99 protein-coding genes (1 of these 99 only partly in view) are annotated in these 115,343 nt (G+C 44.3%); 45 read left to right on the top strand and 54 right to left on the bottom strand.

The features are described 5' to 3' along the window. From hfq to AC0L6N_RS18250, 6 genes are all read right to left on the bottom strand, one after another. On the bottom strand, window positions 1-207 hold the 5' portion of the coding sequence (gene hfq / locus AC0L6N_RS18275; protein ID WP_006994043.1) for an RNA chaperone Hfq. 45 nt of this gene lie to the left of the window's left edge; 207 of the gene's 252 nt are visible here — the first part of the coding sequence; it begins with the start codon at window positions 205-207; its stop codon lies off the left edge, out of view. A gap of 79 nt (window positions 208-286) precedes the next feature. Further along, window positions 287-1,234, bottom strand: a complete 948-nt coding sequence (miaA, locus tag AC0L6N_RS18270) for a tRNA (adenosine(37)-N6)-dimethylallyltransferase MiaA (protein WP_473476624.1) — start codon at window positions 1,232-1,234, stop codon at window positions 287-289. Beyond that, window positions 1,218-3,113 carry a DNA mismatch repair endonuclease MutL gene (gene mutL / locus AC0L6N_RS18265; RefSeq protein WP_473476621.1) on the bottom strand — a complete coding sequence of 632 codons (1,896 nt, stop codon included), beginning with the start codon at window positions 3,111-3,113 and terminating at the stop codon, window positions 1,218-1,220. The genes miaA and mutL overlap by 17 nt, the downstream gene beginning before the upstream one ends. Before the next feature lie 49 nt (window positions 3,114-3,162). Next, window positions 3,163-4,500: an N-acetylmuramoyl-L-alanine amidase gene (locus tag AC0L6N_RS18260; RefSeq protein WP_473476618.1), complete on the bottom strand. Its 1,338-nt coding sequence runs from the start codon at window positions 4,498-4,500 to the stop codon at window positions 3,163-3,165. Further along, entirely contained in the window at window positions 4,497-4,958 is a 462-nt protein-coding gene (tsaE, locus tag AC0L6N_RS18255; protein ID WP_006994039.1) for a tRNA (adenosine(37)-N6)-threonylcarbamoyltransferase complex ATPase subunit type 1 TsaE, read from the bottom strand. Before tsaE ends, AC0L6N_RS18260 begins: the two co-directional genes overlap by 4 nt. Next, entirely contained in the window at window positions 4,955-6,490 is a 1,536-nt protein-coding gene (locus AC0L6N_RS18250; protein ID WP_473476617.1) for an NAD(P)H-hydrate dehydratase, read from the bottom strand. The genes tsaE and AC0L6N_RS18250 overlap by 4 nt, the downstream gene beginning before the upstream one ends. Here AC0L6N_RS18250 and queG point away from each other — a divergent pair. Then, window positions 6,478-7,671, top strand: a complete 1,194-nt coding sequence (gene queG / locus AC0L6N_RS18245) for a tRNA epoxyqueuosine(34) reductase QueG (protein ID WP_473476615.1) — start codon at window positions 6,478-6,480, stop codon at window positions 7,669-7,671. The two genes, AC0L6N_RS18250 and queG, sit on opposite strands and share 13 nt — an antisense overlap. 76 nt (window positions 7,672-7,747) lie before the next feature. Here queG and AC0L6N_RS18240 read toward each other — a convergent pair whose 3' ends face one another. The 3 genes from AC0L6N_RS18240 to AC0L6N_RS18230 all read right to left on the bottom strand — a co-directional run bounded on the left by AC0L6N_RS18240 (window position 7,748) and on the right by AC0L6N_RS18230 (window position 9,724). Beyond that, the gene (locus tag AC0L6N_RS18240; RefSeq protein WP_011576674.1) at window positions 7,748-8,125 is read right to left on the bottom strand and encodes a hypothetical protein; all 378 of its coding nucleotides are present in this window, start codon (window positions 8,123-8,125) and stop codon (window positions 7,748-7,750) included. A gap of 113 nt (window positions 8,126-8,238) precedes the next feature. Then, window positions 8,239-9,030 (bottom strand): tRNA1(Val) (adenine(37)-N6)-methyltransferase, encoded by a 792-nt coding sequence (locus AC0L6N_RS18235; protein WP_473476613.1) that lies wholly within the window; start codon window positions 9,028-9,030, stop codon window positions 8,239-8,241. Between the two features lie 46 nt (window positions 9,031-9,076). Further along, window positions 9,077-9,724, bottom strand: coding sequence for an NAD(P)H-binding protein (locus AC0L6N_RS18230; RefSeq protein ID WP_473476610.1), 648 nt, complete (start codon window positions 9,722-9,724; stop codon window positions 9,077-9,079). A 63-nt stretch (window positions 9,725-9,787) separates the two neighbouring features. Between AC0L6N_RS18230 and AC0L6N_RS18225 the strand changes: the two genes are divergently transcribed. Continuing rightward, window positions 9,788-11,995, top strand: coding sequence for a S9 family peptidase (locus AC0L6N_RS18225; RefSeq protein ID WP_473476607.1), 2,208 nt, complete (start codon window positions 9,788-9,790; stop codon window positions 11,993-11,995). A 90-nt stretch (window positions 11,996-12,085) separates the two neighbouring features. Here the strand turns inward: AC0L6N_RS18225 and AC0L6N_RS18220 are convergent, their stop codons facing one another. Continuing rightward, window positions 12,086-12,460, bottom strand: a complete 375-nt coding sequence (locus AC0L6N_RS18220; RefSeq protein ID WP_473476605.1) for a PH domain-containing protein — start codon at window positions 12,458-12,460, stop codon at window positions 12,086-12,088. Between the two features lie 121 nt (window positions 12,461-12,581). Here AC0L6N_RS18220 and AC0L6N_RS18215 point away from each other — a divergent pair, with 121 nt between their 5' ends. Beyond that, window positions 12,582-13,598: a serine/threonine dehydratase gene (locus AC0L6N_RS18215; protein ID WP_473476602.1), complete on the top strand. Its 1,017-nt coding sequence runs from the start codon at window positions 12,582-12,584 to the stop codon at window positions 13,596-13,598. Window positions 13,599-13,723: 125 nt separating this feature from the next. Here the strand turns inward: AC0L6N_RS18215 and AC0L6N_RS18210 are convergent, their stop codons facing one another. Together AC0L6N_RS18210 and AC0L6N_RS18205 are read right to left on the bottom strand one after the other, a co-directional pair. Beyond that, a complete protein-coding gene (locus tag AC0L6N_RS18210; protein ID WP_473476600.1) occupies window positions 13,724-14,632 on the bottom strand; it encodes a carbon-nitrogen hydrolase in 909 nt (302 codons plus the stop codon). Continuing rightward, a complete protein-coding gene (locus AC0L6N_RS18205) occupies window positions 14,629-15,681 on the bottom strand; it encodes an agmatine deiminase family protein (RefSeq protein ID WP_473476598.1) in 1,053 nt (350 codons plus the stop codon). Before AC0L6N_RS18205 ends, AC0L6N_RS18210 begins: the two co-directional genes overlap by 4 nt. Before the next feature lie 517 nt (window positions 15,682-16,198). Here AC0L6N_RS18205 and AC0L6N_RS18200 point away from each other — a divergent pair. Next, entirely contained in the window at window positions 16,199-16,519 is a 321-nt protein-coding gene (locus AC0L6N_RS18200) for a DUF3718 domain-containing protein (protein ID WP_006992928.1), read from the top strand. Window positions 16,520-16,621: 102 nt separating this feature from the next. Here AC0L6N_RS18200 and AC0L6N_RS18195 read toward each other — a convergent pair whose 3' ends face one another. From AC0L6N_RS18195 to AC0L6N_RS18180, 4 genes are all read right to left on the bottom strand, one after another. After that, entirely contained in the window at window positions 16,622-17,950 is a 1,329-nt protein-coding gene (locus AC0L6N_RS18195; RefSeq protein WP_473476596.1) for a DUF3300 domain-containing protein, read from the bottom strand. Between the two features lie 172 nt (window positions 17,951-18,122). Continuing rightward, entirely contained in the window at window positions 18,123-18,737 is a 615-nt protein-coding gene (gene ribA, locus AC0L6N_RS18190) for a GTP cyclohydrolase II (RefSeq protein ID WP_011576664.1), read from the bottom strand. Window positions 18,738-18,825: 88 nt separating this feature from the next. Then, complete coding sequence (locus tag AC0L6N_RS18185; protein ID WP_473476594.1) at window positions 18,826-21,693, bottom strand: EAL domain-containing protein; 2,868 nt, start codon at window positions 21,691-21,693, stop codon at window positions 18,826-18,828. Window positions 21,694-21,860: 167 nt separating this feature from the next. Next, window positions 21,861-23,303 (bottom strand): protein adenylyltransferase SelO, encoded by a 1,443-nt coding sequence (locus AC0L6N_RS18180; RefSeq protein WP_473476592.1) that lies wholly within the window; start codon window positions 23,301-23,303, stop codon window positions 21,861-21,863. A 66-nt stretch (window positions 23,304-23,369) separates the two neighbouring features. On the opposite strand from AC0L6N_RS18180, the gene AC0L6N_RS18175 reads away from it, so the two are divergent. Beyond that, on the top strand, window positions 23,370-23,696 hold the full coding sequence (locus AC0L6N_RS18175) for a c-type cytochrome (RefSeq protein WP_011576661.1): 327 nt from the start codon (window positions 23,370-23,372) through the stop codon (window positions 23,694-23,696). Window positions 23,697-23,851: 155 nt separating this feature from the next. Next, window positions 23,852-24,517: a glutathione S-transferase family protein gene (locus AC0L6N_RS18170; protein WP_473476589.1), complete on the top strand. Its 666-nt coding sequence runs from the start codon at window positions 23,852-23,854 to the stop codon at window positions 24,515-24,517. 104 nt (window positions 24,518-24,621) lie between these two features. Here AC0L6N_RS18170 and metJ read toward each other — a convergent pair whose 3' ends face one another. Further along, the gene (metJ, locus tag AC0L6N_RS18165; protein WP_006992936.1) at window positions 24,622-24,945 is read right to left on the bottom strand and encodes a met regulon transcriptional regulator MetJ; all 324 of its coding nucleotides are present in this window, start codon (window positions 24,943-24,945) and stop codon (window positions 24,622-24,624) included. 146 nt (window positions 24,946-25,091) lie between these two features. On the opposite strand from metJ, the gene metF reads away from it, so the two are divergent. Together metF and AC0L6N_RS18155 are read left to right on the top strand one after the other, a co-directional pair. Beyond that, window positions 25,092-25,976 (top strand): methylenetetrahydrofolate reductase, encoded by an 885-nt coding sequence (gene metF / locus AC0L6N_RS18160; RefSeq protein WP_011576659.1) that lies wholly within the window; start codon window positions 25,092-25,094, stop codon window positions 25,974-25,976. A gap of 36 nt (window positions 25,977-26,012) precedes the next feature. After that, window positions 26,013-26,915 carry a virulence factor BrkB family protein gene (locus tag AC0L6N_RS18155; protein WP_011576658.1) on the top strand — a complete coding sequence of 301 codons (903 nt, stop codon included), beginning with the start codon at window positions 26,013-26,015 and terminating at the stop codon, window positions 26,913-26,915. Between the two features lie 13 nt (window positions 26,916-26,928). Here the strand turns inward: AC0L6N_RS18155 and AC0L6N_RS18150 are convergent, their stop codons facing one another. Together AC0L6N_RS18150 and AC0L6N_RS18145 are read right to left on the bottom strand one after the other, a co-directional pair. Further along, entirely contained in the window at window positions 26,929-27,567 is a 639-nt protein-coding gene (locus AC0L6N_RS18150; RefSeq protein ID WP_033185494.1) for a DUF2959 family protein, read from the bottom strand. A gap of 20 nt (window positions 27,568-27,587) precedes the next feature. After that, a complete protein-coding gene (locus AC0L6N_RS18145) occupies window positions 27,588-27,815 on the bottom strand; it encodes a hypothetical protein (RefSeq protein ID WP_006992940.1) in 228 nt (75 codons plus the stop codon). Window positions 27,816-27,909: 94 nt separating this feature from the next. Between AC0L6N_RS18145 and pip the strand changes: the two genes are divergently transcribed. From pip to AC0L6N_RS18130, 3 genes are all read left to right on the top strand, one after another. Further along, a complete protein-coding gene (pip, locus tag AC0L6N_RS18140; protein ID WP_473476585.1) occupies window positions 27,910-28,878 on the top strand; it encodes a prolyl aminopeptidase in 969 nt (322 codons plus the stop codon). Then, complete coding sequence (dtd, locus tag AC0L6N_RS18135) at window positions 28,875-29,312, top strand: D-aminoacyl-tRNA deacylase (RefSeq protein WP_473476583.1); 438 nt, start codon at window positions 28,875-28,877, stop codon at window positions 29,310-29,312. The genes pip and dtd overlap by 4 nt, the downstream gene beginning before the upstream one ends. 95 nt (window positions 29,313-29,407) lie before the next feature. Next, complete coding sequence (locus AC0L6N_RS18130; protein ID WP_473476581.1) at window positions 29,408-30,334, top strand: bifunctional GNAT family N-acetyltransferase/hotdog fold thioesterase; 927 nt, start codon at window positions 29,408-29,410, stop codon at window positions 30,332-30,334. 83 nt (window positions 30,335-30,417) lie between these two features. On the opposite strand, the gene rpoH is transcribed toward AC0L6N_RS18130, so the two are convergent. Beyond that, window positions 30,418-31,269, bottom strand: coding sequence for an RNA polymerase sigma factor RpoH (gene rpoH / locus AC0L6N_RS18125; protein WP_041714636.1), 852 nt, complete (start codon window positions 31,267-31,269; stop codon window positions 30,418-30,420). A gap of 531 nt (window positions 31,270-31,800) precedes the next feature. Here rpoH and AC0L6N_RS18120 point away from each other — a divergent pair. Next, the gene (locus tag AC0L6N_RS18120; protein ID WP_473476578.1) at window positions 31,801-33,042 is read left to right on the top strand and encodes an EAL and HDOD domain-containing protein; all 1,242 of its coding nucleotides are present in this window, start codon (window positions 31,801-31,803) and stop codon (window positions 33,040-33,042) included. 70 nt (window positions 33,043-33,112) lie between these two features. Here AC0L6N_RS18120 and ftsX read toward each other — a convergent pair whose 3' ends face one another. From ftsX to ftsY, 3 genes are all read right to left on the bottom strand, one after another. Continuing rightward, window positions 33,113-34,093 (bottom strand): permease-like cell division protein FtsX, encoded by a 981-nt coding sequence (ftsX, locus tag AC0L6N_RS18115; RefSeq protein ID WP_011576651.1) that lies wholly within the window; start codon window positions 34,091-34,093, stop codon window positions 33,113-33,115. Between the two features lie 67 nt (window positions 34,094-34,160). Then, window positions 34,161-34,835: a cell division ATP-binding protein FtsE gene (gene ftsE, locus AC0L6N_RS18110; protein ID WP_473476576.1), complete on the bottom strand. Its 675-nt coding sequence runs from the start codon at window positions 34,833-34,835 to the stop codon at window positions 34,161-34,163. Window positions 34,836-34,906: 71 nt separating this feature from the next. Continuing rightward, window positions 34,907-36,364 carry a signal recognition particle-docking protein FtsY gene (gene ftsY / locus AC0L6N_RS18105; protein WP_473476574.1) on the bottom strand — a complete coding sequence of 486 codons (1,458 nt, stop codon included), beginning with the start codon at window positions 36,362-36,364 and terminating at the stop codon, window positions 34,907-34,909. 84 nt (window positions 36,365-36,448) lie between these two features. Here ftsY and rsmD point away from each other — a divergent pair, with 84 nt between their 5' ends. Then, window positions 36,449-37,033: a 16S rRNA (guanine(966)-N(2))-methyltransferase RsmD gene (gene rsmD, locus AC0L6N_RS18100; protein WP_473476571.1), complete on the top strand. Its 585-nt coding sequence runs from the start codon at window positions 36,449-36,451 to the stop codon at window positions 37,031-37,033. A gap of 46 nt (window positions 37,034-37,079) precedes the next feature. Here the strand turns inward: rsmD and AC0L6N_RS18095 are convergent, their stop codons facing one another. Further along, window positions 37,080-37,670, bottom strand: a complete 591-nt coding sequence (locus AC0L6N_RS18095; protein ID WP_473476569.1) for a YjaG family protein — start codon at window positions 37,668-37,670, stop codon at window positions 37,080-37,082. Between the two features lie 22 nt (window positions 37,671-37,692). Then, window positions 37,693-38,283: a YhgN family NAAT transporter gene (locus AC0L6N_RS18090; protein ID WP_006992952.1), complete on the bottom strand. Its 591-nt coding sequence runs from the start codon at window positions 38,281-38,283 to the stop codon at window positions 37,693-37,695. A gap of 229 nt (window positions 38,284-38,512) precedes the next feature. Between AC0L6N_RS18090 and AC0L6N_RS18085 the strand changes: the two genes are divergently transcribed. Continuing rightward, entirely contained in the window at window positions 38,513-38,695 is a 183-nt protein-coding gene (locus tag AC0L6N_RS18085; protein ID WP_011576646.1) for a hypothetical protein, read from the top strand. 99 nt (window positions 38,696-38,794) lie between these two features. On the opposite strand, the gene pepB is transcribed toward AC0L6N_RS18085, so the two are convergent. Continuing rightward, window positions 38,795-40,078 carry an aminopeptidase PepB gene (gene pepB, locus AC0L6N_RS18080; protein ID WP_473476566.1) on the bottom strand — a complete coding sequence of 428 codons (1,284 nt, stop codon included), beginning with the start codon at window positions 40,076-40,078 and terminating at the stop codon, window positions 38,795-38,797. Window positions 40,079-40,145: 67 nt separating this feature from the next. Here pepB and sfsA point away from each other — a divergent pair, with 67 nt between their 5' ends. The 7 genes from sfsA to panC all read left to right on the top strand — a co-directional run bounded on the left by sfsA (window position 40,146) and on the right by panC (window position 46,131). Next, complete coding sequence (gene sfsA, locus AC0L6N_RS18075; protein WP_473476564.1) at window positions 40,146-40,850, top strand: DNA/RNA nuclease SfsA; 705 nt, start codon at window positions 40,146-40,148, stop codon at window positions 40,848-40,850. A 166-nt stretch (window positions 40,851-41,016) separates the two neighbouring features. Further along, window positions 41,017-41,466: an RNA polymerase-binding protein DksA gene (dksA, locus tag AC0L6N_RS18070; protein WP_011576643.1), complete on the top strand. Its 450-nt coding sequence runs from the start codon at window positions 41,017-41,019 to the stop codon at window positions 41,464-41,466. A 64-nt stretch (window positions 41,467-41,530) separates the two neighbouring features. Then, entirely contained in the window at window positions 41,531-42,448 is a 918-nt protein-coding gene (gluQRS, locus tag AC0L6N_RS18065) for a tRNA glutamyl-Q(34) synthetase GluQRS (RefSeq protein WP_473476562.1), read from the top strand. A gap of 150 nt (window positions 42,449-42,598) precedes the next feature. Next, window positions 42,599-43,903 (top strand): polynucleotide adenylyltransferase PcnB, encoded by a 1,305-nt coding sequence (pcnB, locus tag AC0L6N_RS18060; protein ID WP_041714120.1) that lies wholly within the window; start codon window positions 42,599-42,601, stop codon window positions 43,901-43,903. Then, on the top strand, window positions 43,900-44,388 hold the full coding sequence (gene folK / locus AC0L6N_RS18055; protein ID WP_473476560.1) for a 2-amino-4-hydroxy-6-hydroxymethyldihydropteridine diphosphokinase: 489 nt from the start codon (window positions 43,900-43,902) through the stop codon (window positions 44,386-44,388). The genes pcnB and folK overlap by 4 nt, the downstream gene beginning before the upstream one ends. Window positions 44,389-44,474: 86 nt before the next feature. Further along, complete coding sequence (panB, locus tag AC0L6N_RS18050) at window positions 44,475-45,272, top strand: 3-methyl-2-oxobutanoate hydroxymethyltransferase (RefSeq protein ID WP_011576639.1); 798 nt, start codon at window positions 44,475-44,477, stop codon at window positions 45,270-45,272. 7 nt (window positions 45,273-45,279) lie between these two features. Then, window positions 45,280-46,131 carry a pantoate--beta-alanine ligase gene (panC, locus tag AC0L6N_RS18045; protein WP_473476557.1) on the top strand — a complete coding sequence of 284 codons (852 nt, stop codon included), beginning with the start codon at window positions 45,280-45,282 and terminating at the stop codon, window positions 46,129-46,131. An 81-nt stretch (window positions 46,132-46,212) separates the two neighbouring features. Here the strand turns inward: panC and panP are convergent, their stop codons facing one another. Beyond that, a complete protein-coding gene (gene panP / locus AC0L6N_RS18040) occupies window positions 46,213-47,823 on the bottom strand; it encodes a pyridoxal-dependent aspartate 1-decarboxylase PanP (RefSeq protein ID WP_473476556.1) in 1,611 nt (536 codons plus the stop codon). A gap of 232 nt (window positions 47,824-48,055) precedes the next feature. Here panP and AC0L6N_RS18035 point away from each other — a divergent pair, with 232 nt between their 5' ends. Beyond that, complete coding sequence (locus AC0L6N_RS18035) at window positions 48,056-48,769, top strand: EAL domain-containing protein (protein WP_473476555.1); 714 nt, start codon at window positions 48,056-48,058, stop codon at window positions 48,767-48,769. Between the two features lie 45 nt (window positions 48,770-48,814). Here the strand turns inward: AC0L6N_RS18035 and trmB are convergent, their stop codons facing one another. The 3 genes from trmB to AC0L6N_RS18020 are packed head-to-tail and all read right to left on the bottom strand — an operon-like array spanning window position 48,815 to window position 51,229. Further along, the gene (trmB, locus tag AC0L6N_RS18030) at window positions 48,815-49,492 is read right to left on the bottom strand and encodes a tRNA (guanine(46)-N(7))-methyltransferase TrmB (protein ID WP_473476553.1); all 678 of its coding nucleotides are present in this window, start codon (window positions 49,490-49,492) and stop codon (window positions 48,815-48,817) included. Between the two features lie 14 nt (window positions 49,493-49,506). Further along, window positions 49,507-50,277 (bottom strand): ABC transporter permease, encoded by a 771-nt coding sequence (locus AC0L6N_RS18025; RefSeq protein ID WP_006992965.1) that lies wholly within the window; start codon window positions 50,275-50,277, stop codon window positions 49,507-49,509. Then, window positions 50,270-51,229, bottom strand: a complete 960-nt coding sequence (locus AC0L6N_RS18020) for an ABC transporter ATP-binding protein (RefSeq protein WP_473476552.1) — start codon at window positions 51,227-51,229, stop codon at window positions 50,270-50,272. Before AC0L6N_RS18020 ends, AC0L6N_RS18025 begins: the two co-directional genes overlap by 8 nt. 275 nt (window positions 51,230-51,504) lie before the next feature. On the opposite strand from AC0L6N_RS18020, the gene AC0L6N_RS18015 reads away from it, so the two are divergent. Further along, window positions 51,505-52,095, top strand: coding sequence for a carboxymuconolactone decarboxylase family protein (locus tag AC0L6N_RS18015; RefSeq protein WP_011576633.1), 591 nt, complete (start codon window positions 51,505-51,507; stop codon window positions 52,093-52,095). A gap of 30 nt (window positions 52,096-52,125) precedes the next feature. On the opposite strand, the gene AC0L6N_RS18010 is transcribed toward AC0L6N_RS18015, so the two are convergent. The 5 genes from AC0L6N_RS18010 to pdsO all read right to left on the bottom strand — a co-directional run bounded on the left by AC0L6N_RS18010 (window position 52,126) and on the right by pdsO (window position 58,315). Then, the gene (locus AC0L6N_RS18010; RefSeq protein ID WP_473476549.1) at window positions 52,126-53,559 is read right to left on the bottom strand and encodes an alpha/beta hydrolase; all 1,434 of its coding nucleotides are present in this window, start codon (window positions 53,557-53,559) and stop codon (window positions 52,126-52,128) included. Between the two features lie 131 nt (window positions 53,560-53,690). Further along, a complete protein-coding gene (locus AC0L6N_RS18005; protein WP_473476547.1) occupies window positions 53,691-54,152 on the bottom strand; it encodes a hypothetical protein in 462 nt (153 codons plus the stop codon). A 211-nt stretch (window positions 54,153-54,363) separates the two neighbouring features. Further along, window positions 54,364-55,080 (bottom strand): class GN sortase, encoded by a 717-nt coding sequence (locus tag AC0L6N_RS18000; RefSeq protein ID WP_473481374.1) that lies wholly within the window; start codon window positions 55,078-55,080, stop codon window positions 54,364-54,366. After that, window positions 55,077-57,470, bottom strand: a complete 2,394-nt coding sequence (locus AC0L6N_RS17995) for a marine proteobacterial sortase target protein (protein ID WP_473476544.1) — start codon at window positions 57,468-57,470, stop codon at window positions 55,077-55,079. The genes AC0L6N_RS18000 and AC0L6N_RS17995 overlap by 4 nt, the downstream gene beginning before the upstream one ends. Window positions 57,471-57,490: 20 nt before the next feature. Continuing rightward, window positions 57,491-58,315 carry a sortase-associated OmpA-like protein PdsO gene (gene pdsO / locus AC0L6N_RS17990; RefSeq protein WP_473476542.1) on the bottom strand — a complete coding sequence of 275 codons (825 nt, stop codon included), beginning with the start codon at window positions 58,313-58,315 and terminating at the stop codon, window positions 57,491-57,493. A 243-nt stretch (window positions 58,316-58,558) separates the two neighbouring features. Here pdsO and pdsR point away from each other — a divergent pair, with 243 nt between their 5' ends. Both pdsR and pdsS read left to right on the top strand, forming a co-directional pair. Then, the gene (gene pdsR / locus AC0L6N_RS17985; protein WP_473476539.1) at window positions 58,559-59,260 is read left to right on the top strand and encodes a proteobacterial dedicated sortase system response regulator; all 702 of its coding nucleotides are present in this window, start codon (window positions 58,559-58,561) and stop codon (window positions 59,258-59,260) included. 5 nt (window positions 59,261-59,265) lie between these two features. Continuing rightward, complete coding sequence (gene pdsS, locus AC0L6N_RS17980; RefSeq protein WP_473476537.1) at window positions 59,266-61,503, top strand: proteobacterial dedicated sortase system histidine kinase; 2,238 nt, start codon at window positions 59,266-59,268, stop codon at window positions 61,501-61,503. 52 nt (window positions 61,504-61,555) lie between these two features. Here pdsS and yjjX read toward each other — a convergent pair whose 3' ends face one another. After that, the gene (yjjX, locus tag AC0L6N_RS17975; protein WP_473476534.1) at window positions 61,556-62,152 is read right to left on the bottom strand and encodes an inosine/xanthosine triphosphatase; all 597 of its coding nucleotides are present in this window, start codon (window positions 62,150-62,152) and stop codon (window positions 61,556-61,558) included. Between the two features lie 249 nt (window positions 62,153-62,401). Here yjjX and AC0L6N_RS17970 point away from each other — a divergent pair, with 249 nt between their 5' ends. Both AC0L6N_RS17970 and AC0L6N_RS17965 read left to right on the top strand, forming a co-directional pair. Continuing rightward, window positions 62,402-63,166 (top strand): MBL fold metallo-hydrolase, encoded by a 765-nt coding sequence (locus tag AC0L6N_RS17970; protein ID WP_473476532.1) that lies wholly within the window; start codon window positions 62,402-62,404, stop codon window positions 63,164-63,166. Between the two features lie 127 nt (window positions 63,167-63,293). Next, window positions 63,294-64,187: a LysR family transcriptional regulator gene (locus AC0L6N_RS17965; protein ID WP_473476529.1), complete on the top strand. Its 894-nt coding sequence runs from the start codon at window positions 63,294-63,296 to the stop codon at window positions 64,185-64,187. Between the two features lie 69 nt (window positions 64,188-64,256). Here AC0L6N_RS17965 and AC0L6N_RS17960 read toward each other — a convergent pair whose 3' ends face one another. Beyond that, a complete protein-coding gene (locus AC0L6N_RS17960) occupies window positions 64,257-66,776 on the bottom strand; it encodes a response regulator (protein WP_473476526.1) in 2,520 nt (839 codons plus the stop codon). A gap of 516 nt (window positions 66,777-67,292) precedes the next feature. Between AC0L6N_RS17960 and AC0L6N_RS17955 the strand changes: the two genes are divergently transcribed. Next, entirely contained in the window at window positions 67,293-70,049 is a 2,757-nt protein-coding gene (locus AC0L6N_RS17955; protein ID WP_473476523.1) for an EAL domain-containing protein, read from the top strand. Window positions 70,050-70,086: 37 nt separating this feature from the next. Here the strand turns inward: AC0L6N_RS17955 and AC0L6N_RS17950 are convergent, their stop codons facing one another. Together AC0L6N_RS17950 and AC0L6N_RS17945 are read right to left on the bottom strand one after the other, a co-directional pair. After that, on the bottom strand, window positions 70,087-70,791 hold the full coding sequence (locus tag AC0L6N_RS17950; protein WP_473476521.1) for a DUF445 domain-containing protein: 705 nt from the start codon (window positions 70,789-70,791) through the stop codon (window positions 70,087-70,089). A gap of 269 nt (window positions 70,792-71,060) precedes the next feature. Beyond that, a complete protein-coding gene (locus AC0L6N_RS17945; protein WP_473476518.1) occupies window positions 71,061-72,707 on the bottom strand; it encodes an isovaleryl-CoA dehydrogenase in 1,647 nt (548 codons plus the stop codon). A 425-nt stretch (window positions 72,708-73,132) separates the two neighbouring features. Between AC0L6N_RS17945 and AC0L6N_RS17940 the strand changes: the two genes are divergently transcribed. Next, complete coding sequence (locus AC0L6N_RS17940) at window positions 73,133-73,852, top strand: PaaX family transcriptional regulator C-terminal domain-containing protein (protein ID WP_473476516.1); 720 nt, start codon at window positions 73,133-73,135, stop codon at window positions 73,850-73,852. Between the two features lie 249 nt (window positions 73,853-74,101). Next, window positions 74,102-74,704, top strand: a complete 603-nt coding sequence (locus AC0L6N_RS17935; RefSeq protein ID WP_473476513.1) for a Tll0287-like domain-containing protein — start codon at window positions 74,102-74,104, stop codon at window positions 74,702-74,704. Window positions 74,705-75,223: 519 nt separating this feature from the next. Here AC0L6N_RS17935 and AC0L6N_RS17930 read toward each other — a convergent pair. The 5 genes from AC0L6N_RS17930 to AC0L6N_RS17910 form a co-directional block, all read right to left on the bottom strand. Then, on the bottom strand, window positions 75,224-75,676 hold the full coding sequence (locus AC0L6N_RS17930; RefSeq protein WP_011576616.1) for a cupin domain-containing protein: 453 nt from the start codon (window positions 75,674-75,676) through the stop codon (window positions 75,224-75,226). A 61-nt stretch (window positions 75,677-75,737) separates the two neighbouring features. After that, the gene (locus AC0L6N_RS17925) at window positions 75,738-76,061 is read right to left on the bottom strand and encodes a c-type cytochrome (protein ID WP_473476511.1); all 324 of its coding nucleotides are present in this window, start codon (window positions 76,059-76,061) and stop codon (window positions 75,738-75,740) included. 38 nt (window positions 76,062-76,099) lie between these two features. Beyond that, window positions 76,100-77,560: an FAD-binding oxidoreductase gene (locus AC0L6N_RS17920; protein ID WP_473476508.1), complete on the bottom strand. Its 1,461-nt coding sequence runs from the start codon at window positions 77,558-77,560 to the stop codon at window positions 76,100-76,102. Between the two features lie 844 nt (window positions 77,561-78,404). After that, window positions 78,405-79,334 (bottom strand): MBL fold metallo-hydrolase, encoded by a 930-nt coding sequence (locus AC0L6N_RS17915; RefSeq protein ID WP_011576613.1) that lies wholly within the window; start codon window positions 79,332-79,334, stop codon window positions 78,405-78,407. A 449-nt stretch (window positions 79,335-79,783) separates the two neighbouring features. Next, window positions 79,784-80,419, bottom strand: a complete 636-nt coding sequence (locus AC0L6N_RS17910) for a TetR/AcrR family transcriptional regulator (RefSeq protein ID WP_473476506.1) — start codon at window positions 80,417-80,419, stop codon at window positions 79,784-79,786. Window positions 80,420-81,227: 808 nt separating this feature from the next. On the opposite strand from AC0L6N_RS17910, the gene AC0L6N_RS17905 reads away from it, so the two are divergent. Further along, window positions 81,228-83,516, top strand: a complete 2,289-nt coding sequence (locus tag AC0L6N_RS17905) for a TonB-dependent receptor (RefSeq protein ID WP_011576611.1) — start codon at window positions 81,228-81,230, stop codon at window positions 83,514-83,516. 85 nt (window positions 83,517-83,601) lie between these two features. Further along, a complete protein-coding gene (locus AC0L6N_RS17900) occupies window positions 83,602-85,074 on the top strand; it encodes a sulfatase family protein (protein WP_473476504.1) in 1,473 nt (490 codons plus the stop codon). Between the two features lie 917 nt (window positions 85,075-85,991). Here AC0L6N_RS17900 and AC0L6N_RS17895 read toward each other — a convergent pair. From AC0L6N_RS17895 to AC0L6N_RS17880, 4 genes are all read right to left on the bottom strand, one after another. Next, window positions 85,992-86,909 carry an MBL fold metallo-hydrolase gene (locus tag AC0L6N_RS17895; RefSeq protein WP_232283263.1) on the bottom strand — a complete coding sequence of 306 codons (918 nt, stop codon included), beginning with the start codon at window positions 86,907-86,909 and terminating at the stop codon, window positions 85,992-85,994. A 36-nt stretch (window positions 86,910-86,945) separates the two neighbouring features. Next, window positions 86,946-89,339 carry a TonB-dependent receptor gene (locus AC0L6N_RS17890; protein WP_473476502.1) on the bottom strand — a complete coding sequence of 798 codons (2,394 nt, stop codon included), beginning with the start codon at window positions 89,337-89,339 and terminating at the stop codon, window positions 86,946-86,948. Window positions 89,340-89,942: 603 nt separating this feature from the next. After that, window positions 89,943-90,419, bottom strand: a complete 477-nt coding sequence (locus AC0L6N_RS17885; protein WP_011576607.1) for a YybH family protein — start codon at window positions 90,417-90,419, stop codon at window positions 89,943-89,945. Window positions 90,420-90,525: 106 nt separating this feature from the next. Then, window positions 90,526-91,644 carry an NAD(P)-dependent alcohol dehydrogenase gene (locus tag AC0L6N_RS17880; protein ID WP_473476499.1) on the bottom strand — a complete coding sequence of 373 codons (1,119 nt, stop codon included), beginning with the start codon at window positions 91,642-91,644 and terminating at the stop codon, window positions 90,526-90,528. A gap of 508 nt (window positions 91,645-92,152) precedes the next feature. On the opposite strand from AC0L6N_RS17880, the gene AC0L6N_RS17875 reads away from it, so the two are divergent. Then, entirely contained in the window at window positions 92,153-93,925 is a 1,773-nt protein-coding gene (locus tag AC0L6N_RS17875) for a sigma 54-interacting transcriptional regulator (RefSeq protein WP_473476497.1), read from the top strand. A gap of 211 nt (window positions 93,926-94,136) precedes the next feature. On the opposite strand, the gene AC0L6N_RS17870 is transcribed toward AC0L6N_RS17875, so the two are convergent. Further along, window positions 94,137-95,381 (bottom strand): LysR family transcriptional regulator, encoded by a 1,245-nt coding sequence (locus tag AC0L6N_RS17870; RefSeq protein ID WP_011576604.1) that lies wholly within the window; start codon window positions 95,379-95,381, stop codon window positions 94,137-94,139. Between the two features lie 439 nt (window positions 95,382-95,820). On the opposite strand from AC0L6N_RS17870, the gene AC0L6N_RS17865 reads away from it, so the two are divergent. Both AC0L6N_RS17865 and AC0L6N_RS17860 read left to right on the top strand, forming a co-directional pair. After that, window positions 95,821-97,263 carry an aldehyde dehydrogenase family protein gene (locus AC0L6N_RS17865; RefSeq protein ID WP_011576602.1) on the top strand — a complete coding sequence of 481 codons (1,443 nt, stop codon included), beginning with the start codon at window positions 95,821-95,823 and terminating at the stop codon, window positions 97,261-97,263. Between the two features lie 36 nt (window positions 97,264-97,299). Next, entirely contained in the window at window positions 97,300-98,388 is a 1,089-nt protein-coding gene (locus AC0L6N_RS17860) for a hypothetical protein (RefSeq protein ID WP_473476494.1), read from the top strand. 778 nt (window positions 98,389-99,166) lie between these two features. Here AC0L6N_RS17860 and pobA read toward each other — a convergent pair. Beyond that, complete coding sequence (pobA, locus tag AC0L6N_RS17855; protein ID WP_473476492.1) at window positions 99,167-100,381, bottom strand: 4-hydroxybenzoate 3-monooxygenase; 1,215 nt, start codon at window positions 100,379-100,381, stop codon at window positions 99,167-99,169. A gap of 140 nt (window positions 100,382-100,521) precedes the next feature. Between pobA and AC0L6N_RS17850 the strand changes: the two genes are divergently transcribed. Then, entirely contained in the window at window positions 100,522-101,403 is an 882-nt protein-coding gene (locus AC0L6N_RS17850; protein ID WP_011576599.1) for a helix-turn-helix domain-containing protein, read from the top strand. Between the two features lie 13 nt (window positions 101,404-101,416). Here the strand turns inward: AC0L6N_RS17850 and AC0L6N_RS17845 are convergent, their stop codons facing one another. Beyond that, complete coding sequence (locus tag AC0L6N_RS17845) at window positions 101,417-102,619, bottom strand: LysR family transcriptional regulator (protein WP_473476489.1); 1,203 nt, start codon at window positions 102,617-102,619, stop codon at window positions 101,417-101,419. A 128-nt stretch (window positions 102,620-102,747) separates the two neighbouring features. Here AC0L6N_RS17845 and AC0L6N_RS17840 point away from each other — a divergent pair, with 128 nt between their 5' ends. From AC0L6N_RS17840 to AC0L6N_RS17800, 9 genes are all read left to right on the top strand, one after another. Next, window positions 102,748-103,434 (top strand): 4-carboxy-4-hydroxy-2-oxoadipate aldolase/oxaloacetate decarboxylase, encoded by a 687-nt coding sequence (locus AC0L6N_RS17840; RefSeq protein ID WP_011576597.1) that lies wholly within the window; start codon window positions 102,748-102,750, stop codon window positions 103,432-103,434. A gap of 2 nt (window positions 103,435-103,436) precedes the next feature. Continuing rightward, the gene (locus AC0L6N_RS17835) at window positions 103,437-104,534 is read left to right on the top strand and encodes a 4-oxalomesaconate tautomerase (RefSeq protein WP_473476487.1); all 1,098 of its coding nucleotides are present in this window, start codon (window positions 103,437-103,439) and stop codon (window positions 104,532-104,534) included. Window positions 104,535-104,601: 67 nt separating this feature from the next. After that, on the top strand, window positions 104,602-105,621 hold the full coding sequence (locus tag AC0L6N_RS17830; protein WP_473476484.1) for an amidohydrolase family protein: 1,020 nt from the start codon (window positions 104,602-104,604) through the stop codon (window positions 105,619-105,621). Next, window positions 105,618-106,526, top strand: a complete 909-nt coding sequence (locus AC0L6N_RS17825) for an amidohydrolase family protein (protein ID WP_473476481.1) — start codon at window positions 105,618-105,620, stop codon at window positions 106,524-106,526. Before AC0L6N_RS17830 ends, AC0L6N_RS17825 begins: the two co-directional genes overlap by 4 nt. 9 nt (window positions 106,527-106,535) lie before the next feature. Beyond that, entirely contained in the window at window positions 106,536-106,922 is a 387-nt protein-coding gene (ligA, locus tag AC0L6N_RS17820; RefSeq protein ID WP_011576593.1) for a protocatechuate 4,5-dioxygenase subunit alpha, read from the top strand. Further along, complete coding sequence (locus tag AC0L6N_RS17815; protein WP_011576592.1) at window positions 106,922-107,761, top strand: class III extradiol dioxygenase subunit beta; 840 nt, start codon at window positions 106,922-106,924, stop codon at window positions 107,759-107,761. The genes ligA and AC0L6N_RS17815 overlap by 1 nt, the downstream gene beginning before the upstream one ends. Before the next feature lie 9 nt (window positions 107,762-107,770). Beyond that, the gene (locus tag AC0L6N_RS17810; protein ID WP_011576591.1) at window positions 107,771-108,709 is read left to right on the top strand and encodes a Gfo/Idh/MocA family oxidoreductase; all 939 of its coding nucleotides are present in this window, start codon (window positions 107,771-107,773) and stop codon (window positions 108,707-108,709) included. Window positions 108,710-108,737: 28 nt separating this feature from the next. Beyond that, on the top strand, window positions 108,738-109,724 hold the full coding sequence (locus AC0L6N_RS17805) for an aldo/keto reductase (protein WP_473476477.1): 987 nt from the start codon (window positions 108,738-108,740) through the stop codon (window positions 109,722-109,724). Window positions 109,725-109,743: 19 nt separating this feature from the next. Next, window positions 109,744-110,817, top strand: coding sequence for an OprO/OprP family phosphate-selective porin (locus AC0L6N_RS17800; RefSeq protein ID WP_473476474.1), 1,074 nt, complete (start codon window positions 109,744-109,746; stop codon window positions 110,815-110,817). Between the two features lie 344 nt (window positions 110,818-111,161). On the opposite strand, the gene glmS is transcribed toward AC0L6N_RS17800, so the two are convergent. The 3 genes from glmS to glmU all read right to left on the bottom strand — a co-directional run bounded on the left by glmS (window position 111,162) and on the right by glmU (window position 115,261). Then, window positions 111,162-112,994 carry a glutamine--fructose-6-phosphate transaminase (isomerizing) gene (glmS, locus tag AC0L6N_RS17795; RefSeq protein WP_473476472.1) on the bottom strand — a complete coding sequence of 611 codons (1,833 nt, stop codon included), beginning with the start codon at window positions 112,992-112,994 and terminating at the stop codon, window positions 111,162-111,164. 3 nt (window positions 112,995-112,997) lie between these two features. Further along, window positions 112,998-113,777: a DeoR/GlpR family DNA-binding transcription regulator gene (locus tag AC0L6N_RS17790; RefSeq protein WP_041714623.1), complete on the bottom strand. Its 780-nt coding sequence runs from the start codon at window positions 113,775-113,777 to the stop codon at window positions 112,998-113,000. A 122-nt stretch (window positions 113,778-113,899) separates the two neighbouring features. Next, complete coding sequence (glmU, locus tag AC0L6N_RS17785; RefSeq protein ID WP_473476469.1) at window positions 113,900-115,261, bottom strand: bifunctional UDP-N-acetylglucosamine diphosphorylase/glucosamine-1-phosphate N-acetyltransferase GlmU; 1,362 nt, start codon at window positions 115,259-115,261, stop codon at window positions 113,900-113,902. Window positions 115,262-115,343 lie beyond the last annotated feature (82 nt).

Below are 115,343 nucleotides of genomic sequence, written 5' to 3'. Positions count from 1 at the left end.
CGGTAACGCCCGTGAAGGAACGACGGTAGAAATTGCATGCTTATATACCATTTGGCTGACGGTGTTTTTTAGCAAAATGACAAATTGGTCAAATGACTCAACTTGACCCTGCAATTTAATCCCGTTGACAAGATAAATTGATACAGGAATACGCTCTTTGCGTAGCGCATTTAAAAATGGGTCTTGTAAAGACTGCCCTTTAGCCATCATCTATCCTTTCTTTTTATTATCAAACTCGCCTTTTTGCCCAGTATACAGAATTTAAAAAGGCTGTATAGCTCGCGGCTCACGTACGAATTCTGCTGAGTTTCATCACATTAGTCAAATTGTCTTTTGAAAAGGTATCTAACCAATGTAGGTTTTGCCAACTGCGTAACCACGTTAGTTGGCGTTTAGCCAGTTGTCTGGTGGCTGCCAAGCCTTTTTCGCGCATTTCTTGGTAACTATTTTCACCGTCTAAATACTGCCACATTTGTCGATAACCCACACAGCGCATAGACGGTAAATCTAAATGTAAATCTGCTCGAGATTTTAATTTTATAACTTCATCTTCAAAACCAGAATTCAGCATAATATCAAAGCGTTGTGCGATTCTATCGTGCAAAATATGTCTGTCTGATGGCGCTATAGCAAATTGTGAAAATTGATATGGGGCCGAAGGTTGTTTATTCAAACTTAATTCGGTCATAGATTTACCACTGATGCGATAAATCTCTAAAGCACGGCTCAAACGCTGCGGATCATTAGGGTGAATACGCTGTGCTGAAACCGGGTCTATGCCTTGTAATTCCTGATGTAGCGCTTGCCAGCCATTTTTCTCGGCTTGCTTTTCAATTTCTGCTCTGACCAGTGGATTTGCTTGAGGTAAAGTGGATAAACCGTCGGTTAATGCCTTGTAATACATCATGGTGCCACCGACCAACAATGGAATACGCCCGCGCTGAGCAATATCTTGCATGGCTGCTAAAGCATCGCGTCTAAATTCAGCCACAGAATAACTTTGTACTGGGTCGAGTATGTCGATGAGTCGATGGGGGGCTTGAGCAAGCTCTTCGGCCGTGGGCTTGGCGGTACCAATATCCATCCCTTTATAAATTAACGCTGAATCAACACTGATTATTTCACAGGGAAGGGCCTGACAAAGCGCAATGGCCAGTGCGGTTTTACCGGAAGCCGTAGGCCCCATGAGTAAAATAGCAGGTGGAAGCTGTTGATTGTCAGTGTGTTGATTCAATATGGGCGCTTACTAAAGTTGCCAGCGGTAATAACACCGCTGTATTCATCAAAGTTTCAAACGTACGTGGGTAAGCAATGAGTGCTGTCCACGTTTCATGCATCTGAAGTGGGGTAAGTTTTGGTGAATGCAATGCGATGCAATTAAATAAATGTGTTTTAACCTCGTTTTCATCTGAAACGGCGTTATCAAGCAACTCGGGCAGTATGTTTGCCCAAGGTAGATGGCGCATACCAGATGGTACCTTTTTCAAGATAACGCGCTTTTGACTCCAACCGATTTCTACACGGTTATTCAGTAGCGCTTCATACATGGCTTGTGCTCGCTGAAGCGCGGGCTGGTCAGCGACAATTGAAACTGGCATCAGTAATGGTTGTGACACACAGTTATCTGTATCAAAGGTGGTACTGATGTGCGCCGCCACAAGGGCGCGGATAGTTAACACATAGTGCTGAGCTTCAAACAGCACCAATAGTCTTTCTTCGTCCACCGGCACGCATAAGTGCTCATTCTGGGCGGAGTGTGTCACGTCACTGTTAAGCACATGCTGGGTGCTCATGAGTTGTTGGTAACCTTTTACCGCCTGTGCCGATAAACTATTGCCAGAGCCAGAGCCAGAGCCAGAGCCAGAGCCAGGAGCTTGAGCGCGCCCAGCTGTATTGTTGAGTGAGTGGTTTTCAGACGTTAATGACTCGCTACTTAGGGCCGACGAATAATCTGGCAATGAAGAATGCATCTGGGAAGCTGGCGCCCCTTCAGCAACACCGGTAGTTGATTGCTGGGCCGATTGAAGAGGGGCAATGTAATCGTGTTGCAGCGTCACCTCTGCCAACTGGCTGGGCCCAGATTGCGCTGGTGTGTTGCTAAAGTATTGATGGATGCCATCAGCAAGCGCACGAAAGATAAAATCATGGACTAAACGAGCTTGATGAAAGCGTACTTCATGTTTGGCTGGGTGCACATTTACATCCACTTCATGGTGCGCAATGTTTAAGTACAGCACGTAATTTGGCGATGAATCAGGGCTGATAACGCCTTCAAACGCTTGGCGAATGGCGTGGTTAATCAACTTATCGCGCATCATGCGACCGTTTACGTAGAAATACTGCACATCGGATTGCTGGGTCGTTGCATCAGGCGGGGCTATCCAGCCGGTTAATTGCATATCTTGATAGTGGCTGTCTAAAGCGATGGCCGTATTGGCAAAATCCTTATTACAAATCGCCCCTAAGCGTTTAAGGTGATCGGTTTGCTCAGTAAGCGCAGGGTATTTGCGCAGTAATTTACCATTGTGCTTTAAGCTAAAGCTGACATCGAAGCGACTTAACGAAATACGCCTGATGACCTCATCAATATGATTGAACTCAGTTTTTTCAGCCCGTAAAAATTTACGCCGAGCAGGGGTGTTAAAGAATAAATCAATCACCTCAACACTGCTGCCATCAGGATGAGCCACAGGGTTTAATTGCACCTGCATGTCGCGTCCTTCTGCGTGGGCTTGCCATGCCTGTGGCTGATTTATGGGTTTTGAGGTCAATGTTAAGCGTGCCACTGAGCTAATACTGGCTAAAGCTTCTCCGCGAAAGCCCAAACTGTGAATGTGCTCTAAGTCGTCTAGGGAGCTAATTTTACTGGTGGCGTGGCGACTTAAAGCAAGTGCCAGCTGGTCTTTTTCGATACCACCGCCATTGTCGCGAATACAAATGCGCTTATGCCCACCTTTGTCTATTTCGATATCAATTTGACTCGCCCCAGAGTCGAGACTGTTTTCGACTAACTCTTTAACAACAGACGCAGGTCTTTCCACCACTTCACCTGCGGCGATTTGGTTAGCAAGTTGAGCGGGTAAAATACGTATCGTTGCACTGGTGGCTGACAAAAAAAGACCTTAAAAAGATAATTGAGCTGTGGCGTTATTGTATAACGGACTAAGTGCGAGGAATAGTCAGCACTTGTCCTATGCGTACTACATCGGAGCTTAAGTTATTCGCGGCTTTAATATCACCTACGCCTACATTGTAGCGCTGGGCAAGTAACGATAGGCTTTCGCCGCTGCGCACTCTGTGAGTACGATTACGGCGTTTCTGTTTTGCCCATAGTGAATCATCAGGCGGGGAGTCTAAAAAGTGGGTTTTCACCGCGGTAAAGATTGAATCGGCCAGTTGCTGACGGAATTTGGACCAATTCAAATTCTTCTCTTCGCTTGGGTTTGAGATAAAACCCGTTTCAACCAAAATGGACGGAATATCAGGCGCGGTTAATACCGCTAAGCTAGCCGCCTGGGGGATTTTTTTGTGCATTCTGGTGATGCCCCGCAACTTGCCTATGACCTTACGGCTTAAATCGTAACTGGTGGTGAGAGAGTGATCCATAGACATATCTAACAAGGCTTGTGTTAAGTAGCGCTCGCTTGCGGTGTCTTGAATGACCTCTGCAGCCCCTCCAAGTAGCTCAGAGTGGCGTTCTGATTTTTCCATCCAACGGCCTAACTCTGAATTAGCGCGGCGCATAGATAATACCCACACCGAAGCCCCTCGCGGTTGAGGTGTAGTAAAGGCGTCAGCGTGTATTGATATCAGCAAGTCTGCTTTGTGCTTGCGGGCGATGTCGGGGCGTTTATTAGGGGAAATATAATAATCGCCTGAGCGCGTCATAACCGCTTTCATTCCGGGTTCGGCATCGATCAGTTTGGCTAAGCGCTGGGCGACATTCAGGGTGATATTTTTTTCAAATGTGCCGCCGCGGCCAATAGACCCAGGGTCTTCACCGCCATGGCCAGCATCTAACACGATCACAATGTCGCGTGATTGTTGAGAATTATTGTGTTTGACAACAGTAGGGGCAGTTTGAGGGGCGTTTTTATCATCTAAATCTATTACTAAACGATTTCGATAGGGCTCGGTCGGTGGCAAGGCAAATAGCGTGCTTTCGAGCTTTTTCTTTAACTCAATGACAACCCGTATGCTGCCTTTTTCTTTGGCTGAGCTATAGCGAACCTTTTTAACTAAAGGACTCTTATTCGCGAGTTTAGCAAAGTCGAAATTTTTCTCAGTGTCCGCTAAATCAATGACTAAGCGATCAGGGTTACCTAAGGTGAAATAGCTATATTCTGGTGTGTCTTCAAGATCAAATACGATCCGCGTGCTGCCGGGGGAGGGCCAAATTCGGACACTATCAATGGCATTTTTGGCGAAACTGGCAGGAACGACCAAGAGCAGCATAATGCTGAAAATTCCCGCTGTTATTTTTTGCCAAAGATACTTCATTTTTGGGCCAATTCGCTCAGTAGTGTTTGTCCATATTCGTTATTTGCTTGCACAGTTAACGAGCGACTATTTTCAATAAATTCAATACTAATGTGTAAATCTGCCGCTGCCAAGAGGCCTTCGCCTTTATCTGCCCATTCGATTAAGCATATGCAGTCGTCGTCAAAATAATCACGGATCCCGATAAACTCTAGCTCTTCAGGATCAGATAGACGATATAAGTCAAAGTGAAATATGCGCCAGTCATTTATTTCGTATGGCTCCACCAGTGTATAGGTGGGGCTTTTAACTCGCCCTTTGTAGCCTAAAGCGTGAATAAAACCGCGGCAAAAAGAGGTCTTCCCTGCACCGAGATCTCCTTCCAGATAAATGACCGTAGCGCGGCTGCAGAGATTGGCAAGCTGCCCAGCTAATTCAGTTGTGGCCTGCTCATCCGCTAAATAAAAAGAATGCTTCATGTGGGATTAACTAATACTCGTAAAGGTTCAAAAAGATCGCTGGCAAGCATACCACGTTGACCATATTGGTGGGCAACGTTATCCGCAGCGTTTGCGTGCAAACATACCCCATATAAAGCCGCTTGCGTGGCCGTCATCTTTTGGGCAAGAAGCCCAGCAATTATCCCCGTGAGTGTATCGCCCATCCCGGCGGTTGCCATACCAGGATTGCCGTCAGTGCAAATCCAGCTTTGTTCACCATTGCTAATGATGCTGCCAGCTCCTTTAAGTACCGCTATGGTATTATATTTGTTCGCCAGAGCCTGGGCTGCTTTTATACGGTCTTGCTCGATTTCGGCAACGCTGCTACCCAGCAAACGCGCTGCTTCTCCTGGGTGAGGGGTGATCACACTGCGCTCTTTTGACAACGCGCTTTGGTGTGAAGCACTACCGTCTGCCAGCAAATTGAGTCCATCGGCGTCAATAACGCAGGGTTTTTGCGTCGAATGTAAATGGTTCATTACCTCATTAAATAAGGACACAGCCCATTCGTCAGTGCCTAAACCTGGTCCCATAGCGATGCAGGAAGACCAATCAAGTTGTGATGAAAGTTGGTCGCTGGCTAACATTAACTCTGGGCGACCCATGGAGATAGGCAATCGGCTGTCGCTATGGCAATAAGCTCGCACTAGCGCTGCGCCTGTGCGAAGCGCGGCTTCACTCGTCAAACGTAACGAGCCTGGCATGCCTGTATTGGCACCCAGCGTCAGCAAACGGCCAAAGTGGCCTTTGTGGGCATTGGCTTCACGTTTATTCAGTGTGGGTAAGTGGGCATAATTGACCAAGTAAGCATGAGGCGTGGCAATCGCATTGAAAGCATCTGCTATATCTAAATCATCATAGATGAGCTTGCCGCAATATGATTTGCCTTGTCCTGTCAGCAAGCCCGCTTTTAGGGCAACTACCGTGACGGTACAATCGGCTTGTACGCAGGCACCAAGTGGAACGCCCGTATCAGAATTTAGCCCTGAAGGTACATCAATGCTCAATATTGGCAGGTTCGACGCGTTGACAGCATTGATGAGATCAAGGGCGTCATCTCTAACTTGGCCATTTAATCCTGTGCCGAGAATGCCATCGACGACAACGTCATAAATTGAAAAATCTGCATCTCGCCATGGAATAATCTCTCCGCCTTCTGATAACCAAGTCTGCTGCGCAGTATAGGCATCACCGTGCAGTGGTTTATCCGGAACAAGGGCGGCCACTGTCACTTGCCAGCCAAAAAATTTAGCCAAGGTGGCAACCACATAGCCGTCACCCGCATTGTTGCCGGCACCTACTACTACTAGTAAATTATGCACATAGGGAAAGATGACTTTGAGATGGCGGAATACACCTTGCCCCGCACGCTGCATTAACGCGTACATCTGATAGCCGCTGGCTGCCGCGGCGGCTTTTTCCTGTTGACGTACCTGCTGCGCGAGAAAAACTTTCTGTGATAAACTGCTCGGCGCCCAATTTTCCGTCAAGGTTGTTAATGTCTTTTGCACAATATGATCTCCATCAATTAGCCCAAAATATCAAGGCTTGGGGCGAAGCGCTAGGCTTTCAACAAGTTGGTATTGCTGATATTGATTTATCTACTCATGAAGACAAGCTGCAATCGTGGTTGGACAGTGGCTATCATGGGCAAATGAACTTTATGGCTGAGCATGGCATGAAGCGCGCGAGGCCAGCTGAGTTGTTGCCCGGTACCCTGCGCGTTATTAGCGTGCGTATGGATTACTTACCCCCAGATGCCAAATTTGCTCACACGTTAAAAAATAAAGAGTCAGCTTATATAAGCCGTTACGCATTGGGCCGTGACTACCACAAATTATTGCGTAATAGATTGAAAAAACTGGGCGAAAAAATTCGCACAGAATGTACAACCGTTAACTTTAGGCCGTTCGTAGACTCCGCCCCTGTGCTAGAACATGCGCTGGCGGAAAAAGCCGGTATCGGCTGGACGGGTAAGCACTCGCTTACGTTGAATCAACAAGGCGGGTCATGGTTTTTCTTAGGGGAGTTGTTTATCGATATTCCGCTACCGGTTGATGCGCCAGTTGAAGAACAATGCGGCAGCTGCAATGCGTGTATTACCATTTGCCCTACCCAGGCGATCGTCGCACCTTATGTAGTAGATGCTAAACGCTGTATTTCCTACTTAACCATAGAATTAAAAGGGGCTATTCCAGAAGCGTTTCGCCGTGCCTTGGGCAATCGCATTTATGGTTGCGATGATTGCCAACTGATTTGCCCGTGGAATCGCTACGCGAAAATTACCAATGAAACTGATTTTCACCCTAGAGACGTTTTACAAGGTAGAACATTAGCCGAGTTGGCGATGTGGGACGAGAGCACGTTTTTAAAAAATACCGAAGGGTCCGCTATTCGTCGCATAGGGCATGAACGTTGGCAACGCAATATCTCGATTGCCTTAGGCAATGCACCTTATTCGACGCATACCTATGAGGCAATCACAGCGTTAGCTGCTCACGGTACAGATTTGGTGAAAGAGCATGCTCGCTGGGCGCTAAATGAGCAGGACTTAAAGAAAGCACAAAGCATCTCAGTCGTGGCCGTTGACGATATTACGCCTCGAGACGATTCGTTATTGGCCCCGCAAGAAAAACGCTTAAATCAGCGGTTAATTCGCAGCATCGAGAAAGGCCTGGCACGAGACGCTTAACACGTTCGCATACACGATTATCTCGCATGTGAAATGCCATATCTATCCCGAATAACCGTTCGTTAGTCACTCATCATCAGATGAAATACTGGACAATCCTAGGAACACTTTCGTGATCCATGGGCAGAGTGAACTCATACCCTTCACTGTCGGTGGGAAATCCATACAAACCAAAGCGATTTCCTCTGGCCACACTGACAATGGCCACGAAGTTAGCGTGGTCTTGTAAGTCGTCTTCAAGTGGATCCAGAATAGGCAAGGTGTAGCGGCCAAATTCCATGATGGCAATTTGCCTGTGATGACGTTGTACGAAGCAGGTGAAAGTCGGGTTGGGCACACAAGCATACAAGGCAAATTTAGGAATTTGCAGACCGACGCCATGCCAATGAAACTCCAACACGTGTAAGCGGTCAGTCAAAGATGAAACGGAGTTTGGTAGCGGTACAGCACGCATAGTAACCTCCTGAAGATAAGCAAACGGACTCTTTTTCGTTCGCTTATCTTCACATTAGGTAATTTTCACTCAACTATCTAGCGTTTTTTGTCGCATTTATGCGCAAGCTCTAACTAAAAATTTAAGTAATAGTCTTTGCAAAGTGCTTTATATTGGTCTGAATATTGGTGACTTTGTGTATAAATAGTCAAGGTGTCACGGGTCGGTGGCTCAGGGGTAGTAAGGGCACGACTAATGGTGTCGCGTATACAGGAAGGGTCATTAAAGCGAAAGGCAAGTAGTTCTCGAAGGGCATTTGTATCGGGTTTAGAAAACACCGTTAACTGCTTTATTAAACTTAACCCTAACGGGTCTGCCAATTCAATAAATGCTTGGCTAACATCGCTGGGTAAAACACAGTAAAACACACCTGAGGGGGCAAGCAATCGCACCACATTATTGAGTAGCGTGTGATGTGTTAGCTCACTGGTTTGCCTCGCGGCCACGCGTTTCTGGGCCTGTTTATCATGCGTTAGAATCGGGCTGTTAAAATACGGTGGATTACTGATGATAAGGGCAAATTTGGGGTTACCACGGTTTTGTGTGAATGATTGCACACTGGCTTGCTGCGCATCGAGTCTATGCGACCAAGGGCTGTTGGCCATATTACGTGTGGCCTGACCAATAGCATCCTTATCGATATCAATTCCGCTAATATGGGTTTGTTCACTGCTTTTTTGGGCCAGCATAATAGCTAACAAGCCGCTACCCGTTCCTATGTCTAGAAATCTTTGTGTCTCTGAGGCATTTATTAAATCACCCTCGGTCACCCAACTGCCGAGCATGATGCTGTCGGTTCCGACTTTCATGGCGCAATCTTGGTGCTCAATAAAGAACTGTTTAAATTGAAACCCTTGGCGCTTCATTGAACGTCCTTTTTAGCGCTGTTTTCAAAGCGTGTTTTAGCGCTCATTAAGCCCTCCCATTAGGGAAGAAGTCTTGCAGGGTTATCATATGCGCGGCCACTTGCCTTGCGCTCACAGGCTTATATTTCGCCCAACGACCAAACAACAATGGGGAAATAAGCTTGGCAAATACAATTCCTATGCGCTCGGCGAAGCGTGTTTCTGAGCGTTCCCCAAGCAATAGTGATGGGCGCACTGCACTGGGTTGCTGTAAACCTGACAGGTTCAATATGGCGTTTTCTAATTCACCTTTCACGCGTAAATAAAAGCTCTTACTTTTGGCGTTGGCTCCCACCGAAGATATCCACACAAAGCTTTGTGCTTTTTGTGCCCGGGCAAGCTGCGCTGCAATGTGCACGTACTCAAAATCGACTTTACGAAAGGCGGCTTTGCTTTTCGCTTGCTTAATAGTGGTTCCTAAGCACACGTAAATATGGTCAGCGTTAAAATACCCTTGGTAGTCTTGCAGTGCATCGAAGTTGATAACGATGGGCTCTAATATGCCCCTTGGGTCGGGATAGTCACTGTGTTTCAGCGGCTTTCGTACCAGACACGTTACTTTGCCATAACGCGAGTCTACGAGTAGTTGTGTCACTAAAGCTTTACCTACTAAACCTGTTGCGCCTAAAACGAGTGCCGTATTTCTGTTCTTCATGTTTTACCTATGCGGATCAAGTCATTACAATACGCAGCTTATGGTTAAAGGATACTGATAATAATGAAAAATCTCATTTGGATCTTGTTATGTTCACTGGTGGTACCGGCAATGGCAACTGAAAATCTAACGATAGAACGCATTTTTGACTCTCCCGCCTTAGAAGGCAGCTCACCGAATAGCGTTAAAGTCTCCCCAGACGGCAAGCGTGTGACCTTTTTACAGGGGAAAACCACAGATTACGAGCGTTACGACCTGTGGGAATACAACATAGCGACGGGGAAAACCCAAATGTTGTTCAACTCAGACGACTTACATAGCGGCCCTGAAACCTTATCTGATGAGGAAAAAGCTCGCCGTGAGCGTATGCGCCTTAGTGGCTCAGGCATAGTGAATTACTTTTGGTCAGACGATGGCAAGGCTTTATTGTTTCCGTTAGCGGGAGATGCCTACTATTTCCGTTTAGGGGATGACAAAGCGCAAAAGATTTTGGACACAGACGCATTTGAAACCGATATTCGTTTTTCACCCAAAGCGAACTTTATCTCTTATGTACGTGAGCAAAATCTGTTCATCAAAGACATCAAGACTCAAGTAGAAACCCAGCTAACGTTTGATGGCAAAGGTCCAATCAAAAATGCCATGGCGGAGTTTGTCGCTCAAGAAGAAATGGGCCGCATGACTGGCTACTGGTGGTCACCAGATGAAAGCAAAATCGCTTTTACTCAAGTGGATGAGTCGCCGGTTGACGAAATTACTCGTAGCGAAATTTACGCGGACTCTATCAAAATGATCAATCAGCGTTACCCAAGTGCGGGTACGCCGAATGTTACGGTAAAGCTTGCGGTAAAAGACCTTGCTAGCGGCGACACCCAATGGGTTGACTTAGGTGAAGAACAAGACATTTACCTTGCTCGGGTAAATTGGATGAAAGACAGCCAAACGTTAACCTACCAATGGCAAAGCCGTAACCAACAAGCACTTGAGCTACGCGCGTTTGACAGCAAAACAGCCAAGCAAAGCGTATTGCTGGCAGAGTCGAGCAACACTTGGGTTAATTTAAATGACGACCTGCACTTTTTAAATGACCATAAGCATTTTATTTGGGCATCAGAGAAAAGCGGATACAAACACCTTTACCTATATAAAACCGACGGCACCTTGGTACGTCAGTTGACGAAAGGCGATTGGGTGGTGGATGAAATTGAAGCCATTAATGAAAAGCAAGGCCTAGTGTATTTTACTGGCCGCGCTGACACGCCTCTTGAGCAACACATTTACTCAGTCGCTATTGCTGGTGGCGATATCAAAAAAATAAGCCATCGCAGTGGTGCCCACGCGCCTAGCTTCAGCGACGATGCTTCTGTTTATGTGGATAAATTCTCGACAGCTAATACGCCGTGGCAGGTCAGCTTGCATCAGGCCGATGGTACGCACATGGCTTGGTTAAGTGAAAATGCGATTAAAGCAGGTCACCCATTAGCGGCATTGCAAAGGGATTGGGTTGAGCCAACGCTCGATAGCTTTGTTACTGAAGATGGCACAGAGCTTTATTATCGTTTGTACACACCGAAAAAAATTCAAGGTAAACACCCTGTTATTGTTTACGTATACGGTGGCCCTCATGCACAAGTGGTGACAAATAGCTGGGGCGGCAATCGTGGCTTGCTAATGCAGTATTGGGCAAATAAAGGCTATGTGGTGTTTTCAGTGGACAATCGCGGCTCGAACTACCGGGGTAAAGGCTTTGAAGATCCCCTCTATAAGAAAATGGGCAGCACAGAAGTAGATGACCAAATAGCGGGGGTAAAATTCTTGCGTAAATTGCCTTATGTCGACCCAGAACGTATTGGTATTTATGGCCACAGTTACGGCGGTTATATGTCACTGATGAGCATGTTTAAAGCCGGTGAATACTTTAAAGCCGGTGTTGCTGGTGCGCCCGTCACAGACTGGGGGTTATACGATACCCATTACACCGAGCGTTACATGGGTAACCCAAAAGAAGATGAAGATGCTTACATCGCTTCTTCTGTCTTCCCTTATGCAAAGAATCTGACCGGTGATTTGATGATTTACCATGGCATGGCAGACGATAACGTATTGTTTACTAACAGCACCAAGCTATATAAACATTTACAAGATTTGGCTATCCCGTTTGAAAGCATGGATTACCCAGGCAAGAAACACAGTATACGTGGCAAGCAAACAGGTATTCATTTGTTTCACACTATTACTAACTTCTTTAATCGTCATTTCGATATGAAGTAATAGCATTAATATTCAAGTGTAAATGAATATTGAAACGAAAAAGGCGACTGTTCAGTCGCCTTTTTCGTACTTGCTCAAATGAGGCGTCCGTTAAGCAAACATGTGTGTCGCTAGGGTTTGCTGAATGCCAACCACTGTGTCTTTCTTAAGTTCTTTTTCAATTGGCTGGTCTTGCCCCGACACCCAAATTTTCAGCTCGGCGTCTAAATCAAAATGCCCGGCGGTTTCAATTTTAAATTGGGTGATGGCTCGATAAGGAATGGAATGATAATCCACCTTGCGGCCGGTCAAGCCTTGTTTGTCAATCAGCAACAAGCGCTTATTGGTGAATACGTACATATCGCGTACCACTTTAAACACTTGCTGAACCTCTTCTGTGGCACCGATAATCGGTGCTAGTTCTTCGCTCACATCACTGACATCGATTTCAGATGCGTTGCCCATGATGGCGTCAAGTAATCCCATGTTGTTCTCCTTTTTAGATTTTGCTTAGTAAAACCGATTTTGTGTAAAAAGAGAACTAATAACGGGTGTTTGCTCATGCTAAAGTGTTTATCGGCTTTATTTATCAAGGAGTTGTTATTACATGCCTAGTGTGAACTTTGCTGATATCAGTGCGGCTAGATTACGTATTTCGCGTTATGTGCGTACGAGTGAACTGATGACATCTGCATTACTCAATCGTTGGCTGGGGCACGAGATTTTGTTCAAAACTGAATGCTTACAGCGCACTGGTGCATTTAAGTTGCGCGGCGCATTGAATACCCTGCTGCATGCGAAAGAGAAAGGTGTTCCCATTAAACGAGTGGTAGCCAGCAGTTCGGGCAATCACGCCCAAGCGGTGGCTTATGCTGCATCTTTGTTTGATATTCCTGCGACTATATTTAGCGCACAAAACATCTCAAAAATTAAAGCCGCTGCCACTCGCGCTTACGGGGCTGAGTTGCGCTTATTCCCCTTACGAGATGAAGCGGACAATGCAGTAGCACAAGCAGCAAATGAGCCCGGCACGTTGTGGATCCCGCCTTTTAACCATCCGGATGTCATTGCGGGGCAGGGTACAGTAACGGCTGAAATTCTAGAGCAAACCGCTGACGTGAATGGCATATTCATGCCTTGTGGCGGAGGTGGTTTAGCCTCAGGTAGCATGCTAGCCGCACGCGCGTTAAGCCCCCAGACTAAAGTCATCGCGAGTGAACCACTGGCGGGTAACGATGCAGCGCAATCTTTGCGCTTGGGCAGTATTCAGCGCTTAATAACACCGGCTAAAACACTCGCGGATGGCGCCGCAACGCCAGCGGTAGGCGAATATACCTATCCACTAATACAACAGCTAGACGGTTTTTACGAGGTGGATGAAACGCAAATCGCCTACTGGACGCAGTGGCTACAGCATTTATTAAAGTTGCATGTTGAGCCCACAAGCGCCATGAGTATGCATGGTGTGGTCAACTATTTGGCCAAGCAAAGCGCACCGCAAAAAGTGGTGGTGATTTTGTCTGGGGGAAATATCGATGCACAAAAAATGCAGCAGATTTGGCAACAAGACCATTTAATCAATCAACCAAGTTTACCCAGTGTGCCGCTGGCCTCAGTAATGTAGCTCTTCTTGGTTCCGTCTACATTCTTTTTGAACTTGCCCATTAAAAAAGCCCTAATGACCTAGTCAGTGGGGCTTTATTTTATGCACTATGCTCATTAGCTGTTATCTAGTGAGTGCTAGGGTCTTTAGTCGCGCCAGCGCTTAGTCATATCTTCGTAGGCGTCGATACGACGATCGCGGAAGTATGGCCAAATGCGCTTCACTTGTTCCGTGCGGGCTAAATCTAATTCAACCATCAAGTTTTGTTCGCTGTCAGCATCGGCTTGGGCGAGGATCTCTCCTTGTGGGCCTGCAATAAAACTTTGCCCCCAAAACTGAATGCCATTGTCACCTTCTACTGGCGATGCTTCAAAGCCTGTGCGGTTTGCCACTACCACAGGCACTGAATTCGCCACTGCGTGAGAGCGCTGAATGGTTTGCCAGGCACCGAATTGTCTTTGTTGCTCGTCTACTGTGTCAGCTGGATCCCAACCAATTGCAGTGGGATAGAACAACATATCTGCGCCGCGCATGGCCATCAAACGAGCTGCTTCTGGATACCATTGATCCCAACATACTAGTACGCCCAATTTACCCACACTGGTTTGGATTGGCTCAAAGCCCATGTCGCCAGGGGTGAAGTAAAACTTTTCGTAAAAACCAGGGTCATCAGGAATGTGCATCTTGCGATATTTGCCGACCATGCCTAATTGGCGATCGAACACCACTGCGGTGTTGTGGTATAAACCTGAGCCACGTTTTTCAAACAAAGACGTAATTAACACAATATCTAACTTGGCGGCTAGCTCGGAAAAGTAGTCCGTTGCGGGACCTGGAATGGGTTCCGCTAAATCAAAAAAGTCTGTGTTTTCCTGCTGGCAGAAGTACAAGGTGCTGTGCAATTCTTGTAGCATAACTAATTCGCAACCTTGTTCGGCGAGTTTTGTGACTTGTTCAGCGCTACGCTGCCAGCTGAGTTGCTTGTCATTATTGGCAACCGCTTGTTGAACGACTCCTACCTTTAGGGTTTTGGCGGTTTGTGGGGTGCGGCTCATAACTGACTGACTCCTGTTGCTAGTTTCTTGCTAATGTCGAACGTTAATGTACTCACCGGAACTTGCATACTAATACAATGCAAGCTGCCGAATTGCTGAACCAAGGGTAAGCAATTTATTGGCACGATTGTATATTCAGGATAAGCCTTTGCCATTATATCCATGGCAAGTTGGTCTTGTGGCTGCTGATATACAGGACATAAGATCTGTTTATTATTTATCAAGTAGTTGGCATAAGAAGCAGGCAAGCGTTCGCCTTGCTGGTTAAACACTTGGGGCAAGGGGAGTTCGAAGATTTGATGTTCGGGCATAGCAGCTTTGCACTCGTCGACCAGGGCTGCTAAGCCGGCATAGTGAGTGTCATCGGGTACATTAAATGCTGACTGCACGACTAGGCCATCGTGAGGGGTAAACCGAACTAGGGTGTCAATGTGGCCGTCTGTGTCATCACCTTCTAAATGCCCTTGTTGGAATATATGCACACTCTTCGCGCCTAAGGCGACTTTGAATGCCCCGCGATATTGAGACATCGTCATGTCACCATTACGCTCAGGGTTCGATAAACAAAACTCAGTAGAGAGCAACACACCTGCATCGTCTATTTCTAGCGCACCGCCTTCAGCGACAATATCGAAACTCTGCAACGGTAAACGGCATAAGCCTGCTAACACTTGCTGGTTTATCTGATTGTCTTTGTTCGCGTCGAATTTATTGCCCCAGCCGTTAAAGTTAAACTCGATAGGCTGCATGCCACCTGAACTATGGCAGGTTAAAAAGCCATAATCTCGTACCCAAGTGTCGTTATAATCGGCGTGTACTAATAGCACGCGATCAATGGGCTGTTTAAAATCTTGGCTCAAGGTTTTAAAGGCAGGGATTTCTTGGTCGCGAATAAGCAGTATGACACCAGTACCAGCTTGGTTAAGGTTAGCCATAATCGTCAAATAGACTTGGCGAACGTCTACAAGCCAAGGTTGCCAATCTGTTTTTTGGTCAGGCCACGCGAGAATAATGGCTTCTTGAGGCGCCCATTCAGGGAGTAATCGCATAAAATTTACCGTCACACATTAAAGTTGCTCAATATTCGCGGAGTATAATGATAACCATCAGGCGGGTCTTGTGAATTTTGCCTGTTTAGCGCTAAATTTGATATCCATGTAATGCGCTTGTCTCAATCCACATAAAAATTACCCGATAAAATTCTGTAATAAAACCTACATATTTTGTAATTTAACAACGTTTTAACGTGCCATTAAGGCTGAAAATCTAAAAAATGGTTAAATTTTGCGCTGTTTCTGTTTTTTAGCTGACATGACTTTCAGTTTTAAACAGATGTTTTTGGAATAAATAGGAATATTCATTTCAATTATGAGTATATATAAATAAAAAATATTGTTTAAATTCAACAATTTACAAATGTTATTTTTGTGTAACCCCCTGTTTTACATGCTTTTTACTACTTTCGTACAATAAAACCACAGACATGATCATCAAATTCATGGATATTTCAGTGGCAGGCAGAACCTGCTGAACACTTAAATAGCTAACCAATATTTGGAGCACACAATGAAAAAAGTACTTATATCTCTCGTCGCGTTGACAGCCTTTAATGCAAGCGCTGGTATGGAATCTAGTAGTAAAGTGCGTTTCGCAGGTGACAGCGAATACTCAAGCTTCTGTAAAGCAGTAGTAAATGATGATCTTGGTATGCTTAAGCGCAGCCTACGTAGCAAAGTGGGTCAAGTTGCGGCAAGCTCTAACGATGTTCTTCGCAAGCTTGTATCGGCTGAAGGCATGAAGTGTAACGGTGTTGATTTGATTCAATTCTCAGAACAGCGTGAAGCATCACAAGTTAGTGCTTACCTAAAGACCAAAAACAATGCGTAAGAGGTCGCTCGATACCTCATTCAGCATAGGCAAATAGCCTGCCCAGCAGGCTATTTTAGCTTCTTTTTCTCCTAAAGAGCTACACGCTGTACTATATTTCCTCTAAGGTTCTACCCTACTTGCATTAAACTTCCCTGAATGTGTCTTAGTCTGTCTAATTGACTGTTTCGTCACCCTAGATGGTGTTCTGTACTGCTTGTTTTGTGATGCCCTTTTGACGGCTTTCGCTGGCTTAGAAACGTATCGGTTTTTACTGTTGTTTCTGTCGGCACTTTGACGCTGAATGCGCTGACTTTTTATCGCACGCTGAGGCTTTGTTCTTATCTGCTCTACCTTTTGTCTACCTTGTTCACTTTTGTAAGACTGTCCGTTTACTTGAGATAAACGTTTTGAAACCGTCTTGCCGTTACTTTGTTTGCTTTGCTTAAAATGCGTGTTCTGTTTGCGATGAGCATTCTGCTCTCGCTTATACTGCCCATGATTGCGGGCGCTTTGTTGGCGCTTCAAGCGCGAGACGACCTTATCCCTATGTATACGACTTTTCTGTATTTCAACGTTACGGCTGGTAACGGCACGCTTATGGGTACCGTTATACCCACGATGGTATTTTACTGTGCGTCTGTGGTGATTATTATGTTGCCATCTTGGGTAGTTGCGCACTTTACTATAGGTATATCTGTGATTCGAACGGCGGTAACGATAGTCGTTATTGATCACCACGTAATTATTACGCCAGTGAAAACCACCGAAGAAGAACCCAGCGCTGATATGAAATCGCGGACTCCAATGAAATCCTGAGTGATAGGTGTAATGACGAGGCGAGCGCCAAAAAATGGGCTGGTGGACGGTCCACCACCAATCACCATATACCACGCGAGTGTCATAGTAAGGCACGTAAACGGTTTCATGTTCAACACTGTGGATCACTATTTTATCTTGCTCACGTTCAACATTTTGGTATTGGTTGTCTTGCAAATTCCCTTTGGCATACGCCCGGCTTCGCAGTGTTTGCACGCTCTCTAGCACTTGCGCTTCATTCGCTAAAAATGCATCGCCTAAATCCTGCAGCCAGTTCAGGTCTTTGCTCATACGTTCAAGCAATTCAGTAAAGGGAGTCAGGGCAATGACGCTAGGATCCCAATCCTGTTGTTCGGCAAGATCCAGTGCTTGTTGTTCTGACAGGTTAGCGTGCTCTTCACGCCAGCGAGCGGCTTGCACTACTTCGAGGGGATACGTTGCTCCAATCAAGATATGGGATAACAAAGAATCTGGGTACAAGGCGATAGGAGCCAACATTTGGTCTAATTTTGCTTGATGTAGCTCGACAGGTGGTTCAGCTTGGGTTTCTGCATGGGCCAATTGCAGCGCGACGCTAATCAACAGGCTTATGGCAGCTACATAAATGATGATGTACTTAGTGTTTCTGCCCATAGGACACCTCAGTTGTTTTACCTTTACACGATAGGTAAAGGGTATACGGTGACTGTAGTGTGGGCGATTAAGGCTTAATCTAAACTGAATCGAGGCTTAAGTGAGTGAATTATATCTTGCGGGTGCCAGTGCCGGAAAAGTTAAGGCCGCGTAAACGGCCTAACAATAATGATTACTTGAGTAGGTGCGGGTCAAACACATGGCCCAATTTTTCCGTTTTAGTGCGAATATAATGGCGGTTGTCATCTGTAATGCCGTGGTCAATTGGCGTGCGGCTGACCACTTCAATGCCCATCGCTTCTAGCGCTTTACGCTTTTTAGGATTATTGGTCATCAAATTCACCCGTTGCACATTGAGGGTATCAAGCATTAACTTGCACATATCGTATTCTCGCAAGTCAGCGTCAAAGCCTAAATGCTCGTTTGCTTCAACCGTATCTAAGCCTTGGTCTTGCAAATTATACGCTCGAATTTTGTTTAACAAGCCAATGCCACGCCCTTCTTGACGTAAATAAAGCAGCACACCTTTGCCTTGCTCTACAATATTTTGTAGCGCCTTTTCTAACTGTGCGCCGCAGTCACAACGGGTACTGAATAATGCGTCTCCGGTTAAGCATTCAGAATGAATTCTCATGGGTACCACATCACCAGATTGCCATTGTCCGAAAGTTAAGGCGACATGTTCTTGTTCGGTAGCGGTTTCAACGAACCCGTGTATGGTGAACTGGCCCCAGCGCGTGGGAAGGGAGGCTGAGCTCACGAATTCGTACTTCTGATGTTGTTTCATAATTTTGCTTGCTGACTTGTAAAAGTTATTTAATGGGCTGTCACACTGGATGAAAATATGGGTGCGGAATATTTAAATACAAGTGCCTCTACAGCCCCGCTTCTGAATTAAAGACACTGTTCTGGTCTGTCATCGTGCTTAGCGAGATGGGTTTGTTCACGCCAAATCCTTGAACAAAATCAACGCCAATTTTACCTAATTCCACCATGATCTCTTTTGATTCTACATATTCCGCTACGGTTTGTATTTTCATCGCGCTGGCGATGTCTTTGATGGAATTAACCATTGCCATATCCACGGGATCAATAAGAATATTTTTGACGAATTCGCCGTCAATTTTGACTTGGTCCACAGGGAGATTTTTTAGGTAATTGTATGATGAAAAGCCGCTGCCAAAGTCATCTAGAGCGAATGTACAGCCAAGGGCTTTGAATGTATCAATAAACTCAATAGTTTCGTCGAGTTTTAAGATAGCCATGCTTTCCGTTATCTCGAAACAAATCTTATTGTGAGGTACTTGGTATTTCTCAAACGCGCTCAAAATAAACAGTTTAAGATCCTGTTCACCCAGGGAATGGCCACTTAAGTTGATATTACAACGCATTAGATCTGCTTTGTGCTGCGGGTTTTGTGCTAACCAAGCAAAATAAGTGTCGATAACCCAACGGTCAATTTTGGCACTGAGGTTATAACGCTCAGCTGCGGGTAAGAATTCACTGGGCAGTATGCGCTGGTCGTGTTCATCCACTAAGCGCAACAATATTTCGTAGTGGTGCCCCTTAGCAATAGAGGTCATTGGCATATACGGTTGGCAATGAAGTTCAAAACCGTTGTGGCTCAGTGCGTGTTGTATACGGGGTAGCCAACTCAATTGAGATTCGTATTTGGCAATTTGCTTGTCTGTTGAGGAGTAAGTGTGAAGTCGGTTCCGGCCGTGCTTTTTCGCCATATAACAGGCCGAATCGGCCATACTGAGCAGCTGCTCTGAGCTTGATATTGTGTCATTCCATGGTACTTGGCCAATGCTGACCCCAAGGGTCAAAGGGCGTTCTTCCCATGTAAACTCATGTACTTGTACGGCATTCAATAGTTTATTGGCGAGCATAAAACTGTTCTGGGCATTATTGCCAACCAGTAAAATACCAAATTCATCTCCGCCTAAGCGACCTATCATGCCATCATCGCTGACAATCTTTTTCATTAACTGCGAAAGCTGCCTAAGTACCGCATCGCCGGCTTTATGGCCATGTGTATCGTTGATCGCTTTAAATTGATCAATGTTTACGTGCAATAAGGTCAATTCTTCTTGCTGCTGTTTAGCGAAGAGTATCGCTTCATGTAGGCTTTTCTCGAACGCTTGGCGCTGATAAAAGCCGGTTAACGTATCGTGGCTGGCCATGTACTCAATGCTTTGGTGGTCAGACTTTCGCGCGCTAATGTCTACTACTGAGCCACAAATTAGTTTTTCATCAGTGTCGCCATTTTTGCTTAATTGAGCTGACACAGATAGCCAAAGATCCTGATTTTGCCGTGTTCTACCGCGTAATTCTTTACTTAACGTGGATTGGTTTTTATGGAGTTCACCTAGCAGCAGCTCTCGTTCATTTGGCTCTGCATACAAGGCAGACATTGTGGGCAAGTGGGCTTTCATTTGCGCTACGTCTTCATAGCCAAATATCTTCGCCATGGCTAGATTAGCGCGTAACAATTGACCATCGAGGCTGGAGATAAAGCGCCCTTCTGGGGCTTCTTCAAACATATCGACGAACTGTTGTAAGGCGCGAATCGAAGTTTGTTGCTCGTTGTAATGCCTAAATGCGATGACTTTTTCATGGGCGGCGATGGCAACGGCAATCAATACAATACCGATAACGATTAACGTGCTAAGCGTGAGTGACAGTTGTTCGGGAAAAGCCAACCAGTTCAGATAAAGTCCAATGTGTGCCACCGTCGTCAGGCTAATAAGCGTTAAACCCAAAGCAAACACGCGATTACTGATGGTGTGTCCTTTGTAACGATAAAATATCGCTAACACGGCGATAACCACAATGGATGATATAGAAGCGCCAGACACCAATAAAATCTGTTGGTAGCTATTAAGTACAAACGCCGATGCAGCACTTAACCAACCCATGGCATATAGGAAATAGCGGTAGTAGGTAGGCAGTGGGCGAAATATAGTGAAGGTTATTTTCGCTAATGAAAACAGCAACAGGGCACACAGAATAGTGCTTAGGTTGTCTATGTATTGATTGAAACCAGTGACATGACTCACCACACCTTGGCTATTTAAAAACAGCAGTAAATAAGCCGTACTGGCTACCGAAAACCAAAAGCGCACCGGGCTGCGCAATAACGTATAGGTGATCAAAAAGTACAGCACCATCATGGTCAATGCGCCGCTGAACAAGGAGAAAATCGTGCTGTTTCGTTGTTCTTTTTGAATCAGTGCTGTCTCTGATTTTACATCAAAAGCGAACACCAGCGGGCCTTCATCGCGGATCTTAATATAGATGTTTCGCGGCTGAGCATAAGGAATATCTACCGGAACCACGAATAACCTATGCTCAAAAGGGCGGTTATCATGAGGTCGTGTTGTACCTAGGCGATATGAGTTAATGATCCTGTCTCTTTCATCTAACACGTAGATATCCAACGCGTCGATACGTGGATTATCAATACTAATAAAAAAAGGTCGATGATTACTATCAGTGCTCAGGGTAACTCTACCCCATAGGCTTTGATTATCATTCAGAGGTTGCGGAGAGAAGGTATCACGCCACGTTTTCAGTTCCTGCACGTCAGACAGCTGCACTTTATTATCGGCTACAAGCCAATGGCTAGAGGTGATTAAATTAACGGAAGGCGTTGAGTCATTAATATTAACGCTGGTTTGCGTGGTTTGCGTGGTTTGCGCCTTAAGCACCAGCCCAAGTTGCATGATAAGCAGCAACATAAGGCACAGCGAGGAAGTAAAGTAAGATGAGCGGCGCATTTTCACAGTTTAAGAAACCAGAGCAAAGTTGGCTGCAGGCACGGTGTGCAACCTCGAGTTGTAATATGAAGCGTAGCCTAACATCGGATATTCCCTTTCAACAAAGAGTTTATTCTTATACATAAGGATTAACTGCTGCATGATATTTCCATGTGTTTACCCCAGTTAGGGGGTGGTTTAGCAAATTCGGCATACTCTGGTTTGCTATCAAATGGGTGTTGCAGCACATGTAATAACTTTCTAAAACGTGAAAAATCTCCGTTTTGTGCCGCATCAATTGCCAGTTGTGCTTGGTAGTTCCGCAGTACATATTCGGGGTTAATATTGCGCATGTTTGCTTGGCGTTCTTGCCTCTTCACACCTTGAGTAATCAGTGCGTGTTGATAATGTTCTAACCAAGTTTTAGCCGTGTCGCGTTGCATGAAGTGATCAACAAGTGGCTGATTTTCACTATGTTCATCAACTTCGCACAATAATCGAAAGCTAATGTGGTAATCACGCTTGTCTTGATAAATTAGGTCGAGCCAACGATTCACTAGTTCGGCGGTGTTTTGGGTATTTTCGTACAGCCCAAGCTTTTGGCGCATAAGTTGTGAAAATTCAGCCATTAAGCTTGGTTCATATTGACTTAGTGCCCCCTTGATTTGTTCGACACTCAAGTAGGGGGTGAATGCGTGCGCAAGGGCATTTAGGTTCCACAAACCCACGCTAGGCTGTTGCTCAAATGCATATCGCCCTCGATGATCAGAATGGTTACAGACAAATTTAGGATTAAAATCATCTAAAAAAGCATAAGGGCCAAAATCGAAGGTAATTCCGTGAATCGACATATTGTCAGTATTCATTACGCCATGGTTAAAACCGTATGCTTGCCATTTTGCAATTAGGGTGGCGCTATCCGTGACTATTTTTTCTAGCATGGCTAAATGGGGGGATTCACTGTGCAAACATGCAGAAAAATGATGTTCAAAGCAGTAGTCAAATAACCGCTTGAGTTTGTCCAGTTCACCGTTGTGGTAAAAGTATTCAAAATGGCCGAAGCGAATATGACTCTGGCTGACTCGGATCATCATAGCGGCTTTTTCTTGTTTTTCTCGGTACACGGGTTCGTCACTGGTAATTAAGCAAAGTGCCCTTGAGGTAGGAATACCCATATGGTGCAATGCTTCACTTGCGAGGTATTCGCGCAGCGTTGAGCGCAATACAGCTCGCCCGTCCGCGAAGCGTGAATAGGGCGTAGGACCAGCGCCTTTAAGATGCAAATCCCATGATTTTCCGAATTTGTCTTTCGCTTCTCCAAGCAATACACCACGTCCATCACCTAAGTCTGGATTCCATCCACCAAACTGATGACCACCGTACTTTTGTGCAAAAGAATGTGTCGTAAGTGAACTTGTATTGCCAAAAAGCATCGACATTATGCTAGATTGCGTAAACCATGATGCTGGTAGTTGCAGTGCGTCGCGTAAGGTGTGGTTAACCTCAACAAGTTGAGGGTTTGCCACACGCAAAGGCTTAGTTAAGGCGCCTAAATCACCTAAATGCGTTGCATATGAATGATCTAAATTCATTGTCTGCCTCTATTTTATTACTCGTAGAATGGTTTACGTAAACCGACGTTATCTTAAGGACCAATTATGAATCTAATCTCAAAAGCATGTGTTGTGGCGAGTATTTCAACAATCGCCATGTTATCAACTAACGTTTTCGCTGGCGACATTGCGGCGGGTAAATCTAAATCAGCGACCTGCATGGCATGTCACGGCGCGAATGGAATTTCGCAAATTCCCATGTATCCAAACTTGGCTGGCCAGAAAGAACAATACTTGGCAATCCAGTTAAAGGCGTTTCGCGCAGGTGAGCGTAAAAATATGGTGATGGCACCTATGGTTGCAGGTCTGAGTGATGCTGACATAGAAAATTTAGCCGCATATTACGCGAGTTTAGATCCGTCAGGAAAATAACCGCTACCCTGCACATCAATGCGTAAATACCTTAAAGGCTGAAGATAACTTCAGCCTTTTTGCATTAATAGAGATATATTAATATTTTTGATGAGCCAGTTTGCGACTTTGCGCGTAAGTTACTCTCAATCAAATATATTAAAATAAGGTACCTCATGCTCACACTTCATCATCTTAATAACTCTCGCTCTCAACGCATTTTATGGATGTTAGAAGAGTTGGGTGTGGAATATGACATTCAGCGTTATCAAAGAGATAGCCAAACGAATTTGGCGCCTGAGTCATTAAAGAAGGTGCACCAGTTAGGTAAGTCACCCGTTATCACAGATGATGAAGTGACTGTGGCAGAGTCGGGGGCGATTATCGACTATTTAGCGCGTAAATACCCTGATAAGGCCTTAATACCTGAGCCAGGTACAGAAGCGTACCGTCAATATACCTATTGGCTACATTTCGCCGAAGGAACCCTGATGCCTCCCATGGTTGCCAAGTTGGTATTTGATAAAGTCAGACAAAACGCTAAACCGTTTTTTGTCAAAATCATCGCCAATAAAATTGCCGATAAAGTCATGGACGGGTACTACGGGTTGAATTTGGTCGCTAACCTTAAGTTTGTTGAACAATATTTAGCGGATAATGAGTGGTTCGCTGGTGATGCGTTATCTGGGGCAGATATACAGATGAGTTTTCCGCTAGAAGCGATGGCCTCACGCAATGTGCCGGGAGAATACCCTAATATTGCTGCCTTCGTAAAACGTATTCATGCGCGCCCGGCTTATCAACAAGGTTTGTCCCGCGGGGGCCAGTACGACTACGCTTAAATGCTGACTTTCTTTAACAAGGGCGGCTTAGGCGGGCCATTTAGGGTGTTTTGATGGAGAGGTCTAATTGATTAGACCTAGTTGAGTAGCCCAACAGACTGGGGCTATTCTTCTGAATCGATATCGATGCCCATTTCTTGCATGATGCGCAATGCATCGCTAGGGATACGATTGTCATTGTCTTTTTGTAAGTCATTGTCATTCGGCAATGGCTGCCCAGTGAAGGCATGTAAAAATGCTTCACACAACAACTCTGAGTTCGTTGCATGACGCAGGTTATTCACCTGGCGACGTGTACGTTCATCTGTTAACACCTTGAGCACTTTTAAAGGAATAGAGACGGTGACTTTTTTCACTTGCTCGCTCTTTTTCCCATGCTCGGCGTAGGGATGAATGTATTTCCCATTCCATTTTGTCGTTTTAGCCATCGTTTACTCGCTTTTTTCTTTCTTATAAGGGGAAATTCTAACCATAAACGAATAAAGGTCAACGATAGACTGCTAAACATCTTGACGGCTTTACGTACAAAGTTTAGTTTAGACGTCTAAACGTCCAGATAATCACGGAGCTTTTCATGGTCTCTTATGCACAAGGTATCGATGCCCTCAACCAGTCACTGTCAGAAGTGAAAGGGATCAATGTATCATTTGAATTTTTTCCACCTAAAACTGAAACGATGGAAAAGACACTATGGAAATCGGTGGAGCGCTTAGCGCCGTTAAAGCCCAAATATATGTCTGTGACTTACGGTGCGAATAGCGGTGAGCGTGATCGTACCCACGAAATCGTAAAACGTATTCAGAGCGAAACAGGGATTGCCGCTGCGCCGCACCTAACATGCGTAGATGCTAGCCGTGACGAATTAAAGCAAATCGCCAAAGATTATTGGGCCAGTGGTATTCGGAAAATTGTAGCTTTGCGTGGTGATTTACCCGAAGGCTATACCGAGCATGTATCTTACGCGTCTGATTTAGTGGCATTACTGCGTGATGTGGCTGATTTTGACATCGCCGTTGCAGCATACCCAGAGAAACACCCTGAAGCGCCGAACAGTCAATTTGACTTATTAAACCTAAAACGCAAGGCCGATGCAGGCGCGAACCAAGCAATTAGCCAGTTCTTTTTCGATGCTGAAGTGTTTTTACGTTTCAGGGATAGGGCAGCAGCAGCGGGTATTGAGATGGATATCGTACCGGGTATTTTGCCTGTGACGAACTATCAAACCCTGCAGCGTTTTGCAGGCTTTACCAACGTACACGTACCGAACTGGCTGCACAAAATGTATGACGGCCTAGATAAGGACGACCAAACTACTCGTAACTTAATGGGCGCTAGCATTGCCATGGACATGGTCAAAGTCTTAGCAAAAGAAGGCATTCGTGATTTTCATTTCTATACTCTGAATCGCTGTGAATTGAGTTATGCTATTTGCCATATGTTGGGCGTTAGAGCAGACTAAGAGGATTGAATTCTCAGCCTGGAGTAAAGGAAAAGTATGGAGTCCAAGGTTATTTGGTCGGATGTATTAAGGAGCTGGTTACCTAAAGCGAATATTTTTGTTCGTATGTTTGTAAACCATTGCCAACGAGATGGGATCACGGTGTCAGCAGGGCATTTAGCCTATGTATCCTTATTATCTCTAGTGCCATTTATCATGGTGTTCTTCACCATATTGTCGGCCTTTCCTGCTTTTTCTGAGGTGCGAGGTGATATCGAAGCCCTGATCTTCGGTAATTTTATTCCGACTTCTGGAGACCAAATTCAAGGCTACGTCGCCGAGTTCGTGGGTAACGCATCAAAAATGGGTGCGATCGGGATTTTATCTTTGGTGGTAGTGGCCTTGTTGCTCATTTCGAATATAGACAAAACCTTGAACCGCATCTGGCAGGCAAAAAGCGAGCGCCCGATCATTTTTACGTTTGCGATTTATTGGATGATCCTCACGCTAGGCCCCTTGTTAATTGGCCTAAGCGTCATCATGAGTTCTTATTTGGTTGCTTTTGCCAATTCGGCTGAGGCCTACACCATGGGCGCAACCACCGCCATGCTCAAAATTGTGCCTTTTATCGCGTCCGTCTGCGCTTTCTTTATTCTGTATATGATTGTCCCTAATAAGCGGATTAATCCTCGCCATGCCCTCGTTGGTGCGTTCATGGGGGCGCTACTGTTTGAGTTATCGAAGAAAGGATTCTCGTTTTACATAACGCATTTCCCGTCTTATCAAATGATTTACGGCGCTATGGCCGTTATTCCTATTTTATTCGTTTGGGTGTACTTGTCGTGGATAGTGGTGTTGCTTGGGGCGGAACTAACCCATGTGATTGAAGTGTTTTTTCACGAAGAATCTAAAGAGAATTTTACGCAGGTCGATGAGGATGACCCCCAATCGCCTGCGTAGGATTTAATGCTAATTAATCTCGCATACTGGAGATAAACGCATTTGATTCTTTGATGGCGTTATTCATTTCAGCAATAAGCTGATTGATGTCATTTTTAACGCCGTTAAACTCACTTTGTAAGGCGCCGATTGCAGTCGCATTCAAGTTATGTTTTAGATACAGCACGTTGTCTTGTAGTGCAGATAAAACAGGATCCATTTTTGCCTCTGCTTTGCGCATGCTTTTAACCAGGCTGGCATAGCGGCGCTGGGTATCTTTAAGCTTGCTCGCACTTTCACGGCGTAAACCGTCATTAGTATACTTATCTAATTCAGTTTCCCACTCGTCAAATAACGCATCAGCTACGCTTTCTACTTTATTAATGCGCTTAGTCACTTCTGCTGCCGCTTGGTTACTTTCTTCGTACTGGTCTTTTAACTCCTCGTATACGTCTTGCAGTTCACCACCGTCGTAATTCATTAAATGGGTAAATTGTTCTAGTGCATCGCTAAATTGTTGTTGGGCGTCTTCCTGCGATTCTTTTGCATCTTCAACGCGGTCAACCATGATATCGCGCTTTTCAACGCCGACTTTTTCCCATGCTGCATAATAGGCGCTTTGGCAACCTGTTAGCAGGGTGAATAAAAAGACTGTTGGTATTATTTTCTTCATCAAAACCTCTTTAGTGTTAATTAACCACGGTATTTAGCGGCATCAATAATCGACCATACTTGGAAGATGAAGCCGAACACTGCCATAAAAAACAGAATACCTGTGGCTGCTAGGGCGTAATTAGTCCATACCAGAACAAAAAATATGATTGCTGCTAGTATCCGTCCTTGAACTAATTGCCCCAATCCTGGAAAAAACAAGTTACATATTGCTGCAATTACATTTCCACCTGAACCTTGTCCTGCCATTTGTTGCCCCTAAGTTATTAATTCATTATTGTTGATACACTTTAACAAACTACTGTAATCGGTTGGAAGAAATAATGTCAAAGTGGCTGCCTATATGAGTGAACTCTATCCTGCAATTAAACCGTTTTTCAGCGAAATGCTAGCGGTTAGCGACGATCATTCGTTATATCTGGAACAAAGTGGTAACCCAAAAGGAATACCTGTGCTGTTTCTACACGGGGGGCCAGGGGCAGGACTGTTTGCTAATTATCGTCGCTTCTTCGATCCCGATAAGTACTGGATTATTGGCTTTGACCAAAGGGGAAGCGGGCAATCCACTCCATTCGGTAGCATAAAGAACAATACTACCCAAGATTTACTAAGTGATATTACCCAGATCAGAAAGCACCTGGGTGTCCAGCAGTGGATCTTATTTGGTGGTTCTTGGGGGGCAACATTGGCACTACTTGCTGCCATTGAGCATCCTGAAACGGTGAAAGGGCTGATCTTAAGAGGCAGTTTCCTGGCGCGAGAAGAAGATTTCGATTGGTACCTGGATAAAAAAGGCGGAGCTGCGCAGCTGTTCCCAGACTACTATCAAGATTTCATCCTCCCTGTGGCAGATAAGTCCCTTACGACGTCGTTAGTTGACGCGTACTATGAACTGTTTACTGGCAGCGATGAAGTGCACAAAATGGCAGCCATTAAAGCATGGTGTTTGTGGGAAGCCAGGATCAGTAAATTGCACTGTAAATTACATGAAGATGAGTTGGTCCCGGATGTACACAGGGGCATTAGTTTGGCTATTTTAGAGTGCCATTACATAAAGCATCTTTGTTTTATTGAGCCAAATTACATATTAAAAAATATACACAAAATCAGTCATATACCGGCAACTCTCATTCATGGTCGCTATGACTGTGTGTGCAAAATACAAGGTGCCTATTTACTTAACGAAGCTTGGTCTGCAAGTCAGCTTACCATAGTGCCCGAGTCTGGCCACAGCGCCAATGAACCCAAAATTACTGCCGCTCTTTGTTTGGCTTCGACCGCTATGGCTGATTTTATTAAGGAGCAGGAATGATTGGTTTGATTCAACGAGTCAGCGAAGCCAGTGTCTGTGTTGGCAATGAGGTCATTGGAGAGATTAATCAAGGGATTTTGCTGCTGCTTGGAGTGGAAAAAGATGACAACGAGGAAAAGGCCAAAAAACTGTTTCAGCGCGTGTTGAATTACCGCATTTTTAGCGATCCAGACAGTAAAATGAACCTGAATCTTCAGCAAGTCGGCGGCGGATTACTCGTGGTCTCTCAGTTCACTTTGGTGGCGCAGACAAACAAAGGAAATCGGCCTGGGTTTTCTCAAGGTGCATCGCCAGAATTGGGCGAAACTTTGTATAATTACTTTGTTGAACTAGGGAGAAGCAGTGAAATACTCTGTGAGTCAGGTAAATTCGGTGCAGATATGCAAGTTAGATTAATAAATGATGGCCCCGTGACGTTCTCCTTAAACGTCTGATTTGCTACCAAGCAGTGAATAATATCTAATGGTGGACTGGCTGATATAATTTGGCCTCAGGTTATCGATATCTCCATAAGGATAAATGCATAATAATGTATAAGATTGAAACCCCAGAAACAGATGCGGAGTTTGCAGCATATTTTGAATTTCGCTGGTTAATGCTGCGAAAGCCTTGGAATTATCCTCAAGGCTCTGAAAAAGACGAATACGAGCAAGTCAGTGAACATCGCATGATCCGTAATAATAAAGGTGAAGTGATCGCCATTGGCCGGATACATATGAACAGCGCTGAGGAAGCTCAGGTCCGCCATATAGCTGTCGCTAATGATGCACAGGGGCGTGGCTTAGCCAAAATGATCATGTCTTCACTTGAAGCGGTAGCGCGGCAAGAAGGCGCAGTGCGCATCGTCACTAATAGCCGAGAGCTTTCTACTCCGTTTTTCGAGAGTTGTGGGTTTGAAGTAGAAAAAGAAGCCTCGACTGAGTTAGGGAAGTTAAAACGCCAACAAATGGTCAAGCGTCTGTTGGCCCACAACACGATTTTGTTGCACCCAAAATGGTGTAAAAAGTTACAGGATACATGGCACGATACTATCCCCATTAGCGAGCAGATGGGGATCAAGCTGTACCAGTATTCTGGTAAAACATTAGAGAATCGAGCTTCGCTAAATAAAAATATCAATTTGCACGGGACTATGTTCGCCGGCAGTATTTTTTCCTTAGCCACTTTGACAGGTTGGGGCATGATTTTTTTGCAATTAAAGGAGAAGAATCTTGCAGGGGAGATAGTGTTAGGAGATGGTAATATTCACTATCACAAACCCATCACTATGCAGCCAAGAGCCTTATGTCACATCGAAAGTCTGAGCGGCAAGTTCGAGCCATTAGCGAAAGACAAGAAATGCCAAATTAAATTACAAGTCGATATTCTTGATGGGGACACTGCCGTTGCCGAGTTTAAGGGAGTTTATTGGATTTTACCCCCTGAGACTGAAGAACAAGACGCCGAAAGCGCGTAGTTTGCAATAAGTAAGCAGTGATTGTTTTTAAGGCAATAAAAAAGCGCGTTTATAACGCGCTTTTTTGTGTCTGAATTACTAAGTTATGCCATAGCGCTCTGTAATTTTTTCATAGCGTTCTTTTCGATTTGACGAACACGCTCGGCAGATACTTGGTATTTATCTGCTAAATCTTGTAGCGTTGTTTTGTCGTCACTTAACCAGCGCGTCTGAATGATATGCTGGCTACGCTCATCAAGGGTTTTAATCGCTGAATATAGCTTCTGTGAAGCCGTTGCGTCCCAATCTGCGTTAACAACGTCAGTTTCAACATCTGCGCTTTTGTCTTCTAAAAACTGTACCGGCGCGAAGCTTCCGCTTTCATCATCATCTGCAGATAAATCAAAAGCTTGGTCATGGCTGCTCATACGAGCTTCCATTTGTAATACTTCTTTTTCACTTACTCCCAGGTCACTTGCCACCTTCTGCACTTCTGCATGAGTAAACCAACCTAAACGCTTTTTATTTTTACGTAGATTAAAGAAAAGCTTACGTTGTGCCTTTGTGGTGGCAACTTTCACTATGCGCCAGTTACGCAACACAAATTCGTGAATTTCAGCTTTAATCCAATGTACAGCGAACGACACCAATCTGACCCCTACAGTAGGGTCAAAGCGTCTAACCGCTTTCATTAAACCGATGTTGCCTTCTTGAATCAAATCGGCTTGAGGAAGTCCGTAACCAGAATAAGATTTTGCAATATGCACAACGAAACGCAGGTGTGACATGATTAGCTTTCTTGCCGCTAATAAGTCGTCTTCCTGTTGTAAACGTTCTGCTAGACCACGTTCTTCTTCGGCTGTGAGCATATTAATGCTGCTAACAGCTTGCACGTAAGTTTCGATGCTACCGGTCTGTGGAACGGTTAATGTTAGTGCACGCATATCTGTTGTCATAATCACCTCGTGTAACATTGTGTCCTTGGAACCATGCAATGACTTTGCCAACCAAGAACCGCATTGAGTTTTACATTTGCTGTAATAGACCACTCAAACGCGAAAAAATTTCATGTAGCGGCTGATCTATCAGTAAGATATTATACAAATATAAGCTCTAGTTGATCGAGATCAATTGAAAAGTTATTAAAGCGCTACTTTTGGGGGTTGCTCGAATATCATGAACAACGAATGGTGCCACCATAATAACAGTTACCATTGTACGCAAGCACTATCTTTGCAATATTAATATTCTATTACATATGCTGGAAGTTCTTCACGTATCACGAGCAAAATTGATCTTATTTGTTTTATGGATGTAAAAACAACGATTTGTCTTATTTACAAGGTTTAATTTTGTCTGTTAGTCTGACTTTGTTCAACAAAAAAGACGAAAGTACATCTACGTACTAAAAATTTATTTGCAGCGCTTCCCGTGCGTTGCGTCTTTAAGCTTAATGACCTTACTCAAACGATTTCATAGGGAAGTAAATGTTCGCCTTTATTGCTCGCCAGCCTATCTTAGATCGCCAACGTGATGTGTTTGCCTACGAGTTACTCTTTCGTGACGGTAAGAACAACTGCTATCCAGATACGGCAAGAGACGAACGTACCGAAAAACTGATTGCTAAGCATTACCTTACCCTCGGATTAGACGAGATCTCTTGCAATAAAAAATCATTTATTAACTTTCAAAAAGAAACCTTAATCAATGGTTTACCCTCTGTTCTAGATCCCTCCAACGTCGTCGTTGAATTATCCGATGCTGTATTGCCACACGATACCTTGCTAGAAGTCTGCCAGCAAGTGAAGAGCTCAGGTTTTACTATCGCTTTGGACGATCATAACTTGGATCCCAAATGGAATGATTTTCTGCCATTTGTTGACATCGTTAAAGTGAACGTGATGCAAAGCGATTACGATGGTGTGGCGAAGAGTATGCCCAGGTTATTAGATGCCAATGTAAAGTTGGTGGCTGAACAGATTGATAGCCAGCAAGATTTCGAAATATATCGAGACATGGGATTTGATTACTTCCAAGGTTACTTTTTTGCTAAGCCCGAGGCGATTAAGCAACAAAATTTGCCCACCTCTAAGTTAACGTTAGTGGAACTTATGGGTGTCAGCTCTAGCGAAACCTTTGACATCGAGCGTGTGAATTCTGTTATTGAGCATGATGTTGGCTTGTCTTATATGCTGTTGCGCTTTGTCAACAACCCTATGGTGAATAAGCGCTACAGGATCACGTCATTGCGCCACGCAATAACTTATATGGGTGAAGTCGAGCTTAAGAAGTTCGTGGCCCTGTTAGCGTTGGCCAATCTAAATGATGATAAGCCGATTGAGTTGCTGCACTTGTCGCTTGTAAGGGCGAAATTTTGCGACTTAGTTGCCCGAGAAGCCAAAAAAGGGGATAACCCACCAGTGGGCTTTTTGGTTGGTTTGTTCTCTTTGCTTGATGCAATACTAGACCAAGATATGGGCACACTGCTGAATCAGTTACCCATTGATGATGAAGTGAAATTTGCTCTAAGCGGTGGCCAGAACGACTTGTCTATTTATTTAGTTCTGGCGAGGGCGTTTGAAAGTGCGAATTGGTTGAAAGTGATACGTATCGCTGGGTTATTGAAAATTGACCAGAAACGTCTGCACAGTATGTTCAATGAAGCCATTATGTGGGGGAACGGTCTACGTCAGTCTGTTTCACCACACTTTCCAGAATCAAGAGCGTAAACGCTGGCCGATAGAAGGTATTCGTACTAAACGCAGTGGGTGAGACCTCTCTAGTACGCCTAAGACAGCTTCACTTTGGCTCGATAGCACTCACATGTCGTTTTACTGAAATCATCGAGCCAACTAGCCCTAGCAGCACAGAAGTTGACAGCATAATAAGCAAGGTGCTGAAGTCGACACCGGTAATATTGAATTGCTTTTGATAAAGGGCGCTCACGGCCTCAACGCTGGCGCTCATCCACCACAATAAGCCAACTACCGTAAACCAGGCTAATAGGCCGCCTAATAAACCATACCAGAAGCCAGTGTACATAAAGGGCCGTTGAATAAAGGCATCGGTGGCACCCACTAATTTCATCACTAGTATTTCATCTTTTTTGCTTAGAATGTTGAGCCTGATCGTATTACCGATAATCAAAATAACTGCCAAAAATAGCAGTAGCGCAATGATCGTCACTAACTCTTTGGCTACTGTTAAGAGTGCATCTAGGCGCTGTAACCACTCCAGATCCAGTTTTCCTATGTCGACTTCGCGCTCTTTGCGCAGCTTATCAAGCAACAGACGAGCCGCTACAGGGCCAGCATGTTTCTCGCTAGGCGCCACAAGCACAACTGGTGGCAATGGGTTTTTATCTAAATACGCGATAGCATCGCCGAATCCCGACAACGCTTTAAACTCATTTAGCGCGTCATCCGCAGGGATATAAGTCACCTTACTCACTTCAGGCCAAGAATTTATACGGGTCAGAAGTTGGTCTATGTGTTGTTTTGATGTTTCAGCTTTTAGAAATAAGGATATTTCAGAGGCTTGATCCCACCCCGAACTCACTTGTTCAATATTTTTCACTAGGATATATAAGGTGCTAGGCAGTGTGATGCTCAACCCCAACACGCCTATGGTCATCAGTGAAGCCGCGCCAGAGCGCCACAATTCCCCCAAACTGCCTAATGCTTGGCGAACATGACTGAGAAAAAACATTTGAATGCGTTGAATGATAGAAACCTGACTTAGCTGGGCGCCCTGGGCTCGCCCTTTAAATAATAAACTCATTCTTCAAACTCACTTATAAATGTGTCGCTAGCCATTACAGAACCAGACTGTTGTTTCTGCGTTTTTGTTAAAAATCTTGGGATAGGCCATCGGTGATCATTTGCCCATTTTTGAGGGTCAGAGTTCGATATTTCATGCGCGCGATCAAACCCAAGTCGTGGGTTGCGATAAACACGGATACGCGCGCCTGGTTGAAATCTTCAAACAATCGAATAATTTCCATGGACAACTTCGGATCCAAATTACCCGTGGGCTCATCAGCCAACAATAGTGGCGGCTTATTCACAACTGCGCGAGCAATGCCTACGCGTTGTTGCTCACCGCCTGATAGCATAATGGGAAGATTTTTTGCTTTGTCTCTAAGGCCAACCATTTCAAGCGCTGCATGCACTCGTTTGGTGGTTTCTTTGTGTGAATAACCCTCAATAATGAGTGGCAGTGCGACATTGTCGAATACGCTTTTGTCCATCAATAGTTGATGGCTTTGAAAAATCATGCCTATGTCACGACGAATATAGGCAATTTGGCGACGACTAATACTATTTAAGTCATGCCCATTAATTAATACCTGACCCACAGTGGGGCGTTCCATCAAACTGATTAATTTCAGCAAAGTACTTTTACCGGCACCTGAATGACCCGTTAAAAATGCCATTTCTCCGGGCTCTACATGAAAGTCTACCTTGCGCAGCGCTTGTTGCCCGCCAGGGTAGGTTTTACTTACTTGCTGAAATTTGATCATTGAATCACTCTTCGCTTAATCAGGCTGTTAGCGGCATCGTTTGTTATTGCAAACTCTGCTTAAGTCTCGTTTTAGGTCGTGCTTTCAGCGCTATTTTCAACGCCGTTTTCAGCGAAGAGTGCCTCAACAAATTCGTCACTGGCAAACGGACGTAAATCGTCGATGCCTTCACCTACACCGATATAACGAATAGGGATTTTAAATTGATCCGCTAAAGCAAAAATCACCCCACCTTTTGCGGTGCCATCTAGCTTGGTTAATGTGATTCCAGTTAGTCCAACCGCTTGGTTGAATAACTTGGTTTGGCTGACGGCATTCTGGCCTGTGGCCGCATCGAGTGTCAGCATAACTTCATGAGGCGCATTTGGGTTAATTTTGCGCATCACCCGTACCACTTTTTTCAGCTCTTCCATTAAGTGATCTTTATTTTGCAATCGCCCCGCGGTATCGGCGATTAGCACATCCACATTACGCGCTTTGGCAGACTCTAATGCATCGTAAATAACAGATGCGCTGTCTGAACCGGTTTTCTGCGCTATCACAGGAATGTTATTACGCTCACCCCATACTTGCAGTTGTTCAACTGCTGCGGCTCTGAATGTATCACCGGCAGCCAACATGACTTTTTTGCCTTGAGATTGGAACTGTTTCGCCATTTTACCGATGGTGGTTGTTTTACCTACGCCGTTTACTCCCACCATTAAGATAACAAATGGGCCATCTTCGCTTTTCGGTTCAAGGGGCTGGCTGACTTCTTGTAATATGTTGCTCATTTGCTGTTTCAGCAATTGATACAACGCCTCACCGTCTTTTAGCTGATTGCGTTTAGCGCCGTCTGTTAGCCTAGAGATAATTTTGCTGGTGGTATCGATTCCTACATCGGCGACCAACAATTGAGTTTCTAATTCTTCGAATAAATCATCATCGATGGCTTTACCGCGAAACAGGCTAATAAAGCCGCTGCCGAGGTTTTCTTTCGTACGTGAGAGGCTTTGTCTTAACTTGGCAAACAGCCCCATTTTGACTGGTTTTTCAGGTTCTTCTTCAGGCTTCGCCTTTGACTCTGGCACCAGCTCAGGCTGGGATTCTAGCTCATGTTCAACAACAGGTTGAAGCTCTGCCTCAGACATTTCTGTCGTGGCCTCAAATACTTCAGACGGTTCAGTTGATGCAGCAACTGACACAGGCTCCACGTTGCTGGTGATAGCGTCTTCACTGGCGTCAATAACCGAGGCTGGGGTTTCAACTTGAATAATGTTTTGGTCGTGCTCAGTATCAGCACGCTCTTCCAAGGTATGCTCAACTTCCACTGCAGGTTGCCCGTGAGAAGGGCTTTCTACTTCTGTGGCAGCATAATCATCAATTTTTTGCAGTTTTGCGTGCTCATCCGCTTGCTCAAGAAGGCGCTCATCGCTGTTATCGTCGATTTGTGATTGTGCCTCTTGGGCTTCTTCTGGTGTGCTCTTTGGGGGATTTTGTGGCTCTGACTTAGGCTTGTCTTTTTTGAGCCAACCGAAAAACTTGGACATATTAGATAGAAATCCTTGGAAAATCGTTGAATTAATTGAGTACACTTACGTATCTTTGCAGCAATGATAACATTCCTACTATAAATGAAGCGAGACGTAAAAAAGACTCAAGCCACCAATGGTGCAATTCGTATTATCAGCGGGCAATGGCGCGGGCGAAAATTGCCTGTCATGGATGTTCAAGGGCTGCGCCCCACAACAGACAGAAACAAAGAAACATTATTCAACTGGCTAATGGCGCATACCCAAGACAGTCATTGCTTAGATGCATTTGCAGGCAGCGGTGGCCTAGGTTTCGAAGCGCTTTCTCGGTATGCCAAGCGTGTGACGTTTATTGAGTTAGACAAAAAAGTCGCTAGAAGTTTGCAGCAAAATCTCGACACGCTCAAAGCATCTAAAGAGAGTGCACAGGTGCTATGCGGCGATTCCCTAGGTTACCTGAGTCAGCTAAACGACAAATTTGATTTGATTTTTTTAGACCCGCCTTTTAACAAAAGCTTAATTCCTAAAGCGATCGATGGTATCGAGCAGAACAGTTTGTTGGCCAAAGAGGGCTTGGTTTATATCGAATGCGAAACGCAAAATGCTCAGTATAAAGTGCCGCCTAGTTGGCGCTTATTGAAAGAAAATCAGACTAGCCAAGTTACCGCGAGACTGTATCAAGGCTAGTGCTTCAGATAATTTCGTTGGGGCATTTACAACCTTAAAGAACCTACTATGGGGTAATATCAATGCCGATATTACTCATGCCCTCACCAATGGAGATGTCTTTAAGGGCTTTACAGGTATCGCCATTTTTTGGGCTGTTGGCCAAAAACGTGAGTAATTCTTGTTGGATTTCAATTTCCCATTGCATCAGTGGGTGTTGCTTTATCTCTTCGACACTTATTTCTGCTTCAGAAGTTGCTTCGACAAAAGCTTCTACCGTGCCTTGAGCAAGTTTGCTGACCACAACGGCGCCTTGCAGGTCTTCTTCCATCAATAGCAGAATAAGCGCTGACATTGACATAGCGGTATCAATGGCAGGATATACCCCAATACTGTCGTAATCGTTTGGGTCAGGCACGCTTGCTTCAACTTTTTCAAGTTGTGCGGCAAAATTAATTTTGGTTTTGGGGTGAGCGAGCCATTCCCAAATCACGTTCAAACTGTTGCGGTATGGACTTGGGTCGGCAAATTCAGTGGCTTCGCAAAAAAGCTGGTAGTTGGGTAGCATGCGTTCTAGCAATGCTGCTGAGAAAGCAACAGATTGCCACGTTTCTAAATCTCTAACTTGTTGGAAAATAGTTAGTTTATTGTCTTTCATTTTTACCTCTTTGATTCGCCGATTACACCAGCGAATAGAATTTTCCGATGCCATCTAGCAGCATTTGAATTGAAATCATAATTAAGATCATGCCCATCAAACGCTCAATAGCGATAAGTCCGCGCTCGCCCAATACGCGATGAAATACACTCGAAAACATCAATATCACCGCACTGACGGACCAAGCAGCTAAAAGTGCTAAAGACCAATCCAGCATGCGGCTGTGATCTTGATTGGCCAACAAAATTAAGGCTGCGAGAATGGACGGTCCAGCGACCATAGGAATGGCTAAAGGGACAATAAAAGGCTCTTCACCTGCCGGCAGTCCTGTTACCCCACCTGGTTGAGGGAATATCATTTTCAAGGCAATCAAAAATAAAATAATACCACCAGCGATGCTCACCGTTTCTTGTTTGACGCTTAGAAAATCTAATACAGCCTGACCGCTGAATAAAAATCCCAACATGATCAACAGCGAAAAAATCAATTCGCGGATCAAAACGATACGGCGTCGCTTGGGCTCAATCGTTTTTAGCACAGACATGAACACAGGAAGGTTACCAAGTGGGTCCATAATCAAAAATAATGTAATGGCCGCAGACCAAGTATCCATAATGCTACTCTATTGGTAGGTAATTTCACAAAGGGGTGATAGCGCAAGTGTATAACAACTATGCTGCTCAGCCCATCTGATTGAAAGATTTATCTATTTTTATTATTTTAAGTTGCCAAAGATCAACAGCTCAAGGGTAAATTCTTTGCTATGGTTGACTAACAGAACTTTGCTAACGAGAAGTACCCATGCCAGTATTTGGCGTTTTAATTGAAAGAAGGATCAAAAAATGAGTGTGATGACAGTGGATGAAGTAGCGAATTTTTTGGGCGTCGAAGTGATACGTGTTGAGCGGCTAGAGCGTGAAAGTTTGTTGATTGCCGTTGATAAAGACGAACAGGGAAAACCGCTGTTTAATTCTGCCGACGTAGAGAAATACAAAGTGTTGGCTGAGCGCTTAGGTGGGCTGTGAACGTCTTGATATCTAAAGTGCTATTTCAGTAACCTTAGGTACGACCAGCGTACCTAAGTCTGTTTTGCATCTGCTAATAAAGTCTAAAAATAAGGGCGATTATTCAGACAATAGTGCTTTGGCTATGGTTCTAATACCCAAGCCAGACGCGCCAGCGGGTGTGTAAGCATCAGCGCTGTCATTAAATGCGGCGGCTAAATCCATATGTAACCAACCTTGTCCCTTATTACCCACAAACCGAGACAAAAATCCCGCCGCGTTTGATGCGCCGCCCGCGCCACCCCCTTTTTGTGCACGGCTATTGGCAGTATCTGCATAATTTGATGGACACTTTTCTTGATGCCATAGCTCAAGAGGCAAAGGCCAGGCGGGTTCATTTTCCTCACTGGCGTAACCTAGCACGCGTTGCATCAAGTTTTTATCCAAGGCAAATAGCGCATTGTAATCACGACCTAACGCAGCACTTGCAGCACCGGTTAAGGTCGCAGCATCAATAATCAAGGGGGCCTGAGTTTCACTGGCTGCCATCAGACCGTCAGCTAGCACTAAACGACCTTCTGCATCGGTATTGACGATTTCTACTGTCGTGCCATTTTTATAGGTGATGATGTCGCCTAATTTGTAAGCGTGACCGCTTATAAGGTTCTCAGCACAGCACAAATATAGTTTCACTCGTTTATTTAGACCTTGCATAATCGCTAAGCCTAAGCCGCCTGTTACCATAGCCGCCCCGCCCATATCACATTTCATGTGCAGCATACCTTCACTGCTTTTAATGCTATAACCGCCGCTGTCAAAGGTGATGCCTTTGCCAACCAACGCAGCACTAACAGGCGCAAGAGGATCGTCAGTAGGGTTGAAATCTACTTCAAGCATGACCGGCGGGCGCTGGCTACCTCGGCCCACATTGTACAAGCCATGCCATTGTTGCTCGACAAGTTCTTCGCCCACCCATTGTTTTGCAGTGACGTGACTTGGACTTAGGCTGGTTAGCCACTCAACACTGGTGCTCGCTAGCTTTTCAGGGGAGAGGTCTTCAGGGGTGGCATTTGTTTGATTACGGGTAAAAACCAAGGCTTGGTAGCGCTGCGTTAGCGTGTCGCTATTCTCATCATCAACCCATTGAATATGGTGTTGTTTTTTGGTGTTCGTGAAACTGTAAGCAAACGCCCATTGCTGTTCGATATGCCACTTACCGCATAAAGTCACGAAATCTAAATTTAAACCGTCTAAAATGCGCGCTGCCCGGCGAATGGTTCGGTTTTGAGGATCATCTGATAATAAATGGATTGTAGCGCTTTCATTGTCGAACGAGAGTACAGCGTTTTTACCCCAGTGGGCAGGTGCTGGCGCGTTAGACAGTTGGATAGAAAGTCGAGACATAAAACACTCCTAAGAAAAGTAAGCCGATATCATAACAACTTTGTAACGATAAACAGTATGGTGATGAATGCAATTTTATAACAGTTTGATTGAAGGGATATTGGTTAAACGTTACAAACGATTTTTAACCGACGTTACGTTGTTAAACGGTGAAGAGGTCGTTGCGCACTGTCCTAACACCGGAGCAATGACCGGATGTGCTGAACCCGGGATGCAGGTTTGGCTCTCCCCAAGTAATAACCCTAAGCGCAAACTGGGCTATACTTGGGAGTTAGGAGTAACGCATCAAGGCCATTGGATTGGCATCAATACCAATAACGCAAACAAAATAGTTGCAGAGGCATTGGCAACACACGCTATTCAAGAGTTGCAGGGATATGAAACCGTTCGTCCTGAAGTGCGTTTTGGGCATGAAAACAGCAGAATTGATTTTCTTCTAAGTAGTAGCGATAAGAAAGATTGCTATGTTGAAGTCAAATCGGTGACCTTATTGGAAGAGGGGCAGGGGTACTTTCCGGACGCGAAAACGGTACGCGGTCAAAAGCATTTGCGTGAGCTTGCCGCTATGGTCGAACAGGGGTATCGCGCTGTTTTACTCTTTTGTGTGCAGCACAGTGGCATTCAAAGCGTTAAAATTGCAGAACATATTGATCCAAAATATGCGCAAATGTTTAAGCATGCTGTTGACGTTGGGGTAGAAGTGTTAGCTTACTCGTGTGCGATTAACGAACAAAATATTACGCTAAATCAACGACTACCCATGATTGTATGAAAATATAAGTTGCTTTTTTCGCCGACATCGCCATATTGCCCGTCGGAATTTGGTTTTTAGCATGAATAGCAGGTCAGTGCGTGGAATTGCCAGCGGTATTTCTTTCTGTTATACATACCCGCTTGCACAAAACCGTCCTGTGCTCGTAGTTAAGGAGAATTGGCTGATGCCAACAGGAAATACGAATAAAACACTCGGATTATTAGCCCTAGCTGGTCTTACTCCCTATCAGGAGAAAGCAGGCGAGGAATACATGAATGAAAAACAAATGGAGCATTTCCGTTTGTTGCTAAAAGCATGGCGCGACCAATTACGCCAAGAAGTAGATCGTACTGTGCATCATATGCAAGACGAAGCGGCTAACTTCCCTGACCCAGTCGATCGGGCAGCACAGGAAGAAGAGTTCAGTATTGAACTTAGAACCCGTGACCGTGAGCGCAAATTGATCAAAAAAATCGAGAAAACCCTTAAGCGTATCGAAGAAGACGATTTTGGCTTCTGTGATACCTGTGGTATCGAAATTGGTGTTAGGCGTTTAGAAGCCCGTCCTACCGCTGATATGTGTATCGATTGTAAGACCCTAGCTGAAATTAAAGAAAAGCAGCTACAAGGTTAATACTGATAAATAAAGAAAAGCTGCTCAATGCAGCTTTTTTTATGTTTACACGTTACTTAGGTTAATGAATTTACCTTTCGTTGCACAGCGCCGTAATCAAGATACCTCTTATGTAGGTCGGTTTGCGCCATCCCCCTCTGGACCATTGCACTTAGGTTCCCTCGTGGCCGCTTTAGGCAGTTATATACGTGCGCGGCAAATGGACGGGAAATGGTTACTACGCATAGAAGATATTGATCCCCCACGAGCGCTCGCTGGTGCAGATGATCTCATAAAAGAGTCACTCGTTCGTCACGGGCTGTTATGGGACGACGAAGTAACTTATCAACATGACAGTCACGAACGATATGAGCAAGCACTCAATTGGCTGCAGGCAAATGGTCATAGTTATTGTTGCCAATGTAATAGAAAGCAACGACTCGCCAACCCTAAAGGGCAACCTTGCCCCTGCGCGCAGTTAGCCTTGGCAAAAGATGAATGTGCCACTGTCCTGAGGAATACTTTGGGGGGGCAGCATATTCAAGATTTAGCATTAGGGGCGGTTTCGTTTGCAAAAGGTGCCTGTGATGATTTTATCTTGCGCCGCAAAGATGGGTTATATGCCTATCAATTAGCTGTGGTCGTGGATGATATATACGCTGGCGTGACCGAAGTAGTGCGAGGTGCAGATATTCTGCCCTCTACCGCATATCAGCTAGCTTTATATCAACTGTTTGACCAACTACCCCCCGCATACCTGCATTTACCACTTGTGATGGGAGATAACGGTCAAAAACTGAGTAAGCAAAACCATGCCCTAGGGTTAAATGATGCTGTTGCCAATAGCAATTTATGCAGGGCTCTTGAGGTCTTAGGTTTGCCGGTTCCTAGGTCGCTGAATAATGCCACGGTGAACGATATTTTAGAATTCGCACTGAACAACTGGCACATAGCACTTATCGCAAACGATGCGAGTGCGTTTGACAATAGAATTGACGCGTAAGACAGGTTATGATCCCACGCGTTAAAAAACCTGTTTTGGGTAATCCTTTATATTGGAGCTGAACTTATTATTTCTCGCGTAATCAACAAGGTTAAAGAGGCGTTTAAAAGTACGCCGAGCACAGCTAAAACCACTCTTGTTGCCAACATTATTCCCCGTGCTGAACATCCGGTATCCCGCAGTGACATTAGCGATAACGCGCTAAAGGTGCTGTACCGTCTGCATAATAACGGTTATCAAGCTTTTTTAGTTGGTGGCTGCGTGCGCGATATTCTATTGGGTAAAAAACCCAAAGATTTTGACGTCACTACAGACGCGACTCCTGAACAGGTCAAAGAATTGTTCAGAAACTGCCGCCTAATTGGCCGTCGGTTTCGTTTAGCGCACGTGGTGTTTGGTCGAGAAGTTATCGAAGTTGCCACTTTTCGTGGTCATCACCCTGTTGAAGACGAAAATGCCAAAGAGCAGAATTTGAGCAAGCAAAGCGATCATGGCCAGTTGCTTCGTGACAACGTGTTTGGCAGCATAGAAGAAGACGCAGAGCGTCGTGACTTCACCGTTAATGCGATGTATTACAACATCGCTGATTACAGTATTCATGATTTTGCCAACGGCATGGAAGCAGTTAAAAAGCGTCAAATCACTATGATTGGCGACCCTGCTACTCGTTACCGTGAAGATCCGGTGCGTATGTTACGTGCGGTGCGTTTTGCTGTGAAATTGGGTATGAAAATAAGCCCTGAAACCGCCAAGCCGATGTACGAACTCGCCCCATTAATGGCGAATATTCCTCCAGCGCGTTTGTTTGAAGAAGTACTAAAGCTACTGTTATCGGGCCAAGGACTAGAAACCTACAAGTTACTCAACGAATTCGGTTTATTTGAACAGTTGTTCCCTCAGCTTACCCCTTTACTAAAATCTCAAAATAGTCGTGAACTTGCGTTTATTGAGCAAGTGCTGATGAATACGGATAACCGTATTAACTCGGATATGAAAGTGACCCCAGCGTTCATTTTTGCAGCCTTGTTATGGTATCCATTAGAAGAGCGTTGTCAGCAACATATGGTGGAAGGTGGCCTAAACCACTTTGACGCGTTTAATTTAGCCTTGAGTGATGTGCTGCATCGTCAAATTCAACGCATTATGATCCCCAAACGTTTTACCATCACAGTGCGCGAGATTTGGCAGTTGCAACAACGTCTTCCTAAGCGATACGGACGCAGAGCGTTTCAAATGCTTGAACACCCTAAATTTAGGGCTGCCTATGATTTCTTGCTTATTCGTGGGCAGATCGAAGGCGGTGAGCTACTCACATTAGCTCAGTGGTGGACAGATTTTCAAAACGTTAATCCTGAGCAGCGCCAAGGGATGTTAAAAACGCTACGCGAGAAAGAAGGCGGCGGTGCACCTAAGCGCAGAAGCCGCTACAGAGGCAAGAAGAAAGCCGCCCAATGAGCCAAGTTTATGTTGGGCTAGGGAGCAATTTGGCCCAGCCTCAACAACAAATAAGCCAAGCATTACGGGCAATTGAGTTATTGCCTGCTTCACATATATCGGCCACCTCGAGCTTGTATATCAGTCGCCCTATGGGACCACAAGACCAACCTAGCTATGTTAATGCGGTGGTTGAAGTGCAAACAAAAATGCAAGCTCTCGAATTTCTCCATTGCTTACAAAAAATTGAGCTTGAGCATGGTCGTGTGCGTAAAGCAGAGCGTTGGGGGCCGCGTACTTTAGATTTAGATATTCTTATTTTTGGTACTCAAATTATTGATTCAGTTGAACTTACTGTGCCACATTACGGTATGAAAGAGCGAGAGTTCGTTTTGTATCCTTTGCATGAAATTGCCCCCGAATTACAACTACCAAACGGCACTAAATTGACCGAATTGCTCATTAACTGCCCCCTCAATGGGTTGGAAAAATTACCCTATAAATGAGTGTGATAGAAATCCGCTAAAAAATCCGTATAGTGCCTGATTTACTCAAGCTCTATTTAGTGTTCATCGTACTGGAGTGATTCAAAATGAAAAAAGTCACAACTTCCACGTTGTTGAAAATGAAGCAACAAAGCGAAAAAATTAGTGCGCTTACCGCATATGATGCGAGCTTCTCAAAATTGTTTGATGAGCAAGGGATAGACGTACTGCTGATTGGTGACTCGTTGGGCATGGTTTTGCAAGGCTGTGACGATACATTAGGCGTCAGCATTGATGATGTGGCCTATCACACTCGGGCTGTGCGTAAAGGCGTTGAGCGCGCATTTGTTATCGCAGATATGCCGTTTATGTCTTATTCCACCCCAGAGCAAACCTACTTGAACGCGGCAAAGCTAATGGCTGCTGGTGCAAGTATGGTCAAACTTGAAGGCGGTCGCTGGTTACTTGAGAGCATTCAAGGTTTAAATGAGCGTGGTGTCCCTGTTTGCGGTCATTTAGGCTTAACACCTCAGTCAGTACACGTTTTCGGGGGCTTTAAGGTACAAGGCCGCGATGATCTGCAAGCAGAGCAAATGCTCGAACAGGCCAAAGAAATGGCAGCGGCGGGTATACAGTTGTTGGTACTTGAGTGCGTACCGACAGAACTGGCAGGTGCGATATCTCAAGCAGTTGATATTCCGGTTATAGGAATTGGCGCGGGTCCAGAAACCGACGGACAAATTTTAGTGATGCACGACATGTTTGGTATCAGCGCCAATTACATGCCAAAATTTTCAAAAAACTACCTTCAAGAGACTGGCGATATGCGCACAGCGGTGAGTCAGTATATAGAAGAAGTGAAAGACGGTTCTTTCCCGTCTGAAGCCCATAGTTTCAGTAAGTGAGTCAAGTATGCGAGTGATCAGTAATATTGCTAGCTTGCGCGATGTGCGCCGCAGCTGGCAGGCAGATTCCAAAGTGATAGCTTTTGTTCCCACCATGGGCAACTTACATCAAGGTCACCTTAATTTGGTTAAAGAAGCTAAATTAAAGGCTGATATTGTGGTGGTATCGATCTTTGTCAACCCATTACAATTCGGACCAGATGAAGATTTAGAAGCGTACCCGCGCACATTAGAGAACGATCGTAATGTGCTTAGCGAGATGGGGGTAGATGTACTCTTTACTCCGCAAGTGAAGGATATTTACTCTCGTGGCTTGGAGCAGCAAACGTTCGTAGAAGTGCCGGGTATTTCCTACATGATTTGCGGTGCGAGTCGTCCTGGGCATTTCCGCGGTGTGGCAACGATAGTGTGTAAGCTGTTCAACATGGTTCAGCCGAATATGGCGTTCTTTGGTGAAAAAGACTTTCAGCAACTACAAGTCATTAAAGCCATGGTCACCGACCTGTCGATGAACTTAACCGTGCATGGTGTAAAGACTACTCGTGAAACTGATGGTTTGGCCATGAGCTCGCGTAACCAGTATCTAAATGCTGAGCAGCGTGCGCTTGCCCCCACTTTGTATACGCGCTTACAAGAGATGCAGCAAAAGATTGAATCAGGTCGTCGTGATTTTTCACGTATTACCAGTGAGTGCTGTGAGCAGCTTGCCGAAGCGGGCTTTAGTATCGATTACATTGAAATTCGTTCAGCCGATACGCTTTTACAGCCTGGGCATGAAGAAACTAACGTCGTTATCTTGGCAGCCGCTTTTTTAGGCCGTACCCGCTTAATCGACAATTTGCAGGTTTCGTTGGCCTAACAGCCATTACTGTCACCTTCATTAGCAAAAAGGCCGTTAGTGTGAACTAACGGCCTTTTTAGTGGGGTCCGACAAAGCCAACTAGATTACCTTTTCGGTTAACTCAGCCCAGTTTTGGCTTTTGCTGGCAATCGCGATTTGCTCATCCAGGATGTTTTGTAAATCATTTTCAGTGGTTAACGGATTTGCTAATACCACACGAAACACTGTCATGGTTTGATCGCCGTAAGTTTGAGTCTGTAAGCGGGTACGCGACACAAAAGACTTACCCGCCTCACGTTGCTGCTTTTGTACATATACGGTGAGTTTATCGAGTTTTTCATTAAATTTTACGTTTAACGAAGAGTCGGCTTTGACCTGTTGCTGCACCTCTTGGGGATTCACTCGATAAGTAAGTAACGACAAAGTAGGGTGCGTAATCAACTCGAAATCTGGGTGAGACTGGATCATTCGAGCGAAAACTTTCGCTTTCTCGATACTTTGATCAATCAACAATTCGTAACCTTGGCGACCAAATATATGCAAAGACGCATATACCATCATGGCCATACCGTTACGCGAGCCTTCTAATGTCGTGGCTCCCAAGTCTTTTGAGCCAGCTCGTAGTATGTAGTTTGCATGGTGACGTACTGCATTGCTGTCGTTAGGATCTTTAAACAACACCATACCCGCGCCCATAGGCACATACATTTGCTTGTGCGCATCTATGGTAACTGAATCTGCGCGTTCAATTCCCTTTAGGATCTTTCTATGGGTGCTTGAGAATAACGTAGCACCGCCCCAGGCCGCGTCCACATGAAAGTGGCAACCTAACTCTTGGGCAACGTCAGCCAGTTCATCTAATGGATCTACATGGCCTGTTTCTGTGGTGCCAGCAACGCCAACTATGCTAAGAATTTTATTGCCTTGTTCTGCGTATTCTTTACCGAAGGCAAGTGCCTTTTCAGGCGACAAACGCTGTGTAGGGCAGTCTAGCGTGATGAGTTGTTCACGGCCTAACCCGAGTATATCTACAGATTTTGACAGAGAGTAATGACCGCGGCGAGATGACAAAATTGCCATTTTCTTATAGCCATAATGAGCTAAACCTGCCGCTAAGCCTTCACGGGCCACCCCTTTAAATACACCATCGGCGGCTAAAGCTTTGTTGCGTGCAACCCACAAGGCGGTTACGTTCGCTATCGTGCCGCCAGAGCAAAATGCACCAAGCGCGTGATTAGCGTTATGTAGATAGGTGTTATAAAAGTCACTTTTTTGGGCATACACCAGTTCATGCATCATGCCCAATACTTGACGCTCCAAAGGCGTAAAGGCTTTAGAGGTTTCGATTTTGACCAAATTTTGATTTAAGCCAACTAATAATTTAGCTAACGATAAATGAAAATAAGGTAAGGCAGAGGTCATGTGCCCGATAAACGTTGGCGAATAGGTGTTAACAGAATTAGCGACTAACTTCTCGAGTAAATTAGCGGCGTGCTCCGAGACAAACTCTGGGTGTTCAGGCACATTAAATTCAGCGAAACTTTGTTCGATTTGCTCAAGTGACGTGACCTTGGTCACCACGTGTTGAGACAAAAAATCAGCCAAGTTATCTGACAGATGCTGCTCAATTTGAGCCAATTTAGAATCTTTACCTTCGGGCATGGTAAACACTCTAAACAAATGCTCTAAACTGACTTCAGCTACGGCCACTCTTGACACCTCATATGAAAACTTTCAGGTCGCGAACTTTACATGAATTTTTCATCTAGACCAACATAAACACCGCGTTTATAAGGGGAGAAAGTCGCTTTTTAAGGACTCCTTTTACGTAACAGAGTGTGTGGCGACCAGAAATATTCGAAAATGTGTACAAAAGTTGCGCTATCAACCCTAGCCTTGGGGCGCTAACTTGCTATAGTATAAAGAAAAAATGCTGTCTATTATGAAAGTTTCTACAGTCACAGAAAGCTTCAACCTCGACAATGTCGTGCCCTTCTTCCAACCGATTATGGATTTATCCACTAATCAGGTTTGGCGCTATGAATGCTTAGCCCGTTTAATTACCTTAGGTGAACATCCGTTTATTCCCACTGAGTTCCTGTACTTGGTTGACCGACAAGAGAGTCGCTCGCAATTGACAGAAACGATTTTTAATCGCAGTGCACAGTATTTTCGCGAGCGAGACATGCCGTGGAATATCAACATTAGCCTAGCCGATATGCAAGACGAGGGCATTCATAGGTTTTTAAGCAATCAAGCTCAGAGCTACCCCAACCCTCAGCGGGTGGCATTAGAAGTGACTGCGCAAAACGTGTTGGCAGACACAGACACCTTTGAAACGTTTTCCTTGTTATGTAAAAAGCTGGGCTTGAGCTTGTTCGTTGATAATCTAGAGCCAGATGTAGGGCAGGTAGAGCATTTACTCGCTTTACCGATCAGTGGGGTGAAAATTTCAGGCCCAGTGTTGGCAGATTTAGCCAAAAATGAAAAAGCACAAACCGTGATCAAGGCACTGTGCGAACAGGGGCGACGTAAAAATATTGATTTAGTCGCTCAACACCTTGAAAGTGAAGCACAATTAAACCTGCTTAAACATCTTAATGTGCGTTACGCCCAAGGCTTTTATTTCAGCCAACCGAAGGCGCAAGCACACTAAAGAGCGTTAGATAAACTGCAGTGACAACTGTGTATCAAACCGCGATTACAACTGGCTAATCACTCGCCAACTCTGTTGGCCGCTAGCCCAATATTTGCGTTCAAATGGGGTGATAGCTTGCGCATGGTGATATTGCTTCATGTCTGCGCTAAACCCTGCTAGCTCAAGGGCCAAAGCAAATTCCTGAATGTAAATTTGCCAGTTGCTACGCACTTCAAGTTGCCCGCCCAATTTAACGATTTCTGCAAATGCTGGGCTGCCGTGCCAACGTCTTTGCACATGCGCTGCTTTAGGATAAGGATTAGGGTAGAGCAAAAAGTGTTTACTCAAACGCCATTCGGCTTTCACCGCCAAACGCCAGAAGTCATTTAGATCCGCTCTGAGTATCAAGGCATTATCCTGCTTTAGACTGTAATGCTCATGTTTGCCCACGCGCAGCGCTGACTTGTCGACCCCTATGACTTTGGCCTCTGGGTGCTGATTGGCAATGTGTGCGGTGCTTTCGCCTACACCACAGCATGCATCTAAAATCAGCGGCCCTTGCCAATCACCTAGCCAGTCTTGCGCTTGGGAAAATGCTTGTAAGGTATGTTCCGTCAATGGGCGCTGGCTGGCGTGTTGCAAGTGACGAGCAACCAAATCTGGGAGCTTTTCATGCACCCCAGTTTGATTGCTATCGATATGCCGAGAATTGCCTTCGGGCGCAGAATAGTTATGACTCACGTTTGTTATTTCACCTAGCTTCTAATGCCAACGCCGCGATTAATCAGTGAATACGCAAAACCTAGCAACACCACATTAAATACCACTAACAAACCCAATGAGTACATGTAATCCACGTCAGACACCCCTAAAAACCCATAGCGGAAGCCATTCACCATGTACACGATAGGGTTGATTTTACTGACCCATTGCCAGAATTCAGGCAACAATGTTAACGAATAAAACACCCCGCCTAAGTAGGTCAATGGCGTCAACACGAAGGTAGGTACCACGCTGATATCATCGAACGACTTAGCAAATATGGCGTTAATTAAGCCTGCGGTAGCAAACAAAATCGACGTTAATAGCAAGGTAATGATAATAATGGGAATACTGTGCAGGCTTATATCGACAAACAACATGGATACACATGTCACGATAATACCAATGAGTATCGCCCGTGCGACCCCGCCGCCCACAAAACCCGCTATGATCACCCAGTTTGGAATGGGTGCCACTAACAATTCTTCAATGTTGTGCTGAAACTTAGCACTGTAAAAAGAGGAGGATACATTTGAATATGAATTGGTGATCACTGCCATCATAATCAGCCCAGGTACAATAAACTCCATGTAGCTAAAGCCGCCCATTTGGCCGATGCGACTGCCAATTAAGTTACCGAATATCACAAAGTACAAGGACATCGTAATCGCTGGTGGCACAAGCGTTTGTATCCAAATACGCAAGAAGCGAGTGCACTCTTTTATCCACAGTGTTTGCAGCGCAATCATGGTGCGATTACCCATTCGCTAACTCCTTCTTTTTTTGTTCGCTATTCGCTAGCTCTTCGCGGCCCGATTCTACTAAGCGTACAAATAACTCCTCTAAGCGGTTCGATTTATTGCGCATGCTCAATACTTGTATTTGCTGGCTTGATAGCTGCTCAAAAACGTTGTTTAAACTCTCTTCTTTGGCCACGTCCACTTCTAACGTGTGGGCATCCAATAAACGATATTCAAAGCCTGATAGTGCAATATTCTGATGCTCACCTGCTAAATCAAAGATGAATGTTTCAATATTTAAGGTGGCAAGCAATGATTTCATACTGGTGTTCTGCACGATCACACCCTTGTCGATAATCGCAATATTGCGGCACAACATTTCGGCTTCTTCAAGGTAGTGGGTGGTCAGTATGATGGTGATCCCTTGCTCGTTAATCTCTTTTAGGAAAGTCCACATTGAGCGGCGTATTTCGATGTCCACCCCTGCGGTAGGCTCATCTAAAATTAACATTCTAGGTTCGTGCATTAAGGCCCGCGCAATCATGAGGCGACGCTTCATACCACCGGATAAATTGCGCGCAGGCTGGTTACGCTTTTCCCATAAGTCCAATTGCTTAAGGTATTTTTCGGCACGCTCTTTGGCGACATTGCGCGGTACACCGTAGTAACCCGCCTGATTAACCACGATCTGGGTCAACGTTTCAAACTGGTTAAAGTTGAATTCTTGTGGCACCAAGCCAATGCAAGATTTGGCTTCAACGGGTTGTGCGTCTAACGAGTATTCGAAAATGTCTGCACTGCCACTGGTTTTATTTACCAGAGAACTGATAATGCCAATTGTGGTTGATTTGCCAGCGCCGTTTGGGCCGAGTAGGGCGAAGAAATCCCCCTGTTTCACTGCTAAGTTAATCCCATTAAGGGCTCGGGTTCCACCTTTATATACTTTGGTTAGCCCTTTGATATTCAATGCATTCATGCTTTATTCCGCGTGATTTTCAGGATGTTGGATAATCTGTTTTAACGATGACTGCCAACTTAGAGAGACAAAATGAAAAAGCACAAAGTTGTTGGCTGGATGTACTCACACCGAAAAGTATGCATTATACCATGGCGATGACTGAATAGAACATGATGGGCACTGAATAAAATGTAAGGTTTTTAGTTTGTTAGTCCCAAAAGAAGTTCGGTGTATATAAGCTGCCATGCGCACATCGAAATTAATATACCAACAATAACAAGAGAGGAAAATCCATGGCCCATATGCAGCCTTTACCCAAAGAAACCACACCTGAATTAGCAGAAGACTTCGCAATCTTTGAACAAATTTTAGGTTTTGTACCCAATAGTTTGCTAACGATGCAGCGCCGACCAGACATCGTACGCGGTTTTGGTGTACTAACCAAAGCGGTGATGGCAAAAGACGGCACGGTTGATTTAGGTTTCAAACGTCTATTGGCACACTTTTCAAGCCGGGCTGCAGGTTGCCAATACTGTGAAGCGCACTCCTTAATAGCCGCTAAAATTCACGGTATTTCTGATGAAAAGGTCGCCGCAGTGTGGGAATACCAAACCAGCCCACTTTATTCAGATGCAGAGCGCGTAGCCCTTGATTATGCACTTGCCGCAGGTTCAGTGCCGAACGCGGTGGATGAGCCACTTATGGCCCGCATGCGAGCCTATTGGGAAGAAGATGAAATCGTCGAAATTCTAGGCGCTATTTGTTTATATGGTTTTTTAAACCGCTGGAATGATTCCATGGCCACAGATTTAGAAGCCACGCCCAAAGCGCTAGGTGAAGACGTGCTCGCCCAAGGCGGCTGGACAGGCGGCAAACACGTGTAGAAGTGCTAAATAATCGCGCTTAATTGAGGGCTAAAACTCATGCTTGCCGTATATCCAGTCGAGCCCTTGTATGGACGTGGTTGGAAATGCGGTAGCGTGTGTGGCGCCATCAATAATCTTAAAATTGAGTTTTACATTCTCTGATGCGCCAGCCGTTATTTTTTCAGCGAGCAATTGAGCGCCCTTCACCATGTCTTCACGCTCCCCGAATTTCGGTGTCTCTAAGCCACCGACACTAAGATACACCTTGGTTTTATGTTCTGGGCCTTGCATAGCCAGCGACAGTAAGTAGTCATTATCGAACCATACTGAAGGGCTGCCCAGCACATACGCTGAGAATGTTTCTGGGGCCGTAGATAACACATAGGCGCCAAATAGTCCGCCAAGGGAGTTGCCTACATATGTTCTGTTTTCAGCATGGGCGCGGTAATTTGACTCGATATATGGGAACACTATGTCTTGAATAAAAGTCAAGTGGGCTTTTGCGCCGCCTGTTTCTAGTTTCCAATCGCTGGCTTTTGCAGGGGTAAAGTCTCTGATTCTGCTTGATGCGCCTTTCGACCCTTTAGCGTATGAAATGCCTACAATGATTGCTTCTTCCATTGTGCCACTGTTCATGGGGAATCGAGTAGCGCCAGAGACCAGTGGAAAACTGTAGGGTGCGTCAGTGAGATAGATCACTGGATAATGCTTACTTTTATTGGTGCGGTAAGAGCGAGGAAGCTTGATGAAAAGCGGATAAACTCTTTTTGATATAGGCTCTTCCAGTTCAACTACCTCACTTCTGGGGACGCTATAAGCCGCTTTTTCGGGTGCTTTGTTTAACCATTTTTTAAGTGGTTCAACCCACGCGTTATGTGGCCGGTAGAAAGCGCCATGTGCTAGCCCTGTAGAAATTGAAACTTCTTCAAATGACGTCACTTTATTACCACTGCGCTGTATGACGTTTTTACAGGAGCCAACAGTATCTGAAGTCTCATAAATTGAGAGGATATTACCCTGCAAAGTCACATCATTATGAGTGGCAAGGCTGCTGGTGCAAGCAGCTAAAATCACATAATTAATATCACTATTAACTAGGTAGCTTGAGGTGATAGCGGTGATAAAACCGCCGCGAGAAAACCCCACTAGCGTTATATTACTGGGGGATACGCCCTTTTTAATTAAGTACTGAACTTGATGTTGGAGTTTCTTGGCATGCTCAAAAGGGTCAGTATTTTTCGCCCTGTGCTCAGCTATAATGAAGGCGTTTAGCGTTGAAAAGGTCTTAAGTATTGCAGGGAAATCATAAGGGCCCCAAGACGGATGTTCTGGCGTTGTGTCAACGCCTTCGACAATCAAACCATGAGAATAAAAAACATAACGCGCATTTGAATCGATAGATGCGGGTACTTCGCTGTAAATAACGCTCGCCACAGCATTGGCGCAATGAAGAACAAAAATAAATAAGATAGCGAGCTTCATGCTTTTCCTTGCTTAACCCCATAATGGTAGTGAGTAAAATGTGTTGGTAAGTGATATACAGCGGCGCAAATTACCCTAAACCCACTTCAAATTCCATATTACGGTTTAGAGAAGAGGCCATATGATGGTACTCAAGCTTCTCTATTTTGGCTGCTATCGCCTGACAAGTCTTGTATCGTTTGCAACATTTCAAGCACGCTCGCTCTTAGTTTTGCGTCTTTGCTATGGATTGTGCCTAGGGACTGATCAAACGCCGTTGACTGCTTGGCTAGGGCAATGGTGTCGTATTTCTCATCGGGATCAAAATTTCGACTAGGGGGTGCCATTAAGGCTAAGCTCTCTTGGGATGTTATTAATCCATTTTCGAGCAGCTCTGTACCCATGTTGACCAGTTCATCATAAGACATATTGTTTGGATTATACTTGGCGGCAATCTCCTGCAATTTACTCTCGGCATTTAACCCTGCGTCACTGAGCGTTACCTTATCTATCGTTCGATTTTTATTAGCCGCATTAAAATCTGTAGCGACCGAAGTAGCGGTATCGCTCACTTGGTAAATACGACTGACTTGATCAGGGCTATTTATATACATAACATCCTCAGCTGAAAATAAAGTGCAAAAGAACGCTTAGGCCACAAGATTGGCCGAGCGTTAAATTTGACTACCTAATCAATCTCAAATTGCAATAAATAAGCCAAAAAAATCAGACCAATATACAAGCCAAGAGCTACTTTTGCCCTCAGTGATAGGGCGTTCTTAGGAAGGCTTTTGCCGCCTAAAACAACCGAACGGCAATCGCTGGTTATCGCACGCGTTCAGCACTGACCACATAGCGCATAGTCGGGTTGGGTGTCATTGCGTTAAACGGGTAGCAGGTGATTAATGTGAGTTGATCTGCGCCTTGTGACTCGATGATGTGAGTTTGGCTTTGATGCACAATGAAGGTCGATGTGACACGGTACTGCCCTTGCGCTTCGAGAGTTTGCACGTCTATGGAATCTCCCTTGTTCAGGTATTGCAGGGCGGCGAAGTGAGTATCTCTGTGACCCGTGATGACACTATTGCCGCCCTCAAATGGGAGTGGAGTCGCACTCATATGCCCAGGCCCAAATGCCATGGTGCGCCCTGATGCCCCTGCTAAAACGTATAAGGGCTCTCCCGATAACGAGCCTAATGGCTTACTCGGTAACGTTAGTTTGGCCACAGGATAGGTATCAGCCCATGGCCAAGGTTTGGTTTTTATGGCTTGCGCTTCGAGTGTTTGATTAGCGCTATGGGAAGGGATGTTAGCTTCAGCGGCATGCACGCTATGTTTCCAAGCGCTGGCGATAAGCACTTGCGCAAATTGTGCCTTCGCCCACACGTACGCTCCGTTTGAAACCAATAGCCCGCCGCCAACTAAGCATGTGAGCCAGATCGGGCCTAACAGAGCACTTTTTAGACTATCTCGGCTAAACCACACAGCCCACTTTGCCTCGTTATCGCGCACGTTAGTGCCTAGTTCAGCGCCTGAAATCATGACAACCGTTTTTGGCGCGCGCACAATGCAATTCCCAAAAGTAGCAGCCCTAAGGTGATATGCTGCGGTGCATTGGTGGCCGTTTGCGGTAATTGGCCAACCCTTTGTAACCCAGTCATTTGTGACCTCGCCATAGCAAACCCAACAGGCGCGTTGTGGTTAATGGGTGTGTTTTTGCTGTTCTCGTGCTCTGGTTTAACGTCTTGGGGGATAAGCGGCTTTTCATCCACGGCAATAAGGCTAGTGAACTGGCTTACAATATGATGCTCAAGGGCAATATTTGTAATGCTGTCTTGCCATTTTTTACGCATCATTGGGCGCATTTCGCTGTCGCGTTCTCGGCGCAAGGTATGACTGAGTTGTGTGATTTTCTCTCTCGCCCAAGCAACGCCTAAGCCGGCGCGTTTGGCTGTGGGGCTAAGGGGCATGCGGATTGACCAAGGTTTGCTTGATACTGCTCGTGCTGACTGCCAACCCGTCACCTTGAGTGCATTGTCGGGTTGTTGCAGTTGCATGCCATTTTCAAGGTGTGTCACCGGCACTCGGTAATGAATAACCAAAGGCTGGGCGGCATATAAGTCAGGAATAACACTGGGGTAAAACTCGGTCTCTCGGGCAAATTCAATATGTATATCTTGCATCACAGGGCGAGTCAGTTTGTTAAACAATGCCGTCATCTTGTGTTGCACCTGTTGAATGTCGCCAATGTAGGTAAAGGTGCCCCGGCCAGCTTGTGCGGCCTGGGTCATAAAGTAACTGTTGGGCGCCGAACCAATGCCGATAGTAAACAAACGGCTGTCCGCCAACTTATTTTCAATCAGGCTCATTAAGGCATCTTCATTGCTCACACTGCCATCGGTGATAAAGACCACTTGGCGAAGCTTATGGGAGCCAAGTAAATCGCTTTCATCCCTATGGAGTGAGGGTTTGTTTAACGCTAATGTTAGCGCGGGTGCCATTTCAGTGCCGCCATCTGCGTGTAAGCTGGCCACCCAATTTCGTGCGCGCTGAATATGTTTGGCTGTGGCAGGCATGGCACGTTTCCATAACGCTTGGGGGGCGTCGTTAAATTGAATAATATTGACATTATCCTCTGGGCGCAGCTGCGTTAAGGCAAAGTCTACAGCGCGCTTAGCTTGCACAATCGATTCCCCCGCCATAGAGCCTGAGGTATCGAGTAAGAACAGCAATTCTCTTGAGGGCATCTGTTGGGCGACGGCTCCGCCAGTGGAATGAGATGCATCTTGCACAGGTGGAGTAAGCATCACTAGCCCATAACGATACTTGCCTTGGGTTTCGCTAAAGTGTGCTGCACTGGGAGCATCGCTTGAGGCGGGTTGCCACGTTAGAGCGAAGTCTTGGTTGGCGATATGCTCTTGAGCCAATTCAATGTGATAGCCACTGTTTTTCTCTCCTTGTTGGCTGATGTTGATAGGGTGATGTTCGCTAATAATATCGTCAGCGGTCAGTGCAAAGCCACTGTCTAATTCAACGCTGATGCGAATTGGGTTGGCCGGCTCATCAGCTGTTTTTATTTGCTGGCTTATTGCTGTCACGCTTTGCCCCCATCCCTGAGTATTGACCGTGGCGACTGTACTCTTGTTAGTCGCATTATTGGGTGAATATCGCGGTGTTATTGTCATGGGAAAGCGCAAACTGAATGTTTGTTCGTCAAACCCAACCACCTGTTGATATTCAATCGTGATGCTGACGGATTCATTTGGGCCAATGTTGGCAATAGTATTAGTGAAAAGGTTGGGGCGATGTTGTTCAATTAAGCTGGCTTTTCTACCTTGAGTTTTAGCTTGCTCGAAATGCGCCTTGGCTTGTGCTTTGGGCATGATTTTGCCTTTGATTCTCCGCTCACCTATGTGCATATCGAGATGATCGACGGCGGCATTTTCAGGTAAAGGAAAGGCGTAAATTCCATTTACCCAATCTTGACTAGGGTTATGAAAACGCTGAGTAACCTTGGTTCTGGCTATCATGCCTGTAATGTCGATTTTTACATCGGTACTTAACAGCGGACTAAGCTGATAACGGCGTTTTTGATGAAGTTGACTGGGATCATCATTGTTGTTTTCATTAGGGGGATCGCCCATTTTGCTTTCATTTACGTTCGCGCGCGAGCGTGCTTCTGAAGCGTCACGTAAGTAAAATAGACTGCCTTGGGCGACGTCATTAATAGAGTCGACATACACGATGGGAGTACTGTCGTCCCGGGTTTGTGGGCGACTAATACGGCCATTAAAACCAGCCCTATGTTGTTCGTTTTGCATTTTGCTTTCCTCAACGTCGGGCTGAATAAGGTATTGAGAAGCGGCGCTGTGCAACACGCCTATGGTGCTAACAATCAACAGCAGCCCGCTGAATTTAAGTAATAGGGACATTCCTGTTCTCCGGTTTAGGTCTATTTACGTGGCGAAGCAGCCATAAGCGATGTATGAGACGCGGGCTGGATAGATAACGTGACCTTACGGGCGAAAAACCAACTCTCTGGCTCGCTTTTATCACTCGCCACGACGGACTCGCCAAAAGACTCAGTGTGCAATTGCGCGCCAGGCACGTGCTGCTTTGTTAAGTAACGTTTAACGCTGATAGCCCTTTGCTGAGAAAGCGCTTGGTTATAATGAGAACTGCCGCGCTCGTCGGCGTAGCCCGCTAAGGTTATTTGTAGATCGGGGGACTGACGCACAAGCGCAGCAATTAAATCTAACTGCCTGTGATAATGGGATTCAACAGCATGAGAGCCGGTGCGAAATTGAATATTCGTTTCAATTGGCGTTATAGAGTACGACTCAGTTGTTTGTTCTGTGCTTTGCTGCGCTGTGCCGTGATGCGCTGTAACGTTATGGCTCTCTAAGCTCGCGGTGAGTAAGGTATTATTGTCGGGATTTTCTTGCTGATACATACGCTGCTGAGCGAGGCGTAAGGCAACCAACTGCTGCTCTTTTTGCCTCAGTCCAGACTGAGCTTGGGCTAATGCATTGTCGTTGTTTATATCATTTGAAATAAACAGGCCCATTATACCGCCAATTACGCCGCCTACTGGCCCACCGACTGCAGTGCCTAATAATGCGCCTGAGCCAAAGCCAACGAGATCATTCTGGGTGTTTGACTGGGCAGATTTCTCCTTCGTGGTTTGGGCATGTGGCGTTGTTTGCGCGTAAGTCAGTGGGGCAACAGCGTGGTTGATGAGCAGTGCGAGGGTAAGTGCAATTGCGCTATATTTCATGATAGTTCCTTTACTTTTTTTGAAGGTTGGCGTTTTTGATTGCACTATTACACAGCGAATTTGCGGCGATTTAATGCGTGAAAAATGGCAATCTTTGGGGCAATTGTGGCGAAAAAATGGAAATTTACTGTTGTCAGCAAAATGTCTGATTTTTAGGATATAGTGACGTCACCAAATAAAGCGGCGACCTATTAAAGTGCAGTCGCCGAGTAAAGTGCGTCACTGAATAATATGAGTGTGGTTATGTCTCAACGTATTGCGCTAGTGGAAGACGATCTCGCTATTCGAGAAAACTATACCGCAGCCCTCAAAAAACAAGGATACGAGGTTATCTGTTACGCCAATCGCCGGCAGGCTGAGCAAGGTTTTGCTCAGCGCCTGCCTGACTTGGCGATCATTGATATTGGATTACAGGACGAGATCGATGGCGGCTTTATGGTTTGCCAGCAATTACGCAGTTTATCCAAAACCTTGCCAATCATTTTCTTCACTGCCAGAGATAACGACTACGACACCATTTGCGGTTTGCGCATGGGGGCAGACGACTACCTAACAAAAGACATTAGTTTGCCTCATTTGTTGGCGCGCATCGCTGCCTTGTTTCGCCGTGTGGCGCTGTTGAATCAACCCCAATTGTCAGAGGACGTCATACAGACTGGTGAATTAAGTATCGACAGCAAGCGCATGACCGTCAGTTGGCAAACACAAGGCATTGAGCTAACAGTGACTGAATTTTGGATGCTACACGCCATTGCCAAGTATGCAGGGCATGTTAAAAGCCGCCAACAGTTGATGGATGAGTCAAAAATGGTGGTAGACGACAGTACTATTACGTCGCACATCAAACGTATTCGTAAGAAATTCCAGCAAGTTGACAGTCAGTTTGATCGTATTGAAACGGTTTATGGCATGGGTTATCGCTGGAAAAATGGCATGAGCCATTAACCTTGATGAGTCGCTATACCAGTCTAGCTAAAAGTCGCAAAGTGAATCATGTTTACAACAAGGGACGGTTTCGATTTCGCTTTGGTATACGCTTAAAATTGCTCGCTTTGTCGATATTTTTGTTTGCCATTCCTTGGCTTGGGTATCAATACGTGTGGGAGCTAGAAAGCTATCTACGTATTGGGCAAGAGCAAACCATGGTTGGCACTGCGCGTGCAGTTGCAACCGCCTTGCATGAGCGGCCCGCTTTATTTGATACCCAAAGCGCTTACCTGACCGATGTAAAACCTGGGACCGACTTATACGCCCATAAAATTCACGACCCAATCCGCTTAGATGGCAAGCTGGATGATTGGTTGGATTATCAGCATTTAAGCCTTGAGTATGGGCGTGCGCATCTACTTGATTACCTTAATGACAGCGACGATTATCAGCCCAGCAGTTTGCATTTCCGGCATATGGTGGGGCAATTTGGTGAGTACCTATACGCCATGTTCGAAGTTACCGATGAGAGGGTATTGCTAAGGGCTAAAAACAGTCTGCGGGTGGACCGCAATGACTATCTGCAAATAGCCATGACCGGCCCTGACGGTAGCTTTAAACGCTATGTTGTGGCACCGCAAGAAGCAGGCTGGGTTAACGCGTATTTGCTATCTGAATCTGTGGACTCTATGCGCCCTGTTTCACTTGAAACGCAAATTCAAGGCCGATGGTTAAACACTGCTAAGGGCTACAACGTAGAGCTGCGATTCCCTTTGGCCATGATGAGCAGCAAAATCGCCTTTGCCATTACAGATGTTGACGACCCACAAACCCGGAAAATACGCTATCGCATAGGTACCGCCAACCCGAACAAGAGCGATACTCTTGGCACGGTATTGGTGCCATCACCGGAGATAGAGAACATTCTCAAAGGGTTAAAATACTCAAACGCAAGGGTATGGGTCATTGATAAACACAAACGGGTACTGGCTCGCTCTGGCAATATTCATAAATCGGTTGGTTTAAGCAGCAGCGCTTATTCATCAAACAAGGATCAGCAAGCTAGCTGGTGGCAAAGCATAGAGCAGAAATGGTTATTACCCCTGTACTATCAAATTCTGACCAAGCCCCCAGCGGATTTTATTGATGACTTACAAGATGCGTATGCGTTGCAAGGACAAGATATTAATCAAGCGCTAATGGGGACACCGGCCTCTTTATGGCGCCTAAGCCCAGATAACAAAGCGGTTATTCTGTCGGCGGCGCACCCCATTTTCATAGATGAGAATGTGATGGGGGCTGTGGTCGTTGAGCAAACCACCAACGGTATTCGCACGCTAAGAAACCTCGCCCTCGAAAAACTATTTCATGTGATATTAGCCGTGATGGGGTTAGGGACCTTGGCGCTTTTTTTATTCGCCTCTAGGATGTCGTTTCGCATCCGTAAGCTTAGAAATCAAACAGAGGCGGCGATTGACCAGCACGGTAAAATCATTGGCACAATTCCCAGTGCCACCGCGGGAGATGAAATTGGTGATTTAGCGAACACGTTTAATATCGTGCTGAGTAAACTTGGGCAGTACAACACTTATTTGCAAAATATGTCAGCCCGTTTATCCCATGAGTTGCGCACCCCTGTGGCAATAGTGAAATCGTCCTTAGAAAATCTGCAATTAAGTCAGCAGACAGATGAAGATGCCCAGTACATTGAACGAGCGCAACTTGGGATTAAACGCCTCAGCACGATTTTAAATAATATGAGTGAAGCGACCAGATTGGAGCAGGCAGTACAAAGTAACGAGCGAGAGGACTTTGATATGAACGCCTTGCTCAGCGGCTATGTTGAAGGTTATCGAATGACCTACGCTAGTCATAAGTTTGCTTACGTAAACGAGGCAGGGGATGTGCTGCTGCTCGGCTCAGGTGATTTATTTGGCCAAATGCTGGATAAGATCATTGCCAACGCCCTTGAGTTTAGTCCTGAGCATTCCCTTATTTTTATCCGACTTAGCCTGAAAGAAAGTAAGTATTTACTTACCATTGAAAATGATGGCCCACCGTTACCGAATGATATGGAGGATAAGCTATTTGATTCCATGGTATCGGTACGCCCTGAGCATGCTACTTCACAGCCGCACCTTGGGTTGGGGCTATTTATTGCTAAGGCAATTGCACAATTTCACGGTGGTGATATTCAGATAGAAAACCGCACTTTAGAAACGGGTGAGCATCTGGGTGTGCGGGTGTCTTTGCTTTTTTAAAGAAACAAGTTGTCTATTATTTGCCAAGACACGCTATTGCCCATAGCTGTTATCAATTTTTAACAGGATACAGTTCAGGGTGTAAAAATGGTGCCATTGCCAACACCATTGCATGAGTGTAATTGCCTTCTCGGGTGGCATTTCCATTGGTCAGCAACCCTATTGCCCCACCTTTTTGTTTCACGTTTTGGGTGTTAAATAGTTCATCCATTAATGGGCCTAGCTCTTCGCCACTGGCTAAGGCTTGATAGACAGATTCAGGAATAGGCATAATGGCGCCCCGGCCAATCGACTCGCGCTGGTGGTTAGCGATAACGACATAAGCAAACGTAGCTGGGCCGTATTCGAATTTATCGACGCCGCCTTCCATCGCCACATAAAAATCTGCTTTTGCATTCGCTTGGCAATAACTCACCCGATTAATAGCACCTATGCGTGTTTCTTCACTGGTCATGGGCTGCTCAGCCACGCCAGAGGGGGCATGCATGCCTTCGCACGTTATTTCATGATCAGGGTAAAGCATACTGATAGCGTTTTTTGCGGCGTTTACTTTCACTGGATTTTTAGAGCCGACGACTACGTGCAGCGTTGTAGGTCTTTGAGATTGATGCAAGGTAGCTTCCTTAAAACAAACGAGGATAAACGTCATGATAAACGTACATATTGTACAAAGAGGAGAAGGGTAGCACAGTAAAATAGCTGAAGATTCTACACTGGGGATGAAATATTCTCTGATATGAGTGTTTGAAAATGGGTCGTATACTCTATGCAGCCCTTGTGAAACTGAGTTTATATCTTTTTATTTTACTTAACTATTTACAACAAAAAGTTCGATTTTACTGGCATGACCAGTATGCTAGTTGTTGCGCAATATTAAGCTAAAAGAGCAGTTAGAGCTATGAAGTTACATCACTTACAGGGTTATATTCAGTCAATATATTTAGTCGAATACCCAGACCGACTTATGTTGCTGGACGGCTGTACCCGTGCCGACGTCGACACCCTACGAGATTTTATTACTCAAGAATTGAACCGTCCTTTTAGTGATTTAAAAGCGGTAGTGGTTACTCATATGCATCCGGATCACGCTGGCGCAGCGCACACGTTAAGAAAACTGGTTGGTTGCACAATCATCTCTAGTGACGTTGAGCACTCTTGGTATAAAGGCATAACAGGTTGGCTTATGTTCGTCACCGACTTAATGCTTGCACGTTGGGTTGCCAACCGAATGGGGCGTGAACGTAGAAGTATGTGGTACGCCAAAACGCTTAAACCAGACATCAAACTTATTGATAAGCAGACGATACCGGGCTTTGATGAATGGTGTGTGTACGAAACACCAGGGCATACAGACCGTGATTTATCAGTTATGCATATGCCAAGTCAGCGCATGTACGTGGCTGATTTGGTGGTTAAAGTGAAGAGTCGTTTTATTCCGCCTTTTCCAGTGTTTTTCCCTGAAGTGTACGGCAACTCAATTGATCGGCTCATGGCAATGCGGCCAAAATCTATTTTGCTCGCTCACGGCGGTGAAGTGCAATTGAACGATGCTGATTACCAGCATTTACAGGCCAGTCTACCTAGGGGGCCGCAAACGCCTTGGCGAGTGATTAAAGCAAAAGGCAGGCGGGCGTTAGGTTTGAAGAAATCAGCACGAACGTAAAGGTTATTCTAGTCATGAGTACTGGCTTTAGGTATCTAACATTTGTTCACCAAAGTTAGACCGGCTCAAGTAAAATTAGTGGTATATTTCTAGTATTAGATGAATTTTACTCATAGGTTTTACCCTTATGCTGGAGCGCCATCATTTAGCCATTATCCACGCTGTTGACAAACATGGCACATTAACCGAAGCCGCCAATGCCCTGCATTTGACGCAATCTGCTTTGAGTCACGGTATTAAAAAGCTAGAAGGCCACTTAGGTGCGCCTGTGTGGCAAAAAGACGGTCGTCGCTTGCGCTTAACTCAAGCAGGGCAAGGGTTACTCAATTTAGCCAATCGAGTGTTACCGCAATTTGAACACAGTGAACAAGTGATCCAGCAGATTGCTCAAGGTCAACGCGGCGCACTGCGCATCGGTATGGAATGCCACCCTTGTTATCAGTGGTTATTAAAAGTCGTCTCCCCATTTTTGCAGCAATATCCTGACGTAGACGTTGATGTACGCCAAGCGTTTCAATTCGGTGGGTTAGGGGCGTTGCTGGGTTACGATATTGATATGCTGGTCACCCCAGACCCATTATTTCAAAAAGGTTTAGAGTACTTACCGGTATTTGAATACGAGCACGTATTAGTTGTGCCTGAATCGCACCCTGTTGCGGGGCAGTCGTGGGTGCAGCCACAGGAACTTAGTGATGACGTGCTAATTACCTACCCAGTAGAGGCAAGTCGCTTGGACATATTTAGCCAATTTCTGACCCCAGCAGGCGCGAGCGTTAAGCGACATAGAACCATTGAAACAACAGAAATTATGTTGCAAATGGTCAGTGCAGGGCGAGGGGTTTCGGCACTACCCAAGTGGCTGGTGGAACAGCATCAAAAAGATTTACCCATTGTACCTGTTAGGTTGGGGACAAAAGGAATTTTTAAAAATATTCACTTAGGGTTTAGGGCCGGTGAAACTCGTCCTGAATACCAGAACACCTTTATTGACATTGCTAAGAAAACCGACCATTTAATCTAGTACGGATCCACGTTAATAAGTGCTCACTTATAAGCGTGGATTAGAATAATACTCGATTCAACAAATTAACTATGCTTTTTGAGTAAGGCGCAAAATACACTGAACAATTTGGTCTCGGTCGTAAGGCTTACCTAGATGTTCGTTCATTCCAGCATGTATGTACTGTTGTTTATCTTGCTCGAATATATTGGCCGTAAGGGCAACAATCGGTAAATCGGCCATGCCTAATTCCCCGCGGATCACTTTTAACGCAGCAAGGCCGTTCATGACGGGCATGTTGATATCCATCAATACAATATCCACTTTTTCTGCGCGTTTGAGCTCATCTATGCAGTGTTGACCATCGTTCGAAAGAAGCACTTCAGCCCCTTCCTGTTGCAGAAGTTCACTAATGATCTCTTGGTTAATCATATTGTCTTCGGCGACTAGCACGGTTAATCCATCTAATGGGCTCTCGTCTTCATCGCTCGCTATCATTTCCGTCTTTTCAATGATGTGAAACAGCTCTTCATTACGACAGGGTTTACTCAAAATACGCTCAACTGCAAATTGCTGCGTCATGCGCGAAATACTTTTTGCATCGTAGGCGGTTAAGACCAGTATTCGGCTGGTGATCTGTACTTTTGATTGTTGTAGTCGAGATAGAAATGCTAAGCCGCCTATTTGTGGCATCACCCAATCAAGTAAAATAATGTCAGGTTGCTCATTCTCTATTAAGGCCTCAAGCGCATCACTGGCAAATTGAAAGGTCGCTACTTTGGCGCCCATCGTAGTGAGTGCATGTTCTAACATGGTTAGAGAAATAGGGTTGTCATCGATGACGACGATGCGTTGCGGCGTCGATAGCTGCATGACTTCTTCTGGTGAGGTAATGATCAGGTTATTGAGCTTCAACTTAACGCTGGCAGTAAAACAGCTGCCGATGCCAAGCTGACTCGATACAACAATTTCACCGCCCATCAACTGGCACAATTGTTGGCTTATGGTTAAGCCTAGTCTGCCACCAGCATTGTGATTCTGCTTTAACGGTTGACCCTGGCTAAAGAGTTGGTTGATATCTTCTTGACTAATGCCAGCCCCTGTATCAGTAACCATGATGTTTAACGTATAGTCACTCTCATGTGTGAGTGAGTCTTGGTCTGTTTGTTGGTTGTCTGTGCTGATGACTAAATGAATATGGCCACTGCTAGTTTGCTCAATAGCATTAGCGCATAGATTCAGCATAATTTCGCTTAATCGTCTACGATCTCCAATGAGATCGCAGTGCACGGTGTGGGGCAACGTGATATTAAACACTAACCCTTTATCTTGTGCCTCTTTAGACAACATGGCGTACAAACTATCTACAATTTCATGCAATGAGAACGGCTGTTCAGCAAGTTGTAGTTCGCCAGATTCCAACAACGCGAAATCAGATAAATCCCCCAATACTGAATTAAGATGTTCAGCCGAAGCAGTAATTTTACGTAGGTAGTCTTGTTGCTTTAGGCTTAACTCAGTTTGCATGCACAAATCGGTCATACCTAAAATACCGTTTACAGGAGTGCGGATTTGATGGCTCAATGTGGTCATGAATTGCGTTCGACCGCTGACTGCCCAGGCTGCCGTTTTTTCACTGGCTGCTAACGCTATTTCAGTGTCTTTTAGGGAATGAGTAACGCGTTTAACCTCCCGTGATTGTCGCAGGAGTTGTAGGTAAAGTCCCCTGTGTTGTTGTAATGCATAGCGCAATAAAAAACCGGCCATAAAGCTACCGACGATAGATAAAGTCAAATACACGTAATAAATAAAATCAATCGGTTTAACATGTTGTGTTGGCGGATATACCCAGAGCTGCCACTGATTGCCAAGTATATTAAGCGGTACATTTAAGTCTGGAATGTCAGTACGTTTTGCATCAATACTAGGCGTACTGTCGAACATTTTGTTATCAGGGAACACATAGTAGTTTTGCTCATGATCGGCCAAAATATAGGCGAAGTTTTCACGACCCGCTTCTTTAGGCAGCGCACCTGTCAGGGATGCCACTTGATGAACGGTGATCAAAAAAGTTGCTGCTGTTTGAGCTGTCTCTTCTTCAGCGATAGGATTTACCACAACAATTATTGGAGCTTTAACCGCTGAATTGTGTGCGGTGATGATAGGCGAAATTTGGGTTGTCCCCAGTTTGCCTGCGGCCTTAAGGTAAGGTTGAATATAGGGAGCTAATTCGTCAACGAGCTGACTGAGTCCGGTATCGGGAGAATAGTGAAAGCGCGGCAGGGCAGCATTATTGCTAAACAGGTAAATTTCCGCGACATCATTGGCTTTGGGATAAACCAAATGAATAAATTGACTTAGTTGGGCTGTTTTTAAGGGGCTATTGAGATGTACCGCATCAGCCAATTTATTATTGCGTTCAACGGTTTGTTGCAGGGCCACATCATATCGGGCGACAAATTGCTGTAAGTGCTGTTGAGCATGGTTCAGCTCTTGGGTACGGTAAGACGATACCCCTTGATTGAACAGCAATAGTCCGATGGCACTACCCACCACGAAGGTTAACCAAAAAACGACATTAGCCATTTTACCACTAGCAAGATACTTCATTCCATGTCATCCGTTTAAGTGCTTCTTGAGGCAGGTATGGGCAATTCATTTGCCACTAAATACCACACTCTGCACCGTACTCCTCGGATGACTAAATTTCAATATTTGCAGCTCAAATATTTGTAATTAGTGCCCTATTGACACTTTTTAGAAAGGAGATAAGAGAAAATGGCAGATATTTCATTTTGAAATATCTGCCACAAATGTGACACCAAGCCAGGACCAGTGAAACTCAGTATCAAACAGGCAGGATTAATTTAATCTAAATGAGAATCATTTTCAAGTGTGTTTTGTGGTTTTATTTAAAAAGATGTGAGGATGCAAAACGTTGAAGGAAACGAGTCAGTTCTTACCCGTTTGGCTAAAAAGCACTCGCTTATTTAGACTAATGGCTAGCCCGTGGGACAGTGTTTTTCACTATAATAGCTCATATTTTAAATTTATTTACTGAGACACGTGGGCCATTGAGTAATTAAGGGGCGTTATCAGCGTAGTTTTATTGAGGGAACGACGAACATGTATGTAATTCAATTCTGTCGAGTTTTACGTCTTGTTCTATGGAGTTGGTTTTTTGGTTCAGCTTGTTATGGTCAAGAACAAGAAATGAACGTGTTAGTTATTCATTCTTACGATGAGCAGCATGAATGGACCAAAGCCTTAACCGAAGGTCTCGAAACGGGTGTTTTGAATGCTCCTGGAGTACGGATATTACACGAACACCTTGATGCAAAGCGCTTTCCGACACTGTTTTTTAAGGACGTGTTTTTAGATTACCTAGCAAATAAATATCAGACTACCCAATTTAGCGCAATCGTCACTACAGACGACGACGCGCTGCAGTTTATACTCGCAACACACGATTTACATTTTCACGATGTGCCGGTTGTTTTTGTTGGCGTGAATAAACATCTAGAAAAAAACACCTATACATCATGGTTAACTGGGGTGTACGAATATCGTGATATTGAAGGGTTACTGCGATTAATCCGTCTTCAAAGTAAAAGCGATGAGTTAATTGTTCTTACCGATAGTACTCGTTCAGGTACAGCGAACTTAAGTAAAGTAAAAAGGTATTCCGAGTTTACGAAGTTACATGTTTTAACGGATGTACACGCCGAAAGTGTCAAAGAGGCCTTCGAGCCGTTTGCTACCGACACGCCTATCTTGGTTGTTGGTCAGTTGTTTTATCCACACTTGCAAGCGTATGCAGGTTGGATTGAAAGCGCTGATTTACTCACGGAAAACAGCGCTAACCCCTATTATTCCATCGCATCTATTACGATTGATCATGGAATATTAGGGGTTCGTTATTTAGATGGATTTGTTCACGCTCAGCAGGCAGCAAAAATGGTTGCTCGTATTTTATCTGGTACTCCGGTGTCTGATATCCCCAAAATTGTAAAAGCGGAGAACCTTTGGATATTCGATGCTCAACTACTAGAGCGTTATCAATTTGCGCGCTCTGAATTACCACAAGGCAGTATTTTGCGTAATGAGCAACTGTCTTTTTATGAGCAATACAAGTTAATTGTGTGGGGCGTGGTGAGTGCGTTTTTTGTCGCCCTAGTGATCATTTTACTACTCGTGGCTGTTATCAGGCGAAACGCTCTGGTGAAGAGGGAAACAGAGTTAAATGCCTCTAGATACAGAGATCTTGCCGACGCGGGCGCAAGCATATTCTGGGAGTGTGATTCTGACCTTAATTATACTCACCTCAGTGGCGATGTTGCCTCTTTGTTTGATTACAAACCTGAAGAATTAATTGGGCTCCCTCATTTAGAAATCCTTAAAAACATTGATATTACTGATTTCCCCACCGTGCGTTATAAACAGAGGATCAGTCGAAAAGAGTCATTGAGTAACTTCATTCTTAAAGCGAAAAAGCATACAGGTGAGCAACTTGTTTTGCTCATTAATGCCAAGCCCATAATGGAATTTGAAAACAAGTTCCTAGGTTATCGGGGTATTTTAAAAGACATCACCAAGGAACATGATTTATCACAAATGGTGAGCTATCAAGCTAATTACGACGCACTTACTGGCTTGGTGAATCGCCGTCATTTCGTAAGTTTGCTTAAGCGATATTTCGCAGAAAAAAACAACAATGTAGCGCCTTCTTATTTATGTTGTATTGATGTTGATAACTTTAAATTAGTGAATGATAGTTTAGGACATCAAATTGGCGATGGCGTATTAACAGAGGTTGCCGAGGTGTTGAGTCACCTAGTTAATTCTAACGACACGTTAGGGCGTTTGGGGGGAGACGAATTTGCACTGCTATTAGTGGATAGGTCGTTGGAAGAATCTACAAGTTTGTGCAAAAACCTGATTCAAAGTGTGTCTGAGCACGCCTTTTATTGGGGGGGGCGGCAAATTAATATCGGAATTAGTATCGGTATGGTCACTTTAGAGCGGGACTTAAGTGATGTCGAGCTATTGAGCAAGGCGGGGTTATCTCGCGATAAAGCAAAAGAATTAGGCCGTGGGCGTTTGTTTTTTGCCGAGGCAGGGTGCACTGATATGCTAAGAGATCAAGCGCATATAGGGTATATAGCAAACATATCTCATGATCTTAAGCTGGGCCGCTTTAGCTTGGTGAAACAGCCCATTGTTGGCCTGAAAAATACAAATCAACACATATTGCACTATGAAATTCTTATTCGATATCATAATGAAAATGGGCAGTTTGTATCTCCCGGAGTATTCATTCCGGTTGCTGAAAAGCACGGCGTTATCAGCTTAATCGACAGCTGGGTCGTTAAAACGACATTGGCGAATTATGCGACCTATTTCCCTGAAGGTAACGTGACGGTGTCGATCAATTTATCGGGCGTGAGTGTGAGTAACGATGACTTTAGCCGTCAGGTTATCAACTTAATCAAGACATCGAGAATAGCGCCACAAAATATTTGTTTTGAGATTACAGAGACTGCCGTTATTTCGCGGATCGGCCAAGCTTTGGACTTTATCCATGAGCTTAAAGCCATAGGGGTTAAATTTGCTTTAGATGATTTTGGAAGTGGCACTTCATCTTTCGGTTATTTGAAGCAGATACCGGTCGACTATTTGAAAATTGATGGAAGCTTAGTGAAGGATATCCATAATCAACCAACAGATCGCGCTATTGTGGAATCAGTGCATAACATTGCTAAAATGATGGGAATGAAAACCGTTGCAGAATTTGTTGAGAATGATGAGATATGTCGGGTTCTGCAGGATATAGGTATTGATTATGGCCAAGGCTACGGTTTAGGAAAGCCGCAAAGCTGCTAGGTTCTCTGTTTGCGGCCTTGGAAAACCGAGTTAGGCGTTATGAAGCGACTAAAATCGTTACTAAACCGATAAGGCCACCAAAAACACCACCCCATACAACCAACCAACCTAAATGTTTCTTGATCATGGCTTGAATAATATCTTTGACCATTTTAGGGGTAAGTTCATCTAAGCGCTGCTCAACAATCGATTCAATTTTCTGTTGCACGTCATGCATCACATTTGGCTGTTCAAACTGATTGCTTAACGTCTCTAGAAAACGCTCATCTTGGCTTATTTCAATCAGGGAGGTTTTCATTTTCTCCACAAAGGGCTGTTTCAACGGTGTAAGGGCTTCTGCGCCACCGAACATACCTAGCATACTGCCAAATGAAGACGCATTAATAACTTCGACCAATGAGTCAAACGTAGGCTCTAAATCGACCTTTTCTAACACTGGGGCTAAATCAATCTTAAGTTGCTGATTATCACTGTTTAGGAAGCGTGCAATGTTTTGCTCAGTGAAAAACTGCGTCATCATCAGTTCTCGTATTCCTGCTTTAAACTCTTCAAAACGTGACGGAATAACACCTGAACCGTATAAAAGCGGCACTTTTTCAAACAACATGTGTATCGCCAGCCAATTGGTGATTGCACCAGACAAAGCAAAGATACCGACAGTAGTAATAATCAGATTTTCTAACACCAAACCCAGAATAAGTAACAACAGGGCAACTACATTGGTTAGGATACTTTTGTTCAAAATCGCTCCTTAATAAATGGGTGTAAACAACGTGCGGACAAGCGCTGTTGTCACAAATTGGCGCTATGCTAGCAGGGTAGCGGGTAGGGTGACAACAGGATTTGCAAACGAATGAACTTCATTGGTTGGCAAAGATAAGTTAGAACAAACGTAGTTAGGAAATGAGCGGACGGCGTTTGCCCTCTCAGCAACTTTCAACTGGGGAAAGTGACCTCGTCGTGCTGAAAACCGCCGCCATTTCTCGGTATGTGGTCGTCAAATATAACCGTTTAATTTTCGAGAATGCCCCGCTGTATGATTTCATCAAAAGGCACGCTAGCGGGAAGCGTACCGAATGCTAGTCCCTGCTGTTTGTCCAATCGCGCTGAGCAAAATGTTTCTGCCATGGCTTTGTCATTCGCAGTTAAAAGCAAGGCACCTTGCAGTGCAAGTGCCATTTGTTCCACCACCAAACGACTGCGTATTTCAAGGGTGTCTTGATCATCAAAGGCTGCTTTAAGGGTTTTGACATGGCAATCATAAGCGTTATTTTTGCCCGCGGCCCTTTGCAACTCAGCAAACAGCGCATTAATGGCCTCAGGCTCTTTGCGTAGCGCCCGAAGCACATCGAGACATTGTACATTGGCGCTGCCCTCCCATATCGAGTTCAACGGCGCTTGGCGATATAAACGCGGCAGAATGTTTTCTTCCACATAGCCAATGCCCCCTAAACATTCTTGCGCTTCATTTACAAAGGCGGGAGTACGTTTGCAGATCCAATATTTTCCAATGGCAGTGGCAATGCGTGAAAGATGCGCCTCGTGCTGATTGGTGTTAGCCAAATCAACGGCGCGAGCAACGCGCATGGTTAAGGCTAAACTGGCGGCGACTTCTAAGGTCAAATCCGCCAGTACGTTCTTCATCAATGGTTGGTCTATAAGTTTTGCGCCAAAGGCCTCTCGGTGCTGAGTGTGATGCAGCGCTTGCACTAATGCTTGGCGCATTAAAGACGTTGAGCCAATCATGCAGTCAAGGCGAGTAAGGGATACCATATCAATAATAACGGGCACGCCTCGGCCTTCTTCCCCTACTAGATATGCAGTAGCACCTTGAAACTCGACCTCTGAGGAAGCATTGCTCCAATCCCCTAATTTGTCCTTTAAACGCTGAATTCTGACGTGATTTAGCGAGCCGTCTTCTAAAATGCGAGGTAGCAGAAAGCAACTTAAGCCTTTTGTACTCTGCGCTAAAATTAGGTGGGCATCGCACATGGGCGCCGAAAAGAAAAACTTATGCCCAGTGATTCGGTAGCTTCCGTCAGCTTGAATGTCTGCGCGAGTGGTATTACGCCGTACATCAGAGCCGCCTTGTTTTTCTGTCATACCCATGCCCAAGGTGATACCACGCTTTTGACTTGCTGGTATTGAGCGAGGGTCATATTCGCCACTGATGACTTTATCTGTCCAGTAGTGTGGCAAATCCGGCGCATTTTTCAGGGCAGCCACACCTGCATGGGTCATGGTAAGTGGGCAAGTAGTCCCCGCATCCGCTTGGCTGTGCATAAATAGCAAAGCAGCCCTAATCACATGTGAACCTGATGTAGATTCGTTTTTCCATGAATAAGCATGTACTTGGGCAGCCATCGCCTCGCCCATTAATTCGTGATAAGCCGGGTGAAACTCAACGTTGTCAATTCTGCGCCCATAGCCATCGAATGGCTGAAATTGTGGTTTGTTTTTATTCGCTAACTCGCCAGCATTCATGAGCTGGTCACCGGCAATATTGCCAAAGTCCGTTAATGTATTTGTAGGTAAGTCACTGTGGTTCTGCTGCACCGCATGCATCAACATTCGATCAGCAGACCAAAGATTATAAGGTGAAAGTACCTGAGGCTGGTTTTCAACCGTGTGAGTCGCATAGAGATCAAAATCTGACATAGCGCTTTCCAGTGTATGAGAATAATACAAAATTACATATATTATTTTAATGTGTCAATAATTGTAATGTTTGTTTGATCTCGTTTATGGTGGGCTAAATACATATGTTTTTCCGAATGTTAATGGGCATTTATGACTGTATCTTAGAATCACTCACAAGCGATTCATTTCGAAGAGTAAAATTGTTTTCGAGCCGATTGCGTATTAACCTGTGCGCTCACTCGTCAGCGTTTAGTCATCCGTTTTGATCGGCTTTTACATAGAAGTGAAAGCTTAAATTATTAACTAAACTTTGAATTTACTTGTATCCAGAATAATCAGAGTGCTGTGCATTTATGTTGCCTCAATCGAAACCCACAAAGCCAATAAAAACCAGGCCTAGATCACTTTTACTGAATTTAATTGGCTCTAGGGGCAACGTAAAAATGAATGCCGCTAATGCAGTTCGGGTGGGAGCGTTGTTTGGTATTTCTGAAAACAATATTCGCGTCACACTCACTAGGTTAGTGTCTAATCATTTACTAAAAATCGTCGAGCGAGGCGATTATCAGCTTGGTTTGAAAGGTCAGCAGTTAGCCGCACACGTCAACGCGTGGCGAGAAGCAGAATCCAGCTTATGTGATTGGCAAGGTGATTGGGTTGTAGCCACAACCAACGGTTTAGGAAAAACCAATCGCAGTGCTTTGCGAATACGCCAGCGAGCATTGCACATGATGGGCATGCAGCAGCTTATAAACGATCTGTATGTACGGCCAAGTAATTTTGCGCAAGGGCTTGATTCTGTGCGTTCGAGGTTACTGGATCTCGGATTAGAGCCCACTGCACCAGTATTTCGCGCCAGCGACTTTGCATCAGACTTGCAACAAAAAGCGAAAACCCTGTGGGATGCGAACGCCCTTGAAGCCGGCTATCGCCAAGGTTTGCAGAAGCTAGAGGATTCTTTGAATCGTCTGACCACACTAGCATTAGATGAGGCAGCTAAAGAGTCTTATTTAGTGGGTGACAACGCACTGCAGCAACTTGTATTTGATCCGCTGCTTCCTGCACCGCTTATTGATGTGACACTTCGTCAGCGATTTAGAAACAAAGTGCGTGAGTATGATGAAGTGGGTGAACGTATTTGGTTTCGGTTTTTGGGCCAGTAAACATTATTTACAGTAGCAAAGCTCATGAGATTGTACAGGCACAAACAAATTGTTCTAAATCAAATGGGAAGAGATATTTTTAGCTAAGCTCAATGGGTGCGTTCATCTCATAAGAGCATTTATGGGCTGTCAGTCTATTGTCCGGTCACGCTATTTACCGGTTACACCATTATTCGGTCACGCCACAATCCGGTCACGACGCTTCGCGAACATGATATTAAGCTTTGGCTCATAGTAAAAGGAAATCACATGACGACATTAATCAAGTTTATCCCTACCTTTATCCTTGCGTTGCCGATTTGCCTCAGTGCGTTCACTGTTAACGCAAGCACCGTTAACGCTGAGGCATCGGATCGAGAGAGTGGGGTAAAAGAAGCGCGTTTACTGATTAAAGAATTCAGTGAAACGCTCAAAAGCACGCTGTCTGCCGCCATTGAACAAGGCGGATTAATTAATGCGCTGGATGCGTGTCATATTGAAGCCCCTGCTATCTCATCTCGGCTTGCAGCGCAGTCAGGCTGGACGGTTCAACGTACCTCGTTAAAACCCCGCAATGTACTCAATAGTCCTGACAACTGGGAGTTAGCCAATCTACAACGCTTTGAGCAACGTAAAGAAGCGGGCGAGCCGGTAGACAATATCGATACTTTTTCAACGATACAGGAAAAAGGGAAAACGGTTTTTCGCTATATGAAAGCCATTCCAACCGGTGGGCTGTGTTTAAATTGTCATGGCAACAGCGTAGCGCCCAGTGTGAAAGAAAAAATTGATGCGTTGTACCCTTATGATGAAGCACTGGGTTTCACTGTGGGCGATATTCGCGGCGCATTCACGTTGAAAAAGGTGGAGTGAGATAGTCATGGACTACCTTTTTCGGCGCAATATCGATAGCTTTGATTTTTGAACCTTAGTTAATCATTACATGTGAATATTCATATGCGTGTAAGCTAATTTAAGGTGAAACTGAAAACGCCTAAATCTCACGATATTGTGAAGGTGAGTTTTTAATCTTCACACAGTTTAAAGCTCATTAGCGCTATGCATGACTTATCCATGAACGTAATGAGGCTACGTTAGATAATCGAGTGAAAATGATTAAGTAGGTGATTTAAATTCTGCGGCCCTCAGCTTTATTTGGCAAAGGGAAAAGATGAATAAATTGGGAATAAGTATTCACCAAATTATGCAGATTGAAATTACATAAGTAAGAAAGTAGCCAGTTATATAACTGGCTTGTATTCAGCCGCTCAGCGTAAATATGTTACTGATAATAAAGACGCTCGCTGATTAGGACGATAGTCTCCCTCAACAATCAGACTCTTAAAAATAATTTGCTACTAAAATAGAGCCATGAAAACGCTTATCTGAGGCTTATTTTTGTACTTCTGCAGCGACTTTATCACCGTAGCGAATAGATATTTTTTTCATGTTTTGTGTGTAATGTGTTCCAGACCATCCTTTAGGGATAAACAAGAACTCCCCCGGTCCAGCTTCCGTTACGTTGCCATCAGTATCAATGATTTTCATTCCGCCTTCGATAAAATACATGGTTTCGTCTATTGGGTAATCATCAAACTTTATGACAGCGGTTTTGGCAGATTTTACTGTCCAACTAAATGCACCGAAAGCGAGCTTTCCATCTGCTGTTCTAAATACTTGCTGCATCTGAGCTTGATTTCCATAGAACTCTTTTGTTGGAAGTCCTTCGAAGATATTCCCCGATAATTGATCTTCTGTCAGCACTTGTGCTCTAGGACTATCTGCAAGGCTGTGATGACTGAAAATGGCTAGTGTCGTAAACATAAGTAAAATGGTTTTTTTCATTAAATTATCCTTAAATTTTAATTTTTAATTCCGAAGAATTGTGTGGAAAAGATACTTTTGATTAATTTAGGCTAGAAAAGTAAGCGGCTAGGTTATTGATATCTTCATTTGAAAGTGGTTTAGCCATGCCTGACATCACCGGGTCGCTACGTTTACCGGTTTTAAAATCATGTAGTTGCTTGACGAGGTAGTCTTTATTTTGCCCAGCTAGGTGAGGCCATAAAGAGTTGGTGCTCACACCGCGTGCTCCGTGACATGCAGCGCAGGCTGCTGATTTAGCTTTGCCTTTTGTAATATCTGGACTTTTTTGTGCTGCGCTAGTAACACCTATTAATGCGTATAGTAAGGCTAAATTTAGTACAGAAAACTTAACTATTTTATTCATGAATCAGTCCTTAAAAGTGTCAAATTTATTGAGTTATTTTAATATGCTAAGTACGTATGGAACCGTTTATTAGGGTCGTACTTATTACGTAACATCGATATGTACTCCCACTTCTCTGAAGTGAAACTATTTTTAACTCGTTCAGGGAACTCATGATTAACTTCATTTATATAATGGCTATTAGCATAGGGCTGCATTAGTGCATTGAAACGAGCAAACCATTTTGTTGCTACAGGATCATCTGCTGCGTTTTTCCAATGCATAATTGCCGAAATTTTGTGTTTGCCTAAAGCTGAGTAGCTGGCATCTTTGAGTCGCTCATGATTAAAACTGTTGTAGGACAAATCTAAAATCAAAAAACCAGGGGTAGGTCGATCTTTAAACAGTTTTGCAATAGCGACGAATGCGTGGGCATTGTCGGTCGTGAAATTGTCTTGGTTTGAGCGGTCAGCGGGATTGGTGCTAAATTTCATCTTTTCAATCTGAACATGTACGTTTTCAGATTTATCAAACGCATCCCCTGCAAATGTACTTTTAGCATAAGGGACAAGTAATGCCTTAGCGGTTGCTGTAGGATCTTGTGCACTGTCAATGAAGGCTGTTACGCCTAATTTGACTATCATTTCTCCCGCAATACTAGGGTGATTGTGCACAGATATCCCCACTGAGACGCGCTCGTCTTGAGTGTGCTGTTTTGAGAATCTATCTAATGATTTAATTACTTTGGGTAATTGGTCAATCGGATATGAGTAAGTGTTTTTAAGTATGGCTTTAATGCTTGGAAATACCTGAAGCTTAAAGCGCGTGACTATGCCAAAAAAACCCGGACCAATTCCTCTAATCGCCCAATAAATGTCCTCATTTTGCTCTTTACTCGCGGTGATCTTCTTACCATCGGCTAAAATGACATCTGCACTTATTATGGAATAGCATGCAGGGCCTTTAGCCCAGTATCTGGTATTTGCACCTATCCCTCCGCCAAGAAGGTAACCCCCCAATGACACTGTTTGGCAGCTAGCAGTGGGGAAGTCTAATCCATGCTTTCTCAGTTCTTCATTTAAATGGATCATTTTAACGCTAGGCTGTACGTAAGCGAACTTATGTTGGGCATCTACTGTTAGTTCATTTAGAGCGGATATGTCTAATAACATTCCCCCATTACGTAATACAGAGGAAGAGGCATTATGACCACTTGTACGGCATACAACTTGTAAATCGTTTTTTTGAGCAAACTTCAGTGCTTGAGTAATTTCCTGCTCGGATTTAGCTTGGATAATGACGTCAGGATATCGATCTGGAGCGTTTGACTTCCATAACATGGAGCGCCGCCAATCATCATAATCTGGGTCATCACGGTATATTATTCTACTTTCAGAGTTAGCTAAGCCACGTGAATATGCTAATGGCGAAACGGCAAGGGAAGTCACGCCTAACGCTACTAGCTTTTTCAACAAATCACGACGGGATGGATTAACGTATATTGATTCAAATATGGGCATATTCTTCATTCATGTTATTAAAATCTATTCTCATAATTACTCTGGAAATCAGCCCGAGTAATGAACTTGAAGTAGCTACTTGGTAATTGCCTCAAAGCGTAAATATGGTGCTTACAACACTATTTAACTGAGCAATGAAAAAATAAATATATGTAAAGTTGACTCTAGTGTCAACTTTTTAGAGGGATAATTCCAAATACTTATCGGAGTAAATTTTTTCAAGGCAAAACCAATTACAGATATTACGTTTGTTCTAAATTATTCAGGCAATGCTCGATTTAATTGCATTACACACTCAGTAGAACGGTAAGGTGTAAGGGGTAATAAACATCTCGCTAGTCTTACATTAGTGATAAATAGGTATCTGTCTTGCGAAAGATTTGCTCTGGAGGAAGGGCACAAGCAAAGCGTTTAATACCCATTCCATTAAATAATTAGTCGCCCAAAGGGAATGCTTCAGCGAATTTAGCATTGCGTTTTTGTTATTTGAAAGTGAACAACCATTACTTTACAACGACGCCGTGCTCTAAACCCGCTAGACGTATTCTGAGTGGTCAATTGTTAAATGGATTTGGTATATATTTTTTGCTGTTCTAGCAGCATTGAGCGTTGGCTGAAAGTATCACTTTAGGTTTTCTAACTCGCGACAGGTATTCGGGGGCACGCTGAACTTTGTTGAATACAACCAAAGAACTGAAACCGATTTATTTTATTGTTATCTCTTCGATACGGCTTCGAAATCGAGGGGGGTTGCCATCATATCTCATCTCCGTTTTAGTCGATTTGAAAACATGACAACCCATTACTGATGTTTTTTATGAAGAAGAAGGTAATCTTGCCATACCTAATAGATATCTCTATCGTTTGCGATGATGACTTCGCCAGTAAAAGATGAGCGCACCTCATTTGCGATGTTCTCGGCATCATCTCCCATGAATAATATATGATAAAGAACTAACTTTTTGACGTTGGATTCTTGAGCTATTTTGCCCAGTTCAATACCTGAAGTATGGTTGTTGCTATGATAATTTTGCCAAAATTTGGATAAGCTCTTCTTTCCCTCATCTGAGTAAACTTCATGGATTAAAATATCTGCATTTTTACTGTATTTTATGCTGTTACCATCCGGAGCTTTATCACCTGAAACAACAATGACCCTGTCGGGTGTTGTAAACCTATACCCAAAGGCATCGGGCCACGAGCCATGTTTGACTGGAAAGGCTTCAACGGTGACGTTTTCGTCTTTATACACGACACCCTCTTTAACTGCGTGCGCATTGACTCGCCATCCTTGATTATTTGCAGGCTGCAAACCATAAAGGCGATATTTGATATCCTGGTCATAGGCTTTCAAAAGGTTTTTAGACATGTCTACAACTCCCTCAGGACCATAGATCTCTAAGGGAGACTTTCTTCCCATAGCCCAAGGGGTCAATACCAAATCTGCAAGCCCAGCGGTGTGATCTGAGTGCATGTGGGTTAAAAATGCACGATTCAGTTTAGTTATCTTTAGCCCGTCTATAGGTCCACCATATACTGGCGACATAGATGCGGCCCGACGAACAACCCCTGGGCCAAAATCCACGAGGTAAGGCGTATCATTGACCACAATTGCTACGCTAGGCCCTGAGCGTTGAGGGGATGGGTGTGGCGTCCCTGTACCTAACATAACGACTTTAGTTATATCTGATTTTTCTAATGTTGCTGCGACAATTTGTTGTGAACCTAATAAACCCAACAATAAGAATGAAATGGTCACGGCTATTTTTTTCATCTTTATCTCCCTTTAAAAGTTATAAAATTTATCTGAAGTGCTAATTCAAGAAGTTTTTTTCAGGTTCGATGCATACAAGTTTTGACGTGTAATGACCCATACCGGATAAATTGGTGCAAATTTGTTATCGAAATTCATGCGTAAGTAATGTGCAGCGAAGGCGATTTATTTACGACGGAACAGCGTTAATATAATTGTATATTTGCTTAAAACGTAAAGCTGCTTAAGTCAGTGTTCTAAAAGCCTTTCTAGGCTGTTATAAGCTAGCGATATGAATAAAGGTGGTTAACGATAACGAGCGAATTTGAATTTACTTTTTTCTGTCACTAGTGTCAACTTTTTGGTCCGATTAACTTTCAACCTGCAGCAGATGGGCATACAAGATAAGGGAGAAAGATACTTCGATGGTGTAATTTGGGTTTATTTAACTGCGCAGTAAATTTTTAATCTTACGTTACCACTAGGCTTGGCAGTATTAGATTACATATATCCATGCTGATAAGTTCTATATCTGACTCTTGAAATTTAGTGCGATTTTCAAAGTAAAGAGCCTGCTCTTTGTTAACCGAATACCAAGACGTCATCGACCAGATAGCAAACAATAGCCGTATAGGATTCGTGTCACGTATTAACCCTTTTTCGATCCAATGTTCGATGGCCGAAACGAGTGAGTCGATCTGCTCTTTGGCTTCTTTATTGTGACTAAAAAATGCGTTGGATTTATTCGTGATGTTATCTAATACCGCAATTTTAGAGAATTCAGGGCAATGAAATGCCAATCTCACTTGTTGATGTATATATTTTTGTAGTGTGTTGAAAGGGTCTGCGTCGAAGTTTATTACTGTGGTGGCATCAGCCCACTTTTCGGATATATATTGCAATGTTGATTGGTAAACTTCTTCTTTATCATTGAAATAGTAATGAACTTTAGGGCGCGTCATTCCTGCAGATTTTGCGATAGACTTCATGCTTGTCCCGTCATATCCCTTGTTACTGAACTCATTGGCTGCAGCTTTAATGATTTGCTCTATATTATCTCTGCGGATTTGCCCCTTTTTGTAAGTGTTATCGGTTGCCGATTTCATAATTACCTTTGCTCTTCATTAGACGTTGAATTATATACGCTTTAGTATAAATCTCATCAGTATCATTGACGTTCATAGCACTATTCGTAATTCACAGGATTAACTTATAAGTCAATACTCAAGTTTACATGAAAACGTCATCGTTTCGCATAATAGCCATTTAGCGTAGACACAGACCGCTGGCTTGTAAGCGCTTTGCGCATATGGAGGAATATATACGAATCGTCATGACAACTCTAATACCGTACGGAAAAAGTAAATACGGGTGGTCAAACTCTCGGGATCAGGCCTGATCTCAGAAAGTCATTACGACTTAGTTTTGAGGGAGCTGCGGAGTATTTCGCAACTTAGTTTTCAAGTTATTACCGCCATGGTCTCAAAAGTAGCGGCGTCAGGCATAAATAATCTGTCGCGTTCTGTAACTACTATCCTTGAATTTAAATCACAAGTATTTTTGAACGTAAAAAGTCTGAGCAGAAAATATCTTGACACTAGTGTTAGCTTTTTATATAACAAACCTGACTTTTGTGACAGGTTTTCATTGATTCTCATAGTAGCTGTAATCAATTGATAGTATATCTACATCATTTTTTTGAAACTTTTTTTGGGGATACCCCTAGCAAATAGTTTCAATAATTTAATACAAATCTTTTCAATGCAGTACACCATTAATAGAAGAAGAACGTGTATTCAAGTCACAAAATACCGTTGGAAGCTACTCTGATTTAGTCAACGTGTTCGAATAATATTTAAACCACTTTAAGCAACGATTAACCAAATTTATATAATAATTCAATAAGGGAAAGTCATGACACACACTCGAACATCATTCTTAGCGCAGTCAATAAACATGGTACTTTTCGCTAGTGCATTGGGGGCGTCAACACATCTCGTCGCCGCTGAAGAGGAGCAAGAAAGAAAAGGTATTGAAGTCATTAATATCACGGCCCAGAAGCGAGTCGAAAACTTACAGGAAGTTCCAATGTCAATGACCGCTTTCTCTGCAGAAGCGATCGAAAAAAATCAGTTAACCGATATAGGTGACATTGCTGCGGTAACGCCGAATTTTAGCTTTTCTACTACGGGAAGTGGTCGCCCAGAATTTACCATTCGCGGAATTGGTACATCAGGTGTCGTGCGAGCTGGTTTGGATAACGCGGTCAATACCTTTGTTGATGATGTATACATTTCGCGTTCGAGTTCTTCTATTTTTGAATTATTTGATTTGGAGTCAATCTCTGTTTTACGAGGCCCACAAGGCACGCTTTTTGGTAAAAATGTAGTTGGTGGAGCTATCAGCATTAACACCAAGAAGCCGACAGAAGACTTAGAAATGAAAATAAAGGGGGGAGTTGGTAGCGAGGGCCTAAGAACAGTACAAGCCTATATAAATGGCGGATTAACAGATGAGTTAGCCGGTAAGCTAACGGTTTCAACTAATCAACGCGATGGTCTTGGATATGATACTGCATCAGGACAAGAATTAGCTGACCGTGATTCTAAAAGTGTTCGGGGACAACTTTATTTTGATAATGGTGATTTCACGACATTATTTACCGCTGATTATTCTAGGGATAAAAACAACGGCCAAATTATCAGCGAGAGAGGGTTGGGTAGCCTAGCAGCGACCGATAATGACAGGTTTACTTCGTCCCATGGTATTCCCCAAAGCGTAGATTCGAAGATATATGGCTTTTCACTAAAAGCGGAAACGGAAATAGACAGCGGCCTAATCACGTCTGTCAGTGCTATTCGAAAAAACTCGCTGGCAACAGTTGAGTCATTTACTGCAGAGCAATTAAATGTCGACAATGGTAATCGCACTGGCACGCAAAAAATACCAGGCCTTGCAGACATATTTGATAACAGCGAAAGTTCCACTCAAATCACACAAGAGTTTCGCTTTACCTCTAACACCGATACAGATTTAGCTTGGGTGTCAGGAGTCTTTTTCATTAAAGAGGAAATTAATCGTATTGAGTGTGAAGAAGTTTATGTTAACGGCACACAACCCGTTTTCATAGGAGGCGGGGCAGCTGGCAAATCTCGTCCTTGTTGGGATAACACAAATGATACCACTGGTTTAGCTTTTTTCTGGGATGGTAGTTACGATCTAACAGATAGTGTAAAGATTCGAGTGGGTGCACGATATACGCAAGAAGAGAAAGAAAATTATATTGAGGCGACATATAACGAAACATTACTTGATCAATATGTCCCTGGTGCGGAGAACTTGCCTGACGCACAGTTAACCTTTCCTTTATCTGAGGCTTATACTGCTAAAGCCAATAAATCATTTAGTGGTTTCACGCCACGCTTCGTCATTGAATGGACCCCATCTGATGATTTATTGACATACTTTAACGTTTCTAAAGGATTCAAATCTGGCGGATTTGACGGAAAAGTAAACAGTAATAATCTAACTGCAGAAGGTATTGGCAAAGCAGAAAGGCCTTTTGATGAAGAGACCGCTATTAACTATGAACTCGGTCTTAAATCTCAATGGTTTGATGACAGGTTGAGAGTCAATACCGCATTATTTCAAAGTAATTTTGACGATATGCAACGCTTGATCATTGTTCCTGCAGGTGGTCTAGCAGTCGTGAATGCTGCCAGTGCGACCTCAAAGGGGCTGGAACTAGATGGGGTGGCGTTACTGACAGATGATTGGGAGTTGAATTTTGGATATGGTTTTTTAAGAGCAACTTTTGATGAATTCGTTATCAATGCTAATGACGATCGTAGCGGGCAAGTATTACCCAATGCTCCTAAACATAAGTTTAATTTAGGTTCTACCTATACTCATACCCTTGAAAATGATGGGACGGTTACTTTCTATGCGTCTTACGGTTTTACGGCTAGCCAGCATTTTAATCGCGCTCCCATCGCTAACTTAGAAACTCAAGGTGCGTACAACGTTTACAACGCCAATATTTCGTATACTACACCAGATGAAAATTGGAAATTTACTCTGTGGGGCAAGAACATTACTGATACGGAGTACAGTAATAAGTTGGGGCAATTTATTGAGAGTACTAAAGAAAACCCAGCAGACCCTGCTACATATGGTATTTCAGTGACATACAATTACTTTTAGGCATTATAATTTAGAAAATATCTTTATGGCATTGTATGTGCTAGTTGCAATGCCATAAACTGTAATTGATAAGCAACGTAAGGTCATGATTTTGTTTAAGTATATTTTTATCTCAGTGTTATTTTTCTTGGCAACTCAGGTGCAAGCTGATGTGCAAGATGCACAAGAAAAGAGCAAGCCAAATATCATCGTAATTATGACCGATGACCAAGGGCAATGGACCTTGGGAGCTTATGAAAAACATATGAAAACGCCGAACATTGATTATTTGGCCGATCAAGGCGTCTTGTTTAACAATGCAATGACACCCGCGCCAGTTTGTTCCGCGGCTAGAGCGAGTTTCCATACGGGAAAAATGCCCTCTCAACACGGAGTATATGATTTTTTATCTGAAGGAAACGGTTTTGATGACAAATGGTTGCAGGGAGAGACTTTCTTAGGTGAACGTATGCAACAAAGTGGTTATCGAACCGGGCTTTTTGGAAAATGGCATGTAAAGGAGCCGAGCCTCGAACCAGCAGGTGGTTTTGACCGATGGATAAGCCATGATGCGTTCAAGGCGGGTTGGAGAAATCAGTATCAGCATCGCGGTAAAGTTGCTTTTTCTAAAGATGGTGAAGCCTTCGAGCATACGGGAGTCCAAGCTAGATTTTTAACCGAAAAAGCGATTGAGTTTATTGACGAAAGTACAGACAAACCGTTTTTTATAAATATTAATTATGTGGAGCCACACTTCCCTTTTGAAGGACTACCAGAACGTTTAGTTAGTCAGTATCGTCCTGTGGCACGAAAACTACTGCGGGATGGGGGGAACTCGTCTTTAGCATTGGCAAGTAAAGATACCGCGGTGCCTAAAGATCATGAAGAAAAACTATCTCAGTATTTGGCGGCTATTAGCCTGATTGACGACCAAGTAGGACAAATCATGGATGCGTTAGAAGGCCGTGGGCTGCTTGACAATACGATCATCGCTTTTGTGTCGGATCATGGAATGCTGATGGGGCAATATGGTTTGTATGGAAAAACCAATGCATCGTTTCCGTATAATTTTTATGAAGAAACAGTCCGAATACCATTCATTATTTATGGACCGAAATCCCTTGTTCAAGGCAGACAATCCAGAGATGAATTCGTAGATTTACTTGATTTACACAATACCATTTTAGATTTCGCAGGCGACAAAACATTTACTGAACAGGACGGGCCTGGACGTACTATTCGACCTCTTTTGAATGCGGAACGTGTTCAAGATTGGAAACGTTACCAAATTGCAGAACGTGGCAATGGTCGAATGATTACCGATGGAAAATGGAAGTTAGTGCGTTACTACAAAAAGGATGGGCAGCCAATAGATTATTGGTACGACTTGACTCATCCAATGAAAGAGCGTTACCTCGCTGAGCCCCCACGCTCAGCAGTAAAAACGAAAATGGTTGCAGCTTTAGATGAGTTTTTCGCGATATACGAAACTCCAGAACACTCAGGTAAAGATATTTGGCACCAACCTCGGCCAAACTTCAATAGTGAAAAACTACTGAATAAACCTTTGTGGCAATAACCGATAAGAAGAATTTTAAGGATAGAAACTAAAGTAACTTAGGGCCCTTAGATAATGCTAACGGGTTATATGCCAGCAGAGTTGAGCCAGCAGAGTTGAGCCAGCATAGTCATCGAACGTCTTGGTCGTAAACGGAATGCTAGCCAGTTATTAAACTGGCTATGCTTTGAGATACATTATTGCAAAGCGGGAAATCCACTAATTACCGGTATTGTGTTACTCATATTATTTCTTTAGTTATATAACATACTTCGCCAGTGTCGATATCAACACAGTGTGCTTCGGTTAGGCTCATCTCAACCTCGTGTTGTTCAAGCTGGCTATGCTCAGCTGCTGTTCACCCGCCAGCTCTTAGGTTTCGTATGCTAGGGCGTATTGAACTGCAGAACTGTCAGGTTCTCGGTAAAGCATTTCTTGCTGGTGTTACTACATTTAATACCGTGCTTTGATTCTGAGTGTTTAAGCGGTGGATCAATCAGATGCCGCTTTTCCCTAAGTTTGAGAAATAGTCGTATCACGTACCTTTGAATCTAAGACTGCCAGAGTGGTGGGGGAAATACGTGTTAGACGTGTTTCCGCATTCGCTAATCCTTTATTTTCGTTGAGTTAATGAAGACGATCTTACTGCTTTGGAGTTGTAGCTCAGACCTGAGTAAACCATTCCCTTCATTATTCGCGTAGCGGTGACCGCGACGTTGTTGAATTTACAAAGCATGAATACTCAATGTTGCAAGATATCCTTAGTCCCTTGTTTTTTAAGCTTCAGTTTGGCCTTGTTCGAAAATAGATACTGCCTGCTTTTCTAAATAATTTGGTAATGTAGTGGGGGAGGGCTTATATCGAGTTGTCAGATACTCTAGATAACCGCATGATGATTTTATCTTGCGATTATCTAGGACTTTTTCGTGACTATATTATTAATATACGTCCAGATCGTTTGCTAAAACGACTTCGCCATTAAACGACGAACGCACTTCATCTACTATCTCACTGCCTTTTTCTCGCATAAAAAGAATGTGATAAAGAACTAACTTTTTAACATTTGCTTCTTGAGCAATTTTACCCAATTCTACGCCCGAAGTATGATTATTACTGTGGTAATTTTGCCAAAATAAGGGAAGTTTGCTTTTGCCTTCATCTGAATAAACTTCATGGATCAGAATATCTGCATTTTTACTGTACTTTACGCTATTGCCGTCAGGTGCTTTATCACCCGATATAACAATGATTCTGTCAGGTGTAGTGAATCTATAACCAAAAGCATCGGGCCAAGAACCATGTTTTACTGGAAATGCTTCCACGGTTACATTTTCATCTTTGTAGATTACGCCTTCTTTAACCGCATGAGCATTGATACGCCATCCATTGTTGTTCGCAGGTTGCAAACCATATAGTCGGTACTTTATGTCTTCGTCGTAAGCTTTTAATAAATATTTAGACATATCGACAATCCCCTCTGGGCCGTATACCTCCAAAGGCGTATCTCGCCCTTGTACCCATGGAGTGAGCATTAAATCAGGCAGCCCTGCGGTATGATCTGAATGCATGTGAGTTAAAAATGCCCTATTAAGTTTGGTAACCGCTAACCCTTTTAAGGGGCCTCCAAATTTAGGAGACATAGACGCGGCTCTGCGAACCACTCCGGGCCCAAAATCTACTAAATATGGTGTGTCGTTTACTATTATCGCTACACTCGGGCCTGATCGCTCTGGAGATGGGTGGGGCGTACCCGTTCCCAACATGACCACTTTGGTTATTTCTGATTCTGCCAGCTCGGCGGCATTTGCGGACTGCAAACTCAAAGAGCTTAATAGCAAAAGTAGTACTACAGTCATTTTCGATTTCATGTTAATCATCTCTAAGTCACTCACTTAAAAGGTTAAACCGAAAGACAAGCCAAAAGTTCGTGTGCTCGCACGCGTGACAACACATCTCACGTTATATCCTAGGGAGCCCGGAGAAATACCATCTGCATATATTTTGTTTCCGTCTGACGTGCCTAGGCTCGCACAGAAGTGCTCATCAGTTAGATTATTGCCGTAAAGAGACACTGCATATTGCAAGTCATCGCCAAAACTGTATTTCACATTCATGTTCACCAACGTAAATGCTTCTTGGGTGAGCAAGTCCTTGAGTTCACTGCTGCCGCGGGTAATTGAGCCTTTGGTCTCATCGTCCGTGTAATTCACATTTCCCATAAGCGTGAGTAGTGTTCCGTTCTGAAATTCGATTTCTTGTTTAGCGACCATCGAAAGTGAATATTTCGGGGTGTTCCCCAACTCGGTTCCTTCAATAAATAGCTCGTCTTCGCCAGCGTCAGTTATTTCAGAATCAATTAGTGCTAAACCAAAATCTAGAAAAAGGCCGTAGTCATTGGCGTATTTTACGTTGGCATCTAAACCTTTAATTTCAGATTTAGGAGCGTTTGCTAACGTAGGGATACCGCCGGCCGTCACAAACTGTTGTTTGTTAAAGTAGGTGTAGTAAAAAACAGCGGCATCGAGTTGGATGCTATTTTTTAGGAACGAACTCTTGTAACCAACCTCCCACGCTTTAAGTGATTCAGGTTCAAGCCGAGCATCTTCTAAGCCGGTCAATATATTGGCTGGCGGCACTAATGCATATGCTGTGCGAATATCAGCCGCGCCGCCTTTGAATCCCTTTGATAAACTGGCATAGAGCAATGCGTCTTCAGTGGCTTTCCAATCGAGCTTAACTGTGTATCCAATGTCTTCGTTTGATAGATTCTGACGAACTTGACGCCGTATATCATAACCATCTACATCAAGGTTAGGGTTTTCAACATTGTTTTGTGAGCGGACTAACTCATCGATATCGTTTGAAAATAAAGGTATTTTATTGTCAAAAGCTTGAGCGTTAGGTGATGAAGGTAAATAGTCTGCGACTATTTTTTCGTCTGACCAGCGAAGGCCAGAGGTGATGGTGATATCGTCGGTTAAGTCGTACTCGGCTTGAGTATAGATCCCCAAGTTTTCTTTGCTATGAGCCAGCTGTACATTTGGTATTATATTACCACCTCCGATCCCAGGGGAGCGAATTCCAGTAAATGACTCTGCATCCTGATCAAGATAGTAAATACCTGCTATCCATCTGAACGCATCTAAACCGTCAGAGACGAAGCGAAGCTCATGCTGATAAGTATCGCGGTCATCCTCTTGCGTTAAATGGGCACCTAAAGTTGCACTGCCATCGACATCTGTGGCCACTTTAAAATCTAAGTTATCAAATGAACTTATCAAACTGAGGGTGCCGATATCGAAATCGTAGTCAAAGGCGAGATAGTACCCTTTCGTTTTGATATCTTCTAACCCAAAGTTAGTGGATATGGTATCCCAACTGCCAGTTGATGGATCCGTCGGTTGTTCCCCTGTGGCACCACCGTCGCGCCCTACACAGTCGGTATTGCGCTCAAAATCTAGATTGCCACGGTTGAATTCGGCGCACACGTCACCTGAGCCATCTGGTGCTCTGCTACCTAACAATTCAGATGCAGTAGAGTTGTTCTCACTCTGCATCGTGTTTACGTTAAATAGTAGGCTTGCGTCATCAACTGGTGCCCAAAGCACGCCAAGGCGGACAGCTTTCATGTCATCGTCACCATAATCGCGACCATCGCTTAGTGATGTAAATGGGCCATCATTTTTGTTCGTCATCACGGCCAGCCGCGCAGCTACCGAATCGCTAATATCAAAACCAATTGCTGACTCAGTATTAATCAACGAGTCACTGCCGATCTTTACTTTAACGCTCCCATTTGTACCACCATCAATTTCAGGCTTGTTAGTAATATAGTTTATGGCCCCACCGGTCGTATTGAGACCAAACAAGGTGTTTTGTGGGCCTTTTAGAACTTCTACGCGCTGCATATCAAATAACGCCGCACGTGCTTGGAACCCACTTGTTAAGGTAATGCCATCATAATATTGGCCGACGGCAGGAGAGGCCGTAAGATGAAAATCACCGGTGCCGATACCGCGTAAAAAATAATTTCTATTTGAACCACCCTGTGCTGATGAGGTTAACCCTGGTGTCACAGCCACTAAATCACTGGCATCGGTAATGCCTAACGCTTCCATCGTTGCGCCAGTAAAAGCAGTTATGGCAACCGGCACATCTTGCAATGGTTCACTGCGCTTTTGTGCAGTAACAACAATTTTCTCTACTTCCGCCAAACCTGTAATAGGTAAGGCCAGCATAATTGCTGCGGATAATGTGGTTTTAATAAATTTTTTATGGTGCTTCATGTTGCCGCCTTCTATCTAATTTTATTTGTGATTGGCTTTGGGCGAAAATTTGTAAAACACTTCATATTGCCCAAATGTTACATTGCTACACTGTGTTAACAACAAGTGTGCCAGAGGTTTTTTCAGCCAATAATAAAAGCCCAAACTATTGTTTATTATAGGTATTTTCTTCGATTTGCACTTTATTTCAGACAAGGGAGTAGTCTTATGCATAACTTTTTATTAACAAAATTGAGGTGGCAAATAGCTTAGAAACTTCACTTGTAACAATTTTGTGAAGTTCAAGGTGCGTGAAGACGTTCGAGATGTAATGGCTTGAGGCGGAAGGCGCTATTGACTCAGTCTCCGTATAAGGAATTGAAAGTCGGTAAGCGTTAGGTTTGTTGACTACGTTCTTTATTTGTAAAGGGGCATTGCTTATCAACCGACGTGAACATCTCTACTTATTACGTTATAGAGCGGTTGGTTACGAATGTGATTTGATATCAGAGAGCTTGAGCCATTGGCCTTTAATAGGGTAACAATCATTATTTGACATTATTAAGAAGATTGAAAAAGCACAGGTCAGGCACGTTGTCCTGTGCTTTAGGTGGTAGGGGATTATTAGAAGCCTTGGCGAGCTCCTGTGACTGCGGGCCCAGAATAATGTACATGGACGATTTTCCATCCATCTTGTTCCCTTTTATATACCTGTGTTTCCCTTCCCTCAGTCGTAATTTTGTGACCATCTTTAGCGAACACAGCATTAAAATCCCAGTAAAATTCTGCCCAAGCAGTATTTTCATCAAGCATGTTGATAGAGATATTTTTTAAGGTTAATTCACGCGTCGAAAAATTTGCCATTGCGCCAAGATAAAAGTTATTTTTTATTTGTTTCCAGCCTTTTTGATGACCCCGAGGCTGTATGAAAGACAGCCCCTCTTTCTGGCTCCAAATTGACTGGGCCAAATCCATGTCCAACGTATCTACTGACTTTGCATACTTGTTCAACAAGCTTTTTATTTCAGCATCGTTTGCAAGGGTCGCACTAGAAATTAATAGTAACGGGACAGCGATAAGCGCTTTTAGGTTCTTTTTCATAATTGCTCCATTTTTGTAGTGCCACGTTAACTTGTGGCGGCTAAGGTTAATTTAAACCAAATTTTAAAATTGAACGTTGATGCTCTTGTAGTGCAAGTGTGACAAGTTACTCAGCACTAATTCGAAGCACAGGCTTAACGACTTCACCTGTTTCAGTTGCTTTGATCGCTTCATTAATGTCATTAAACTCAAAGTAACCAATGAGTTTCTCAAATGGGAAGACCCCTTCAACATGGTAATTAATGAGCTCTTCTATAAAGCCATTCAAGTCGCTATCGCCCCCTAAAATACCTTTTACTGTGCGCCCCAGAGACATGAATTCCAATTCGTTAAATTCAAGGGTTTCTTCGGGTCCAGATGCGCCAACAATCCCCAGGATCCCATTAAATGAAAGTAAACTAAAAGCATCTTGAATAATGGACTTGAAGCCAGTGGTATCAAAGCCATAAGCTATGCCATCAGGGCACAGCGCTTTAATTTTCTCTATGGCATTTTCTTTGCCATTAAAGGCATGTGTGGCGCCAAGTTCCTTGGCGAGAGCGAGTCTCTCTTCATTGATATCAACTGCTACGATCGGATTGGCGCCTGCAATCTTGGCCGCCATGATAGCTGCCATACCCACGGTACCTATTCCAAAAATAGCAATGGGCATATTGGCTCTGACATTCAAGCTGCGCAGCACTGCGCCTGCACCTGTCATCAGGCCACATCCTATTGGTGCTAAACGCTCTAACGGAATGTTGTTAGCAGATTCAGGCACTTTAATCACATTTCTTTGGTTTGCAATGGCGTGGGTGGCAAAGCTAGATTGCCCAAAGAAACTAGCATGAATAGGCTGATCATTCTTAAACATGGTATGAGTACCGTCTACTCGAGCGCCTGCCCAGTTATACGGGAAAAATTGATAGCAGTATGTGGGAGATTTTACTGAGCAACTTGGACACTCGCCGCAACTATTAAAGCTCATCACTATACGGTCTCCTGGCTTAGCGACGGTGACCTCGCTGCCTATTTCCTCAACAATACCGGCACCTTCATGGCCTAATACTCCAGGCAGTGGAACAGGCAGGTGACCATCACGTACAGCAAGGTCTGTATGGCAGATCCCACTTGCCACCATTCTGATTTTCAATTCATTGGGTTGCAATGCATCAAGTACAACATCTTCGATAACGAAAGGATGTTCATTCCCACTGCAAATGGCAGCGCGAGCTTTTGTAGACATACTTATTCTCCTGATTCAGCATTTTATACTGTTGATGGTCATATTTACTTCAGACGCATATTCTGCGGCTACAAAATTTCTTTGGCATAGGCTCGCGATTAATGCCTACGAGGGTCTTTACTATGTTCTTTAAAGCGCCCTTGTCACCAATATTCACTTATGCATTAAGCTTTACTCGATATTACTTTTGTTGACCATTAGTTAACAAAAGAGAGTGGATAGCGCATATTCACCCATTTCATAAAGAGTGAAGAATCGTCTGTAGTCATATCGTTGCTTTACTCAGTACTTAGCAGCGCCTATGCCAAGTTTAAATTATGGCGAGGTTACTCTTGTTTCTTAATTTAAGTGTCTGATTATAAAGAGTTATATTTAGTGTTTTGTTTTCAGCTATAAACTCCGAGAAATCAGCATTAGTATGCTGTTAACAAATTTGTAATGATAATCTCGATAAAATATTCCATTGCAGGTTTTTGGTTAACAAATTTGTCAATTTGAGGATTTTAGTGTGGACACAACAGATAAAAGTGCCCTAGGCAATAGTGAAGATGAAGCTATTTTGCAGCCGTTCAATCTTATAAATGAAAAGGATAAAGTACTTCCTGAGTTTCAGGATTTAAGTGACAGGCTGCGTTTTATTCCCGAGGAAGGCCGAGTGGTGTTGGGCGATAATCGCTTGTTAATCGCCAATTTGGCTTTTTTCTCAGTCATGCGTCAAGAGCACCTGAATAGTTTTGGTGTTGAAAAATCACGAGGAATTTTGACGAGAATGGGTTACTCAGCAGGTTATCAAGACGCTGAAGAAGTCGCGACTCACTTTCGCTCTCAAGGAAATGCCTACGAAGTTTTGACCGCTGGCCCCACCTTGCATGCACTTATGGGGTGGGCGTTAGTCGAGCCAATAGAATTAGAAATAGATGTAGCAAATGGGCACTACTATGCAGAATTCATGTGGAAAGGCTCTGCTGAGGTCGCGCTACACCTTAAAAATAATGATATAAGTTTAGATCCCGTATGTTGGATGCAAATTGGTTATGCCTCAGGATATGCTAGCCGTTTTATGGGTAAGCGGATTCTTTACAAAGAAGTTATGTGCAGCGGCATGGGAGATAGTAAGTGTAAGATTATTGGCCGCCCAGTTGAAAAGTGGGATGTGCCTACTCCCGATATTTATTATATGTATCCAGAGGACCTAAAAAGTACTGTCGATCTTCGACCCACGCATCATATTCCGCTCGCTGATACTCCCAAAGCAGATAACGTAACATCGTATGCTGGGCTAATTGGGGCTTCTCCCGCATTTATTAATACGCTGAATCTGTTAAAGCGCGTTACAAAAACAAACGCTACCGTATTGTTTCTAGGAGAAACCGGTGTTGGCAAGGAGCGCTTTGCTCGCGCATTGCACGCGACCAGTAAGCGAGCAGACGGCCCGTTCATTGCGGTCAATTGCGCTGCTATACCGGTAGAACTTATTGAGGCTGAGTTATTTGGTGTTGTGAAGGGCGCTTTTAGTGGTGCAACAAATTCTAGGTTAGGACGTTTCGAGCGAGCGGACGGTGGGACCATTTTTCTCGACGAAGTAGGGACACTGGATCTCGCTTCTCAAGCCAAATTACTCAGAGTGCTTCAGGAGCGTGAGTTTGAACGGGTCGGTGACGAGCATGTTAGAAAGGTCGATATCCGCGTGATTGCGGCAACTAATGCAGACTTGAAAATAGATGTTAGAGAAGGTCGTTTTCGAGACGACCTTTGGTACCGCTTAAATGTATTTCCGATTGAAATCCCACCTCTTAGAGACCGAAGGGAAGATGTTCCTTTGCTTTTAGAATACTTCTTAAACACCTTCAATACGTTGCATGAGCGTTCGGTCAAAGGTTATACGGAGCGCGCACTTGATGCATTAATCTATTACCAATACCCAGGCAATATTCGGGAGTTAGAGAACATGGTTGAGCGCGCAATTATTTTGGCTGAAAATGATTCCGCACTCGATATCCCAATGCTATTCACTGCAGAGAAACGTTCAAACATATCCTTACCTTTAAGCATGACCAAACACGGACACTTGCGGGCGTCAAAGTTAGAAGAACAAAATGATGGCCAAATTGAACAGCTTTATGAATCTGTTTTGTCGCAAGGAAAAACTATGTCTGAAGTAGAATCAGCTATTGTTTTGATGGCAGTAGAACAAGCCGAAGGTAATCTCGCTGAAGCAGCAAGAAAATTAGGGATGACTAGGCGCCAAATTGAATATAAATACAGCAAACTAAAATTGTAGTTATCCTCACCATGACCTTCCCTTAACTCTGCAAACACTTTTTACTGACTTCACTATGTGTCTCGTTTGGGCTTGAATCACCCTTATAGTGATATGGCCTAATCTGGCTGTAATAGTCAACAATATAATCCGTTATGTGCTGATTAACCTCTGTAAAATTCCGGTAGCCCGTCTTTGCAGTTGTGAAGGATATTATTCGTAATATTGAAACTCAATGTTCGTTGACCGAGTCCGCCACTTGTCTGAGTTTGTCGAGGAATAGCTGCGCTGCAGGCGAGGGCTCTGTTCGTCTGCGCATAGTGATCCCTATTGGACGATAAGTTTCCCCAATATCCACTGGTAGCACGTCAAGTAATTCATGATTTCTATCATAGTAAATTTGATGTTTAGACAGCAGGGTCACGCGGTCACTGCCCATTAACAAGCCCCTAACCATGGATAACGAGCTTGTATGGATTGAATGAGTAGGAATAGGGAGCCCGTGCGCTTTCATTAATTCAAGAAAAAGCCTACCTGAAGGTGTGTGTAATTCAGGCAATACCCAGCCATAATCAGACAAATCCCCTAAAGACAAATTTTCGCGACCCATCAATGGATGATTTGAGCGAGCAATAACTGACAATTTATCCTCGAGCAGAATTTCGGTGTTCAAGTCGCTGTCTTTTTCGGATGGACGAATTGCCCCAATGATGAAGTCGATGTCCCCATTTCGTAAGGAAACTTCCAGTAAATTATATGGACCTTCGCGAGTGGAAACGTCCAAGTTATGATGCTCATCTAATAATAAATTAATTGCCTGAGGAGTGAGATATGTGCGGGTGTAGGGCAAAGTACCTATTTTAACTGAGCCACTGGTAACGCCATCTAAATTAGCCAAATCTTCTAATGCGTAACGTATCTCGGAAAATGCCAGTTTTAGGTGTTGCGCTAACACGTTGCAATACGGTGTGGGAACGACACCTTGAGGTTCACTTTCGAATAAGAAGATACCCAGCCACACTTCAAGCTGCCTTACAGAGCTGTATATTGCCGCTTTAGTGACGTTCAACTGGTCAGCGGCACTGTGAACGTTTTTACAGTGATATAAAGAAATGAATGCGGCCAAGCGTTTATAACTTACATCCATGGAAAATATGGGGTTGTTCTCAGAGTTCATGTGCAATTTGGAGTAGCTTGCAAAGCTCTGACTTGCTTTCTGGAATTCATCTATGGCACGTTGCGTGCGCGTTGCAAATGCTTCTCCGTAGGCGTTAGCAATCATACCGGTAGCTACGCGGTCGAATAAGCTGACATTCAATGACTTCTCCAAATCGGTAATCGATTTGGTGATAGCGGTTTGAGAACGATTCAGTTCATTTGCTGCTTTTGTCACACTTTTTAATTTATACACACTCATAAAGAAACGCAGCTGACGCAAGCTGAGCTCTGGTATGCCATTGGGATCAAGATTTATCATTTAGGCTTTCACTTCAAAATTTTTAACAACATATTTAATTGTCCTTGTAAACACAACGGCAATCTTAGATTGATAGTTTCACATAGTATAAATAACTTTTTTGTTTCACTTATCAAATGCTTTTATCGTTAAGTGAAACGAATTGTTACTTTTCGGCTTAACATCAGCAGGCGTGGCGGCGATATGCGGATTGTTAACGACTTCGTTAGATAGCGTCCGCTCTATTTCTTTCCATTTCAACGAACACAAAATACTCACCAGAAGCCTCACTCTGTCTCTTAACAAATAAGATTCAATTTTTTCACATGCGTTATCAACCAATTCACATTGGTTGTCGATGGGGGGGCCCAATACACTTTGCTTAACTGATAAAAGCGCTTTAAGTTTTAAAACGTCAATTACGCTACCTGCTTAAAGCCACTCATAGGAGTTTAACTACATGCAGTCATATCCACTATTTATTGACGGTGAATACCAACAAGCAACGTCAGGTAAAGAAGATACCAGTTATAACCCAGCGACGAGTGAGCCGTATGCTGTAGTGCAATTGGCAAGTGTACAAGATGCTACTGACGCCATAGCTTCTGCGCATCAAGCATTTCAGACTTGGAAAGATGTGCTTCCTTCTGTTCGAGAAAAAATTCTACTAGACATTGCTGATGCTTTTGAGCGCCGGGCGGATGAGTTTAAAGATTTGCTCATTGATGAAGCTGGCTCAAGCATGCTTAAAGCCGGCTATGAAACACATCACGCACCTAGCTTCCTGCGTGGAATGGCGGGTGAATGTCGCCGCGTAAAAGGCGAGACATATCAATCTGATTATCCTGGACTGAAGTCGTATTCTATTCGCCGTCCGCTAGGTGTTGTGCTTTCCATTGCACCCTTTAATTTCCCATTACTGTTGGCTATCCGAAAAATTGGTTGGGCGTTAGCTGCCGGAAATACAGTTGTACTTAAGCCTTCTGAAGTGACTCCCGTTATTGCCCTAAAGCTAGCGGAAGTTATGACTGAAGGGGGCCTGCCCAAAGGGGTTTTGAATGTCATCCCTGCTAATGGTGCAGAGTTAGGTGATGTGTTGATTGCTGATGAACGAGTACGCAAGGTAACGTTTACAGGTTCAACTCGCGTAGGTAAGTCTATCGCGCTGGCTTGTGCTAAGTACCATAAGCCGATTACGTTAGAAATGGGCGGAAAAAACCCGTTTATTGTATTAGCTGATGCAGATGTGGATTACGCCGTAGATGCAGCGACATTCAGTAACTTTATGCATCAAGGTCAAGTGTGTATGACAGGCTCTAGAGTCATTGTTGAGGATGCGGTATATGACGAGTTTGTTAGAAAATTCACCGCCAAAGTCAGCGCATTAGGGTATGGCAATCCGCGTGATCCGGGCGTTATCGTTGGGCCGTTAATTCGCCCGACACAGACAGAGTTTATTAAGAAACAGGTGGAGAAAGCTGTCGAGCAAGGCGCGAAGATTAACGTCGGTGGCCATTACGAGGGTAACGTATTTCAGCCTACGGTTATTAGCGATGTGACATCGGATATGTCCATTTTCCATACTGAATGTTTTGGACCCGTGGCAAGTGTTATTAAAGCGTCTGATTATTTACATGCCTTGGCTCTAGCAAACGACAGTGAATACGGCCTAACTAGCGCTGTTATTACCAACGATCTGCAAATGAGTATTTTCTTCTCCGAGAATCTTGAGAGCGGCATGGTTCATATTAATGGGCCGAGTATCCGCGATGAAGCCGTCGTCCCTTTTGGCGGTGTTAAAAACAGTGGAATGGGACGAGAAGGCGGCACTTTCGCCATGGACGAATTCACAGAATTAAAGTGGATCACCGTGCAAATGGGTCAGCAGAAATTCCCTTTTTAAGGTCGTTTTAACCTAGTCATAATATCGGAGAGTCTCGTGATAGAAGCTCAGTCAATACAAGAAAAACAATCGAGCCCAATACTGATTGGTGTTTGCGCCACATTGTTAGTGCTAGCGATTTCTGCACTTATCATTGCAGGATTCACTCAGGTTTTTGGCTTGCCGTTCTTTTTGGAGTGGGTCGGAACATTTTTGCTTTGTGCCACCCCATTTCAAGTCATGATGGCCGTTGTTTGGCAACACAGAGTGCCGAGTAAGATAGCCGAAATGTCTCAACCTCTTAAAGGTGTAATACTGACTTCGATGGTATTACTCGCTGGAAGCATTATCACTCCGATATTATATTTTACCGTTGGGCAAGGCGTGATGAGCCCAATTTTAATACACTTTGCTATTCAATCAGTTGGTGTCAGTTTATTAGTCATATTGATATTTGGTGGTTGGCCAATTAACAAATTAACTGATAACCCGTTATGGCAAGGCATTGCAATACTGATTTATTGCTATCTGCTGAACTACGTACTTTTTAAACTATTCTACGACTACAGCTTTTTCTCTGGTTTACCTTTTTACTCCCCTGAACTCGAGCCTGGAGGGATGTTCAATGGTATTAGTGCGCTGTCATTTGCGGTGACCGTTGTGGCAATGGTGATGGTAGCGACCATGTTTGAGTTATGGCCAATAACGAAAATGGGTAAAGACATTAACCAACCATTGATGGGGTTATTAAGTGCAGGGTTGATAGTATGTGTATCCGGGGTTGTGTATTACATTTTTGTTGGTTTACTGAAAATGGAACCAATGGACTTTATGGTTAAAGGCCCCGTCTGTATTATTTTCGGTACTTTCTTGGTGGAAAATATGATGCAGTTCCAGCTTTTTAGTCAATGCGTGCAACCGCTTAAAGGGCTGTTAAAAGTTGTATTATGCTTAATTGGCGCCTTCGTTATGTATCACCTTTATTCCTATGCGTTGCCTTTTTTTGCGGGAACGGATCTCGTCCCTGGTCCAGAAATGGGCTACGCTCGCGAAGCTTGGATAGGCACCGCCACTCTGGGCGTGACTTTTCCTGTTATCAATATCATTGCCGGTGCATTTGAGCTTTGGCCCGTAAAACGAAATTAACCAATTTCAATTTAGATTGAATTCGGTGCTACCAAGCTTGTTCGGCACCGAGTTCTGCTATTTATCACTTTTAAACCTCTGCAAATATCCCTTCAATTGCACTGAAATTCGCGATGAATCCTTACAAACGCTTTATTTCTTATTTATGCCAACTCCAGTGAATATTTAACCACTTCGCGAAAATTCAAAAGGGCTTAATCAAGGCGCTTGAATGATAGCCTTTTATAAAAAAACAACCTGGGCACTTTCAGGTTCGAGCAACACAGAGTAAGCCCTTTAAATTCGCTCGAAGGAAATCCCTAGTGGGTTTTGTGCTACGTCCTCGGTATATGAAAGGGAACCATCATTCTTGTGCATCCACGCCTTGTTCACCATCCGCTGGATGAATTATAAGAGCGCAATTATTAACTGGAATGGGTGGAGTGTAACCAGCGCATTGGCACTACTACTTAACATTCTGAGTGGTGTTTTTCCGCTGGGTTATAGAATAACGCGCCCTACTAGCGATACTATTTTTGACCAATCCCTGTTGAACATGGTTTTTTAAACGACCCTAGTATGCAAATATTATATTTCAACAGAAGATGAAGATTGATACGAAAGGTGGTCGTTTGGCTGACCAAGAAGACTGAGATAAAGAGTAATGTACACGTGCAATTTGATATGGCTTTGAGCGGTGATGGGCGCGGTGCCAAACGAGCGTTATTTACTTCGTTTGAAAACTAGCCTGTCGGTTTTAGCGTTAACAGGCTAGTAGGGTAATTATTGAAAACCGGCTTTATACGTCGGAATATGGCATGCCAACGTACTGAGTTGCGATCACCTGTTGACCTTCTTCATGTGACAGGTAGAAGTCCAGCTCAGATGCCATAAAGCGCTCAAATGTTTTATTGTCCATGTTATTAGCATCACCGCCACAATCAGTAAATTCATGAAGCATATTGCTCATCCACCACGAGAAACGTTCGGCGTGCCAGACTCGGCGCAAGGCTATTTCTGAATATTGTTGGGAAGCATTAGTCGCACCTTCGTTGTACTCTTTTGTTAGCAAACGGTACAAGGTCGATACATCTGACGCTGCTAAATTTAGTCCTTTTGCACCCGTTGGGGGCACAATATGTGCTGCATCACCAACCAAAAATAGCTTACCTAGCTGCATCGGCTCACACACAAAGCTGCGTAACGGGGCTATGCTCTTTTCGAGGCTTGGCCCGGTAATAAGGTTACTCGCTGCTTCTTGAGGCAAGCGTTTTCTCAACTCATCCCAAAACCTTTCATCACTCCACTGCTCAACTTTGTCAGTTAAGGGTACTTGTAGGTAATAGCGAGAGCGTGACGATGAACGCATACTGGCCAGGGCGAATCCACGTTCCGTTTTGCAATAGATAAGCTCATCGCTGACAGGCGGAGTGTCGCTAAGTAAGCCTAACCAGCCAAAGGGATATACCCGTTCAAATTCGTTACGCTTTTCCTCTGGGATACTTTTGCGGGATACGCCATGAAAACCATCGCAACCAGCAATATAATCGCATTCTAGTGTGTAATTAACACCATCTTGGCTAAAGGTAACTGTTGGATGAGCACTTTCGATATCGTGTAAGGAAACATCGCTGGCGCTGTAGTATGTGGTTAATGCTTTCGTTTCTCGGGCTTGCATGAGGTCACGTGTGACCTCGGTTTGTCCATAACACATGACGGTTTTACCATCCGTGAGCTTGTTTAAATCAATTCGATAAGGGGTGCCATAGTAACTAATTTCAAATCCATCGTGCACATGCCCTTCACCATCCATTCGCTCATTGACGTTTGCTTCTCGGAGCAAATCCACTAAGCCTTGTTCCAAAATCCCGGCGCGTATTCGGCCTAGCACGTACTCACCCGATACGCGTTCAACGATGATGTTGTCGATCCCCTGTTTCGCCAAAAGTTGGCCTAATAATAATCCTGATGGTCCTGCGCCGATAATGGCGACTTTTGTTTTAACGGTCTGCATTATGTTCACTCTTTGACTAACTCAGTGACTTAATCATCGAATAGTTAAACAAATTTTATAATTCAACTCTGTTGCATATTATTGTACTTTTGCGTCATGTTAATTTAATGTCATTACACGTTAAATTATGATTAATAGATATGTCGGCAAGTATTCCTTTCTACGATTTATATGGTGAATCCTTTATTCGCAAGGATGTTGGTTTGGCTCATGTAGAGGACATTGCTTTTCGAAGCCGTGGGTTAGGATGGGAAATTGAGCCTCACAGACATGACAAACTCACCCAAATAATTTGTACTTTTGATGACTCATGGGTTGTCCAACTTGATGATAAACGATATGAGCTAAGCGGAAACTGGTTGGTTTTAATCCCTGCTGGTGTGGTGCATGGCTTCGTATTTGAACCGAATATTCAGGGCTATGTCGTATCGCTAAACCAGGATGTTCTAGAGGGGACTTGCGATGCCGACCCTCAATCGACTTTACCAGAACTTTTGTGGGTGCCTTCGGTGATTGAGTTTCGTGACAGGCAGCAAATTGAGCGCTTCATGACTTATATTAAATTGCTCAAAGATGAACTGGTTAGCGCAGAAGCTGAGCAGGGATTAGCAATCAATCGACTGGTACAAATGATATTACTCACCGTTAAACGACAACAACATTTGCAAGCGGTGAGTGCAGGCTCAAGCGGACGGGAGTCAAAGGTTTTGCTCGCGTTTCGGCACTTAATCGAACAGAACTATACAAAGCATCTATCAGTACAAGATTACGCCAAACAACTGCATGTCTCTGTGTCGACCCTTAATCGATTATGTCAAGGGCAACTAAATGAATCACCTAAATCAATTATTCATCAAAGGTTAATTAGCGAAGCGAAACGACGGCTGATATATACGCGTCAGAGTGTCGAGGAAATAGCATATACTTTGGGTTACAAAGAGCCTGGCTATTTCAGTCGATTTTTTAAATTAGGTGTGGGTATGAGTGCTGGAATGTACCGTAAAACCAGTGTGATCTCATAGATGGCTTATCTCATCAAACCGTAGCGGTTTGTTCATAGTGAGATTCAATGATTTCTAAGAACCGACGTTGAATATGAGTCGCTTGCCAATTTTTCCGCATACTCAAGCCTATTTCGCGGTTTGTGTCTGCCAATGGCATAGGGCATACCGCCAATAAACCATTTTTAACTTCGACGTCGACTTGTCTGGCTGGTAATAAGGCGGCTCTTTCACTGTTAAGCAGTAATCCACGTATGGCGACCATGGCGCTACACTCTATTATTTGCTCGGGCGGCACTAAGCCTCGGCTGTTAAACAATTCATCAAATACTAGGCGAGCGGGGACACCTTTTCCTGGTACCACCCATTTCAGGCTTTGCAATTCTGTGTTTGACAAGGTTGCACGCTTTGCAAATTTGTGGCCCGCTTTAACCACCATACTCAAGGGATCATCAAATAGTTTATGTTGCTTTATATCATTATGGGGGAGGGGATATCGTAACGCACCGACGATCACGTGTAACTGGCCATGCAATAGGTAATTGACTTGTTCTTCATAAGGCCCATCAATGATACTGACCTGCGCTAGCGGAAATTCATCTAGCAATTGCAGAACGCAGCGAGGCACAATTTCAGTGCGGGCCAAAGGGAGGCTGCCAATGCGAATTGAACCATTCATGCGACCGTTAACCTCGCCAATTTCTTCAAGACCTTGAGATAGTTCAGCGAAAAATAAGCTCGCATAACGTGTTAGCTGACGAGCTCGCCATGTGGGCTCTACTCCGGTGGGAGAGCGCTGGAATAAGCACTGCTCACATAGGGTTTCTAAATCTTTAATAGAGCGGTGCAGGGTCGGCTGAGTTAATCCCATCTGTATAGCCGCAGCAGTATAGCTTTGTAATTCAGTGATGGTAATGAGGGCTTTTAGCTGCCGGCTACTGACTGAGCGCACAAAGGAGTGCATTTTCGGCTTATCAGCGTTAAACAACATAGCGCCTGCATACTGTAAATGCTTGAAAGCGCGATCTGCTCGGTTTAAGAAGCGAGCACCGTTTTCGGTACAATACATACCTGAGTTAGTACGACTGAAAAGTGTTAGTCCAAGAGTTGCTTCAAGTTTATTAATACCCTGAGTTAGCGCAGATTGGGTTAAATGAATCTGTTTTGCTGCTGCACTAATGGTGCCTGAGTTCTGTATTTCTAACGCGCAAAGCAAATGCCTAAGATTAAATTTCATATCTATTTAACTAGCTTGTTTTTTATTCATTATAGAAAAAACTAATGGTGAGTGTCATCTTTTTAAACAGTTTTTTAACGAACTGTACGCCATACTCATTTCGCAATTTTATTTTAATAGGTGAAGCCATGGCAATCTGTGTAACTGATACTCCTCGTCCTGATAAAGCTCTCGTGGCTAAATACCAAGGGTTTGAAGTCGCCACCGTGCATGAAGCACAAGGTCGTAAAGGTTTACTTGCTGACTATATGCGTCCGATTTACAAACCCGCTAAAGTAGCAGGCCCAGCAGTGACTTGCGAAGTGGCACCAGGAGACAATTGGATGATCCATGTTGCGGTTGAACAATGTCAACCGGGTGACGTGTTAGTGGTCAAGCCGACAAGTCCAAGTGTGGATGGTTTTTTTGGTGATTTACTGGCTACTTCACTTAAAGCGCGCGGTGTACTCGGGCTGATCATTGAAGGAGGGGTACGTGATACCGCTACCTTAACGGCAATGAATTTTCCGGTGTGGTCAAAATCGATATTCTCACAAGGTTGTGTGAAAGAAACTATTGCCAACGTTAACGTACCCGTCATGTGTGCAGGTGCTTATATTCGCCCAGGTGACATGATAGTGGCAGACGAAGACGGTGTTGTGGTCGTAGCGCTCGAAGAAGCTGATAATGTGCAAACCAAAGTAGAGCAACGCATGGAAAATGAAGAATCTAAGCGTGTCCGTTTTGAAAACGGCGAGCTAGGGCTTGATATTTACAATATGCGCGAGCGACTTGCAGCTAAAGGCTTGGTTTACGTTAAGTACAACGAGCAATAAGCATGTCTGAAACGCATCTTCAAAAAGCAATTCCGTGTTACATCATGCGTGGCGGCACCTCTAAGGGATTATATTTTCTGGCAGAGGACTTGCCAGCTGATCCCATTGAGCGTGATGACGTGTTGCTAAGATTAATGGGCTCCCCCGATGAACGCCAAATCGACGGTTTAGGCGGCGCACATCCGTTGACGAGTAAAGTGGCTATTGTGAGTCAATCAAGCCGTGATGACGCTGATGTTGATTACTTGTTTTTACAGGTGTCTGTGGATAAAGCACAAGTCAGTGACACGCAAAACTGTGGGAATTTACTCGCAGGTGTTGGCCCTTTCGCCATTGAAAAAAAACTGCTTGCAGCCTCTGAACCTTACACCGATGTGCGCATTCATATGCTCAATACTGGGGCTAATGCGGTGACGCGAGTTGACACTGCGCACGGTATCGTTAATTACTCAGGCGAAGCTGCGATCGACGGCGTACCGGGTACTGCAGCACCAGTCTTAATCGATTTTTTGGACATTGCAGGCTCAAGCTGCGGAACACTTTTCCCTACTGGGAACGCCCAGGATGTCATTTTAGATTTTCCCGTCACATGTATTGATAATGGGATGCCTGTGGTACTGCTAAATGCAGAGTCATTTGATTTGAGCGGGGCTGAAACCCCCACTGAATTAGAGGCGAATCAATCACTTAAAGACAGGATTGAGGCCATTAGGCTTGAAGCTGGTAAATTAATGAATCTGGGCGATGTAAGCAAGAAAACCGTACCCAAAATGTCTCTGATATCCCCAGCCTTGAAAGGCGGGGTTTTGAATACCCGGACCTTTATCCCACATCGAGTACATGAAGCGATAGGTGTTTTAGGTTCGGTAAGTGTTGCTACTGCCTGTGTTTTAGAGGGCACCGTGGCCAGTGATTTGATTCAACAAGCATTTGACGACGGCACGATTAGCATTGAAATTGAGCATCCCACTGGGCAGTTTACTGTCGAAATGGAAGTGGTGGGCAGTGTCAGTATTACCGAGTTTACCGTGCAACGGGCAGCGCTTTTACGCACAGCTCGATTGTTGATGCGCGGCGAAGCTATGCTACCAAGCCAATAATCTGGCTGATTAAAACATGTTGTTTTTAGCTCAGACACTCTAGACCCGCAGAATTGAGGAGAGAAATATGATCATCGATTGCCATGGCCACTATACTACCGCGCCAGAGCCTTTACAGTTGTTTCGCCAAGCGCAGATCAAGGCTTATCAGGAAGGTGTAGCCCTACCGGAAGTCCCACATATTAGCGATGATGAAATTCGCGAGAGCATTGAAAAAAATCAAATAAAATTACTAGATGAACGTGGTCTTGATATGACGATTTTTTCTCCACGTGCCTCAGCAATGGCTCATCATGTGGGCGATGAAGCCGTATCGAAACAATGGACTAGTGCCTGCAACGATTTGATTGCTAGGGTTGTCGAGTTATACCCAGAGCGTTTCATTGGCGTGTGCCAGTTACCCCAATCGGTCGGTGCGCCGATTAAAAACTCAATTGAAGAGTTAGAGCGCTGCGTAAAAGAAAAAGGTTTTGTTGGTTGTAACCTGAATCCAGACCCTTCGGGTGGACACTGGAATTCGGCACCATTAACCGACGCTAGTTGGTATCCCTTCTACGAAAAAATGATTGAGCTAGATGTGCCGGCCATGATCCACGTGTCAGGCTCGTGCAACCCTAATTTCCATGCTACGGGTGCCCACTACATGAACGCCGATACCACGGCTTTCATGCAGTTTTTAGAAGGAAATTTGTTTAAAGATTTCCCTAATTTACGTTTTATTATTCCACATGGCGGCGGGGCAGTACCTTATCACTGGGGGCGCTATCGTGGTTTGGCGGATATGATGAAACAGCCACCACTGCGTGAGCATGTAATGAAAAATGTGTATTTTGATACTTGTGTTTATCATCAGCCCGGTATCGATTTGCTGTTTAATGTTATCGATATTGAAAACATACTTTTTGGATCTGAAATGATTGGTGCGGTGCGTGGAATAGACCCAGAAACGGGCCACTATTTCGACGATACAAAGCGCTATGTGGACAGTCTAAATTTGACGGATACAGAGCGTAGTAAAATATATTCGGGCAACGCGCGTCGGGTTTATCCAGGTCTAGATAGAAAATTAAAAGGCATGGGGTTATGAGCGCATTTAACAAAGATGCTGATTGGCTAGATTGGCATCCGTCCCCCTCCAAACCAAAATTTGTTGTGCCTAATGGCGCGGTGGATGCCCATTGCCATGTATTTGGTCCTGGTGCTGAATTTCCGTTTGCTCCTAAGCGCAAATACACCCCTTGCGATGCGTCCAAAAAACAATTATGGGCATTACGAGACTACTTGGGTTTTAGTCGTAACGTAGTCGTCCAAGCGACGTGCCACGGGGCAGACAATAGAGCACTCGTCGATGCACTGCTGGCTTCCAATGGTCTAGCTAGAGGTGTGGCCACTGTTTCGGAAGACGTGACAGATACAGAGCTTGACGCACTTCACCAAGCCGGCGTAAGAGGCGTGCGATTTAACTTTGTTAAGCGTTTAGTTGATGCTTTACCTTTTGATTCCTTAAAGCGCATTGCTGCGAGAATTAAGGAGCTAAATTGGCACATTGTTATTTATTTTGAAGGTCAGGAACTGCCAGAGCTTTATGACTTCTTTACGAGTTTACCAACTACTGTGGTAGTCGATCATATGGGACGGCCTGACGTTACTAAGCCTCTGGATGGTCCTGAATTTTCGTTGTTTCTAAAATTGATGCGTGAAAACGAAAATTTTTGGTCAAAAGTCAGTTGTCCAGAGCGTATATCAGTTGCCGGACCATCAAAGCATTATATGGATGTTATCCCATTCGCCCGCACCGTAGTGGAGCAGTTTTCACAGCGCGTATTGTGGGGGACTGATTGGCCGCATCCAAATATGAAAACGCACATGCCAGATGATGGTCAATTAGTCGACATTATTCCGCTTATTGCCCCGACAACTGAATTGCAACAGAAGTTGCTTATCAGTAACCCAATGCGCCTTTACTGGCCTGAACAGAGCATTAAATCTTAAGGAATAAAAATGTCTTTAGATAAGCCTTATCAAAAAATCCCTGGTACTACCGTATTTGATGCGGAAATGGGGCGGCGTGGTTATCACCTAAATCAATTTTGTATGTCGTTAATGAAAGCTGAAAATCGGGCTTTATTTAAAGCAGACGAGCGTGCCTATTTAGATAAATGGGATATGACAGAAGAACAAAAGCAAGGTGTCCTTTCTCGTGATTACAATCGCATGATGGCAAGCGGCGGGAACATCTATTTCTTGGCTAAAATATTCTCCAGCGATGGGCTTAGTTTTCAGTTTGCAGCGGCTACCATGACAGGCATGAGTCAACCTGATTATGCACAAATGATGCTTGATGGTGGGCGCGCCCCCGAAGGCAACATGTTCGAAGGAGATAAATAATGGCAAAGATTACAGCTGGTGTGGCTACTTCACACGTGCCCGCTATAGGTGCTGCCATCGATAATGGCAAAACAACTGAACCTTATTGGCAGCCTTTGTTTGCCGGATACGATTTTGCTAAAGAATGGATTAAGCAAGAGAAACCCGATGTAGTGATTTTGGTTTATAACGACCATGCCTCTGCGTTTGACATGAATATTATTCCAACTTTTGCGTTAGGCTGCGCACCGTCGTTTTCCCCTGCCGATGAAGGATGGGGGCCACGGCCTGTGCCTGATGTTGTTGGTTACCCTGAACTTGCAGCACATATTGCCCAATCTGTGATTCAGCAAGATTTCGACTTAACCATAGTGAATAAGATGGATGTGGATCACGGCTTAACGGTGCCACTATCATTGATGTTTGGTCAGCCCGAGGCTTGGCCATGTAAGGTGATACCGCTGGCCGTTAACGTGGTGTTGTATCCAGCACCATCGGGTAAACGATGTTATGCCTTAGGTAAAGCCATTCGTAATGCGGTTGAAAGTTTCGATGAAGATGTAAATGTACAAATCTGGGGCACGGGTGGCATGAGCCATCAGTTGCAAGGCCCTCGAGCAGGCTTGATTAATCAAGAATTTGATAATGCCTTCTTGGATCGTATTGTTGACGATAGCGACAACTTATCCGAGATGCCGCATTTTGATTATTTGAATCAAGCGGGTTCTGAAGGTGTTGAGTTGGTCATGTGGCTAGTGATGCGCGGAGCATTGAATGACAAGGTAAAACTTAAAAAGCGTTTTTACCATGTACCTGCGTCAAACACCGCTGTCGGCCATCTCGTTTTAGAAAATGATTAGGAGTGAATAATGAAAGTAATAATTGTAGGCCCTGGCGCTTTTGGAATTAAACACTTAGATGGCATTAAGAATATTAACGATGTTGAAGTGGTCGCCTTAGTCGGACGTTCCGCTGAAAAAACACAAAAAGTGGCGGATGAATATGGCATCCCACACATTTTTACAGATTTAGCCGAAGCGCTGAAAATCGACGCTGACGCCGTTATTTTATGTACACCGACCCAGCAGCATGCTGAGCAATCAATTCAATGTATGCAAGCTGGCAAACATGTACAGGTTGAAATCCCTTTAGCGGACTCGTGGGCGGATTCTCAAGCGGTAGTTAAAGTACAGGAAGAGACAGGCAAGGTCTGTATGGTCGGTCATACGCGACGCTTTAACCCCTCTCACCAATGGGTTAATCAGCGCATCACGGCTGGCGAACTGAATATTCAACAGATGGACGTGCAAACTTATTTCTTCCGTCGTAAAAATATTAATGCGAAGGGGGAAGCTCGTTCATGGACTGACCATTTATTGTGGCACCATGCTGCCCACACAGTTGATTTATTCGCCTATCAAGCGGGCAGTAAAATAGTTAAAGCCAACGCAGTGCAGGGGCCGATTCACCCTGAACTGGGGATTGCATTGGATATGTCAATTCAGTTACAAGCGGAAAACGGCGCTATTTGCACCTTGTCATTGTCATTTAATAACGATGGTCCTCTTGGTACTTTCTTCCGCTACATCTGTGACAATGGCACTTATATCGCACGTTATGATGACTTATTTGACGGCAAAGAGAACAAAATAGATGTGTCGAATGTCGCTGTGTCAATGAATGGTATAGAGCTACAGGACAGGGAATTCTTTACTGCTATTAAAGAAAATCGAGAACCCAACTCGAGCATTGGTCAAGTATTGGCTTGCTATAAAGTTCTGCACGACCTTGAACAGCAACTTGTATAACAAGGTAATTTAATATCAGGGGATAAAAGTGAAGCAACGTATTATTGCGCAACAACAGGTATCAGAAGTTGGTTTAGGGTGCATGAATTTAAGCCATGCCTATGGGCACCCATTAAGCGAGTCGGAAGCGGCCCGGGTTGTCGCTGAAGCCCTAGAATGTGGCATAACTCATTTCGATACCGCGGCGTTATACGGCTTTGGCAAAAACGAAATTTTGTTAGGAAAATTGCTTAAGCCACATCGAAAGAACCTCTTTCTAGCGAGCAAATGTGGCATGACTGGTGTTAGCGGTAAGCGCGTTATCGATGGTCGCCCTGAGACATTGCGTCAAACCCTAGAGACGTCACTGACTAGCCTACAAACTGATGTTATAGACTTGTACTATTTGCATCGCTGGGACAAAAGCGTTCCTATTGAAGACAGTGTTGGCGAGCTATCTCGAATGGTTGACGAGGGCAAAATAAGAGCGGTTGGGCTCAGCGAGGTATCATCGAAAACCTTGCGTAAAGCCCACGCTGTTCACCCCATTGCTGCGCTTCAAACCGAATATTCGTTGTGGAGCAGAAACGCAGAAATTTCTGTACTCGATACCTGCGTCGAACTTGGCACGGCATTCGTGGCATTTTCACCATTGGCTCGTGGGTTTCTTAGTGGAAAGGTAACTGACATAAACGCATTGGTGGACGGTGATATACGCAAAAACATGCCTCGATTTCAGGCTTATCATATGCAACAGAATCTACCCTTGTTGACTGAACTTCGTTCGATGAGTACAGAGCTGAACTGCAGCATGGCACAATTGAGCCTTGCCTGGTTACTGCATCAAAGCGATCACATACTTCCCATACCAGGTACCACGCAGATTTCACATTTACGGGACAACATCGCAGCGTCTGATATATCACTTTCACATTTTCAGATAGAAAAATTAGCTCAACTATTCGATCATCAAAATATCAGTGGCCCTCGGTATCCTGCTAACACTCAGCTTGAAATAGACACAGAAGAGTTCTAAGTAACACCGAGACCAATGAATGAGCACGCCCCAATTGCGCGTCTTTTGCGCTTTTCTAGCGATTGTTAGTTTCACAAGCATAGCTCAGCAGCCCATAGACGTTCAGTTAGGTGGGCATTTAATGGTCGATTATGACCACTTTGATGCAAATTTTGTCGATGTGGCAAACGCAGCTAATAGTCATTTAGAATTGCGACGTGTTCGTTTGGCACTTGCTTCTCAATTATCGAAAAGCTTGAGTGCGAACTACTCTGTTGAACTTACACAAGACCTCGATGTTAAAGCCGCCTTTATCAAATACACAGGTTGGGACATCGCCAATATCACCATAGGAAGGCAGAAGGAGGGTTTTGGATTTGAAAGGCTAATGGGGGCCAGAAACTTTATTATGATTGAGCGGGCTATGGCGACCACAGTGATTTCGCCCGGTCTTTCGTATGGTGTTAACTTTGCTGGTAGTCGCGGAGAATTAAGTTGGCAATTAGGTTATTTCCAGAAAAACGATGCTGACAACGGTGAGTCGGTCACGGGGAGACTGGCATGGACACCTTGGCACACAGACAATGGCTTGATACATGTAGGGATCGCATCCAGCCAACGCCGTATGCACGGCGATACATATAGCATAAATAGAAAAGTGGAGGTCGGTAGTGCTGATCCAATCATCAAAAGTCGCAAGATTGTAGCGGATTCTGTATCACAGACCGGCTTCGAGTTTATGTGGCAAAACAATGGCTTTCTCAACATTACGGAATGGCAAACATCAACAGTAAGTGCAGTTGATGGTAGCGAATATCTGTATCAGGGAGGGTATAGTCTTATGGCTTATAGCTTATCTGGGAAAAACAGAAAATTTGAAGAAGGCATTCTTGGAGGGATCGATAGCAGCCATTGGGAAGTGACAATGCGATATAGTCAGATGGCGCTGGTGAAAGAAAATGACCAAGTTAATACAATATCGATTGGACTCAATTACGTTGTAAAAAATGACCTCAAGTTCATGGTTAACTTTATTAAGGCACGCATTACAGAGGATGGTGCGCAGCGTAAATCTGGAGAGGCAATTTCACTGCGAGTACAGTACCACTTTTGACTTTTTTAGCGCGAAGTTCACACTGTTCGAATCTGTCAAATGAGTCTGGGAAAGGTTCATTTACCAAGCTGCTCATCTGTGTTTAGTACCACTAAATCAACTAAATTCGTAAAAATGAAGATTTTTGAAAATTGATGTAATGAAATATTCAGCAATGACATCGTCACTGACGATAGTGGTTTCGTACTGACAACTTCTGCCTAAATAGTCTTCTTAAAAAAGGAAAACATCGGAGCATTTGTCGAAATGCTTTAAAACCAGCTCATTCGAGCCGGTTTCAAACTTTAATTCCAAGTTTCAAACTTTAATTCGAACCCACAAAATAAACATTTTGAATCAATGGCTTACTCGACCGTGACACTTTTCGCGAGGTTTCGAGGTTGGTCTACATCTGTGCCTTTGATAATCGCTACGTAGTAGGACAGTAGCTGTAATGGCAGGGTGTAGATAATTGGGGCGATGGCCGCTTCACAGTGTGGTACGTTGATCACGCGCATGGTGTTGTCACTCTTGAAGTGGGCTTCTTTATCGGCGAATACATACATGATGCCGCCGCGGGCACGCACTTCTTCTACGTTTGATTTTAGCTTTTCTAACAGCTCATTATTGGGAGCGACTACGATGACCGGCATTTCATCATCGATTAAAGCGAGTGGACCATGCTTTAATTCGCCAGATGCGTAGGCTTCTGCGTGAATGTAGGAAATTTCTTTGAGCTTAAGCGCGCCTTCCATAGCGATCGGGTATTGATCGCCACGACCTAGAAATAAGCTGTGCTGTTTATCGGCGAACTCTTCGGCTAAATCCTTGATGCCTTGGGTGAGGCTTAGGGTTTCTTCCAGTTTGCTTGGCAAGCTATGTAAACCATCAACTATGGCTTTGTGATCGGCCTCTGTCATGCCGTTATGTTTGCCTAATGCTAACGTCAACATTAAGAAACCGGTTAACTGGGTGGTAAACGCTTTGGTCGACGCCACGCCGATTTCTGCCCCTGCAAGGGTCATAAAAGCGAGGTCAGATTCACGCACGAGTGATGAGCCTGGTACGTTACATATGGTTAAGCTTGAGGTGTAGCCTAAGCTTTTTGCTAGGCGCAAAGCGGCTAGGGTATCAGCCGTTTCACCTGACTGAGAAATGGTGACTAGCAAGCTGTTGGGGTGAACGAATGATTTGCGGTAGCGAAACTCAGAAGCGATTTCAACGTTACATGACACATTGGCGTATTCTTCTAACCAATATTTGGCGGTCATGCCTGAGTGGTAGCTGGTACCACAGGCAACAATTTGTACGTGCTTGATCTTGGCAAGCACTTCGTCCGCATCTTGACCAAAAATATTCGGGCTGATGTCATGTTCACCCAAACGGCCCTGCAAACAGTTGCGCACGACTGAAGGCTGCTCATGAATTTCTTTAAGCATGTAATGGCGATAGCCTGCTTTATCGCCAGCATCGTGTTCTACATCTGATTCAACAATATCGCGCTCGACGACTTGACCGCTTTGATCGTACACGGTGACGCTGGTGCGGGTCACTTGGGCTACATCGCCTTCTTCAAGGTACATAAAGCGACGAGTGACAGGCAGCAATGCCATTTGGTCTGAGGCTATAAAGTTTTCACCGATACCAAAACCAATCACGAGTGGGCTACCTGAACGGGCAACAATCATGCGCTCTGGATCGTGCTTATCAACAATAACCGTGCCATACGCCCCATCAAATTTACTCACAGCCATTTGCACCGCTTGCAGTAAATCTACCCCCTGATCTAGTTCATAATGCACCTGATGCGCAATGGATTCGGTGTCAGTGTCAGACGTGAAACCATAGCCTTTGGCTGATAGTTCAGCACGCAGGTGTTGGTAGTTTTCGATGATACCGTTATGCACGACCGCAATGCGCTCACTTGAAAAATGTGGGTGAGCATTGGCTTCGGTCACTCCGCCATGAGTAGCCCAGCGCGTGTGGGCAATACCTACACTGCCTTTGGCTGGATTGTTATGTAAGGCGTCGGCCAGCTCTTTTACTTTACCAATGCGACGAGTGCGGGTTAAGTTACCCTCGTTATCGAGTAAGGCAACACCAGCAGAATCGTATCCGCGATATTCAAGGCGTTTTAGCCCTTCAAGTAAAATTTCTACTACGTTACGTTCGGCTATTGCGCCAACAATCCCACACATACGTTATGCTCCAAATGACTTAGTTGTTGCGCAAATAACCTTCACGCCCTGTTGTTCAATATGTTGTTTATCGCTTTGAGCAATTAAATCATCGGTAACCAGTACCGATATCGCCTGCCAAGGCAATTCAACATTAGGTATTTTTCGTTGTAGTTTTTCTGATTCAGCCATGACTACGACCTCGCTAGAGACTTCAGCCATAACTTGGGTTAGTTGGGTCAATTCGTTGAACGTGGTTGAGCCCTTTTGTAAATCGAGACCTGCTGCGCCGATAAAGGCCTGGTCGAAATTGTATGCACGCAGCACTTGTTCAGCCATTTTGCCTTGAAATGCATGTGATTGAGGATCCCACGTGCCACCTGTCATCAACACCTTTGGCTCGTTTTCGGTTTCCAGCAGTGAATTGGCTACATGCAGTGAGTTTGTCATGACGACCAAACCTAGCTTACTTGCCAGCTCAGGAATTAGGGCCGCTGTGGTGCTGCCACTATCAATGATGATGCGGTTATGATCTTTAATTAAGGTGGCGGCGGCTTTCGCAATCGCTATTTTACGCGCAGACAATTTTTCACTGGATAATTCAGAGGAGTCTTGCGGCAGCGGCACTGCTCCGCCAAATTTGCGCAATAAAAGACCGTTGTTTTCAAGCTCAGTGAGATCTTTACGGATAGTGACCTCAGAGGTAGAGAAAAGCTTCGCCAGTTCATCCACCATCACTTCGCGATGTGAGTGAAGACGGTCGACAATCGCTCGACGTCGTTGTTGTGTGTTTCGTTTTTGCATATTTCGAAATATATATGTTTCGAAATGAAAGATAAAGCCTTTCTTTTGCATCTTATACTAAGGTGTTAGATACAAAAAAACCTCCAAGGGGTTGGAGGTTTCACTTATTCTACCTTCAACATTTATTCTGGCTTTGTAGGACGTTGCCAACCACTGACGTTTCGCTGTTTTGCTCGAGCAATCGCTAACTCTTGATCGGCGACCGTTTTCGTTACCACCGAGCCCGCACCAACGGTAGCCATATTACCAATCTGAACAGGGGCAACTAAGGCACTGTTAGAACCAATAAATGCGCCGTCGCCAATAATGGTTTTAGACTTGTTTACACCATCGTAGTTACAGGTGATGGTACCTGCGCCGATGTTGGCGCCTATTCCGACGGTAGTATCACCTAAGTAAGTTAAATGATTGGCTTTTGAGCCTTTGCCTAGTGTGGTTTTTTTCATCTCGACAAAGTTGCCAACGCGTGCATTTTCGTGCATCACCGCACCTGGGCGTAAGCGTGCATATGGGCCAACCGAGCAGTTTTCACCGACTATGGCTTGATCGAGCATGCTGTTGGCTTCGATAGACGCGCCATCTGCAATTTCACAGTCTTTAAGTATGCAGTTGGGGCCTATAGTGACATTGGAGCCAATTTTGACGGTGCCTTCGATAACCACATTCACGTCTATGCTGATGTCTTGGCCCACTATGATGTCGCCCCTCAAGTCAAAACGGTGGGGGTCAAGTAAACTAACACCTTGCATCATCAGCTCTTGAGCTTGTTCAAATTGAAATGCGCGCTCGATAGCGGCCAATTGCTTGCGGTTATTGATGCCTTCGACCTCAATTTCACTGTTTGGCTGAGCCGCTTTAATGACTTTTCCTTCATTGGCTGCCATTTCAATGACATCGGTAAGGTAGAATTCACCTTGGGCATTGTTGCTATTTAAATTCGCAAGCCAGCGCTTTAAATCTTTGCCATTAAGTACCATCATACCTGTGTTTATTTCACAGATTTGACGCTGGGCGTCGCTGGCATCTTTATGCTCAACAATCGCGGTAACATTGTCGCCTTGGCGAATAATACGCCCCATGCCTGTTGGGTCAGCAACGTTGACAGTCAGTAATGCGACATCGGCATTGTTTTTTACTTGCAACAAATTATGCAGGGTATTGGCTTTGATAAGGGGAGCATCGCCAACAAGAATAAGCACATCTTCATCATCAGAAATATGTGGCACCGCTTGCTGCACAGCGTGGCCAGTGCCCAACTGTTCTGCTTGTAAGCACCAATTGAGCGCATTGTGACCCAATGCTTGTTGTAGTTGCTCTGCCTGATGGCCGTATACTAAATTGATAGAATGGGCACCCAATTGATTTACGGTGTCAATGATGCGCTGCACCATAGGTTTTGCGCCAATAGGGTGTAAAACCTTCGGCATGGAAGACTTCATGCGAGTTCCCTTACCTGCTGCGAGTATTACCACTGAAAATGCCATTTAGTATCCTGAGTCATTTAAATTCCAAGGTATTTTACTGATGCAAGCAAAAACTACCAGCGCTTGATCTCTGTTAGGCTTC

It is taken from the genome of Paraglaciecola sp. G1-13, assembly GCF_055809255.1.
Note: the sequence above shows the minus strand (reverse complement) of the source record. Positions and strands in the feature narration are given on the sequence as shown.

What these genes read in the sequence shown, in the direction of transcription:
- AC0L6N_RS18090 (WP_006992952.1), bottom strand. Translation starts at nt 38,283, where the DNA reads ATGGATACTTGGTCTGCGGCCATTACATTATTTTTGATTATGGACCCA.
- AC0L6N_RS17930 (WP_011576616.1), bottom strand. Translation starts at nt 75,676, where the DNA reads ATGAAAAAAACCATTTTACTTATGTTTACGACACTAGCCATTTTCAGT.
- AC0L6N_RS17970 (WP_473476532.1), top strand. Translation starts at nt 62,402, where the DNA reads ATGAAGTTACATCACTTACAGGGTTATATTCAGTCAATATATTTAGTC.
- sfsA (WP_473476564.1), top strand. Translation starts at nt 40,146, where the DNA reads ATGCAATTTTATAACAGTTTGATTGAAGGGATATTGGTTAAACGTTAC.
- AC0L6N_RS18005 (WP_473476547.1), bottom strand. Translation starts at nt 54,152, where the DNA reads ATGTATATAAATAGCCCTGATCAAGTCAGTCGTATTTACCAAGTGAGC.
- AC0L6N_RS17880 (WP_473476499.1), bottom strand. Translation starts at nt 91,644, where the DNA reads ATGTCTACAAAAGCTCGCGCTGCCATTTGCAGTGGGAATGAACATCCT.
- AC0L6N_RS17965 (WP_473476529.1), top strand. Translation starts at nt 63,294, where the DNA reads ATGCTGGAGCGCCATCATTTAGCCATTATCCACGCTGTTGACAAACAT.
- ligA (WP_011576593.1), top strand. Translation starts at nt 106,536, where the DNA reads ATGTCTTTAGATAAGCCTTATCAAAAAATCCCTGGTACTACCGTATTT.
- metJ (WP_006992936.1), bottom strand. Translation starts at nt 24,945, where the DNA reads ATGGCTAAAACGACAAAATGGAATGGGAAATACATTCATCCCTACGCC.
- AC0L6N_RS18130 (WP_473476581.1), top strand. Translation starts at nt 29,408, where the DNA reads ATGTATAAGATTGAAACCCCAGAAACAGATGCGGAGTTTGCAGCATAT.
- AC0L6N_RS18260 (WP_473476618.1), bottom strand. Translation starts at nt 4,500, where the DNA reads ATGAAGTATCTTTGGCAAAAAATAACAGCGGGAATTTTCAGCATTATG.
- ftsE (WP_473476576.1), bottom strand. Translation starts at nt 34,835, where the DNA reads ATGATCAAATTTCAGCAAGTAAGTAAAACCTACCCTGGCGGGCAACAA.
- AC0L6N_RS17895 (WP_232283263.1), bottom strand. Translation starts at nt 86,909, where the DNA reads ATGACTGTAGTACTACTTTTGCTATTAAGCTCTTTGAGTTTGCAGTCC.
- AC0L6N_RS17920 (WP_473476508.1), bottom strand. Translation starts at nt 77,560, where the DNA reads ATGCCCATATTTGAATCAATATACGTTAATCCATCCCGTCGTGATTTG.
- AC0L6N_RS18095 (WP_473476569.1), bottom strand. Translation starts at nt 37,670, where the DNA reads ATGAAAGACAATAAACTAACTATTTTCCAACAAGTTAGAGATTTAGAA.
- rsmD (WP_473476571.1), top strand. Translation starts at nt 36,449, where the DNA reads ATGAAGCGAGACGTAAAAAAGACTCAAGCCACCAATGGTGCAATTCGT.
- AC0L6N_RS18170 (WP_473476589.1), top strand. Translation starts at nt 23,852, where the DNA reads ATGCTCACACTTCATCATCTTAATAACTCTCGCTCTCAACGCATTTTA.
- AC0L6N_RS17915 (WP_011576613.1), bottom strand. Translation starts at nt 79,334, where the DNA reads ATGAAAAAAATAGCCGTGACCATTTCATTCTTATTGTTGGGTTTATTA.
- AC0L6N_RS17940 (WP_473476516.1), top strand. Translation starts at nt 73,133, where the DNA reads ATGAATGCCGCTAATGCAGTTCGGGTGGGAGCGTTGTTTGGTATTTCT.
- panC (WP_473476557.1), top strand. Translation starts at nt 45,280, where the DNA reads ATGCGAGTGATCAGTAATATTGCTAGCTTGCGCGATGTGCGCCGCAGC.
- pip (WP_473476585.1), top strand. Translation starts at nt 27,910, where the DNA reads ATGAGTGAACTCTATCCTGCAATTAAACCGTTTTTCAGCGAAATGCTA.
- AC0L6N_RS18020 (WP_473476552.1), bottom strand. Translation starts at nt 51,229, where the DNA reads ATGAATGCATTGAATATCAAAGGGCTAACCAAAGTATATAAAGGTGGA.
- AC0L6N_RS17845 (WP_473476489.1), bottom strand. Translation starts at nt 102,619, where the DNA reads ATGAAATTTAATCTTAGGCATTTGCTTTGCGCGTTAGAAATACAGAAC.
- yjjX (WP_473476534.1), bottom strand. Translation starts at nt 62,152, where the DNA reads ATGACGTTTATCCTCGTTTGTTTTAAGGAAGCTACCTTGCATCAATCT.
- dtd (WP_473476583.1), top strand. Translation starts at nt 28,875, where the DNA reads ATGATTGGTTTGATTCAACGAGTCAGCGAAGCCAGTGTCTGTGTTGGC.
- AC0L6N_RS18150 (WP_033185494.1), bottom strand. Translation starts at nt 27,567, where the DNA reads ATGAAGAAAATAATACCAACAGTCTTTTTATTCACCCTGCTAACAGGT.
- AC0L6N_RS17835 (WP_473476487.1), top strand. Translation starts at nt 103,437, where the DNA reads ATGTCTGAAACGCATCTTCAAAAAGCAATTCCGTGTTACATCATGCGT.
- tsaE (WP_006994039.1), bottom strand. Translation starts at nt 4,958, where the DNA reads ATGAAGCATTCTTTTTATTTAGCGGATGAGCAGGCCACAACTGAATTA.
- AC0L6N_RS18010 (WP_473476549.1), bottom strand. Translation starts at nt 53,559, where the DNA reads ATGAAGCTCGCTATCTTATTTATTTTTGTTCTTCATTGCGCCAATGCT.
- AC0L6N_RS18220 (WP_473476605.1), bottom strand. Translation starts at nt 12,460, where the DNA reads ATGGGATTACTTGACGCCATCATGGGCAACGCATCTGAAATCGATGTC.
- AC0L6N_RS17960 (WP_473476526.1), bottom strand. Translation starts at nt 66,776, where the DNA reads ATGAAGTATCTTGCTAGTGGTAAAATGGCTAATGTCGTTTTTTGGTTA.
- AC0L6N_RS17800 (WP_473476474.1), top strand. Translation starts at nt 109,744, where the DNA reads ATGAGCACGCCCCAATTGCGCGTCTTTTGCGCTTTTCTAGCGATTGTT.
- rpoH (WP_041714636.1), bottom strand. Translation starts at nt 31,269, where the DNA reads ATGACAACAGATATGCGTGCACTAACATTAACCGTTCCACAGACCGGT.
- AC0L6N_RS18175 (WP_011576661.1), top strand. Translation starts at nt 23,370, where the DNA reads ATGAATCTAATCTCAAAAGCATGTGTTGTGGCGAGTATTTCAACAATC.
- AC0L6N_RS17935 (WP_473476513.1), top strand. Translation starts at nt 74,102, where the DNA reads ATGACGACATTAATCAAGTTTATCCCTACCTTTATCCTTGCGTTGCCG.
- AC0L6N_RS17925 (WP_473476511.1), bottom strand. Translation starts at nt 76,061, where the DNA reads ATGAATAAAATAGTTAAGTTTTCTGTACTAAATTTAGCCTTACTATAC.
- folK (WP_473476560.1), top strand. Translation starts at nt 43,900, where the DNA reads ATGAGCCAAGTTTATGTTGGGCTAGGGAGCAATTTGGCCCAGCCTCAA.
- AC0L6N_RS17890 (WP_473476502.1), bottom strand. Translation starts at nt 89,339, where the DNA reads ATGAAGCACCATAAAAAATTTATTAAAACCACATTATCCGCAGCAATT.
- AC0L6N_RS18215 (WP_473476602.1), top strand. Translation starts at nt 12,582, where the DNA reads ATGCCTAGTGTGAACTTTGCTGATATCAGTGCGGCTAGATTACGTATT.
- AC0L6N_RS18000 (WP_473481374.1), bottom strand. Translation starts at nt 55,080, where the DNA reads ATGATTTCAGGCGCTGAACTAGGCACTAACGTGCGCGATAACGAGGCA.
- AC0L6N_RS17870 (WP_011576604.1), bottom strand. Translation starts at nt 95,381, where the DNA reads ATGATAAATCTTGATCCCAATGGCATACCAGAGCTCAGCTTGCGTCAG.
- AC0L6N_RS17885 (WP_011576607.1), bottom strand. Translation starts at nt 90,419, where the DNA reads ATGAAAAAGAACCTAAAAGCGCTTATCGCTGTCCCGTTACTATTAATT.
- pdsO (WP_473476542.1), bottom strand. Translation starts at nt 58,315, where the DNA reads ATGAAATATAGCGCAATTGCACTTACCCTCGCACTGCTCATCAACCAC.
- AC0L6N_RS18180 (WP_473476592.1), bottom strand. Translation starts at nt 23,303, where the DNA reads ATGAATTTAGATCATTCATATGCAACGCATTTAGGTGATTTAGGCGCC.
- AC0L6N_RS18225 (WP_473476607.1), top strand. Translation starts at nt 9,788, where the DNA reads ATGAAAAATCTCATTTGGATCTTGTTATGTTCACTGGTGGTACCGGCA.
- ftsY (WP_473476574.1), bottom strand. Translation starts at nt 36,364, where the DNA reads ATGTCCAAGTTTTTCGGTTGGCTCAAAAAAGACAAGCCTAAGTCAGAG.
- metF (WP_011576659.1), top strand. Translation starts at nt 25,092, where the DNA reads ATGGTCTCTTATGCACAAGGTATCGATGCCCTCAACCAGTCACTGTCA.
- AC0L6N_RS17825 (WP_473476481.1), top strand. Translation starts at nt 105,618, where the DNA reads ATGAGCGCATTTAACAAAGATGCTGATTGGCTAGATTGGCATCCGTCC.
- ftsX (WP_011576651.1), bottom strand. Translation starts at nt 34,093, where the DNA reads ATGAGTTTATTATTTAAAGGGCGAGCCCAGGGCGCCCAGCTAAGTCAG.
- AC0L6N_RS17790 (WP_041714623.1), bottom strand. Translation starts at nt 113,777, where the DNA reads ATGCAAAAACGAAACACACAACAACGACGTCGAGCGATTGTCGACCGT.
- AC0L6N_RS17815 (WP_011576592.1), top strand. Translation starts at nt 106,922, where the DNA reads ATGGCAAAGATTACAGCTGGTGTGGCTACTTCACACGTGCCCGCTATA.
- dksA (WP_011576643.1), top strand. Translation starts at nt 41,017, where the DNA reads ATGCCAACAGGAAATACGAATAAAACACTCGGATTATTAGCCCTAGCT.
- pobA (WP_473476492.1), bottom strand. Translation starts at nt 100,381, where the DNA reads ATGCAGACCGTTAAAACAAAAGTCGCCATTATCGGCGCAGGACCATCA.
- AC0L6N_RS17850 (WP_011576599.1), top strand. Translation starts at nt 100,522, where the DNA reads ATGTCGGCAAGTATTCCTTTCTACGATTTATATGGTGAATCCTTTATT.
- AC0L6N_RS18035 (WP_473476555.1), top strand. Translation starts at nt 48,056, where the DNA reads ATGAAAGTTTCTACAGTCACAGAAAGCTTCAACCTCGACAATGTCGTG.
- glmS (WP_473476472.1), bottom strand. Translation starts at nt 112,994, where the DNA reads ATGTGTGGGATTGTTGGCGCAATAGCCGAACGTAACGTAGTAGAAATT.
- AC0L6N_RS18205 (WP_473476598.1), bottom strand. Translation starts at nt 15,681, where the DNA reads ATGCGATTACTCCCTGAATGGGCGCCTCAAGAAGCCATTATTCTCGCG.
- AC0L6N_RS17910 (WP_473476506.1), bottom strand. Translation starts at nt 80,419, where the DNA reads ATGAAATCGGCAACCGATAACACTTACAAAAAGGGGCAAATCCGCAGA.
- gluQRS (WP_473476562.1), top strand. Translation starts at nt 41,531, where the DNA reads ATGAATTTACCTTTCGTTGCACAGCGCCGTAATCAAGATACCTCTTAT.
- pdsR (WP_473476539.1), top strand. Translation starts at nt 58,559, where the DNA reads ATGTCTCAACGTATTGCGCTAGTGGAAGACGATCTCGCTATTCGAGAA.
- AC0L6N_RS18240 (WP_011576674.1), bottom strand. Translation starts at nt 8,125, where the DNA reads ATGCGTGCTGTACCGCTACCAAACTCCGTTTCATCTTTGACTGACCGC.
- panB (WP_011576639.1), top strand. Translation starts at nt 44,475, where the DNA reads ATGAAAAAAGTCACAACTTCCACGTTGTTGAAAATGAAGCAACAAAGC.
- AC0L6N_RS18210 (WP_473476600.1), bottom strand. Translation starts at nt 14,632, where the DNA reads ATGAGCCGCACCCCACAAACCGCCAAAACCCTAAAGGTAGGAGTCGTT.
- AC0L6N_RS18235 (WP_473476613.1), bottom strand. Translation starts at nt 9,030, where the DNA reads ATGAAGCGCCAAGGGTTTCAATTTAAACAGTTCTTTATTGAGCACCAA.
- AC0L6N_RS18120 (WP_473476578.1), top strand. Translation starts at nt 31,801, where the DNA reads ATGTTCGCCTTTATTGCTCGCCAGCCTATCTTAGATCGCCAACGTGAT.
- AC0L6N_RS17955 (WP_473476523.1), top strand. Translation starts at nt 67,293, where the DNA reads ATGTATGTAATTCAATTCTGTCGAGTTTTACGTCTTGTTCTATGGAGT.
- AC0L6N_RS17840 (WP_011576597.1), top strand. Translation starts at nt 102,748, where the DNA reads ATGGCAATCTGTGTAACTGATACTCCTCGTCCTGATAAAGCTCTCGTG.
- AC0L6N_RS17865 (WP_011576602.1), top strand. Translation starts at nt 95,821, where the DNA reads ATGCAGTCATATCCACTATTTATTGACGGTGAATACCAACAAGCAACG.
- AC0L6N_RS18195 (WP_473476596.1), bottom strand. Translation starts at nt 17,950, where the DNA reads ATGGGCAGAAACACTAAGTACATCATCATTTATGTAGCTGCCATAAGC.
- queG (WP_473476615.1), top strand. Translation starts at nt 6,478, where the DNA reads ATGTCTTTTGCACAATATGATCTCCATCAATTAGCCCAAAATATCAAG.
- AC0L6N_RS17995 (WP_473476544.1), bottom strand. Translation starts at nt 57,470, where the DNA reads ATGTCCCTATTACTTAAATTCAGCGGGCTGCTGTTGATTGTTAGCACC.
- AC0L6N_RS18155 (WP_011576658.1), top strand. Translation starts at nt 26,013, where the DNA reads ATGGAGTCCAAGGTTATTTGGTCGGATGTATTAAGGAGCTGGTTACCT.
- AC0L6N_RS18025 (WP_006992965.1), bottom strand. Translation starts at nt 50,277, where the DNA reads ATGGGTAATCGCACCATGATTGCGCTGCAAACACTGTGGATAAAAGAG.
- pepB (WP_473476566.1), bottom strand. Translation starts at nt 40,078, where the DNA reads ATGTCTCGACTTTCTATCCAACTGTCTAACGCGCCAGCACCTGCCCAC.
- AC0L6N_RS18200 (WP_006992928.1), top strand. Translation starts at nt 16,199, where the DNA reads ATGAAAAAAGTACTTATATCTCTCGTCGCGTTGACAGCCTTTAATGCA.
- AC0L6N_RS18015 (WP_011576633.1), top strand. Translation starts at nt 51,505, where the DNA reads ATGGCCCATATGCAGCCTTTACCCAAAGAAACCACACCTGAATTAGCA.
- AC0L6N_RS17945 (WP_473476518.1), bottom strand. Translation starts at nt 72,707, where the DNA reads ATGTCAGATTTTGATCTCTATGCGACTCACACGGTTGAAAACCAGCCT.
- AC0L6N_RS18085 (WP_011576646.1), top strand. Translation starts at nt 38,513, where the DNA reads ATGAGTGTGATGACAGTGGATGAAGTAGCGAATTTTTTGGGCGTCGAA.
- AC0L6N_RS18145 (WP_006992940.1), bottom strand. Translation starts at nt 27,815, where the DNA reads ATGGCAGGACAAGGTTCAGGTGGAAATGTAATTGCAGCAATATGTAAC.
- AC0L6N_RS17905 (WP_011576611.1), top strand. Translation starts at nt 81,228, where the DNA reads ATGACACACACTCGAACATCATTCTTAGCGCAGTCAATAAACATGGTA.
- AC0L6N_RS18230 (WP_473476610.1), bottom strand. Translation starts at nt 9,724, where the DNA reads ATGAAGAACAGAAATACGGCACTCGTTTTAGGCGCAACAGGTTTAGTA.
- AC0L6N_RS17900 (WP_473476504.1), top strand. Translation starts at nt 83,602, where the DNA reads ATGATTTTGTTTAAGTATATTTTTATCTCAGTGTTATTTTTCTTGGCA.
- pdsS (WP_473476537.1), top strand. Translation starts at nt 59,266, where the DNA reads ATGAGTCGCTATACCAGTCTAGCTAAAAGTCGCAAAGTGAATCATGTT.
- ribA (WP_011576664.1), bottom strand. Translation starts at nt 18,737, where the DNA reads ATGAAACAACATCAGAAGTACGAATTCGTGAGCTCAGCCTCCCTTCCC.
- AC0L6N_RS17810 (WP_011576591.1), top strand. Translation starts at nt 107,771, where the DNA reads ATGAAAGTAATAATTGTAGGCCCTGGCGCTTTTGGAATTAAACACTTA.
- glmU (WP_473476469.1), bottom strand. Translation starts at nt 115,261, where the DNA reads ATGGCATTTTCAGTGGTAATACTCGCAGCAGGTAAGGGAACTCGCATG.
- AC0L6N_RS17830 (WP_473476484.1), top strand. Translation starts at nt 104,602, where the DNA reads ATGATCATCGATTGCCATGGCCACTATACTACCGCGCCAGAGCCTTTA.
- AC0L6N_RS18185 (WP_473476594.1), bottom strand. Translation starts at nt 21,693, where the DNA reads ATGTTGCTGCTTATCATGCAACTTGGGCTGGTGCTTAAGGCGCAAACC.